General features: G+C 61.6%; 106 protein-coding genes and 1 tRNA gene (2 of these 107 only partly in view). 45 read left to right on the top strand and 62 right to left on the bottom strand.

Translation table 11 applies throughout. The features are described from left to right. Positions 1 to 1,110 carry the 3' portion of an aminotransferase class III-fold pyridoxal phosphate-dependent enzyme gene (locus tag BMZ35_RS05040; protein WP_093091460.1) on the top strand. It extends 249 nt beyond the left edge of the window, so the window shows 1,110 of its 1,359 coding nt (coding positions 250-1,359); its start codon lies beyond the left edge, outside the window; the stop codon is at positions 1,108 to 1,110. Positions 1,111 to 1,272: 162 nt separating this feature from the next. Here the strand turns inward: BMZ35_RS05040 and BMZ35_RS05035 are convergent, their stop codons facing one another. From BMZ35_RS05035 to BMZ35_RS05020, 4 genes are all read right to left on the bottom strand, one after another. Beyond that, a complete protein-coding gene (locus BMZ35_RS05035; protein WP_093091458.1) occupies positions 1,273 to 2,109 on the bottom strand; it encodes a cytochrome C in 837 nt (278 codons plus the stop codon). A gap of 73 nt (positions 2,110 to 2,182) precedes the next feature. Further along, positions 2,183 to 2,497 carry a 2Fe-2S iron-sulfur cluster-binding protein gene (locus BMZ35_RS05030; protein ID WP_093091456.1) on the bottom strand — a complete coding sequence of 105 codons (315 nt, stop codon included), beginning with the start codon at positions 2,495 to 2,497 and terminating at the stop codon, positions 2,183 to 2,185. A 74-nt stretch (positions 2,498 to 2,571) separates the two neighbouring features. Beyond that, positions 2,572 to 3,861: a type I glutamate--ammonia ligase gene (locus BMZ35_RS05025; protein ID WP_093091454.1), complete on the bottom strand. Its 1,290-nt coding sequence runs from the start codon at positions 3,859 to 3,861 to the stop codon at positions 2,572 to 2,574. Between the two features lie 11 nt (positions 3,862 to 3,872). Beyond that, positions 3,873 to 5,135: a cytochrome P450 gene (locus BMZ35_RS05020; protein ID WP_093091452.1), complete on the bottom strand. Its 1,263-nt coding sequence runs from the start codon at positions 5,133 to 5,135 to the stop codon at positions 3,873 to 3,875. A gap of 89 nt (positions 5,136 to 5,224) precedes the next feature. Here BMZ35_RS05020 and BMZ35_RS05015 point away from each other — a divergent pair, with 89 nt between their 5' ends. After that, positions 5,225 to 5,932 carry a type 1 glutamine amidotransferase gene (locus BMZ35_RS05015; protein WP_093091450.1) on the top strand — a complete coding sequence of 236 codons (708 nt, stop codon included), beginning with the start codon at positions 5,225 to 5,227 and terminating at the stop codon, positions 5,930 to 5,932. Between the two features lie 68 nt (positions 5,933 to 6,000). Here the strand turns inward: BMZ35_RS05015 and BMZ35_RS05010 are convergent, their stop codons facing one another. The 9 genes from BMZ35_RS05010 to BMZ35_RS04970 all read right to left on the bottom strand — a co-directional run bounded on the left by BMZ35_RS05010 (position 6,001) and on the right by BMZ35_RS04970 (position 14,621). Further along, a complete protein-coding gene (locus tag BMZ35_RS05010) occupies positions 6,001 to 6,651 on the bottom strand; it encodes a GntR family transcriptional regulator (RefSeq protein ID WP_093092582.1) in 651 nt (216 codons plus the stop codon). A 32-nt stretch (positions 6,652 to 6,683) separates the two neighbouring features. Beyond that, entirely contained in the window at positions 6,684 to 7,463 is a 780-nt protein-coding gene (locus BMZ35_RS05005; protein ID WP_093091448.1) for an HpcH/HpaI aldolase family protein, read from the bottom strand. Positions 7,464 to 7,478: 15 nt separating this feature from the next. Beyond that, the gene (gene hpaH, locus BMZ35_RS05000; RefSeq protein WP_093091446.1) at positions 7,479 to 8,276 is read right to left on the bottom strand and encodes a 2-oxo-hept-4-ene-1,7-dioate hydratase; all 798 of its coding nucleotides are present in this window, start codon (positions 8,274 to 8,276) and stop codon (positions 7,479 to 7,481) included. Further along, positions 8,273 to 9,124 (bottom strand): fumarylacetoacetate hydrolase family protein, encoded by an 852-nt coding sequence (locus BMZ35_RS04995; RefSeq protein ID WP_093091444.1) that lies wholly within the window; start codon positions 9,122 to 9,124, stop codon positions 8,273 to 8,275. Before BMZ35_RS04995 ends, hpaH begins: the two co-directional genes overlap by 4 nt. 48 nt (positions 9,125 to 9,172) lie before the next feature. After that, positions 9,173 to 10,153 carry a 3,4-dihydroxyphenylacetate 2,3-dioxygenase gene (hpaD, locus tag BMZ35_RS04990; protein WP_093091442.1) on the bottom strand — a complete coding sequence of 327 codons (981 nt, stop codon included), beginning with the start codon at positions 10,151 to 10,153 and terminating at the stop codon, positions 9,173 to 9,175. Between the two features lie 12 nt (positions 10,154 to 10,165). Beyond that, a complete protein-coding gene (locus BMZ35_RS04985) occupies positions 10,166 to 10,543 on the bottom strand; it encodes a 5-carboxymethyl-2-hydroxymuconate Delta-isomerase (RefSeq protein WP_093091440.1) in 378 nt (125 codons plus the stop codon). Positions 10,544 to 10,614: 71 nt separating this feature from the next. After that, positions 10,615 to 11,769, bottom strand: a complete 1,155-nt coding sequence (locus BMZ35_RS04980; protein ID WP_093091438.1) for a lytic murein transglycosylase — start codon at positions 11,767 to 11,769, stop codon at positions 10,615 to 10,617. A gap of 189 nt (positions 11,770 to 11,958) precedes the next feature. After that, positions 11,959 to 13,875, bottom strand: a complete 1,917-nt coding sequence (locus BMZ35_RS04975; protein WP_165610004.1) for a Hint domain-containing protein — start codon at positions 13,873 to 13,875, stop codon at positions 11,959 to 11,961. Positions 13,876 to 14,546: 671 nt separating this feature from the next. After that, positions 14,547 to 14,621, bottom strand: a tRNA-Thr gene (locus tag BMZ35_RS04970). An 88-nt stretch (positions 14,622 to 14,709) separates the two neighbouring features. Between BMZ35_RS04970 and BMZ35_RS20870 the strand changes: the two genes are divergently transcribed. From BMZ35_RS20870 to hisD, 4 genes are all read left to right on the top strand, one after another. Beyond that, positions 14,710 to 14,880, top strand: coding sequence for a hypothetical protein (locus tag BMZ35_RS20870; RefSeq protein WP_165610003.1), 171 nt, complete (start codon positions 14,710 to 14,712; stop codon positions 14,878 to 14,880). Then, positions 14,880 to 16,148, top strand: coding sequence for a UDP-N-acetylglucosamine 1-carboxyvinyltransferase (gene murA, locus BMZ35_RS04965; RefSeq protein ID WP_093091435.1), 1,269 nt, complete (start codon positions 14,880 to 14,882; stop codon positions 16,146 to 16,148). Before BMZ35_RS20870 ends, murA begins: the two co-directional genes overlap by 1 nt. Next, positions 16,148 to 16,624 carry a DUF2948 family protein gene (locus BMZ35_RS04960; protein ID WP_093091433.1) on the top strand — a complete coding sequence of 159 codons (477 nt, stop codon included), beginning with the start codon at positions 16,148 to 16,150 and terminating at the stop codon, positions 16,622 to 16,624. The genes murA and BMZ35_RS04960 overlap by 1 nt, the downstream gene beginning before the upstream one ends. A gap of 101 nt (positions 16,625 to 16,725) precedes the next feature. Further along, positions 16,726 to 18,027 (top strand): histidinol dehydrogenase, encoded by a 1,302-nt coding sequence (gene hisD, locus BMZ35_RS04955; RefSeq protein ID WP_093091431.1) that lies wholly within the window; start codon positions 16,726 to 16,728, stop codon positions 18,025 to 18,027. Positions 18,028 to 18,185: 158 nt separating this feature from the next. On the opposite strand, the gene BMZ35_RS04950 is transcribed toward hisD, so the two are convergent. The 3 genes from BMZ35_RS04950 to dgcN all read right to left on the bottom strand — a co-directional run bounded on the left by BMZ35_RS04950 (position 18,186) and on the right by dgcN (position 21,190). Then, positions 18,186 to 19,046: a D-amino-acid transaminase gene (locus BMZ35_RS04950; protein WP_093091429.1), complete on the bottom strand. Its 861-nt coding sequence runs from the start codon at positions 19,044 to 19,046 to the stop codon at positions 18,186 to 18,188. A gap of 110 nt (positions 19,047 to 19,156) precedes the next feature. After that, on the bottom strand, positions 19,157 to 20,134 hold the full coding sequence (gene dgcA / locus BMZ35_RS04945; protein WP_423227745.1) for an N-acetyl-D-Glu racemase DgcA: 978 nt from the start codon (positions 20,132 to 20,134) through the stop codon (positions 19,157 to 19,159). A 54-nt stretch (positions 20,135 to 20,188) separates the two neighbouring features. Further along, entirely contained in the window at positions 20,189 to 21,190 is a 1,002-nt protein-coding gene (gene dgcN, locus BMZ35_RS04940; protein ID WP_093092578.1) for an N-acetyltransferase DgcN, read from the bottom strand. Positions 21,191 to 21,509: 319 nt separating this feature from the next. On the opposite strand from dgcN, the gene BMZ35_RS04935 reads away from it, so the two are divergent. Both BMZ35_RS04935 and BMZ35_RS04930 read left to right on the top strand, forming a co-directional pair. Further along, on the top strand, positions 21,510 to 22,469 hold the full coding sequence (locus tag BMZ35_RS04935) for an L-malyl-CoA/beta-methylmalyl-CoA lyase (protein WP_093091427.1): 960 nt from the start codon (positions 21,510 to 21,512) through the stop codon (positions 22,467 to 22,469). Between the two features lie 158 nt (positions 22,470 to 22,627). Next, positions 22,628 to 25,585 carry an error-prone DNA polymerase gene (locus tag BMZ35_RS04930; RefSeq protein ID WP_093091425.1) on the top strand — a complete coding sequence of 986 codons (2,958 nt, stop codon included), beginning with the start codon at positions 22,628 to 22,630 and terminating at the stop codon, positions 25,583 to 25,585. Here the strand turns inward: BMZ35_RS04930 and BMZ35_RS04925 are convergent. Continuing rightward, entirely contained in the window at positions 25,561 to 26,667 is a 1,107-nt protein-coding gene (locus tag BMZ35_RS04925; protein ID WP_093092576.1) for a THUMP domain-containing class I SAM-dependent RNA methyltransferase, read from the bottom strand. The two genes, BMZ35_RS04930 and BMZ35_RS04925, sit on opposite strands and share 25 nt — an antisense overlap. Before the next feature lie 138 nt (positions 26,668 to 26,805). Between BMZ35_RS04925 and smpB the strand changes: the two genes are divergently transcribed. Continuing rightward, the gene (smpB, locus tag BMZ35_RS04920; RefSeq protein ID WP_093092574.1) at positions 26,806 to 27,288 is read left to right on the top strand and encodes an SsrA-binding protein SmpB; all 483 of its coding nucleotides are present in this window, start codon (positions 26,806 to 26,808) and stop codon (positions 27,286 to 27,288) included. On the opposite strand, the gene BMZ35_RS04915 is transcribed toward smpB, so the two are convergent. After that, positions 27,271 to 28,011, bottom strand: a complete 741-nt coding sequence (locus tag BMZ35_RS04915; protein WP_093091423.1) for a hypothetical protein — start codon at positions 28,009 to 28,011, stop codon at positions 27,271 to 27,273. The genes smpB and BMZ35_RS04915 overlap by 18 nt on opposite strands. 144 nt (positions 28,012 to 28,155) lie before the next feature. On the opposite strand from BMZ35_RS04915, the gene BMZ35_RS04910 reads away from it, so the two are divergent. From BMZ35_RS04910 to BMZ35_RS04900, 3 genes are all read left to right on the top strand, one after another. Continuing rightward, positions 28,156 to 28,431, top strand: a complete 276-nt coding sequence (locus tag BMZ35_RS04910) for a hypothetical protein (RefSeq protein WP_093091421.1) — start codon at positions 28,156 to 28,158, stop codon at positions 28,429 to 28,431. Between the two features lie 93 nt (positions 28,432 to 28,524). Then, positions 28,525 to 29,382 (top strand): 3-mercaptopyruvate sulfurtransferase, encoded by an 858-nt coding sequence (gene sseA / locus BMZ35_RS04905; RefSeq protein ID WP_093091419.1) that lies wholly within the window; start codon positions 28,525 to 28,527, stop codon positions 29,380 to 29,382. Continuing rightward, positions 29,382 to 30,566, top strand: coding sequence for an amino acid aminotransferase (locus BMZ35_RS04900; protein ID WP_093091417.1), 1,185 nt, complete (start codon positions 29,382 to 29,384; stop codon positions 30,564 to 30,566). Before sseA ends, BMZ35_RS04900 begins: the two co-directional genes overlap by 1 nt. 54 nt (positions 30,567 to 30,620) lie before the next feature. On the opposite strand, the gene BMZ35_RS04895 is transcribed toward BMZ35_RS04900, so the two are convergent. Further along, a complete protein-coding gene (locus tag BMZ35_RS04895) occupies positions 30,621 to 31,541 on the bottom strand; it encodes a hypothetical protein (RefSeq protein ID WP_165610002.1) in 921 nt (306 codons plus the stop codon). Positions 31,542 to 31,698: 157 nt separating this feature from the next. Next, positions 31,699 to 31,857 carry a hemin uptake protein HemP gene (hemP, locus tag BMZ35_RS04890; protein WP_093091413.1) on the bottom strand — a complete coding sequence of 53 codons (159 nt, stop codon included), beginning with the start codon at positions 31,855 to 31,857 and terminating at the stop codon, positions 31,699 to 31,701. A 200-nt stretch (positions 31,858 to 32,057) separates the two neighbouring features. Between hemP and BMZ35_RS04885 the strand changes: the two genes are divergently transcribed. Continuing rightward, a complete protein-coding gene (locus BMZ35_RS04885) occupies positions 32,058 to 32,402 on the top strand; it encodes a hypothetical protein (RefSeq protein WP_131814328.1) in 345 nt (114 codons plus the stop codon). A gap of 92 nt (positions 32,403 to 32,494) precedes the next feature. Here BMZ35_RS04885 and BMZ35_RS04880 read toward each other — a convergent pair whose 3' ends face one another. After that, positions 32,495 to 33,832 (bottom strand): ammonium transporter, encoded by a 1,338-nt coding sequence (locus BMZ35_RS04880; RefSeq protein ID WP_093091409.1) that lies wholly within the window; start codon positions 33,830 to 33,832, stop codon positions 32,495 to 32,497. Positions 33,833 to 33,857: 25 nt separating this feature from the next. Beyond that, positions 33,858 to 34,196 (bottom strand): P-II family nitrogen regulator, encoded by a 339-nt coding sequence (locus BMZ35_RS04875; RefSeq protein WP_093092572.1) that lies wholly within the window; start codon positions 34,194 to 34,196, stop codon positions 33,858 to 33,860. Between the two features lie 260 nt (positions 34,197 to 34,456). On the opposite strand from BMZ35_RS04875, the gene BMZ35_RS04870 reads away from it, so the two are divergent. Next, a complete protein-coding gene (locus BMZ35_RS04870; RefSeq protein ID WP_093091407.1) occupies positions 34,457 to 36,631 on the top strand; it encodes a transglycosylase domain-containing protein in 2,175 nt (724 codons plus the stop codon). Between the two features lie 2 nt (positions 36,632 to 36,633). On the opposite strand, the gene BMZ35_RS04865 is transcribed toward BMZ35_RS04870, so the two are convergent. The 3 genes from BMZ35_RS04865 to BMZ35_RS04855 all read right to left on the bottom strand — a co-directional run bounded on the left by BMZ35_RS04865 (position 36,634) and on the right by BMZ35_RS04855 (position 38,465). After that, entirely contained in the window at positions 36,634 to 37,053 is a 420-nt protein-coding gene (locus BMZ35_RS04865; protein ID WP_093091405.1) for an ACT domain-containing protein, read from the bottom strand. A 70-nt stretch (positions 37,054 to 37,123) separates the two neighbouring features. Further along, a complete protein-coding gene (locus BMZ35_RS04860; protein WP_093091404.1) occupies positions 37,124 to 37,729 on the bottom strand; it encodes an MlaC/ttg2D family ABC transporter substrate-binding protein in 606 nt (201 codons plus the stop codon). After that, positions 37,719 to 38,465: an MlaA family lipoprotein gene (locus tag BMZ35_RS04855; protein ID WP_242654696.1), complete on the bottom strand. Its 747-nt coding sequence runs from the start codon at positions 38,463 to 38,465 to the stop codon at positions 37,719 to 37,721. The genes BMZ35_RS04860 and BMZ35_RS04855 overlap by 11 nt, the downstream gene beginning before the upstream one ends. A gap of 214 nt (positions 38,466 to 38,679) precedes the next feature. Between BMZ35_RS04855 and BMZ35_RS04850 the strand changes: the two genes are divergently transcribed. The 6 genes from BMZ35_RS04850 to BMZ35_RS04825 all read left to right on the top strand — a co-directional run bounded on the left by BMZ35_RS04850 (position 38,680) and on the right by BMZ35_RS04825 (position 44,576). After that, the gene (locus tag BMZ35_RS04850; RefSeq protein WP_093091402.1) at positions 38,680 to 40,413 is read left to right on the top strand and encodes a type I secretion system permease/ATPase; all 1,734 of its coding nucleotides are present in this window, start codon (positions 38,680 to 38,682) and stop codon (positions 40,411 to 40,413) included. Continuing rightward, positions 40,410 to 41,711 (top strand): HlyD family type I secretion periplasmic adaptor subunit, encoded by a 1,302-nt coding sequence (locus tag BMZ35_RS04845; RefSeq protein WP_093091400.1) that lies wholly within the window; start codon positions 40,410 to 40,412, stop codon positions 41,709 to 41,711. Before BMZ35_RS04850 ends, BMZ35_RS04845 begins: the two co-directional genes overlap by 4 nt. Before the next feature lie 78 nt (positions 41,712 to 41,789). Further along, positions 41,790 to 42,251 carry a RidA family protein gene (locus BMZ35_RS04840; RefSeq protein WP_093091399.1) on the top strand — a complete coding sequence of 154 codons (462 nt, stop codon included), beginning with the start codon at positions 41,790 to 41,792 and terminating at the stop codon, positions 42,249 to 42,251. A 2-nt stretch (positions 42,252 to 42,253) separates the two neighbouring features. Then, the gene (locus BMZ35_RS04835; RefSeq protein ID WP_093092568.1) at positions 42,254 to 43,012 is read left to right on the top strand and encodes a glycerophosphodiester phosphodiesterase family protein; all 759 of its coding nucleotides are present in this window, start codon (positions 42,254 to 42,256) and stop codon (positions 43,010 to 43,012) included. A gap of 89 nt (positions 43,013 to 43,101) precedes the next feature. Beyond that, complete coding sequence (locus BMZ35_RS04830; RefSeq protein ID WP_093091397.1) at positions 43,102 to 44,289, top strand: GNAT family N-acetyltransferase; 1,188 nt, start codon at positions 43,102 to 43,104, stop codon at positions 44,287 to 44,289. Then, the gene (locus BMZ35_RS04825) at positions 44,286 to 44,576 is read left to right on the top strand and encodes a 4a-hydroxytetrahydrobiopterin dehydratase (protein ID WP_093091395.1); all 291 of its coding nucleotides are present in this window, start codon (positions 44,286 to 44,288) and stop codon (positions 44,574 to 44,576) included. The genes BMZ35_RS04830 and BMZ35_RS04825 overlap by 4 nt, the downstream gene beginning before the upstream one ends. A gap of 89 nt (positions 44,577 to 44,665) precedes the next feature. Here the strand turns inward: BMZ35_RS04825 and BMZ35_RS04820 are convergent, their stop codons facing one another. Next, a complete protein-coding gene (locus BMZ35_RS04820; protein WP_093091393.1) occupies positions 44,666 to 45,154 on the bottom strand; it encodes a peroxiredoxin in 489 nt (162 codons plus the stop codon). A gap of 86 nt (positions 45,155 to 45,240) precedes the next feature. Between BMZ35_RS04820 and BMZ35_RS04815 the strand changes: the two genes are divergently transcribed. The 3 genes from BMZ35_RS04815 to BMZ35_RS04805 all read left to right on the top strand — a co-directional run bounded on the left by BMZ35_RS04815 (position 45,241) and on the right by BMZ35_RS04805 (position 48,052). Continuing rightward, positions 45,241 to 46,449 (top strand): NAD(P)/FAD-dependent oxidoreductase, encoded by a 1,209-nt coding sequence (locus tag BMZ35_RS04815; RefSeq protein ID WP_093092566.1) that lies wholly within the window; start codon positions 45,241 to 45,243, stop codon positions 46,447 to 46,449. A gap of 10 nt (positions 46,450 to 46,459) precedes the next feature. Continuing rightward, a complete protein-coding gene (gene rsmD, locus BMZ35_RS04810; protein ID WP_093091391.1) occupies positions 46,460 to 47,035 on the top strand; it encodes a 16S rRNA (guanine(966)-N(2))-methyltransferase RsmD in 576 nt (191 codons plus the stop codon). A gap of 156 nt (positions 47,036 to 47,191) precedes the next feature. After that, a complete protein-coding gene (locus tag BMZ35_RS04805) occupies positions 47,192 to 48,052 on the top strand; it encodes a DUF2189 domain-containing protein (RefSeq protein ID WP_093091389.1) in 861 nt (286 codons plus the stop codon). Between the two features lie 3 nt (positions 48,053 to 48,055). Here BMZ35_RS04805 and map read toward each other — a convergent pair whose 3' ends face one another. Together map and sfsA are read right to left on the bottom strand one after the other, a co-directional pair. Then, a complete protein-coding gene (map, locus tag BMZ35_RS04800) occupies positions 48,056 to 48,862 on the bottom strand; it encodes a type I methionyl aminopeptidase (RefSeq protein WP_093091387.1) in 807 nt (268 codons plus the stop codon). Between the two features lie 159 nt (positions 48,863 to 49,021). Continuing rightward, positions 49,022 to 49,732 carry a DNA/RNA nuclease SfsA gene (gene sfsA, locus BMZ35_RS04795; RefSeq protein ID WP_093091385.1) on the bottom strand — a complete coding sequence of 237 codons (711 nt, stop codon included), beginning with the start codon at positions 49,730 to 49,732 and terminating at the stop codon, positions 49,022 to 49,024. Between the two features lie 49 nt (positions 49,733 to 49,781). Between sfsA and BMZ35_RS04790 the strand changes: the two genes are divergently transcribed. Genes BMZ35_RS04790 through BMZ35_RS04775 form a run of 4 tightly spaced genes read left to right on the top strand, consistent with a single transcriptional unit; the run spans position 49,782 to position 52,787 of the window. Next, positions 49,782 to 50,501, top strand: coding sequence for a competence/damage-inducible protein A (locus BMZ35_RS04790; RefSeq protein WP_093091383.1), 720 nt, complete (start codon positions 49,782 to 49,784; stop codon positions 50,499 to 50,501). Next, positions 50,501 to 51,229 carry a GNAT family N-acetyltransferase gene (locus BMZ35_RS04785; RefSeq protein ID WP_093091381.1) on the top strand — a complete coding sequence of 243 codons (729 nt, stop codon included), beginning with the start codon at positions 50,501 to 50,503 and terminating at the stop codon, positions 51,227 to 51,229. The genes BMZ35_RS04790 and BMZ35_RS04785 overlap by 1 nt, the downstream gene beginning before the upstream one ends. Before the next feature lie 8 nt (positions 51,230 to 51,237). Then, complete coding sequence (locus tag BMZ35_RS04780; RefSeq protein ID WP_207502899.1) at positions 51,238 to 51,813, top strand: peroxidase-related enzyme; 576 nt, start codon at positions 51,238 to 51,240, stop codon at positions 51,811 to 51,813. Next, positions 51,810 to 52,787 (top strand): OmpA family protein, encoded by a 978-nt coding sequence (locus BMZ35_RS04775; RefSeq protein ID WP_093091379.1) that lies wholly within the window; start codon positions 51,810 to 51,812, stop codon positions 52,785 to 52,787. The genes BMZ35_RS04780 and BMZ35_RS04775 overlap by 4 nt, the downstream gene beginning before the upstream one ends. A gap of 71 nt (positions 52,788 to 52,858) precedes the next feature. On the opposite strand, the gene BMZ35_RS04770 is transcribed toward BMZ35_RS04775, so the two are convergent. The 5 genes from BMZ35_RS04770 to BMZ35_RS04750 all read right to left on the bottom strand — a co-directional run bounded on the left by BMZ35_RS04770 (position 52,859) and on the right by BMZ35_RS04750 (position 57,917). Beyond that, positions 52,859 to 53,764, bottom strand: a complete 906-nt coding sequence (locus BMZ35_RS04770) for a LysR family transcriptional regulator (protein ID WP_093091377.1) — start codon at positions 53,762 to 53,764, stop codon at positions 52,859 to 52,861. A gap of 248 nt (positions 53,765 to 54,012) precedes the next feature. Further along, on the bottom strand, positions 54,013 to 56,040 hold the full coding sequence (locus BMZ35_RS04765; RefSeq protein ID WP_093091375.1) for an NADPH-dependent 2,4-dienoyl-CoA reductase: 2,028 nt from the start codon (positions 56,038 to 56,040) through the stop codon (positions 54,013 to 54,015). Between the two features lie 377 nt (positions 56,041 to 56,417). Continuing rightward, entirely contained in the window at positions 56,418 to 56,732 is a 315-nt protein-coding gene (locus tag BMZ35_RS04760; RefSeq protein ID WP_093091372.1) for a hypothetical protein, read from the bottom strand. An 18-nt stretch (positions 56,733 to 56,750) separates the two neighbouring features. Next, positions 56,751 to 57,128, bottom strand: a complete 378-nt coding sequence (locus BMZ35_RS04755) for a hypothetical protein (RefSeq protein WP_093091370.1) — start codon at positions 57,126 to 57,128, stop codon at positions 56,751 to 56,753. Between the two features lie 18 nt (positions 57,129 to 57,146). Continuing rightward, entirely contained in the window at positions 57,147 to 57,917 is a 771-nt protein-coding gene (locus BMZ35_RS04750) for a DUF6478 family protein (RefSeq protein WP_093091368.1), read from the bottom strand. Between BMZ35_RS04750 and BMZ35_RS20865 the strand changes: the two genes are divergently transcribed. The 8 genes from BMZ35_RS20865 (at position 57,916) to BMZ35_RS04710 (ending at position 65,012) form a co-directional block, all read left to right on the top strand. Then, positions 57,916 to 58,116, top strand: coding sequence for a hypothetical protein (locus tag BMZ35_RS20865; protein ID WP_093091366.1), 201 nt, complete (start codon positions 57,916 to 57,918; stop codon positions 58,114 to 58,116). The genes BMZ35_RS04750 and BMZ35_RS20865 overlap by 2 nt on opposite strands. A gap of 9 nt (positions 58,117 to 58,125) precedes the next feature. Continuing rightward, a complete protein-coding gene (locus BMZ35_RS04740; RefSeq protein WP_093091364.1) occupies positions 58,126 to 59,007 on the top strand; it encodes a CPBP family intramembrane glutamic endopeptidase in 882 nt (293 codons plus the stop codon). Positions 59,008 to 59,071: 64 nt separating this feature from the next. Next, positions 59,072 to 60,031 (top strand): acetyl-CoA carboxylase, carboxyltransferase subunit beta, encoded by a 960-nt coding sequence (gene accD / locus BMZ35_RS04735; protein WP_093091363.1) that lies wholly within the window; start codon positions 59,072 to 59,074, stop codon positions 60,029 to 60,031. After that, positions 60,028 to 61,302, top strand: coding sequence for a bifunctional folylpolyglutamate synthase/dihydrofolate synthase (locus tag BMZ35_RS04730; protein ID WP_093091361.1), 1,275 nt, complete (start codon positions 60,028 to 60,030; stop codon positions 61,300 to 61,302). The genes accD and BMZ35_RS04730 overlap by 4 nt, the downstream gene beginning before the upstream one ends. Before the next feature lie 317 nt (positions 61,303 to 61,619). After that, positions 61,620 to 62,720 carry an NAD(P)/FAD-dependent oxidoreductase gene (locus BMZ35_RS04725; RefSeq protein ID WP_093091359.1) on the top strand — a complete coding sequence of 367 codons (1,101 nt, stop codon included), beginning with the start codon at positions 61,620 to 61,622 and terminating at the stop codon, positions 62,718 to 62,720. Further along, on the top strand, positions 62,698 to 63,012 hold the full coding sequence (locus tag BMZ35_RS04720; protein WP_242654694.1) for a 2Fe-2S iron-sulfur cluster-binding protein: 315 nt from the start codon (positions 62,698 to 62,700) through the stop codon (positions 63,010 to 63,012). Before BMZ35_RS04725 ends, BMZ35_RS04720 begins: the two co-directional genes overlap by 23 nt. Continuing rightward, complete coding sequence (locus BMZ35_RS04715) at positions 62,999 to 64,405, top strand: FAD/NAD(P)-dependent oxidoreductase (protein WP_093091355.1); 1,407 nt, start codon at positions 62,999 to 63,001, stop codon at positions 64,403 to 64,405. Before BMZ35_RS04720 ends, BMZ35_RS04715 begins: the two co-directional genes overlap by 14 nt. Next, positions 64,398 to 65,012 (top strand): trimeric intracellular cation channel family protein, encoded by a 615-nt coding sequence (locus BMZ35_RS04710; RefSeq protein WP_093091353.1) that lies wholly within the window; start codon positions 64,398 to 64,400, stop codon positions 65,010 to 65,012. Before BMZ35_RS04715 ends, BMZ35_RS04710 begins: the two co-directional genes overlap by 8 nt. A 33-nt stretch (positions 65,013 to 65,045) precedes the next feature. On the opposite strand, the gene BMZ35_RS04705 is transcribed toward BMZ35_RS04710, so the two are convergent. From BMZ35_RS04705 to BMZ35_RS04695, 3 genes are all read right to left on the bottom strand, one after another. Further along, entirely contained in the window at positions 65,046 to 65,849 is an 804-nt protein-coding gene (locus tag BMZ35_RS04705; RefSeq protein ID WP_093091351.1) for an arylamine N-acetyltransferase family protein, read from the bottom strand. A gap of 4 nt (positions 65,850 to 65,853) precedes the next feature. Further along, the gene (locus BMZ35_RS04700; RefSeq protein ID WP_093091349.1) at positions 65,854 to 67,320 is read right to left on the bottom strand and encodes a glutamine synthetase family protein; all 1,467 of its coding nucleotides are present in this window, start codon (positions 67,318 to 67,320) and stop codon (positions 65,854 to 65,856) included. 95 nt (positions 67,321 to 67,415) lie between these two features. Next, positions 67,416 to 68,735 (bottom strand): Rieske 2Fe-2S domain-containing protein, encoded by a 1,320-nt coding sequence (locus BMZ35_RS04695; RefSeq protein ID WP_093092562.1) that lies wholly within the window; start codon positions 68,733 to 68,735, stop codon positions 67,416 to 67,418. Positions 68,736 to 68,834: 99 nt separating this feature from the next. Between BMZ35_RS04695 and BMZ35_RS04690 the strand changes: the two genes are divergently transcribed. The 8 genes from BMZ35_RS04690 to BMZ35_RS04655 all read left to right on the top strand — a co-directional run bounded on the left by BMZ35_RS04690 (position 68,835) and on the right by BMZ35_RS04655 (position 78,014). After that, positions 68,835 to 69,647 carry an IclR family transcriptional regulator domain-containing protein gene (locus BMZ35_RS04690; protein WP_165610001.1) on the top strand — a complete coding sequence of 271 codons (813 nt, stop codon included), beginning with the start codon at positions 68,835 to 68,837 and terminating at the stop codon, positions 69,645 to 69,647. Positions 69,648 to 69,657: 10 nt separating this feature from the next. Further along, positions 69,658 to 69,915, top strand: a complete 258-nt coding sequence (locus tag BMZ35_RS04685; protein ID WP_093091345.1) for a CBU_0592 family membrane protein — start codon at positions 69,658 to 69,660, stop codon at positions 69,913 to 69,915. 84 nt (positions 69,916 to 69,999) lie between these two features. Beyond that, complete coding sequence (locus BMZ35_RS04680) at positions 70,000 to 71,988, top strand: CocE/NonD family hydrolase (protein WP_093091343.1); 1,989 nt, start codon at positions 70,000 to 70,002, stop codon at positions 71,986 to 71,988. Positions 71,989 to 72,095: 107 nt separating this feature from the next. Continuing rightward, positions 72,096 to 73,676, top strand: coding sequence for an ABC transporter substrate-binding protein (locus tag BMZ35_RS04675; protein WP_093091341.1), 1,581 nt, complete (start codon positions 72,096 to 72,098; stop codon positions 73,674 to 73,676). A gap of 1 nt (position 73,677) precedes the next feature. After that, complete coding sequence (locus tag BMZ35_RS04670) at positions 73,678 to 74,634, top strand: ABC transporter permease (protein ID WP_093091339.1); 957 nt, start codon at positions 73,678 to 73,680, stop codon at positions 74,632 to 74,634. A 13-nt stretch (positions 74,635 to 74,647) separates the two neighbouring features. Beyond that, positions 74,648 to 75,463, top strand: a complete 816-nt coding sequence (locus BMZ35_RS04665) for an ABC transporter permease (protein ID WP_093091337.1) — start codon at positions 74,648 to 74,650, stop codon at positions 75,461 to 75,463. Then, complete coding sequence (locus tag BMZ35_RS04660) at positions 75,460 to 77,097, top strand: ABC transporter ATP-binding protein (RefSeq protein WP_093091335.1); 1,638 nt, start codon at positions 75,460 to 75,462, stop codon at positions 77,095 to 77,097. Before BMZ35_RS04665 ends, BMZ35_RS04660 begins: the two co-directional genes overlap by 4 nt. Positions 77,098 to 77,177: 80 nt before the next feature. Next, the gene (locus BMZ35_RS04655) at positions 77,178 to 78,014 is read left to right on the top strand and encodes an alkaline phosphatase family protein (protein ID WP_093091333.1); all 837 of its coding nucleotides are present in this window, start codon (positions 77,178 to 77,180) and stop codon (positions 78,012 to 78,014) included. A 1-nt stretch (position 78,015) separates the two neighbouring features. Here the strand turns inward: BMZ35_RS04655 and BMZ35_RS04650 are convergent, their stop codons facing one another. The 18 genes from BMZ35_RS04650 to BMZ35_RS04565 all read right to left on the bottom strand — a co-directional run bounded on the left by BMZ35_RS04650 (position 78,016) and on the right by BMZ35_RS04565 (position 99,661). Next, positions 78,016 to 80,658, bottom strand: coding sequence for a nitrate reductase (locus BMZ35_RS04650; protein WP_093091331.1), 2,643 nt, complete (start codon positions 80,656 to 80,658; stop codon positions 78,016 to 78,018). Continuing rightward, the gene (gene nirD, locus BMZ35_RS04645; RefSeq protein ID WP_093091329.1) at positions 80,658 to 80,990 is read right to left on the bottom strand and encodes a nitrite reductase small subunit NirD; all 333 of its coding nucleotides are present in this window, start codon (positions 80,988 to 80,990) and stop codon (positions 80,658 to 80,660) included. The genes BMZ35_RS04650 and nirD overlap by 1 nt, the downstream gene beginning before the upstream one ends. Further along, a complete protein-coding gene (gene nirB / locus BMZ35_RS04640; RefSeq protein ID WP_093091327.1) occupies positions 80,987 to 83,431 on the bottom strand; it encodes a nitrite reductase large subunit NirB in 2,445 nt (814 codons plus the stop codon). The genes nirD and nirB overlap by 4 nt, the downstream gene beginning before the upstream one ends. Beyond that, positions 83,428 to 83,853: a globin family protein gene (locus BMZ35_RS04635; protein WP_093091325.1), complete on the bottom strand. Its 426-nt coding sequence runs from the start codon at positions 83,851 to 83,853 to the stop codon at positions 83,428 to 83,430. The genes nirB and BMZ35_RS04635 overlap by 4 nt, the downstream gene beginning before the upstream one ends. Before the next feature lie 5 nt (positions 83,854 to 83,858). Beyond that, positions 83,859 to 85,544: an ABC transporter ATP-binding protein gene (locus BMZ35_RS04630; protein ID WP_093091323.1), complete on the bottom strand. Its 1,686-nt coding sequence runs from the start codon at positions 85,542 to 85,544 to the stop codon at positions 83,859 to 83,861. A gap of 6 nt (positions 85,545 to 85,550) precedes the next feature. Next, complete coding sequence (locus BMZ35_RS04625) at positions 85,551 to 86,633, bottom strand: ABC transporter permease (protein WP_093091321.1); 1,083 nt, start codon at positions 86,631 to 86,633, stop codon at positions 85,551 to 85,553. A gap of 68 nt (positions 86,634 to 86,701) precedes the next feature. Next, positions 86,702 to 88,066 carry a CmpA/NrtA family ABC transporter substrate-binding protein gene (locus BMZ35_RS04620; protein WP_093091319.1) on the bottom strand — a complete coding sequence of 455 codons (1,365 nt, stop codon included), beginning with the start codon at positions 88,064 to 88,066 and terminating at the stop codon, positions 86,702 to 86,704. A 268-nt stretch (positions 88,067 to 88,334) separates the two neighbouring features. Next, entirely contained in the window at positions 88,335 to 89,510 is a 1,176-nt protein-coding gene (locus BMZ35_RS04615; protein ID WP_093091317.1) for an ABC transporter substrate-binding protein, read from the bottom strand. Continuing rightward, the gene (locus BMZ35_RS04610; RefSeq protein ID WP_093091315.1) at positions 89,507 to 90,091 is read right to left on the bottom strand and encodes an ANTAR domain-containing response regulator; all 585 of its coding nucleotides are present in this window, start codon (positions 90,089 to 90,091) and stop codon (positions 89,507 to 89,509) included. Before BMZ35_RS04610 ends, BMZ35_RS04615 begins: the two co-directional genes overlap by 4 nt. Positions 90,092 to 90,264: 173 nt before the next feature. Beyond that, positions 90,265 to 91,008 carry an SDR family oxidoreductase gene (locus BMZ35_RS04605; RefSeq protein WP_093091313.1) on the bottom strand — a complete coding sequence of 248 codons (744 nt, stop codon included), beginning with the start codon at positions 91,006 to 91,008 and terminating at the stop codon, positions 90,265 to 90,267. A gap of 90 nt (positions 91,009 to 91,098) precedes the next feature. Further along, on the bottom strand, positions 91,099 to 92,550 hold the full coding sequence (locus BMZ35_RS04600; RefSeq protein ID WP_093091311.1) for an aldehyde dehydrogenase family protein: 1,452 nt from the start codon (positions 92,548 to 92,550) through the stop codon (positions 91,099 to 91,101). Beyond that, positions 92,540 to 93,016, bottom strand: coding sequence for a hypothetical protein (locus BMZ35_RS04595; protein ID WP_093091309.1), 477 nt, complete (start codon positions 93,014 to 93,016; stop codon positions 92,540 to 92,542). The genes BMZ35_RS04600 and BMZ35_RS04595 overlap by 11 nt, the downstream gene beginning before the upstream one ends. Beyond that, a complete protein-coding gene (locus BMZ35_RS04590) occupies positions 93,013 to 94,608 on the bottom strand; it encodes an ABC transporter ATP-binding protein (protein WP_093091307.1) in 1,596 nt (531 codons plus the stop codon). Before BMZ35_RS04590 ends, BMZ35_RS04595 begins: the two co-directional genes overlap by 4 nt. Then, complete coding sequence (locus tag BMZ35_RS04585) at positions 94,605 to 95,426, bottom strand: ABC transporter permease (RefSeq protein WP_093091305.1); 822 nt, start codon at positions 95,424 to 95,426, stop codon at positions 94,605 to 94,607. The genes BMZ35_RS04590 and BMZ35_RS04585 overlap by 4 nt, the downstream gene beginning before the upstream one ends. Beyond that, positions 95,423 to 96,370, bottom strand: a complete 948-nt coding sequence (locus BMZ35_RS04580; RefSeq protein WP_093091303.1) for an ABC transporter permease — start codon at positions 96,368 to 96,370, stop codon at positions 95,423 to 95,425. The genes BMZ35_RS04585 and BMZ35_RS04580 overlap by 4 nt, the downstream gene beginning before the upstream one ends. A 6-nt stretch (positions 96,371 to 96,376) precedes the next feature. Next, a complete protein-coding gene (locus BMZ35_RS04575; protein WP_207502896.1) occupies positions 96,377 to 96,784 on the bottom strand; it encodes a (R)-mandelonitrile lyase in 408 nt (135 codons plus the stop codon). Between the two features lie 61 nt (positions 96,785 to 96,845). Beyond that, positions 96,846 to 98,330, bottom strand: coding sequence for an ABC transporter substrate-binding protein (locus BMZ35_RS04570; protein WP_093091301.1), 1,485 nt, complete (start codon positions 98,328 to 98,330; stop codon positions 96,846 to 96,848). Positions 98,331 to 98,356: 26 nt separating this feature from the next. Continuing rightward, positions 98,357 to 99,661, bottom strand: a complete 1,305-nt coding sequence (locus BMZ35_RS04565; RefSeq protein WP_207502894.1) for an acetylornithine deacetylase/succinyl-diaminopimelate desuccinylase family protein — start codon at positions 99,659 to 99,661, stop codon at positions 98,357 to 98,359. Positions 99,662 to 99,834: 173 nt separating this feature from the next. Here BMZ35_RS04565 and BMZ35_RS04560 point away from each other — a divergent pair, with 173 nt between their 5' ends. Beyond that, complete coding sequence (locus tag BMZ35_RS04560) at positions 99,835 to 100,374, top strand: PAS and helix-turn-helix domain-containing protein (RefSeq protein ID WP_093091299.1); 540 nt, start codon at positions 99,835 to 99,837, stop codon at positions 100,372 to 100,374. Here BMZ35_RS04560 and BMZ35_RS04555 read toward each other — a convergent pair. The 7 genes from BMZ35_RS04555 to urtA all read right to left on the bottom strand — a co-directional run bounded on the left by BMZ35_RS04555 (position 100,359) and on the right by urtA (position 108,612). Then, on the bottom strand, positions 100,359 to 100,634 hold the full coding sequence (locus BMZ35_RS04555) for a hypothetical protein (protein WP_093091297.1): 276 nt from the start codon (positions 100,632 to 100,634) through the stop codon (positions 100,359 to 100,361). The two genes, BMZ35_RS04560 and BMZ35_RS04555, sit on opposite strands and share 16 nt — an antisense overlap. 1 nt (position 100,635) lies before the next feature. Continuing rightward, entirely contained in the window at positions 100,636 to 102,453 is a 1,818-nt protein-coding gene (locus BMZ35_RS04550) for a Na/Pi cotransporter family protein (protein ID WP_093091295.1), read from the bottom strand. Positions 102,454 to 102,535: 82 nt separating this feature from the next. Continuing rightward, positions 102,536 to 103,231, bottom strand: a complete 696-nt coding sequence (gene urtE / locus BMZ35_RS04545; protein WP_093091293.1) for an urea ABC transporter ATP-binding subunit UrtE — start codon at positions 103,229 to 103,231, stop codon at positions 102,536 to 102,538. A 3-nt stretch (positions 103,232 to 103,234) separates the two neighbouring features. Then, the gene (gene urtD / locus BMZ35_RS04540; protein ID WP_093091291.1) at positions 103,235 to 103,975 is read right to left on the bottom strand and encodes an urea ABC transporter ATP-binding protein UrtD; all 741 of its coding nucleotides are present in this window, start codon (positions 103,973 to 103,975) and stop codon (positions 103,235 to 103,237) included. Then, positions 103,972 to 105,204 carry an urea ABC transporter permease subunit UrtC gene (urtC, locus tag BMZ35_RS04535; protein ID WP_093091289.1) on the bottom strand — a complete coding sequence of 411 codons (1,233 nt, stop codon included), beginning with the start codon at positions 105,202 to 105,204 and terminating at the stop codon, positions 103,972 to 103,974. The genes urtD and urtC overlap by 4 nt, the downstream gene beginning before the upstream one ends. A 102-nt stretch (positions 105,205 to 105,306) precedes the next feature. Continuing rightward, positions 105,307 to 107,262 carry an urea ABC transporter permease subunit UrtB gene (gene urtB, locus BMZ35_RS04530; protein WP_093091288.1) on the bottom strand — a complete coding sequence of 652 codons (1,956 nt, stop codon included), beginning with the start codon at positions 107,260 to 107,262 and terminating at the stop codon, positions 105,307 to 105,309. Positions 107,263 to 107,331: 69 nt separating this feature from the next. Beyond that, a complete protein-coding gene (urtA, locus tag BMZ35_RS04525; RefSeq protein WP_093091286.1) occupies positions 107,332 to 108,612 on the bottom strand; it encodes an urea ABC transporter substrate-binding protein in 1,281 nt (426 codons plus the stop codon). A 580-nt stretch (positions 108,613 to 109,192) separates the two neighbouring features. On the opposite strand from urtA, the gene ilvD reads away from it, so the two are divergent. Next, complete coding sequence (gene ilvD, locus BMZ35_RS04520) at positions 109,193 to 111,043, top strand: dihydroxy-acid dehydratase (RefSeq protein ID WP_093091284.1); 1,851 nt, start codon at positions 109,193 to 109,195, stop codon at positions 111,041 to 111,043. A gap of 114 nt (positions 111,044 to 111,157) precedes the next feature. Here ilvD and BMZ35_RS04515 read toward each other — a convergent pair whose 3' ends face one another. After that, positions 111,158 to 112,125: the 3' portion of a thiolase family protein gene (locus BMZ35_RS04515; protein WP_165609973.1), read on the bottom strand. 202 nt of this gene lie beyond the right edge of the window; the window shows 968 of its 1,170 coding nt (coding positions 203-1,170); its start codon lies beyond the right edge, outside the window; the stop codon is at positions 111,158 to 111,160.

Raw genomic sequence — 112,125 nt, 5'->3', positions numbered from 1 at the left:
ACCTTCCGAGGCACGACCAATGACGTGATCATTGAGCTGAGCGAGGTCCTGCGCGAGTTCTATGAACCGGATGGCCTGACACGGGCTTTCTATACTTCGGGTGGGTCGGATTCGGTGGAAACCGCGCTGCGTCTGGCGCGGCAGTATCACAAGGTGCGGGGCGAGGCGGGGCGGACCAAGTTCCTGTCGCTGAAGAAAGGCTATCACGGGACGCATATGGGCGGCGCGAGCGTCAACGGGAACGCGAATTTCCGCACCCAGTACGAGCCGCTTTTGCCCGGGTGCTACCATATTCCCGCACCTTACACCTATCGCAACCCGTTCAACGAAACCGATCCCGAGAAGCTGTCGGCCCTTTGTTTGCAGGCGCTTGAGGACGAAATCGCGTTCCAAGGCGCAGGCACAATCGCCGCAATGATCATGGAGCCGATCCTTGGGGCCGGGGGCGTAATCGTGCCGCATGAAAGCTTTATGCCGGGTGTGCGCGAGATCTGTACCAAGCATGGAATCCTGTTGATCGCGGATGAGGTGATCACGGCGTTTGGGCGCAGTGGAAGCTGGACCGGGTCGCGGCATTGGGGGGTGCAGCCGGACCTGATGTGCACGGCTAAGGCGATAACAAACGGGTATTTCCCGTTTGGCGCAGTGATGATTGCCGAGCACGTCGCAGAGGTGTTCGAGAAGGATACCAGCGGTGCGGCGGCGATCGGGCATGGGTATACATACTCGGGTCATCCGGTGGGGGCGGCGGCGGCGTTGGCTTGTGTGGCCGAGACGCTGCGGCTCAACGTCAAGGACAACGCGGCGGCGCGTGGGGCAGAGCTTTATGCCGGGTTGCAGGCCCTTCAGGGCAAGTACGAGGCGATTGGCGACGTGCGTGGCGGAGAGGGCCTGATGACGGCGATGGAGCTTGCCAGTGATCGGGGCAGCAAGGCGCCGATCGACAAGCAAACCATTGGTACCGTTCAGGAAGTCGCGTACCAGAACGGTGCCATGGTGCGGGTGTCGGGGCCGAATATCATCCTGTCGCCGCCGCTGGTACTGACCAGCGAAGATGTGCAGACGATCCTGACGGCGCTGGATGCAGGGTTTGCGGCCGCCGCGGGGTAAAACCCCGCGAATCAGGCTCAAGCTATTGGGTTAATGGTGAAAATGGCGATCGGTATCACGTCGGTATAACGTCGGTATTGCGTCGGTAATGAAGAGCAGAACGGCCCGCGTGAAGATATCGCGCGGGCCGTTTCCGTGTTCTCAGGGTTTCGGAGGTCAGGCTCAGGACGGATCAGGCAAGGGGGGAATTGTCCGCAGGTAGAGGATGATGGCGTCGATATCCTCGTCCGATGTGGCGGCGTAGTGGTGATACCCCATCGGGGGTTTCATGCGCGATCCGTCCGGGCGTGTCCCGGTGGTGATCATCGCTTTGAGTTCGGCATCGGAATAGCCCGCAAGGCCGTCTTCATGGCTGGTGATGTTGGGCGCGACAGAGACGCCCCAAGGGCCGTGGAATTCATACCCGCCCGCGCCGAGATGGGTGTCGAACATCGGACCCATCGGACCAAAGGTCGTGTGGCATTCGGTGCAATGCGCCACCGGGCCGGCGAGATAGGCGCCGTATTCCGCGGAAACACCGCGCGGCGGAGCGGTCACGCTTTCAATGGGCGGGCCGTAGGCGGGCGGCAGCGGGATGTTGTAGGTCGAGAATGGCGTCTGGTTGTCGCTGGGCGGCACTGTGCGCAGGAAGGCGACGATGGACATCAGGTCATCGTCTCCCAAACCGCGATAGAGGCCAATGGGCATGGGTGGGCCGATCACGGTTCCGTCGGGGCGGATGCCTTCGCGGATGGCGCGGGCCAGTTCCGCGTCGGACCAGTCGGCAACCCGGCCTCCGGGGGTGATATTGACCGCCCAGGCCTCGAAATGGTCGTTCTTCTCGACCATCATGCCGCCGAATTCGTTGGACATGTCCGGACCGTTGGGCCCTTGCGGCGTGTGGCAGTTGCCGCAGCCTGCGGGGCCACGCACGAGGTATTCCCCGCGTTCGGCGGACACTTCGGCTTGGGCGAGTGTTGCCACGCTCAGAATGAATGCGGCCAGTATCCCGGTTTTCATGGTTAATCGTCCCTCTTCCTGTTCGCTTGCCGGAAGAGGGTATCACGAAACCGTGAGTTTCCCTAGCGGCGGGTCAGGGCTGGGGAACGATGAGCACCAGCCCGTCAAGCGCGTCGCTGGCTTCGATCTGGCAGGAGAGGCGCGAGGTGTCGCGCCGTTCGGCCTCGGCCACGTCGAGCATGGCGTCTTCGAAATCATCCGCCGCGCCGGTCCTGGCCACCCATGCGTCATCGACGTAAACGTGGCAGGTGGCACAGGACAGGCACCCCCCGCATTCTCCAATCACGTTCGGGATATTGTTGTCCACGGCGGCCTGCATCATCGAGGTGCCATTGGCGACATCGGCGGATTTCTCGGTGCCGTCGGGGAGTTTCCAGGTGACTTTCATCGGGCATGTCCTTTGGCGTTACGCCGGAGATTTTAGGCCTCCGGCGGGAGTATTTCTGGCAAAATGAAGAGGGGTCAGACGAAGTAGACATAGAAGTCGCGCAGGGCGTCGCCTTCGAGATCCTTGGTCTTTTTGACTTCTTTCTCTTTCATGAAAACATGGTTGTCGACCAGCAGGCGACCGATAGCGTCGGCCAGCACCGTGTCGGCCTTGAGGTCGGCCACGGCGCCTTTGAGATCCATGGCGCAGCTTTCCTTGGCGTCGTTTTTCTCAAACCCGTCACCGGTTTCGATTGGCTGCAGCGGGTAGTTGTTTTCCACGCCCAGAAGCGAGGCGTTCAGAACGGCGGCGACGGCGGTGTAGGGGTTGGCCGTACCGTCGGCCATGCGGTGTTCAAGCCGGGATTTCGGGCCGCCTTCGGAGCTTATGCGGGTGGTGACGTTGCGGTGGTCACCGCCCCAGTTCTTCCAGAACCCCGAGAGCGAGCCCGGTTGCAGCCGCTGGTAGCTGTTGGCGGTAGGGGCGATCAGACCGGCGAGCGCCTTGTGATGGTGCAGCAGGCCGGCAAGGCATTGCTTGGAAAGGTCGTTGAGGGTTTCGGGCATGTTGCGCGCGCCGGACGAAAGCGCGTTGCCGCCCGAGACATCGGAGAAGGAGAAATTGATATGCATGCCCGAGCCGCCCGCCTCGGCGATGGGTTTGGGCATGAAGGTCAGGATGATGCCATGTTCGAGCGCAATTTCCTTGGCCATCAGGCGGAAGAGAACGATGTCGTCCACCGCCTGCACCGCATTGTCAAAAGTGAGCGTGTATTCGAATTGTGGAGCGTCGAATTCCGCCGTGATCATGTCGAGGCGGAAGCCCAGCTCATCCGCCTTTTCCCAGATCGCATCATTGAAGCGCATCGGGTCGGTGAGCGGGCCGGTGCCATAGACCACCGCACCTGGCGTATCATAGGGGCGCAGGTTGCCATCCTCATCCGCCTGCATGGCAAAGGCCTCGAGCTCGATGCCGACCTTGGGGGTGAGGCCGCGGGCCTCCCATTTGGCAACGGCGCGTTTCAGGGTGCCGCGCGGGCAAAGCTCGAGCGGCGCGCCTTCGTCGTCGTAAAGATCGCCGAGAACAATCTTGGTATGCGGATCCCAGCTGTCGCGGATATCGTCATGTTTCCAGCGCAGCTCCATGTCTGGCAGGCCGTCCATCATCATCGCACCGGGGGCCGGGAGCAGATCCTTGTCGTAATGCACGCCAAAGGTGGAGCGGCAGAAGCGGGTTTCGCTGTCGGCGAGTTTCGAGGCGGGCAGGTATTTGCCGCGCATGATCGACAGGTGGTCACAGAAAACGGCGCGCAGGCGGTCTTTCATCTTGGATATCCTTATTGCAGCGTAACGCGGACGGGCAGTTCCTTGATGCCGCCGACAAAGTTGGAACGCAGGAATTTGTGTTTGCCATCAGGTTCTATCTTTTTGAGCCGTTTGCATAGCTCCTGGAACAACACGCGGACTTCGAGGCGTGCGAGCCACATGCCTAGGCAGACATGCGGGCCGGACTGTCCGAAGGACATGTGTTTGTTGGGGGACCGCATCAAGTTGACGCGGAACGGGTCGTCGAACACGGTGTCGTCGCGGTTGGCCGAGGACCACCAGAAAAGGACCTTGTCGCCCTCTTTCATCTGCTTGCCATGCGCCTCGAAGTCTTGCGTGAGGGTGCGGCGGAAATAGAGGGCAGGGGTGGCCCAGCGGATGATCTCGTCCGGCGCCAGTTCCCAGAGGTCGTCGCCGCCTTGTTGCATTTGGGAGAGCAGCTCGGGCTGGTGGCACATGGCCTGAATGCCGGCGGCGATCGAGTAGCGGGTGGTGTCGTTGCCCGCGGCTACGAGCAGGCAGAAGAAGTTGCGGAATTCCTCTTCGGAGATGGTGTTGCCGTCCTTGTCCGGTTGCAGGATCAGGTGCAGCACTCCGTCGGTATCGCCGGTGGCGTTCTTGTGGGCCATCAATTCCTTGGCATAGGCGTATAGCTCGGCGCCCGCCGGGGAGTTGAAGGGCATCATGCGGAATTCATCCGTGGTCATCTGGTCGAGCACGTGATCGGTGAAATCCGGGTCGGTGTTGGCGATCAGGGCGTCACCCTTTTCCACGAGCCATGGCAGGTCCTTTTCCGGGGTGCCGAGGATGCGGCCCAACATGAGCATCGGAAGCTGGCGGGCGATGTCCTTGGTGGCGTCGAACGTGGTGTTGGAGAGGGCGGCGTCGAGGATCTGGTTGGAGAGGTCGCGCAGGTCCTGTTCGAACCCGGCCACGACAGGTTTGGAAAACGCCTTGGCGACCTTGATCCGGGTTTTCATGTGCTCGGGCGGGTCGGTTTCCTGAAAGGTGCGGCGCGCGAGGTATTCCTCGTAGGTCTGGTCTTCCATGCGAATGCCGCGGGCCGAGGAGAACACGGCGAAATTGCGGTTCATCTCGGTGATGTCCTGATGGCGGGTGATCGACCAGAAGCCCTGACCCTGATCGTAATCGGTCCAGCTGACCGGGTCTTCGCGGCGCAGGCGGGCAAAGGTATTGTGCGGGGCGCCTTGTGCAAAGGTGTCGTGGCTGGTCAGATCGGCAAAGCCGTCATCGGTTGGAGTCCAGACCGTCATGCAAAGCACCTCCCTTGTTTGCTTGCTTTGTTATGTATATATATGGACTTCATAAATACGCAAAGAAGAATCTTTTGGAGAGGCCAATCATGCATCTCGCGATCCTGATGACCAACACGGATGAGACGGAATTCGCCCAGGCGCGGCCCAAGGATGGTGAAAAATTCACCATTCTGATCAAGGAGCTGCGCCCCGACTGGGACTGTTCGGTGTTCCCGGTGAAGGATGGGGTGTTTCCCGAGGATATCGGGGCGTTTGACGGGGTGATGATCACCGGAAGCCCGGCCTCGGTACATGATGAGGCGCCGTGGGTGGGGCAATTGTTTGCGTTGATCCGCGAGATTGACCGGCGGGAGATTCCCATGTTTGGCGCCTGTTTCGGGCATCAGGCGATTGCGGTGGCGCTGGGCGGGGCCGTGGATCGGAACCCTGAGGGCTGGGTGCACGGGTATGCCGACGTGACGCAAATGCCGCTGCCTTGGGCCGAGGCACCAGCGCGGATCGGGGTTTATGCCAGCCATATCGAGCAGGTCGCGGACTTGCCCGAGGGGATCGAGGCCGTGGCAAGCGGACCGGGGTGCCCGGTGGGGGGCTACCTCAAGGGGCGGCATATCTATTCAACACAATATCACCCGGAAATGACGGATGCGTTCATTGCGGATCTGGTGGAATTCACGGCAGATTATGTGGGGCCGGAGGTGACGAAAGCGGCGCGGGAATCGTTGAAGAACCGCGCGGATCGGGAAGATTGGGCGCGTCAGATCGTCGGGTTTTTCGAGTGGGCTGTTAAGGCATAGGGGACGCTGCTCCCAGCGCCGCGAGCGGCGATTCCCCCGAGATATTTCCGGCAAAAGGAAGAGTTGGCTCAGCTCAGGGCCGCGAGCAGGTCCATGGCCGTGACCTGATCGAATTGCACGTGACGGGCCATGGCGGTTTCGGCGGCGGCGGCGTCGCGGGCAAAGATGTGGTCCGCGATTTCGCGGTGTTCGCGGGCCGAGGTGGCGATGGCGCCGACGTAGGCATAGCGGGCGCGGTAATAGGCCATGAGCTTGCGCGCGTTGGTCTTGATCATGTCCAGAAGGAACGGGTTGCCCGCGATTTCGGCCACGGTTTTGTGGAAGGTGAGGTTGAGTTGGTAATAGCCGTCCGGGTCTGCATCGCCCTTGGTGGAAGCATGGATTTCGCAGGCTGTGACGATGCTTTCGAGGTGGGACTGGCCGTTTTCGGAGAGGCGGCGGGCGGCGAGGCCAGCGGCTTGACCTTCGAGCTTGGCATGGACTTCGAGAATGGCGAGGAATTCCTCGAGCGTGGGTTTGAAGAGCACCGCACCCTTGCGCGGCAGGCGCAGGATCAGGCCGGAGGTTTCCAGCTGGATCAGCGCTTCGCGCACCGGGGTGCGCGAGACGCCGAGACGCTGGGCCAGTGTCTGTTCGTCAAGGCTGTCGCCGGGGTTGAGATCGCCCCGGTCGATATCTTCGAGGATCGCCTGAACGATCATGTTGGTTTGTCCCGCCATGTCGCCTTGATCGGCCATGGGGGCGGGCTTGTCTAGCCCTTGATCATGGCCTTGGTTCCGGCAGAGAGGGCACGGGCGGCCTTGGCAAGGATCAGCGTGTCGATGCCCACCGCGACAAAGGTTGCGCCCTGATCTAGATGCTTTTGCGCGCCTTCGAGTGTCTGGGTCAGGATGCCAGCGGCCTTGCCCGCCGCGCGGATGCGGGGGATGGCGTCGGCGATGGCCTCTTGTACTTCCGGTGCGGCGGCATTGCCGGGATAGCCCATGTCGGCCGATAGGTCGGCCGGGCCGATGAAAACGCCATCGACGCCATCGACGGCGAGAATCGCGTCGAGATTTTCGAGCGCGGCGCGGCTTTCGGCCTGAACCAGCAGGCAGATTTCCTGGTTGGCGTTGGAAACATAATCCGGAATCGCGCCGAACTTCGTGACACGGGCGCCTGTGGCTCCCATGCCGCGAATGCCCTCGGGCGGGTAACGGCAGGCCCGAACCATCTCGGCGGCGTGCTCTGCGGTATCGACCATCGGTACGAGCACGGTCTGGGCGCCGGCATCGAGCACCTGTTTGATCATCCATGCCTCGCCGAAGGGCACGCGCACGACGGCGTGGCTGTCTGTTGGGTCGATCACCGCAAGCTGATCGCGGATCGAACGCAGGTCGTTGGGGCTGTGTTCGCCGTCGACCACCAGCCAGTCAAACCCGGTATGGGCCATCAGTTCGGCGGCCCCCGCCTCGGCAAAGGTCAGCCAGCAGCCGATCTGGGGGCGGTTCGCGGCGATGGCGGATTTGAACGGGTTTATTGGGGCGGGCATTGGGAAACCTCTCGCTCAGAAGTGGCAGGACACGGTGCCGAACGCGCCGAAATCGGCGTGGATCGCGGCGCCGGGCGGGCATTCGATGGGGCTGATAAAAGACCCGGACAGGATGACTTGTCCAGCTTCGATCCTTTGCCCGTAGGTGTGCATCCGGCGCGCCAGCCAGACGATGCCCTCGACCGGATCGTTGAGGACGCCGGCGCCAAGGCCGGTTTCTTCGACTTCGCCGTTGCGGGTGACGATTGCGCCAACCCAGCGCAGGTCATGCGCGTCGGGGGCGTGGTGGTCTGGGCCCAAAACAATCCCGGCATTGGCGGCATTGTCGGACACGGTATCCGTGATGATGCGCGCGCGGCCCGTTGCGGGGTCGCTGCGCAGAATGCGGGTGTCGAGGATTTCGAGGCTTGGCGCGACATATTCCGTGGCGCGCAAAACGTCGTCCCGCGTGACATCGGCACCGCCCAAAGGGGCCTTCATGACAAAGGCGATCTCGGCTTCGACGCGGGGCTGAATAAAGCGCCCCTCGGGGATCGCGGCACCATGAGCGAACATCATATCATCGAACAACACGCCGCTGTCGGGAATGTCGATCCCCAGCGCGCGTTGCATGGTTTTCGACGTCAGGCCAATTTTCCAGCCGATCACCTTTCGCCCATCGGCCAGTTTCGCGGCCATCAGCGCGGATTGGATCGCATAGGCATCGTCCAGCGTCATGTCCGGGTATTGCAGGGACAAAAGGCCGATCTGTTGACCCGTTTTTTCCGCGTGGAGCAGGGCGGCGGCGGCCTCGGCGTGCTTCTCCGGCGTCATGCCTCGTCCTCCACGCCATTGCGCAGAGTGCCGATGCCGTTCACCTCGATCTCAACCACATCCCCGGGTTTAAGATAGCGCGGCGGGTCAAAGCGTGCACCGGCGCCAGTGGGCGTGCCGGTGACGATCATGTCGCCGGGCTGAAGGGTCATGAAGGTCGAAATATAGGCGATTTCCTCGCGGATCGGGAACATCATGCGGTTGAGCGTGTCGTCCTGTCGAACCTCGCCGTTGACGCGGGTGATGATGCGCGCATCGTCCAGCTGGGTGGCATCCCTGAAGGGCACCAGCCACGGGCCAATGGCGCCGGACTTGTCCCAGTTCTTGCCTTGGGTGACGTTGAACTTGGCGTGGCGCACCCAGTCTCGGATCGTGCCTTCGTTGCAAAGCGTCAGCGCGGCGATGTGGTCATAGGCATCTTCTGCCTTGATCCGGCGCCCGGGTTTGCCGATCACCACGACAACCTCGCCCTCGTAATCCAGCGTATGGTTTTCTGGTGGACGCACGAGGTTTTGCTCATGGCCAGTAAAGCCGCTGGAAAAGCGGGGGAAGAGCGACATGTACTTCGGTTGCACGCTGCCGTCCTTGTATTCGGCATTGCGGTCGGGGAAGTTCACACCCACACAAAGAATGCGCACCACGTCCGGCATCGGGATGTCGTAGGTGAACTCGGTATGTGTGACGGCCCGCCCCTGAGCGGCAGCTTCGAGCTGGTCGAGCGCCCCGGCTTCGATCACGGATTTGAGCGTTGGCCAATGTTGAAAGTCCGGGGACAGCGCCACGAAGCCACCTTCGACCACCGCGCCATATAGCTGCTCTCCACCTGCCGAAACGGTTGCAAATCTCATGTCCAACACCCCTGCTTCATTTTGCCAAAAATACTCGAATTCCGCCGCTCACGGCGCAATGATCGGCTGCGCCTTAAGAGCGACCTCCTGTGGCTCGGCACCTTCGAACAGTGATCCATGTTCGAACCAAGAGCGCGGCGCGGGTGCGCCCCAGAGTGTCTGGCGCTGGGGGTCCTTGAGGTCCCATTTGATCGGTTCCAGATCGGGATCAACCGTCTGGTAATCCGAACAGTAGATTTCGATCCGGTGTCCGTCGGGGTCGAGCACATAAAGGAAGAAGGCGTTGGAAATCCCGTGCCGACCGGGGCCGCGTTCGATGTTGTCGACCCAGCCGGTGGTGGCCATCAGGTCCAAAAGGTCGATGATCGCCATAGGTGTGGGCACCCAGAAGGCGGTGTGGTGCAGGCGCGGGCCGAGGCCGTTGGTGAAGGCGACATCATGCACGCCGCCTTTGCGGTGCATCCAAGCCGCCCAGACCTTGCCACTTTCGGCGTCTTCCGTGTACTCGGTCGTGCGGAATCCCATCTCGTTGTAGAATGCCACCGAGGCGTCGACATCCGCCGAGAACATGTTGAAATGGTCGATGCGCAGCGGGCGCACACCGCGATAAAGCTTGTAGTGCTGGTGGATCGGGGCGAGGCGCTCCATTTTCACGTAGAATTCCAAAGGAATGCCCCACGGATCGCGGGTGCGCAGAGTGCGACCCATGTGGGGCCGTTCAACCCATTCCACAGGCAGGCCCTTGTCGGCGAACCATGCGGCGGCCTGGTCGAGGTCGGGCTCGTCGTAGAGTTTGAAGCCCAGCACGCCCACGTCCGAAGCTTCGGCGCGCACCAGAACGATGCAATGGTGGCCGCGCTCTTCCAAGGCGCGCAGGTAGATGCGGTCGGCGTCCTCATGCGTGACCTGAAGGCCCAACGTGTCGACGTAAAAGGCGCGGGACTTGGCAAGGTCGCGTACGCGGTATTCGACATGGCTCAGGCGCACGATGTTGAACGGCGGATAGAGGTTCGGGGCAGGAACGGGCATGGGAAACTCCTGTCAGAGAAAGTCGCGGATAGAGCCGGTCTTTGGCGAGAGGGCGGGATCAATGTCGCGCATTTCAAGCGACAGAGCGATGGGCTGGCGGGCCATGACCGGCGCGACATAGGCGCGGGCGGCTTCGAAAATGCGGGTCGTTGCATCCCGTTTCACGTCCTCGGGGCGTCCGCCGCGCAAACGGATCGAGATGTCGATATAGCCGTGTGCCGGATTGCCATCGGCGATGGCGTAGTGATCCGTGCGGAACGCGCGCACGCGGATGCCGGGCGTGGGAAAGGTGTCGATCTCGGACGCGCAGGCGCGGATCTCTTCGCAGAGGCCTGCGATATCCAGCGCCTCTTCGAGATTGGCCGAGTATTCGATGATGAAATGCGGCATGACCCCCTCCGGTTATAATTCACATGTTAAGTAAATTCCGAACAGGGAGTCAAGCCGTGATTTTTTACGCCCTATCCAAGTTTACGCAACAGGTCGAGCGAAGGTTCTCCAGTTGGGGTGATGCCGACGCTGGATTGATAGGCGCCGATGGCCTCGCGGGTCTTGGGGCCGATCACCCCGTCCGAGCCGCCCGTGTCAAAGCCGCGAGCAGTCAGTTTTTCCTGCATGGCGATGCGGTCCTTCTTGGTCAGGCCGTATTCATCGGGCGGGAAGCTGCCGCGCAAGGGGCCTGCACCGCCAATCCGGTCGGCCAAGTGGCCAACGCCGATCGCATAGGAATCCGAGTTGTTGTAGCGCTTGATCACGTTGAAGTTGCTTGTGACCGAGAATTTGGGGCCGCCATCTTGTGGCTGAATGACGCGGCCAGACGGCGCGCCGGGGCCGGCCTCGCCGCCCCATTTCACGCCGCGGGTCCAACCGTTCTTTTGCAGGTAGGCCGCGGTGGAGGCGAGCGCGTCGGTCGGATCTTCGGACCAGATATCGCGTCGCCCGTCGCCGGTGAAATCGACGGCAAAAGCCTGATACGAGGTCGGGATGAACTGGGTGTGGCCCATGGCGCCCGCCCAGCTTCCGGTCATGCGGTCGGCGGGGATGTCGCCGGACTGCACGATTTGCAAGGCGGCGACCAGTTGCTTTTCAAAGAACGCTCCGCGGCGCCCGTCATAGGCAAGGGTCGAGGTGGCCGAGATCACAGGCACGTCGCCGCGCCGCTCGCCATAGAAGCTTTCCAGACCCCAGATGGCGCAGATGATTTCCGCATCCACGCCGTAGCTGCTTTCCAGTGTTTTCAAAGTGTTACGGTGGCGTGCAAAGGCCGCGCGTCCCTTGGAAATGCGTTCGTCCGAGGCGGCAATCGAGAGGTAGTCTTCGAGGCTGCGTTTGAACTCGGCCTGGTTCCGGTCGCGTTTGATTACGCCGGGTAGGTAACCCGCGTTGCGAAAGGCCGCGTTCAGGGTGGTTTCGGAGATGCCTTTGGCCATTGCGCGACCGCGGAACGCTTTGACCCAAGCGTCATACCCCGCATTCGGGATGGGCCGCAGATCGACGGGGAGTCCGCCTATGGAAACGGTGCTGCGTTGCTGGGGTTGGCGCAGGGCCTGATTGGTGCAAGCCGACAACCCGAGGGCGGCCATGCCAATGGTAAAATGACGTCGTGAAATGCTCATGCCTGTTTTCCGCTTTGTTTGAGGGTGCGGTTATGTCTTTGGCGATGAGAGTGCCAGATTTCCGGTCCGTGGCCAAGGTGAACCGCGTTGATTGGCGGAACTTGTCCGGTGACAAAATCGTGGGGTGCCAAAACGAGAAAGGACGGCCCGAAGGCCGCCCGATCCCATAGCGAAACGTTGTGCGTCGGATCAGCCGATCAGCTGGGCCTCGTGACGTTTCAGAGTCAGACGGGCGGCCGGGTAGGCTTCGAGGCCCTCGGGCTGACGCAACTCGGGGAACAGGTCATAAAGTTCCGCGCGTTGGTCCTTGTCGATTCCGTTGATCGAATACTCGCCGGGCTGGAAGCTTTCGCTCCAAGCGCCATCGGCCAGCACGACCTCGTGATTATCACACATGAAGTGCACGTAATCCACGCCAACGGTATCGACCTGCTGGACCCCGTCCAGATGGGTCAGGTGCTTGGCCGCAATCAGGACCTCGCGCTCGTCAAAAAGCAGCTCGGCCTGCTGGGACACCAGCAGCATGCGGTGGTTGGGTGAGACCATCATGTCACGCTCGGGCTGGTTCGGGCCCAGGGCGCCTTGCTTGATCAGCACCGGGCGCAGTTGCGGGCGCGCCATCAATTCCTGGCCGGACAGGTGCTTCTTACCCGCCCAGCGGATTTCCTGAAGGCCATTGTCGCGTGTCACGACCTTGTCGCCCGGCTGAAGCTGTTCGACGGGGATTTCACCCATCGGCGTCAGGATGCGGGTGCCCGGGGTGAAGCAGAGAATAACCGGCGTCTGGAAGATGTTCTCGATTTCAAAGAACTCGGTCACACCCACCACGTTACCCTCATCGTCGATGTAGGTGATGGTGCCGGCTTCGCTGTCCAGCGGGTCAAACTCGACCCGGACTTCGCCGCCCGGAACGTAGCGGTCCACGAGACCGGCAAGGCTGATCGAGTCGAAGTCGTCGCCGCCCTCGCCGCCGTGAATGGTGCTGCCGGGGCCGAACAGGGCAAAGACATCGCGGTCGTCGCCGCCATACATGTCGTCCTGACCGGAGACGCCCGCGATCGTGTCATTGCCTTCCTGGCCATAGATTACGTCATCGCCCGCACCACCGATCAGCAGATCGTCGGCATCTTCTGCGACAACATTGGCCGGGTTGGTGAAGTACACGTCCGACATGGTGATTTCAGACGGTTCCGTGCCGAGGTTCAGGTGCACGATTTCGATGCTGTGCACCGGACCGGGAATGTCGACCAGAACGGAGTTGTCAGCATCATCGGATGCACCGTCGCCACCGCCGGATACCGCAGCTTCTTTACCGGGCGCGCCGTCAATATCGAGGATATTGAGGTTCGTGGTATCGCTGCCGGTCAGGTTGACCTCGATACGGTTGCCCTCGGCGTCGTAGGCGTAGACCTTGACGGCAGAGTCGTTGTCGATGTCGTTGATCCGGAACTGAACGTCTTCGACCGGCTCCGAAAAGCTCAGCATGTAGCTGGCGCCCTCGCGCTCTTCGACCTCTGAGGCCAACGCGCTGTTGGGATTGGTCGGTTCAGTGCCGCTGTCGATGCCCGTCAGGATCTGCGGATCGTCTTCGAAAGTCGTTTCCACGCCATGGTTGGTACCGGTCGTGAACGTGACTTCCACCGAGCCGGTATCCTGCGTGTAAGGCCCACCAAGCGGGTCTTCGTCGGAAGGCGTGCCAACTTCGTCCCAGTTGAAGCTTTCGCGCGATGGTCCGGCGGGAGCCGGACGAGTGCCGGGTTCGTAGTCGCCGTAGATGGTGTCATTGCCGTCGCCACCAAAGATGGTGTCGTTGCCGCCTTCGCCGACGAGCAGGTCGTCGCCGGGCGAGTCGGTGCCGTCGTATGGGCCAAATTCGTCGCCAAGAATGATGTCGTCATCCGCGCCGCCACGTACCGTGTCGCTGCCCATGCCGCCGAACAGCGTGTCGTCGCCTTCGCCGCCACGAACGGAGTCGTCACCGTCGCCCGCGCTGACGACGTCGCCACCTACCGTGATGGAATCGCCATCAGAATCGGTCGTGCCAACGTCCAGGATGTCGTCGTTCTCAGTTCCGTCCACGACGCCGGGACCAGTAGGATCAGCCATAATAAACCTCATTTACTATTCCACGCCGCCACACCGGCCGCAGGAAACAGGTGCGTCGGAAAACATCCCGGCGCCGTCCACACGCAGCGGTAAGTAGGCATCGCGAAGATGCTTCAGTTGTCAGTTGGCCGCCCCTAGCCAGAACTCCCGCCCCCCAGTTGGACGTGCTCCAAATATGGGCCATCGGGCGAGCGGGGAAAACAAAAACCTGTCAAATTTGGCAAAAAAGCGTCGCACATGCCTCAATTTCAGCGATACGTATACGCCTGTTTTATATGACTTTGTTGGCGCATTGTTTCCTGAATGTGGCGGAAATCTGGCGAAATTGGCAGCGACGGGTGTCCAAAACATGCCACATTCCCGCCTTTTTTCACTGGCTGTGCCGGGAATGGTCCGATTTGCCGAATGCTTCGTTTCCAGCATGGAACCAATCATCTGGAGGACGGCAACAAAACGGCGTGGTCAGCGGACCAAATCGCTTCTGGCAGGATTGGGCACAAAGCGGAAACAAAGTCGAATTTGCGCCGGGAATTGGGTCGGCTGCGGGAACAAACCTGATTCGAATCAAGTGTTTGGCATCAATTCAGCGCGGTGATTCCCGCGCAAATTGCACCTGCACCGAACTTAATTCGGATTGGGGCGTCGAAAGCTGTCATTTTGTCGAGGGAGGATGGTGCTGTGAGGGAGGATTGAACTCCCGACCTCACCCTTACCAAGGGTGCGCTCTACCACTGAGCTACCACAGCATCTGTCGTGGCGCGGGATTTAGCGACAAAGTTCCGAGGGCGCAACCCCAATCTGGACCCTTTTTTGCACCTCATGTAAGGAAAGTGCATGGAACGTAAATCACCCACCGCATCCAAGCCGAAAAAGGCACCAAGCCGGGAAGATCGCCTGAAGGCGGCGCTCAAGGCAAATATGGGCCGTCGCAAGGCGCAGGCGCGTGCCCGCGCGGAACACAAAGCGGATGGGGATGAGGCAGGCAGCAACGAGGGGCAGAACTGATGGATTCGATTATTGTGCGCGGGAATGGCGAACTGAATGGCCAGATCCCGATTGCAGGCGCCAAGAACGCCTGTCTGACGTTGATGCCTGCAACCTTGCTGAGCGAGGAACCGCTTACGCTTACCAATGCGCCTCGGCTGAGTGACATCAAGACGATGGGGCTTCTGCTTGGGTCGCTGGGCGCCGAGGTGACAAGCCTTCAGGACGGTAAGGTGCTCGCCATGTCGAGCCATGACCTCGACAATCATGTCGCGGAATACGACATTGTGCGCAAGATGCGCGCCTCGAACCTTGTGCTGGGGCCGATGCTGGCGCGGCTGGGGCAGGCGGTGGTATCGCTTCCCGGCGGCTGCGCGATTGGTGCCCGCCCGATGGACCTTCATATTCACGGTCTCGAAGCGCTGGGTGCCGAAATTGAACTGAAAGAAGGCTATCTGCATGCCAAGGCACCGCGTGGGTTGAAGGGCGCGGAAATCGCGCTGGCCTTTGCATCGGTCGGGGCAACCGAGAATATCCTGATGGCCGCGACGCTGGCCAAGGGCACGACGGTGATCCGGAATGCGGCACGTGAGCCGGAAATCGTGGACCTTGCCACCTGTCTGCGCGCCATGGGCGCACAGATTGAAGGTGACGGAACATCCGAGATCGTGGTGCAGGGGGTCGACCGTTTGCACGGGGCGACCCATCCGGTTGTCGCGGACAGGATCGAGCTTGGCACCTATATGCTGGCCCCGGCCTTCTGCGGCGGTGAGGTGGAATGCCTGGGCGGGCGGCTCGATCTGATCGGGGCTTTCGCCGAGAAGCTCGACGCGGCCGGAATTCACGTCGAGGAAACCGAAAAGGGCCTCAAGGTGGCGCGGCGCAATGGCCGGGTCAGCGCGGTGAACGTGACGACCGAGCCATTCCCGGGCTTTCCGACCGACCTGCAGGCCCAGATGATGGCGTTGTTGTGCACGGCGGAGGGGACATCGGTTCTGGAAGAGAAGATCTTCGAGAACCGCTTCATGCATGCGCCGGAACTTGTGCGCATGGGCGCGTCGATCGAGGTACATGGCGGCACCGCGACGGTGCATGGTGTCGAGCGGCTCAAGGGGGCGCCGGTGATGGCGACCGATCTGCGGGCCAGCGTGTCGCTGATCCTTGCCGGGTTGGCGGCCGAAGGCGAGACCATCGTCAGCCGGGTCTACCATCTGGATCGCGGCTATGAGAGGGTCGAGGAGAAGCTCGGCAATGTCGGGGCACATATCGAAAGGGTTCGGGAGACGTAATGCAGGACGCACGGTTTGAAGACGGGCGCGAGGCGCCGCTGAACCTTGGGGCGCTGGACGTTGAGGATCTCAAGGTCCTGTCCACGCTGATGCAGGATGCGGTATTCCCGGCCAGCGAGATGAAGTGGTTGCCAAAGGAACGGCGCTTTGCGCTGTTGGTCAATCGCTTCCGCTGGGAAGACCTTCCGGCGGCCGAGCGGCGCAAACGCGCCGTCGAGCGTGTGCAATCGCTGTTGGTGGTCGACAACGTGCTTGGCGTGGCGAGCCAGGGCGTCGATCGCAAAGATACGGACATGATCCTTTCGGTGCTGACGGTTTCGTTCGAACCGGGCGATGACGGGGCCGGGTTTGTTGTCCTGACCCTGGCCGGGGATGGCGGAATCCGCCTGTCTGTCGAGGCATTGGAAGTGACCCTCAAGGACGTGACGCGCCCCTATATGGCGCCGTCGCGCCAGGCCCCTAAACACGAGGTGTAAAGCGCGGGCAACTCTTCTAGCCCTTTCGCGCTTTCTTCGCGGCGACGTGGCGCTTGAGACCCGGGCGTCGGAGCGGTATGAGCGCATCAAAGGAGAGCCCGATGCCCCAGTTCCTGAACGCCAACGCACCTGATTTCGAATCCCGTTTTGCGGCCCTTCTGGGGGCCAAGCGCGAAGACAGCCCGGATGTGGACGCTGTTGTGGCCGACATTATCGCCGATGTGCGCGCCCGTGGCGATGCGGCGGTCATCGAGCTGACGGCGAAGTTTGATCGGCTCGAGTTGACGCCGGACACGCTGCGGTTTTCGGATGCGGACATCGACGCATTTTGCGCCGAAGTGAACGACGAAGATCGCGCAGCGCTGGAGTTGGCGGCGGAACGCATTCGCGCCTATCACGCGCGCCAAATGCCGGAAGATGCGCTGTGGACCGAGGAAACCGGCGCCATGCTGGGATGGCGCTGGACCCCAGTATCCGCCGCAGGTCTGTATGTGCCCGGGGGGCTTGCGTCTTATCCATCCTCGGTACTGATGAACGCGATTCCAGCCAAGGTCGCCGGAGTCGAACGGCTGGCCATCGTGGTGCCGACACCGGACGGCGTGGCCAATCCCCTTGTGCTTCTGGCTGCGCGGCTGGCAGGCGTGGACGAGGTTTACCGGATCGGTGGCGCGCAGGCGGTTGCCGCCTTGGCTTATGGCACAGACACAATTGCGCCGGTGGACAAGATCACCGGGCCGGGCAACGCCTTCGTGGCAGCGGCCAAACGGCGCGTGTTCGGCAAGGTCGGGATCGACATGATCGCGGGGCCGTCGGAAATCCTCGTGATCGCTGACAAGGATAACAACCCGGACTGGATCGCGCTCGACCTTCTGAGCCAGGCCGAACATGATGAAAGCGCGCAGTCGATCCTGATCACGGATGATGAAGACTTTGGGCAGGCGGTTGCGCAGGCGGTGGACAAACGCCTTGAAACACTGGAGCGGCGGGACATCGCCGGGGTCAGTTGGCGCGACTATGGCGCGGTGATCACCGTACCTGACCTGAAGACTGCTGCCGATTTGTCCAATCGCGTCGCGCCCGAGCACCTCGAACTCTGTGTCGCAGACCCTGATGCGCTGGCTGAGGATATTACCCATGCGGGCGCGATCTTTCTGGGTCAGTACACACCGGAAGCGATCGGGGATTATGTCGGTGGGCCGAACCATGTGCTGCCGACAGCGCGGTCCGCCCGTTTCTCGTCCGGTCTGAGCGTGATGGACTTCATCAAACGCACGACCTTGTCAAAAATGACACCCGAAGCGCTCCGCGCGATTGGGCCGGCCGCTGAGACGCTGGCCATCTCGGAGAGCCTTGAGGCGCATGGGCTGAGCGTGCGCGCACGTCTAGACGGGTTGAATAAATAATGGGGCGCTGCCCTCCGCCGCAGCAAGCTGCGACTCCCCCCGTGGTACTCACTACCATTGAGAATAGCATGGCATGCTTTTCTCAATGGTTCGAAATACCCCGGGGGTGAATTGAGCCAGCAGGCTCAAGAGGGGGCTGGCCCCCTCCCACCTTGTCTTCAAACTGCGGCGTTGCGGCTTTCTTCCAGATAGATCTCGCGCAGGCGGCGTGCGATCGGACCGGGCGTTCCATCGCCAAGCTGCACACCGTCAATCTCGATGACCGGCATCACGAAGGCGCTGGCCGACGTGGTGAAAGCTTCATCGGCTCCTTGGGCTTCCTCGATGGTAAAGAGGCGCTCTTCGATTTTCATCTGGGCTTCCTGAGCCATGCGCAGCACCGCCTTGCGAGTGATGCCGTGCAGGATGTCATTGGAGAGCGGGCGGGTCACGATGGTGCCATTCTTCACGAAATAGGCGTTGTTGGATGTCCCTTCGGTGACATAGCCATCCTCAACCAGCCATGCGTCGTCGCATCCGGCTTTCTTGGCCATCATTTTGCCCATCGACGGGTAGAGCAACTGCACCGTCTTGATGTCGCGGCGGCCCCAGCGGATGTCCTCGATCGAGATGACCTTGGCGCCCTTCTTGGCGGCAGGGCTGTCGGCGAGGCCGGGCTTGTTCTGAGTGAAAAGCACGAGGCTTGGCGGGGTGTCTTCCGAAGGGAAGACAAAATCGCGATCGCCATCCGAGCCGCGCGTGACCTGCAAGTAGATCAGACCTTCGTCGATTCCGTTCAGTTCCACCAGCTTGCGGTGGACTTCGAGCAGGTCCTCCTTGGAGCAGGGGCTTGCCATTTCGAGCTCGTCCAGCGAACGCTGCAGGCGCACGGCGTGGCCATCAAAGTCGATCAGCTTGCCGTCCAGGACCGATGTCACTTCATAGACCGCGTCTGCAAAGAGAAAGCCGCGATCAAAAATCGAAACCTTGGCTTCGGTTTCGGGCAGGTATTCGCCATTTACGTATACGGTTCTGGTCATGTCTCTCAGTCTTCTCTGCTAGGGTTTTGCGCTGCGCCGTCTGTTTTGGCGCAAACGCGGGGTTTGTCAACGCAGGTCGCCTTGGCGCGCTGGGTGTGGCCCGGTTCCGATCACCCCCACAAATCGGCCTGCGGGGGGTGCACGCCCGCGTCGTCAAACAGCAGCGGTTGGTCGCGGTCCTCGGCCAGCAGAAGCGGCCCGTCCAGATCGGTGATCATCGCGCCTTGGGCCACCAGCGTTGCCGGCGCCATGGCAAGGCTTGAGCCAACCATGCAGCCGACCATGACCTTGTAGCCCTCAGCCAGTGCGGCCTCGCGCAGGGCAAGAGCCTCGGTCAGGCCGCCGGTCTTGTCGAGCTTGATATTGACCACATCATATTTGCCCTTGAGTGCCGGAAGGCTGGCGCGGTCATGACAACTTTCATCGGCGCAGACAGGCACCGGGCGCTCCATGCCGAGAAGCGCGTCATCCTCGCCCGCGGGCAGGGGCTGTTCCACAAGGGCCACGCCAAGGCGCACCAGATGCGGCGCAAGATCGGCATAGACGGCGGCGGACCAGCCCTCGTTGGCATCGACGATGATGGTCGATTTCGGGGCGCCCGCGCGCACGGCTTCAAGGCGGGGCATGTCGTCGGGCGTGCCAAGTTTGATCTTCAGAAGCGGACGAAAGGCGTTCTGTGCGGCCTGTTCCCGCATCTTTTCGGGGGTGTCCAGCGACAGGGTGTAAGCGGTGATCTCCGGCCCCGGCGCGGGCAGCCCGGCCAGGTCCCAAACCCGCTTGCCCGCCTTCTTGGCTTCGAGGTCCCAAAGCGCGCAGTCCAGCGCGTTGCGGGCAGCCCCTGCCGGCAGGGTGTAGAGCCCTTCCCGCGTCACGGGGCCGCTGACGCTTTCGATCTCGGCGGTCACGCTTGCGAGAGTTTCATCGTATCGCGCATAGGGCACGCATTCGCCCCATCCGGTCACGCCATTCTCAGTAATCCGCACGGTCAGCACTTTGGCCTCGGTGCGCGAGCCGCGCGAAATGGTGAATACCTGCGCCAGTTTGAACACATCAGCCGTGACCGAAATCTCCACAACCTGCTCCTTCATTTTGCCAAAAATACTCCGGGGGTCCGGGGGCAGCGCCCCCGGCCTTACCTTCTATCAAACGGCGGCGAGCGCATCCACCAGCTTGCCTGCGCCAAAGCGGAATGGGTCCGTGGCGGGCAGGTTCATCTCGGCTTCGATTGCGGCGAGATAAGCTTTGGCTTCGTCTTCACCCATGTGCTGCGTGTTGACCGAAACGCCGATCACCTGGCAGGCCGGGTTGGCAACACGGGCCAGCGCCAGCGCCATGTCGCGCAGGTCGGGCAGCGAGGGCTGCTGGTATTCGGGAAGGCCACGCATGTGTTCGCGGGTGGGCTCGTGGGCAAGAACAAGAGCGTCCGGCTGACCGCCATGGATCAGTGCCATGGTCACACCGGAATAGGAGACGTGGAACAGGCTGCCCTGACCTTCGATGTGATCCCAGTGGTCGTCGTCATTGTCCGGGGTCAGCCATTCGACGGACCCGGCCATGAAATCGGCGATCACGGCGTCAAGCGGCACACCGTCGCCGGTGATCAGGATGCCAGTCTGGCCCGTCGCGCGGAAGGTCGACTTCATACCGCGCTTGCGCATTTCGTCATCCATGCAGAGCGCCGTATACATCTTGCCGACCGAGCAATCGGTGCCCACGGCGAGACAGCGTTTGCCGCGGCGTTTCTTGCCATTGGCGATCGGGTAGTCGACTTCGGGCACGCGCACGTCATGCAGCTTGCGCCCCGTTGCTTCTGCCACGGCCACGAGGTCAGGTTCGTCGCGCAGCAGGTTGTGCAGGCCCGAGGCAAGGTCGAAACCCTCTTCGAGCGCCATAACGAGAACCTTTTTCCACTCGGGAGAGATCACCCCGCCACGGTTGGCCACGCCGATCACCAGCGTCTTGGCACCGGCTTCGCGGGCTTCGACCAGCGTCATGTCGGTGAGGCCGACATCTGCCTTGCAGCCTTCCATGCGGAACTGGCCAACGGCGTTCTCAGGGCGCCAGTCCTTGATACCGATGGCAACTTTTGCGGCGAGTTGGTCCGGGGCGTCGCCCAGGAAAAGCAGGTACGGAGTTTCAATCATCGACATGGCGCAGTTCCCCAATCATGTTTCTTGAATGGCAGTTTTGCCCAGCGGTCGCGAAATTATCTTGTTAAGCTGCGTCGAATGCCTGCGTGACTGGAAGAAAATTCGAAGAACTTCGAATTTTGCGGGAGAATTTTTCTTAACGTGGGGTCATTATCCCGGAATCTGTCAATGGCTCAGCAAGATTGCCCTATTTCTTCTGCGGCGCGGCGTGATCATGCCGCAGGCGCACAGATTCCACTTGCAGCGGGGCGCGCAATTTAATACCGCTACGCCAGACCCTGACGCAATTTCATTACCGAAAGGCCAGACAGACATGAGCTTCCGCATCCAGCCCGCCGCCCCGGCCCGCCCCAACCGCTGCCAGCTGTTTGGCCCGGCTTCCAATACCAAGCTGTTCGCCAAGATGGCCGCTTCTGCGGCGGATGTGATCAACATCGACCTCGAAGATTCGGTCGCGCCGAGCGACAAGGACATGGCCCGCGCCAACGCGATCGAGGCGATCAACACGATTGACTGGGGCAAGAAGACCCTGTCTGTGCGGATCAACGGGCTCGACACGCCTTATTGGTATCGCGACGTTGTCGACCTGCTTGAACAGGCAGGCGACCGTCTGGACCAGATCATGATCCCGAAGGTCGGTTGCGCCGAAGATATCTATGCGGTGGATGCGCTGGTCACGGCGATTGAGCGCGCCAAGGGCCGCGCGAAGCCGATTGCCTTTGAAGTGATCATCGAATCGGCAGCCGGGATTGCCCATGTCGAAGCCATTGCCGCCGCCTCGCCCCGCCTTGAAGCGATGAGCCTCGGCGCGGCTGACTTTGCGGCCTCGATGGGGATGCAGACCACCGGGATCGGTGGCACGCAGGAAAACTATTACATGATCCACGAAGGCCAGAAGCACTGGTCTGACCCGTGGCACTGGGCGCAGGCGGCGATTGTCGCGGCTTGCCGGACCCATGGCGTTCTGCCTGTTGATGGGCCGTTTGGTGACTTCTCGGATGACGAAGGCTTTATCGCGCAGGCCAAACGGTCCGCGACGCTGGGCATGGTCGGAAAATGGGCCATCCACCCCAAGCAGATCGCGCTGGCCAACGAGGTGTTCACCCCCTCCGAGGAAGCCGTGACCGAAGCGCGCGAAATCCTCGCCGCGATGGAACAGGCCAAGGCCAATGGCGAAGGCGCCACGGTTTACAAGGGTCGCCTGGTGGACATCGCCTCGATCAAGCAGGCCGAGGTGATCGTGGCACAGGCCGAGCTGATTGCTGCCGATTGATCAGGACAGACATGCGCATAGACGGGGCCCTTTCGGCCCCGTTTTTCGTTTGAGCCTCTTCTCAATGGTCCCAAATACCCAATCCCGTCCTTGCAGCACGCATGACCGGGAATGTGACTCGCAATAAGAACAAAAGGTGAATATTATCTTGATTCACCATGGTTGCCGAGCTTTGCATCACGTCCAATTTCACCTTTCTGACGGGGGCGTCGCACCCGGAGGAATACATGCGCCGGGCCGCCATGGCGGGGCTGGAGGCGATTGCGATTGCCGATGTGAACAGCGTGGCGGGGATTGTGCGGGCACATGCGCAGGCGCGTGAGATTTCACGCAAGGTGCGCGAGAGGCTGGCGTTTGACCGGGAGGTGGGGCTGATTGGGCCACCCCGGCCCGACCATGCGCCAAAGCCGGACAGCGCCCCGATCTATGCCACGCCCCGGCTGATCCCGGCCGCGCGGCTGGTGTTTGAGGATGCGCCGCCGGTTACCGCGCTCCCCGAAACACGGGTGGGCTGGGCCAGCTTGTGCCGGGTTCTGTCCAAGGGGCGGCTCAGGGCAGAGAAGGGGCGTTGCAGGCTGACCCTTGCTGACCTGCTGGATCATGGTGAGGGGCTGCAGTTGATCCTGCATCCGGGGGCACAGGGCGATGTCGGGGAGCTGGCGGGGCCGCCGTGCGGCGCGAGCGGGTGGGCGCGGCATCTGCCCCGGTTGACGCGCCGCTTTGCCGGGCGGATGCAGCTTGCGCTGACGCCGGGATATGATGGCGAGGATGCCGCCCGTTTTGCCGCGCGGGCCGAGGAGGCGGCACGGCTCAGCCTGCCGCTGGTCGCGACGGCCGCGCCGATGATGCATCACGGTGGACGGCGGCGGCTGGCGGATGTGCTGAGCGCGGTGCGGCTGGGATGCCGGGTGGCGGAACTGGGGCGCGCTGCGCTGGCCAATGGAGAGCAGCGCCTGCGTAGTGCGGGCGAAATGGCGCAGCTTTTCAAGGGGTATGAAGCGGCGCTGGCGCAGACCGAAGCACTTGCGGCCCGATGTGGCTTTTCGCTTGATGAGTTGCGCTATGAATATCCCAGTGAAGTGGCATCCGGTGAGACCGCGAGCGAGCGTTTGCGGCGGCTGGCCCATGAGGGGTTGCGCTGGCGCTATCCGCACGGGGCACCCGACAAGGTGCGGGGCATGCTCGAACACGAACTGACCCTGATCGCCAAGCTGAACTACGAGCCCTATTTCCTCACCGTGCGCGATGTGGTGGCCTTTGCCCGGTCCCGCGACATCCTGTGTCAGGGGCGCGGGAGCGCGGCCAATTCGGTGGTCTGTTATTGCCTTGGCGTGACCTCGGTCAGCCCCGAAATCGGCACCATGGTGTTTGAGCGCTTCGTCAGCGAGGCGCGTGACGAGCCGCCCGATATCGACGTGGATTTCGAACATGAGCGGCGCGAAGAGGTGATCCAGTGGATCTATGAGCGCTATGGCCGCCACCGCGCGGGGCTGTGTGCGACGGTGGTACATTACCGGGGCAAGCGCGCCATCCGCGAAGTGGGCCGTGCCATGGGGCTGAGCGAGGACACGATCACGGCGCTGTCTTCGCAGCTCTGGGGGTTTTTCAGCGCGCGGGGCGTGGAAGATGCGCGGATGCGCGAGATCGGCCTTGATCCCCGTGATCCGCAGCTGCAACGCACCATGGCGTTGGTGCACGAGATCATCGGGTTTCCGCGCCATCTGTCCCAGCATGTCGGGGGATTTATCATCACCGAGGGGAGGCTGGATGAGCTGGTCCCGATCGAAAACGCGACGATGGAAGACCGGACGGTCATTTGCTGGGACAAGGATGATATCGACGCGCTGGGCATCCTGAAGGTTGATGTGCTGAGCCTTGGGATGCTGACCTGTATCTGCAAGGCGTTTGACCTGATGGAGCTGCATCTCGGGCAGCGTTTCACGCTTTCGAGCCTGCCGCCCGAGGACCCGGCGGTTTACGACATGCTGTGTGCGGCGGACAGTATCGGCGTGTTTCAGGTGGAAAGCCGGGCACAGATGAATTTCCTGCCCCGGATGCGGCCGCGCAATTTCTATGATCTGGTGATCGAGGTGGCGATCATCCGACCCGGCCCCATTCAGGGCGACATGGTGCACCCCTATATCCGGCGGCGTAATGGCGAGGAGCAGGTGACGTTCCCGTCGGATGCGCTGGGCGAGGTGCTGGGCAAGACGTTGGGCGTGCCATTGTTCCAGGAACAGGCGATGCAGATCGCCATCATCGGCGCCGGGTTCACCCCGGAAGAGGCCGACCGCCTGCGCCGCTCGCTGGCGACCTTCAAGAAACACGGGTCAGTCAGCGAATTTCACGATCGCTTCATGCGGGGGATGAAGAAGAACGGCTATGACGAAGATTTCGCTGCGCGCTGTTTTTCCCAGATTGAGGGGTTTGGCTCTTATGGCTTCCCCGAAAGCCACGCGGCGTCTTTTGCGCTGTTGGTCTATGCCAGCGCGTGGATCAAGTGCCACCATCCGGGGGTGTTTGCCTGCGCCTTGCTGAACTCGCAGCCGATGGGGTTTTATGCACCGGCCCAGATCGTGCGCGATGCGCGCGAACATGGGGTCGAGGTGCGCCCGGTGGATATCAACGAAAGCTATTGGGACAACGTGATGGAACCGGACGGGCGCGGGGGGCTGGCCTTGCGGCTTGGGTTCCGGCAGGTGCGGCGGTTGAAGGAAGAGGATGCGCGCTGGATCACGGCGGCGCGGGGCAATGGCTATCTGACGGTCGAGGATGTCTGGCGGCGGGCCGGGGTGGCACCGCATGTGCTGACCCTGCTGGCCGAGGCGGACAGCTTTGCCGGGTTGGGGCTCAAGCGGCGCGAGGCGCTATGGGAGGCCAAGGCGATCACCGCCGAAAAGCCGCTGCCGCTGTTTGCCGGGGACATGGATGGCGAGGGGATCGTGGAGCCGGCCGCGCTCTTGCCCGAGATGAGCGAGGGGGAGCAGGTGGTCGAGGATTACGTGGCAATGCGGCTGACCCTGCGCCGCCATCCGGTGGCATTGCTGCGGGATCTGCTGACGCCGCCAATCGGTGTTCCTGCCCCGCAGGTTCAGGGCAGCGGATCGGTGCGGTAAAGCTTGACCCGAAGACCCCCATGCGCCACCGGTGGCCCCGGCTCGCGCAGGGGCAAACCGCTGGCCCGCGCCAGCCCGCCATCGGTGGTGACGATGCCAACGCGCCAGCCAGAGAAACGTTCAAGCAACGCCCGCCCAAGCCCGGCATAGAGGCCAAACAACTGTTTCTTGTTGCCTACCCGCGCGCCATAGGGCGGGTTGACGATCACAAGACCGGGCGGACCGTCGGGCGGCGTGATCTCGGAGGCGTTGCCTTGGGTGAACCGGGTCCAGTCGGCGACCCCGGCCCGCTTGGCATTGGCGGTGCTCATCGCCACGGCGCCAGCGTCGCGGTCCGAGCCATAGAATCGCACCGCGGGGGAGGCTGCGGGGCCTTGCGCGCGCATCTCCTGCCATGCGGCGGCGTCAAAGCCCGCCAGGTGTTCAAAGGCAAAAGATCGGGACCGGCCCGGCTTCAATCCTGCGGCGATCTCGGCGGCCTCAATCACGAATGTGCCCGAACCGCACATCGGATCCAGCACAGGTTCCTGCCCGTCAAACCCCATCTGGCGCAGGAACAGCGCCGCCATGGTTTCGCGCATTGGCGCTTTGGCCACAGCTTCTTTATGGCCGCGCTTGTGCAGGCTCTCGCCCGAGGTATCAATGCTGAAGGTCACGGCATTGTCGTCGATCCGGGTCTTGAGCAATACCGGCGCATCCGCCGCGACCGGGATGCCAACCGCCTCGCGCAGAACCTTTTCGATCCGCTCGGCGGCGGCGCCCTGATGATAGATCTTGGACTTCTGCGAGGTTACCTCGACCCGCACCGGCACATCCTTGCGCAGCACGTTGAGCCACGGAAAATCAGTCGCCCGCTTTTCCAACGCGCCAAGGCTCATGGCGGAAAACCCACCCAGCCGCGCAAGCACACGCACCGCGCCGCGCAGCTCCAGATTGGCGCGCCACGCATCCTGCCAGTTGCCGCGAAAGCGGACGCCACCGGGCATCATCTTGGGTTTGGAAAACCCCGCCGCGCGCGCCTCTTCGGCAAGCGCTTTTTCAAGCCCCGGCGGGGCCACCAGAAAGATCTCGAACTTCTTCATCGCGCCTCCATAGCCGCAATGGCCACCCATGTCTTTCTTTTTCCAAAAATACCCCGGGGAGTCTCAGCTTGCTGAGACGGGGCAGCGCCCCGAACCCCCATGGACACCACGCGCGCCGCACGCTATCCCATCCCGACCATGGCCAAGAAAAAGAAACAGAGCACGGACCCGAATTACAAGGTGATCGCCGAGAACCGGCGCGCCCGCTACGACTATGCGATCGAAGATGACCTTGAATGCGGCATCATCCTGAGCGGGTCGGAGGTCAAATCTCTGCGCGAAAAATCCGCCAATATTGCCGAAAGCTATGCGGCTGTGGAAGACGGCGAGCTGTGGCTGGTCAATTCCTACATTGCGCCCTACGAGCGGGCCATGTTTTCTCATCTTGAACGACGCAAGCGCAAGCTTCTCGTCAGCCGCAAGGAGCTGACAAACCTCTGGAATGCGACCCAACGCAAGGGCATGACGCTGGTGCCGTTGGTCATGTATTTCAACCACAGAGGGCTGGTGAAGCTGAAGATCGGCATCGCCAAGGGCAAGAAGAACCACGACAAGCGCGCCACCGAGGCCAAGCGCGACTGGGGCCGTCAGAAACAGCGCCTGCTACGCCACGGCGACTGAGGCCGCCCCCCATGCGTCGAGCCACAGGGCGTCGATGCGCGCCAGTTCGGTCGCGTCATATTGGTCGCGCTGTTCCCAATACCGTCCGTCAGGGGCTGTATACCCCAGTTTCAATTCGTTCAGAATCGCCGGGGCTGTCACCTTGGGATGTGGCGCTGTGATCCGTGGCAGGCCCGCCAGTTCTGCGGGAGCCGCGCGGGGAAACAGAAGGCGACTGGGCGCGGTCGACAGATTCACGCAAAGGCATCCCTGTTCGGCGGCCATGAACCAGAGGCGAGCGGATTTGGCTTCGAGGCTTTGCAGCGTAAGGTCATCGCGCAGCGGATCGGCGGTGCCGGTTCCATAAAAATGTGTTCTTCCCTTACTTGGATAGACCATGTCACAGCCCATGAACGCGAGGATTCGCGGTTGGAACGCCCCGAGCGCCCAGTACCCGGCCGTGAATGCCATCGTTCCCCCGGCATAGACCATGCCGCCGAAACGGTTGGTTTGCGGGACATACTCGGTATGGTCGACCATGCGCTGGCCCGGAGCCAGTTCTGAGGGGCGTCGGTCGGGCGGAAAATCTTCCGGGTGAATCAGGTGGGTCCAGTCCGGGCGCACATTCCACGCGTTGTTGATAGCGACGATGTCCGAGAACTGGCTTCTGTTCCAGTTGCGGCTATGGGGGGCCTGGGGGCCGCTTCCGAGGATGAGAACGATGTCGTTGTTGCGGGCGGTCATCGGCGCTCCTGTATTGGGTGCGGGGAATGGCGGCAAGGTTTTCCCGCTGCCACAGCTGTGAACGGCCCGTACTGTGTGACCATAACGAGTATACGCGACAAAGCGCGTTACCAGATCACTTGTGGATGACAAAAAGGACATGACATGGAACTCTTGATTTCGCTTCTGGCCGGAGCGTTTGGCGGTAATGCGGCGGGCAAGCTGGTCGGCAAGATCGATCAGGGCGTGCTGATCAACTCGATTGCCGGGATCCTAGGAGGCGGGCTTGGCGGTCAGTTGCTGAGCATGATTGGCGCCGGGGGGCTGGCCGGGGGCGGCATGGATATTGCCGGGATCATCGGTCAGATCGCCAGCGGTGGTGTGGGCGGCGGCGTCGTTCTGGCGCTTGTGAGCGTGATACGCAATGCGCTGTCCAAATAGGACAATAAGTGCGGCGCTTAACAGGCGCCGCACCCTTGCCTCGCTGCGCCCCCGGTAGTAGGCAGGAGATCGACTCTGACCCCGGGGGCAAACATGGCACAGGACGATCCCAAAACGCTTGTTTCCACGCAATGGCTGGCCAAGCACCTCAAGGACCCGGATTTGCGCGTGATCGACGCAAGCTGGCACATGCCGGCCGAGAATCGTGACGCCAAGGCCGAGTATGACGCCGAGCACATTCCCGGCGCCCGTTTCTTTGACATTGACGAAATCAGCGACCTGCGCAGCGACTTGCCGCATATGGTGCCGCCGATCGAAAAGTTCATGAGCCGGATGCGCGCCATGGGGGTCGGTGACGGTCATCAGGTTGTGGTCTATGGCACCAACGGCGCCTTTTCGGCGGCGCGGGTGTGGTGGTTGTTCAAGCTGATGGGGCAGAACGACGTGGCCGTGCTGGACGGCGGGTTCGAAAAGTGGAAGGCCGAGGGGCGACCGATCGAGGACATGCCGCCGGTGATCCGCGATCGTCACATGACGGTGCGCCGTCAGAATCACCTTGTCAAAGATGTCACGCAGGTCGCTGCCGCCAGCAAGCTTGGCGATTACGAGATCATTGACGCGCGCAGCGGCGAGCGGTTTCGCGGAGAGGCACCCGAACCGCGCGAGGGGCTGCGGTCGGGCCATATTCCGGGGTCGAAGAACGTCCCCTTTGCCGTGCTTCTGAACGACGACGGTACGATGAAGGATCCGGACACCCTCAAGTCGGCGTTCGAGGCGGCCGGGGTGGACCTTTCCAAGCCGGCGATCACATCCTGTGGCTCTGGTGTGACGGCCTGTGTTCTCGCGCTTGCCATGGAGCGTTTCGGCAAGTCCGACTATTCGATTTATGACGGTTCCTGGACCGAGTGGGGGGCGTTCCCCACTTTGCCCATTGCCACGGGAGAAGCATGATGCTCAGCAATCTGAAAGAACAGCCCAAGGACAAGATCCTTGGCCTGATGGCCCTTTACCGCGAAGACCCGCGCCCGACCAAGATCGACCTTGGCGTGGGGGTCTATAAAAACGCCGAGGGCGTGACTCCGGTCATGCGCGCCGTCAAGGCGGCCGAGCGCAAGCTGGTCGAGGAGCAGACCAGCAAGTCCTATGTCGGTCTGGCCGGAGACCCGGCCTACTCCGAAGCAATGTGTGATCTTTTGCTGGCGGACAGTGTGGACCGCGCGCGGCTGGCGGCAGTGGCGACCCCGGGTGGCACCGGTGCCGTGCGTCAGGCGTTTGAACTGGTGAAGATGGCCAATCCGGATGCGCGGGTTTTTGTGTCTGACCCGACATGGCCGAACCACGTGAGCATTCTGGGCTATCTGGGTATTCCGGTCGTCAAGTATCGCTATTTCGACACCGAGACCCGGGCGGTGGATTTCGAAGGCATGATGGAAGACCTGGCCGATGTGACGTCGAATGACGTGGTTCTGCTGCATGGCTGCTGTCACAACCCGACCGGCGCCAACCTGAACCTGACGCAGTGGCAGTCGGTGATCGACCTGATCAACGACAAGGGCTGTCTGCCGATGATCGACATCGCCTACCAGGGCTTTGGTGACGGTCTCGAAGAAGATGCGGCGGCGACACGGTTGGTGGCGTCTTCGGTGCCCCAGTTGCTGATCGCGGCGAGCTGCTCGAAGAATTTCGGCATCTATCGCGAACGCACGGGTTTGTTGATTGCGATTGGCGAGAAGGCCGAGAACACGGCGGTCACGCAGGGCAACCTGAACCACCTCAACCGTCAGAACTTTTCCTTCCCGCCCGACCACGGGGCGCGGGTGGTGACGGAAATCCTCACCGACCCGGCATTGAAAGCCGATTGGATGGCGGAGCTGGAAGAGATGCGTCTGGGCATGCTGGGGCTGCGTCAGCAATTGGCGGATGAGCTGCAGAAGCTGTCCGGGTCGGACCGTTTCGGTTTCATCGCGCAGCACCGCGGCATGTTCAGCCAGATCGGCACCACGCCGGACAAAGTGGAAATCCTGCGCGCGGATCACGCGATCTACATGGTCAGTGACAGCCGTCTGAACATCGCCGGTCTGAATGCGCACAGCGTGCCGGTTCTGGCCAAGGCGATCATTGACGCTGGAATCTGATCTGCGCGGACACGCTATACCGATTGGACCGGGCGCCTTGCGAGGCGCCCTTTCTTATCCGCTGGCGCGCGAGCCGTGTGGCGAATGAGCCCTGTCCGCCTGCTTGCTCTTGCGTGTCCGTGCAGTGGTCTTGCTGCGGGGCACGTATCTGGGGGTCATCGACGAATACCCTAGCAGGGTTCCCTGTCCTTCCCGACTGAGCGGCACATTGAAATAGAGGGCGGCGAAATGGCCATATGTCCCGTCGATCAGCATTGGGAAAGCGTGATCACTGACATAGAGTGTTACGTATCGGGCCTGGGCCGTTTGCTCGAGCCGGGCATAGGCGCCTTCGTTGACCGGCTGGAAACGGCACCCCTTGCGCCCGAGAATGGTGATGTGTCCGTCGATCACGTCCAGCCCCGATTCGACGACGGCCTGTATCCGGCAGCTGCGACGGTTGTGGGTGACGGCATAGGCCCAGTCAAAGGCCACTCTGATCGCGAAGATCAGGAGGATCATCAGGGCTACGACCCCGAGAAGCACCCCCATTCTCAACATGCCCTCTGAATCAAGGAGTTGGCGGGGCAGGGGCATCTGTGCGTTGGACTTGCCGACCTTTTCGGGCTCCGTCCGGTCGCCGGACCTGCCATCGGAGGTTTCCAGTTTGCAAACAAGGATGTCCAACTGTTCAACAAGGTCGAGCTGGCGGCGCAGCTGTTTTCGATCGAACCAGTCCCTGTCGCCCCCGAACCTCTGCGCCTCGCGCAAGAGCACGTCCACCTGCGTGCGGCTGTTTGGCATTCCGACGGAGAAGAGTTTCTTGCTCACGGCGCCCATGTCGACCCGGCCCGATGCGTTCGAGAGCCGGTGAGCCCAGGCCGCCTGATCTGCACCGGAGATGGCGCTGGCGGTCTCCAATTGCTCCCACAGGTGCATGACATCATCGGGCAGGCCGCAGCGCGCCAAGGCTGTTTGCGCGAGGAGGACACTCACGAGACATGCGCAGATGACAGCCTTGATGTTGCGCAACCAGAACTCCATGAAACTCAATCCCAGCAAAGAATTGCGCTCAGGGTGGCGTCAAATATCTAAGGGAGGGTTAAGTCGCGTGAGTATCTTATGTGGCCGGGCGCATGTGTCGCGCCTGCGCTCACTTGGTCAGGATCAGCTTTCCGGCGCGGGTAATGCGCAGCGTATAGAGCTGGTCGCCAAGCTGAATATGGGCAAGGCCATTGTCGCCGGTCAGGCGCGTTGCATCGTGGATCGGGGTCAGGTTGGTGGTCGGGGCAAATGGCTGGTGCACCGTCATGCGAGCCTCTTTCAGTGATGGTCTGGATTGTTGGCTTCCCTGTCGGGTGGCTGTTGCAAATAAACTGACAAAAACAGTCAGATATGTCAAGTTGAAGTGTCCGTTTGTCGGAGGGGGCTGTTTGACCGGAGGCGTCAATCTTTTGTGAGTTCCTGTCACGACTGTGTTTTGCCCCTGAAAAACGACGGATGCGCTCCCATATGACCGCTAACAAGACATGGCATGAAGACAAGGACCCGATGCCGGGTCGGGAAGGATTTCAGATGCGCAAACAGATGCATCACGCTATTCAAAGAGCTTTGAAGCTGGCTGAACGCCCGGACGGTGCCTTGCGTCTGGCGGCGGTGCCCCGGTCGCACGAAGATGTCCGTTCGAACACGCGCAGGGACAGTTTGATTGGGCTTCTCAACCGGCAGATCGTTACCGCACAAGCGCGGTTGATGCAGTTGACCGACCCCGGCGAGCGCATGGCGCAGGCCCAGTTGATTGCCGAGTTGCGAAAGCACGTGCACCTGGAAATGCGGCCACAGGGCGCTTGCGCCTGACGGGACGGCCCGTGCGGAAGACGTTTCGCACGAAGAGGCCCGGGCTTTGGGGAGCCCGGGCCTCATTTGTTTTTCAGAATTGAGCGGCGGGATTAGCCGTTGGTGAATTCCGGATAGGCTTCCATCCCAAGCTCGGCCATGTCCAGACCGTTGATCTCGGTCTCTTCATCGACCCGCAGGCCCATGATGGCGTTCAGGATGAACCAGACCACGCCCGAGACAACCACGGTGAAGATACCGACCACGATCACGCCGTAAAGCTGGGTGCCGATCGAAGCGTCCGAGTTGGTGAAGGCCACGGCAATGGTGCCCCAGATGCCGCAGATCAGGTGAACCGGGATCGCGCCAACCACGTCGTCGATCTTGAGCTTGTCCATCATCGGGATGGCGAAGACCACGATCACACCGCCGATCATGCCGATCAGGGTAGCTGCGCCGAGGGAAGGCGTCAGCGGTTCTGCGGTGATCGACACGAGACCGGCCAGCGCGCCGTTCAGGGTCATGGTAAGGTCAGGCTTTTTGAACATCAGCTGCGAGACGATCATGGCCGCAATTGCGCCACCAGCGGCTGCCGTGTTGGTGTTGGCAAAGATGCGCGACACATCGGCAACGTCCCCCACGGTGCCCATGGCCAGCTGCGAGCCGCCGTTGAAGCCAAACCAGCCAAGCCACAGGATGAACGTACCGAGCGTTGCGAGGGTCAGGTTCGAACCGGGCATCGGCACTGTCTTGCCATCTTTGTTATACTTGCCGATACGCGGACCCAGGATCAGCGCGCCGGTCAGAGCGGCCCAGCCACCCACCGAGTGCACAACGGTCGAGCCAGCGAAGTCGAGGAAGCCTGCTTGGTCGAGGAAGCCACCGCCCCATTTCCACGATGCCTGCAGCGGATAGATGATACCGGTCAGGATGATCACGAAGATCAGGAAGGGCCAGAGCTTGATACGTTCAGCCAGCGTACCTGACACGATCGAGGCCGTGGTGGCGCAGAACATCAGCTGGAAGAAGAAATCCGAGCCGGTCGAGGCGTAGGAGTAATCGTCGGCATCTGCCGCCGAAACACCAACTGCTTCGAGAACACCGGGACCCCAGACGCCCGACAGGATACCGTCAACCGACCAGGTTCCGAGCGGGTACATCAGGTTGTAGCCGATCAGGTAGTAGAAGATGGCCGCCAGCGAGAACAGGGCAACGTTCTTCATCAGCTGCATGGTCACGTTCTTGGAGCGTACGAGCCCGGCTTCGAGCATGGCAAAGCCTGCTGCCATCCAGAACACGAGGAAGCCGCCCACAAGGAACAGCACCGAGTTCAGGATGAAGACCGTGTCGGTCGAGGCGTTCACGCCGGGAACCGGACCTTCTTCGGCCATGCCCATGGCCGGCAGCGCGATCAGCGCGGCGGGCAGGGCGAGTTTCGTAAGGGTTTTCATGAGTGTTTTCCTTCCCCTGGGACGCTTAGATTGCGTCTGCGTCGGTTTCGCCGGTGCGCACGCGGATCGCCTGCTGCACGTCGAGCACGAAGATTTTGCCGTCGCCGATCTTGCCGGTCTGGGCGGTTTTGGTGATGGTTTCGATGACCTGGTCGGACATGGATGCCGGAACGACCAGCTCAAGCTTGACCTTGGGCACGAAGTTCACGGCATATTCCGCGCCGCGATAGATTTCTGTATGGCCGGACTGAGAGCCGAAGCCCTTGATCTCTGTGACCATCATGCCGCGCACGCCGATGTCGGTCAGCGCTTCGCGAACCTCCTCAAGCTTGAACGGTTTGATCGTTGCAATGATGAGTTTCACCTTGTTCCCCTTTTCAGATGGCGAGGCGTCCCCTCGCGTATTTTGCACATGCAGAAAAACCTGTGTGAGGCCGGGAATCGAAGTCTCGGCGCCCGGAGACGCCGCATTTTCGAAGCAAAACGCACAAAAAATGGGCTGAAAAGGTTGGTTGCCTAAAAAATAGTCGATCAGCGGATGGATTCTGATGACTGGATGGCTCAACAAGTCCGAGGAATGCAGGTATTGTGTGGGCAAAAGAACGTGCCGGGCAGAGCAGCAGTATGAGTGATTCAGGACGTAAGAGACCGCCCCTCGTGGCGGAAAGACGCCATGGGAGCGCGGCCAAGAAGCCGTCGCGTGCGACGCGCAAACCGGCCGCCAAGGGCAAGGCTGCGCCGAAAAAAGCTACTGCCAAGCGCAAGCCGACTCGGGCTTCGAAGAAAAAACGCAATCCGATCGTCGCCTTTTTCCTTGGTATCCTGCGCTGGATCTGGGGGATTGTCTGGGCGTTTACCTGGCGGATCAGCCTGGTCGTGGTGCTGCTTCTGGGGATGGCGGTCGGCTATGTCTACATGACCTTGCCGGATGTGACGGAGCTTTTGGACGGGCGTGCGCGTGGGTCGGTGACATTGCTGGACCGCGGTGATCAGGTCTTTGCGTGGCGCGGTGACCAGTTTGGCGGCGTGGTGACGGCGGACACGGTGAGCAAACACCTCAAGAACGCGGTGATCGCCACCGAGGACAAGCGGTTCTATCGTCACTTTGGAGTCAGCCCGCGTGGGATCGTCGGTGCGGTGCGGATCAACCTGAGCGAAGGACGTGGGCCTTTGAGCGGGCATGGTGGGTCCACGATCACGCAACAGACCGCCAAGCTGATGTGTCTTGGCGTGGAATACGATGCATCGGAATGGAAGAACGAGGCGGAATATGTCAGCGATTGTCGCCGTGGGTCGCTTTGGCGCAAGGCGAAGGAAGCGATCTACGCGATGGCGATGGAGGCCAAGTACTCCAAGAACGAGATCCTGTCGGTCTATCTGAACCGGGCCTATATGGGGGCGGGTGCCTATGGGGCCGAGGCCGCATCGCAGCGGTATTTTGGTAAACCGTCGGCGAATCTCAACCCGGCAGAAGGTGCAATGATTGCGGGGCTGCTGACCGCGCCGTCATCTTTGGCTCCAACGGCCAATTTGCAGCGGTCGCAGGATCGCGCGGCCACGGTGCTGCGCCTGATGAACGAGCAGGGGTACCTGTCTGACAAGGACACGAAACGCTGGCAGAGCCATCCGGCGGAGCTGTCCGAGGCTGCTGAGGCGCGCGCGGGTGGGTACTTTGCAGACTGGTTGATGAGCGACGGTGTCCCCGAGTTCTTTGGTGCAAATACCACCGAGGACGTGATCCTCAAGACCACGATGGATCCGCGCATCCAGACGGCTGCGGAAGAAGGTCTGAAATGGGTCTTCGAAAACAAAGTGCGCGAAGGGTCCAAGGCACAGGCGGCGATCGTGGTGATGAGCGCAGACGGCGCGGTGCGGGCCATGGTGGGCGGACGCCGCACCAAGGTGTCGGGCGCGTTCAACCGGGCAACACAGGCCAAGCGTCAGACCGGGTCGGCCTTCAAGCCCTTTGTCTATGCCACAGCGCTGGATCTTGGGCAGCATGCTAATGACATGGTTCTGGATGCGCCCTATTGCATGAATATCCCGGGGTCGGGGCAATGGTGCCCGAAGAACTACACCGGAAAGCACTATGGCGAAGTAACGCTGACCTTTGCATTGAAGAATTCGCTGAATATCCCGGCGGTCAAGGTGTCGGAACAGGCGGGACGCGAGAATGTGCGCACCGTGGCCAGCATGTTCGGTATTGAAAGCGATCTGGCGGCAGGACCGGCGCTTGCGCTGGGAGCATCGGAAAGCAGTCTGCTTGAAATGACGGGGGCCTATGCGGGCATCCTGAATGGGGGGTCGTCCGTGACGCCCTATGGCCTCGTTGAACTGCGCCTTTTGGGCGAGGAGACGCCCCTGATGGGAACCGGTGGCGGGATCGGTGAGCGGGTGATTTCAGACGCGGCAGCGCGGGAGTTGATCTGGATGATGGAAAAGGTTGTCAGCGAAGGCACTGGCGGTCGGGCCCAGATTCCCGGCTGGCAGGTCGCAGGCAAGACCGGCACCACACAGGCGGCGCGCGATGCGTGGTTCATCGGCTTTACCAACGAATACGTGGCAGGTGTCTGGATGGGTTATGATGACAACACGCCTTTGACCGGGGTGACTGGGGGCGGGTTGCCTGCAGAAATCTGGCGGGAAGTCATGGTGCGTGTTCACGAAGGGCTGGAACCGACACCTCTGCCAGCCTTTACCCCTGAACCGCCGAAGCCTCAGCCGAAGAAGAAAAAGAAGAAAAAGGGTCTGGATGACATCTTGAACGGTGTGTTCAACGATATTCTTGGCGGCAACTAGGGTCAGCAGCCTTGTTGCGCCCTTGATTGCAACACCTGCAGGGAGGCGAGTGCGCGCTCCAGCAAGGTTTCGGGCACGAAGACATGGTCGTGATTGTAGGCGGCAACCATATTGCAGGGAATACCGACAGCCGCCAGTTCGGTGGCCACGGCAGCGGTGAGGCCGACGCCATCGAGCGCGGAATAGACATTGAGCGTGATGCACCGCATTGGCTGATCGACCGCGAAACCGGCCTCGGCGGCCACTGAGACCGGAATAATCAGGGAGATGCCCTCGGTTTCTCGATAAAGTGCCAATGCGTTTTCGGTGAGGACCGTGGCCAGTTCGGTATCCGTCGTGGTGACAAACACGTATGTCCCGTCCATGGGCTCTGGTGACATGCCGGAGATCATTTCATGGGCGGTATGGGCGCGTTGCGACATGAAATAGCTCCTGTTCGGTCAAACAGGAGCTTTGCAGGCGGTGGGTTCGCAGGCAAGGCGCGATAAGTGCTCAGCCCGCCTTTTGAAGATCAGCGATCAGGGCGTTGATGTCACCGCCACGTTTGTCGAGCATGGCCCCGATTTCCGACTTTTCGGAAAGGCGCAGGCTGATGCCTTCGATGATCATGTCAAAGAACTTGTCCTGGCCGGACTTGTCCGAAACGAGGAAGTTGACCTCGAAGGGCGCCTGGCCGCGCAGCTTGACCGTGGATTTGACCTCGTAGAAGCTCTTGACCTTGCGGCTGCCCTGAACGTCGATCTTACCTCCGACGAACTCGTTGAAGCGCTTCCCGTACTTGCGCGCCATGTAGCCCTGAAACGCCTTGGTATAGGCATTGAGCTGCGCACTGCTCATGCGGCGGGCATCCGCGCCAAGGGCCGAGCGCGCAATGATCGGAACGTCGCCATACTTGACGAAGATACGTTCGAATTCCTTGATCATCGCGTTCAGCGATTTGCCGGAGTTGATCACGCGGTTGATGTCGGCGACGACCTTGTCGATCAGCGCCTTGGCCTGTGCGTCGTTCAGAGCCAGCGCCGCGCCAGGAGCCGCACCGACTAGAGCCGTGGCGGAAAGACAAGTCACAAAAGTGCGGCGGGACAGCTCAGAAATCATCGTATGGATCCTCGTAAGGGTCAAAATCGGGATCTAGATAAGTATCTTCTCCCTCCACTCCAAGCGTATGACGGCGATTCTGCAAATAAAGAATCCGTGCCTGCGCATAGCTGTCGGCGCTTTCATACAGGATCGAATCGATGGTCGTATCGTAGTCATAGCGGTTGCCCATGGCATCCACCACGTAGGCAACGACGCCGATATATTGCGTCGGATCCTGGAACAGCACTACGAAGGGGTTCATGATGATATCGGTAACGAGCCCGACCGCGTCGCGTGATGTCGACGGGCCGAAGAAGGGCAATTCGACATATGGCCCCTCGGCGGCGCCCCAGACATGCAGGGTTTCTCCGAAATCCGTATCTTCACGCGCGATGTCGAATTCGGTGGCCGGGTCAAAAAAGCCCGCGATTCCGAAGAACGTGTTGACCACGAACCGCACCGTCGTGAGAGCCGCAGCATCGATATCGCCCTGAAGCGTATGGTTGATCACGTCATTGGGCAGCGAGAGATGGTCCGCGAAATTCGAGAAGCTCTGACGCACAGGTGCGGGAAAGATCGACCCGTAGCCATCAGACGCTGGCGAGAACAGGTATTTGTCCACGGCCTTGTTGAACTCGTGCGTTTGCCGGTTGTCTTTTTCGTAGGGATCATAGATCCCGGAGCGGCTCACCTCGTTATTGGAGGCACAGCCTGCAAGCGCCAAGGCGCCGCAGATGAGGATTGGACGGATCAATCGGTTCAGAGCCGGTTTTTGACGAGATGACACGAGGGTATTTCTCTATTACTAACGAATACGTGACACTTAATGCATTCAGGGCAGGACCCCAAATAGGGTCATTGGCTTACCATACTGCTGTGGCAGAATGGAAACAGGTTTTTTACAGGGTGTCGGCCCTTCCCGTGCCAAAATGGAAGTGGGGGCTGGACACAGCAACAAGGATTGATTGATGGCAATACCACATTCAGGCAGAGGTTTTGAAGAACTGCGCGCCGCGCGCCGGGAGAGCAGGGGGTTATATTGGGCCGCCGGCATCTTCAGTTTCTTCGTGAATCTCCTGATGCTGACTGGGCCGCTGTTCATGCTGCAAGTCTACGATCGAGTTCTTGGAAGCCGATCGGAGGAAACCCTGTTCGCACTGGCAATTCTGGTCGGTTTTCTGTTCGCAATGATGGGGCTTCTGGATTTCGCCAGGGGCCGGATCATGGCGCGGGTTGGCGCGCGTTTCCAATCCCGGCTGGACAAGCGGGTTTTTGATGCGGTTTTGCGCAGGTCGGTCTTCGGGCAGTCGGAAAAAGCAGAAACTGGTCTTGCCGATCTCGAATCCGTACAACGACTGATGACCTCTCCGGTCCTGACAACGGTTTTTGACATTCCGTGGACGCCTGTCTTCTTGTTCGGGATTTCTCTGTTCCATCCTTGGCTTGGTGTTCTGGCGATCGTAGGGGGCGGCATCTTGATCCTCACCACCGTTGCAAACCAGTTTGCGACACGACGTTCCGTGGCTCGTGCCGGATCGACCTCTCACAGGGCGCAAAAGATGTCCGCGCAGATACAATCGGAAGCCGAGATGGTGCGTGCCATGGGTATGCAGAATGCCACTTTCGAAAGATGGCAAAAAGCGCGCGACGAGTCTCTTAGGGCGACGGTTGCCGCGTCCGATGTCGGGGGCGCTTTCCTGGTTTCTACAAAGACATTCCGGCTGTTCCTGCAGTCGGCGATGTTGGGTTTGGGTGCGTATCTGGCACTCAAGGGGGAGGTGACCCCGGGGGCCATGATTGCCGGTTCGATCCTGATGGGGCGGGCGTTGGCTCCGATCGAAATGGCGGTAAACCAATGGACTCTGGTTCAGCGGGCGCGCACCGGTTGGAACAACCTTGGTGTATTGCTAAGCGAAGTTCCACCCGAGGTGCCGCGCACAAAGCTTCCGGTACCGGCTGCAAAACTCGATGTTCACCAGCTCACAGTTCTTCCGCCGGGTGAGCCGCAAGCGTCGCTGCGCATGGTCAGCTTTTCAGTTGCACCCGGACAGGCTGTAGGGGTGATTGGCCCATCCGGAGCCGGGAAGTCGAGCCTTGCACGCGCCCTGACCGGCGTTTGGCGCGCTGCTGGCGGCAAGGTGCGCCTGGATGGGGCTGCGTTGGAACATTATGATCCCGCGGACCTGGGGCGTTACATTGGATATCTGCCGCAGCGTGTGGAACTCTTCGACGGGACCGTGGCAGAGAATATTGCGCGATTTGACCCAAATCTGGATCCGAAGAAAGTGGTTGAGGCGGCGCAGCGCGCTGATGCCCACGAAATGATCCTGAAACTGCCCAATGGATATGACACGCCAGTTGCAACGCATGGTGGGCGGCTCTCGGGCGGGCAAATGCAGCGGATCGGTTTGGCGCGCGCGATGTATGGAGATCCGATTATCCTCGTATTGGATGAACCAAACTCAAATCTCGACAACGAAGGATCGTTGGCGCTCAACAGAGCGATACGCGCCACAAAGGAAGATGGGCGTTCGGTTCTCATCATGGCCCATCGGCCAGCAGCTATTCAGGAGTGCGACACGCTTCTTGTTCTTGATTCCGGGGCGAAACGCGCCTTTGGGCCGCGTGAAGAAGTCATGCGGGAGGTTCTCACGAATTACCAGCAGATCAAGGACAGTTCCGGGCCGGGAGGTGTAAGGTGAGCAAGAAATCTTGGAGTGCGTGGGGGCCACTTGCCCTTGGTGGTTTCGCCTTGATCCTTTTGCTGGGCGGTTTTGGTGCATGGTCCGTCGCGACGCAAATCTCCGGAGCTATTGTCGCCTCGGGTCGTGTCGAGGTCGACCGTAATCGGCAGGTAGTTCAGCACCCGGACGGTGGTGTCGTGTCCGAAATGATTGTCGATGAAGGGGATCTCGTCGAGGTTGGCCAGCTGCTTTTGAAGTTGGATGACGCATTGTTGAAATCCAACCTGGCTGTGACGGAGAGCCAGCTTTTCGAACTCATGGCGCGACGCGGGCGGTTTGAAGCCGAACGCGATGGCCTCGAAGAGATCGTCTTTGACAGTGAACTTGTCGAAAATGCTGAACTTGGTCCCGAGATACAGGGGTTGGTTGATGGACAGGTCCGACTGTTCCAAGCGCGTCAGGAAACGCTTCAGCAGGAAGTGGATCAATTGACCAAGCGCCGTGAGCAGATCGTCAACCAAATCGAGGGAATCGATGCGCAACGCACGGCTTTGACCACGCAACTCGAACTGATCCGGGACGAGTTGGAGGATCAGCAGGCTCTCTTGGACAAGGGGCTTGCGCAGGCGGCCCGTGTTTTGAACCTGAGACGCGAAGAAGCCGGGCTCGCCGGGCGCGTCGGCGAGTTGACGGCACAGCGTGCGCAGGCCGAGGGGCGCATTACAGAAATCGAGCTTGGCATACTCGGCCTGGTCACATCACGGCGGGAAGACGCGATCACCAGGCTGCGGGACTTGCGGTATCGTGAGGTCGAACTTGGCGAACGTCGCAGGAACCTTGTCGAAAAGATTTCGCGGCTGGAGATTCGGGCGCCGGTTGCAGGGATCGTGCTCGGGATGCGCGTAACGACCCCGCGTTCGGTGATAAGGCCAGCAGATTCGATCCTGTTTATCGTCCCTCAGGACCGCCCTCTTGTGGTGGTGGTGAGCGTGCCGCCTATTCACATCGATCAGGTCTTCCCGGGACAAACGGTCTCGTTGCGCTTCTCTGCTTTCGACCAGCGCACAACGCCTGAATTGTTGGGCGAAGTGGTTCTGATTTCCGCGGATGCGTTTCAGGACGAAGGAACACGCTCCGATTACTACCGGGCGGAAATCATCATTCGGGAAGGGGAAATCGACAAACTGCCGGCCGACGTGTCATTGATCCCCGGCATGCCGGTGGATGCGTACCTGCGTACCGCAGACCGGACGCCGCTGGCCTATCTCATCAAACCGCTCACGGACTATTTCAGCAGGGCCTTCAGAGAGGGTTGATTCGAAGCATTTTGGGGTTTCCATAATCGTCGTCGCCCTCTAGCGTTCGCGGCGAATTGCAGAATTGGGAGAACTGAAATGGGTGCCATCGAAGCGAAACTTGCAGAACTGGGTGTAACATTGCCGGACGCGCCCGCGCCTGCGGCAAACTATGTTCCATTCGTCCAGGTGGGAGACATCGTTTATATCTCGGGTCAGATTTCGATGAATGCGGATGGCCTGATCCAGGGCAAGCTGGGTGATGACATGGACGTCGACGCCGGTGCTGCAGCGGCACGAACCTGTGCCATTGGCCTGTTGGCCCAGCTCAAGGCCGCCTGTGGCGGGGATATTGAGCGCTTGGTGCGGGTGGTCAAGCTGACCGGGTTCGTCAATTCGACCGCGGATTTCACTGAGCAACCCAAGGTGATCAACGGGGCGTCGGATTTCCTTGTCGAGGCGCTGGGCGATAAGGGGCGTCATGCGCGCTCAGCCGTTTCTGCGGCGGCGCTTCCATTGGGCGTTGCGGTGGAGATCGAAGGCATTTTCCAGATCGCATGAAGATGGTGTTGGACCCGGCATTTCTGCAGATCCCGCTGGCGCATCGTGCCTTGCATGATGTTTCTGACGGGCGTCCGGAAAACAGCCGCGCGGCGATCCGAGCGGCGATGGCGCATGGCTATGGGATCGAAATCGACCTGCAATTGTCCAAAGACGGGCAGGCCATGGTGTTCCACGACTACCAGTTGGAGCGTTTGGCCGAAGCCTCTGGTCCGGTGCGGCAACGCACGGCGGCTGAATTGGCCGGGATTGCCCTTCGCGGTGGTGACGAAGGGGTGCCGACATTTGCCGAAGTGTTGGCGCTCGTTGATGGCCGGGTGCCTCTTCTGGTCGAGATCAAGGATCAGGACGGCGCGCTGGGCAAGAATGTCGGTGTTCTGGAGGCGGCGGCGGCCAAAGCTGCGCGTGGCTACGATGGGCCGCTTGCCTTCATGTCCTTCAATCCCGAAAGCGTGGCAGCGATGGCGCGATTTGCGCCAGAGGTACCCCGTGGCCTCGTGACCGAAGAATTTGATGCCGATGAGTGGCCTTTGGTGCGTGCCGCGGTACGCGACCGGTTGCGCGACATCCCCGATTACGACCGGGTCGGGGCCTGTTTCATCAGCCACCATGTCAGCGACCTGAAACGCGCGCGGGTGGCCGACCTCAAGAAGGCGGGCACGCATGTGCTCTGTTGGACCGTGAAGTCCACCGAGATTGAGGCTGAGGCCCGCGAGGTCGCGGATAACGTGACCTTTGAAGGATATCTTGCTGCGAAGTGACCGGGTGATTTGGCCAATGGGGTGAAAACCGCGTTGGCCTTGATCCCACGCGTATCGGTGCCAGATAGTAAGGGCAGGGAGACGTGGGCATGGATGGCGGACAGATCGAGATTGCGTTGCACGGCACATTGTCTGGCATCGGCGAAGGGGAGTGGGATGCCTGCGCCTGCCCCGAGGTGGCAGACGGGGGGCGCCCCCGTGACCCGTTCACGACCTACCGCTTTCTGAATGCGCTGGAGGAAAGCGGCTCGGTCGGGCCGGGGACCGGCTGGCAACCTCAGTACCTCAGCGCCCGCGCGAGTGGACAGGTTATTGCCGTGGCGCCGATGTATGCCAAGTCGCACAGCCAGGGCGAATACGTCTTTGATCACAACTGGGCGCATGCCTATGAGCGTGCCGGTGGAAGGTATTATCCCAAATTGCAGATCGCGGTGCCCTTTACCCCTGTCACCGGGCGGCGCCTTCTGGTGCGTCCGGGGTTCGAGGCGATGGGGCAGAGCGCGCTTGTGCAGGGGGCAGTGCAAGTTGCGGCGGACAATCAGCTGTCCTCGGTGCATCTCACTTTTTGCAGCGAGGCCGACGCGGAGGCCGGGCAGGCGATGGGGCTGATGCTGCGGACCGGGCAGCAATACCATTGGGTGAATCGGGCGTATGGCTGCTTTGACGAATTCCTCGGCTCGTTGTCGTCGCGCAAACGCAAGACGCTGCGCAAGGAGCGGGCGCGCGCGCAAGCGTTCGGGGGCGAGATCGTGCATCTCACGGGTGACGACATCCGCCCGGAGCACTGGGACGCCATGTGGCGTTTCTATCAGGATACCGGGGCGCGAAAGTGGGGGACGCCCTATCTGACGCGGGCCTTTTTCGACATGGCGCATGCCACCATGCGCGACGACATCCTGTTGGTCTTCGCCATGCGGGATGGGGTGCCCGTGGCGGGGGCTATGAACCTCATCGGGCGTGATTGCCTGTTCGGGCGCTATTGGGGGTGTATCGAGGATTATCCCTGCCTTCACTTCGAACTATGTTATTATCAGGCGATGGACTGGGCCATTGCACACGGGCTGTGCCGAGTCGAGGCCGGGGCTCAGGGCGAACACAAACTTGCGCGCGGGTATTTGCCGGTCCAGACGCAGTCGTTGCACTGGATTGGAGATCCGGGCTTTGCGGAGGCGGTGGACCGCTATCTGGTGGCTGAACGGGCGGCGGTCAGTGAAGAGATCGAAGTGATGACGGCGTGGGGGCCGTTTCGCAAGGAAACCAGAGAGGACCACGAATGACTGAACGACTGAGCGATGCCGCGCGGGACGCGGTGCTGGGGCCGTTGCTGGCAAGCGGCTGGGAGATGGTCGAGGGGCGCGACGCGATCACCAAGACCTACAAGTTTGACAGTTTCGTTGACGCGTTCGGGTGGATGACACGCGCCGCGCTATGGGCCGAGAAATGGAACCACCACCCGGAATGGTCTAATGTTTACAATCGGGTAGAGGTGGTTTTGACCACGCATGATGTTGATGGTGTGTCGTCCCTGGATGCCAAGCTTGCGCGCAAGATGGACACGCTTTAGGCAGCGGTTTACCCCTTTTGAAAAAAAAGCAAACGGGCTGGAAATCACCATGATTACCAGCCCGTTTCTTACTTACGGTTATCTCTTGCTCAGATCGCCTCGAGCAGAGTTTCTCCGGCGGTGCGATCGCAGACACCACGTTCGGTTTCTTCGTTGAGCGCCTGGATCACGCCGTCCTCGACAATGGCTGCAAAGCGGCGGGTGCGGTTCACGAAACCCACCACGGGCGCTGAGAAATCGAGCCCCATTGCCATGGTCAAGTCGCCAGCGGGATCCGCGAGCATGGTGATCCCCGCTTCCGAGGCGCCCATGGATTTGTCCCAGGCATCCATGACCCAAGGGTCGTTCACCGACATGCAAATGATCTCGTCCACGCCCTTTGTGCGAAATGCTTCGGCGGTGCGCATGAAGCTGGGCAGGTGCGCCGATGTGCAGGTGCCGGTGAAAGCACCGGGCAGGCCGAACAGAACCACTTTGCGCCCCTTGGTCAGGGCCGCGACATCCACGGGTTCGGGGCCGTTTTCGCCAAGTTTCATCAGATTGCCCGAAGGCAGCTCTGCACCAATTTCAATTGTCATGAAGGATTTCTCTTTCGTTGCGTTTCCCTGTTTCAGCGATATAGGGTCACGCAGAAGCGGCGCAAACAAAAATGGGGGGAAATGACGTGACGCACGTTGTTGTGATCGGAGCAGGGCAGGCAGGTTCTTCATGCGTGGCAAAGCTGCGCAGTCTTGGCTTCGAAGGACAGATCACCCTGATCGGGGAAGAGCATGCGCCGCCCTATCAGCGCCCGCCGCTGAGCAAGAAATACCTTCTGGGAGAGATGGAGGTCGAACGGCTGTACCTGCGGCCCGAAAGCTATTACGGCGAAAACGGGATCGACCTGCATCTGGACGAGACCGTGGTGTCGATTGACAGGGCCGATAAAAAAGTGATCACCGCCGGGCGCGCGCTTGACTATGACCACCTTGTTCTGACGACCGGTTCGGTGCCGCGCCGCTTGCCCGCTGCGATTGGAGGTGCTTTGGACGGGGTTTACACCGTGCGGGATCTGAGGGACGTGGACGCCATGGCGCCGGAGTTTGCCGAAGGCAAGCGGGTTCTGATTATCGGTGGCGGTTATATCGGCCTGGAGGCAGCAGCGGTGGCGGCGTCCAAGGGGCTGCAGGTGACGCTGGTCGAGATGGCGGACCGTATTCTGCAACGCGTGGCCGCGCCCCAGACCAGTGATTATTTCCGCACACTACATGCTGGCCATGGGGTCAATATCCTTGAAGGTGTGGGCCTTGAGCGGTTGACGGGTGATGGGCGTGTGGATGGCGCGGTGCTGAGCGATGGCACCGAACTGGTGCTGGATTTCGCGATTGTGGGGGTCGGAATCACGCCGGCGACATCGCTGGCCGAGGCAGCGGGGCTTGAGGTCGATAACGGGATCAAGACCGACGCACAAGGGCGCACATCGGACCCTGCGATCTGGGCGGCGGGGGATTGCGCCTCGTTTCCCTATCGCGGCACCCGCATCCGGCTGGAGAGTGTGCCCAACGCGATTGATCAGGCCGAATGCGTGGCCGAGAACATCATGGGGGCGGAAAAAGATTATGTCGCGAAGCCGTGGTTCTGGTCGGATCAGTATGACATCAAGTTGCAGATTGCCGGGCTGAATGCAGGGTATGACAACGTGGTGACGCGCCCCGGTGAGGGAATGTCGGTGTCGTTCTGGTATTACAAGGGGGAGACGCTGCTTGCCGTGGACGCGATGAACGCGCCGCGAGATTACATGGTGGGCAAACGGCTGATCGAAATGGGGAAATCGGCGGACCCGGCAGCGATTGCAGATCCCGAGACCGATATGAAAGCGCTGATGCGCGGTTAGGGAAGCAAGAATGCGCATTATCGCGGGTCAGTTTCGCGGCACGGCGCTTGCCAGTGTCGGCAAGGGAGATGCGGGTGCCCATCTGCGTCCGACAACTGATCGCGTCCGCGAAAGCCTGTTCAACGTGCTGATGGGGGGCAAGTTTAGCGATCCGATCAGCGGTGCGCGGGTGCTTGACCTGTTTGCAGGAACTGGGGCGCTGGGGCTTGAGGCACTGTCGCGCGGCGCGTCCGAGGTCTGTTTCGTCGATGATGGGCGCAAGGCGGGATCGTTGATCCGCGAAAACATCCGCCTGACCCGCAGCAAGGCGTCGACAAGGCTCGTGATGCGCGATGCAACGCGGCTTCCGGTGTGGGATGGCGCGGGGTTCGACCTCGTGTTTCTGGACCCGCCCTATGGCAAGGGCATGGGAGAGCGGGCGCTTGCGACGGCGGTCGCGGGGAGGTGGATTGCGCCGGGGGCGTTGATCGTTTGGGAAGAGAATGCGCCGCAACTGGCACCGGAAGGTTTCGCCCTGCTGGATCAGCGCAAATACGGCGACACGCATGTGACCTTCCTTGAGCGTGATGCGAACGATTGCAGATGATCGCACGATTGTGCGCCGGTGAATCAGGGAAATATGCTACACTAGATGGGATGATGCAGGCCGCCTGAGTGTTCGGGCCTGTTGAATTGGGTCTGACCCTCCTGCATTGAGACGCGAGAAATGCGCGGCCTGCCTTGTGTAAACCGGGAGGACGCCATGGTTGAAACTATCGGAAATCCACTGAGTTGGGGCGCGAAGGCCCTGAGTGGTCTCGGTCATGCGGCGCATGACGTGGCCGAAGGCATGTCCAGTGATGCACGGGTCTCACCGCGGGTGCATGCCCTGCACCTGAACGATATCAGGAAGGCGCTGAAACTGGGGCTGGCTGATTTGGGCAGGAGCCGCAGCGACGTGATGATGCTGGTGATGATCTATCCGTTGATCGGGTTGGCGTTGACATTGGTCGCTTTCAATAGCGCCCTGATCCCGCTGGTCTTTCCGATGGCGGCGGGATTTGCCCTTCTGGGGCCTTTGGCGGCCGTTGCGCTTTACGAGATGAGTCGCCAATACGAGGCGGGCGAAGACGTGACATGGGTTTCGGCGTTGGTATCGCTGCGCAGCCGCGTGTTTGGGCCGATCATGGTGCTCGGCCTATATCTGTTGGGGTTCTACGCGATCTGGATGGTGGTAGCGCTTGAAATTTATGGCGCCATCATGGGGCCGGAGTTGCCCAAGACGCTGACGGGAATGCTGCGTGAGGTTCTGACCACGCCCGCGGGATGGACCTTGATCTGGGTCGGATGTGGTGTCGGGTTCGTGTTTGCCGCGGTTGTCCTGGTCACGACGATTGTCAGTTTCCCGATGCTGGTGGACCATCCTTTCGGATTGCCGGTCGCCGTGGCCACCTCGATCCGGGTGGCGGTCAAGAACCCGCTTGTGACGGCGGCATGGGGCTTTGTCGTCGCTGCCTGCCTCGTGATCGGCTCGGTACCGTTTTTCATCGGCCTGGTGATCGCCTTGCCCGTGCTGGGCCACGCAACATGGCATCTTTACCGGATGGCCGTGAGCTATGACTGAGGCTCAGCCGTAGGTCGGGTGAAACTTTCCGCCCGGCGACAGGGTAAAGATTTCGGCCCCGTCCGCAGTGACGCCGATGGAGTGTTCGAACTGCGCCGATAGTGACTTGTCTCGGGTCACGGCCGTCCAGTCATCTGCCAGCACTTTGGTTTCGGGGCGCCCCAGGTTCACCATGGGTTCGATGGTGAAGAACATGCCTTCTTCAAGCACGGCGCCGGTGCCGGGGCGGCCATAATGCAGCACATTGGGCGGGGCGTGAAAGACGCGACCCAGCCCGTGACCGCAGAAGTCGCGCACCACGGACATGCGGTGGCCTTCGACATAGCTCTGGATGGCATGGCCGATGTCGCCGAACGTGTTACCGGGTTTGACCGCCTCGATCCCTGTCATCAGCGCGTCATGCGTGACCTGGATCAGGCGCTCGGCCTTGCGGTTCAGTTTGCCCGCCACATACATGCGGCTGGTGTCGCCGTACCAGCCGTCAACGATCACGGTAACGTCGATGTTGAGAATGTCGCCCTCTTTCAGTTTCTTGTCGCCGGGAATGCCATGGCAGACCACGTGGTTGACGCTGATGCAGGAGGCGTGCTGATAGCCGCGATAGCCGATCGTTGCCGATTTGGCGCCCGCAGCGTTGACCTTAGATTCGATGACGCGGTCAATCTCGCCCGTGGTCTGGCCCGGGACGACAAGCTCAGCCACTTCGTCAAGGATGCGCGCTGCCAGTTCGCCGGCGGCGTGCATGCCTGCGAAATCGGCCTGTTCGTAAATGCGGATCCCGTCGCGGGTCTGGCGGCCTTTGCCGATCATGGGGTCTGCTCCATCAAATGCGCTTTTTTTGTTACTTAAGCGGAAACATGCGAAAGAACCAGAGGGGGCGCGCATGTCTGTTGGGGGTTGGGGGTTGGGGCGCCGCCCCCGTCGCGCAGACGCGCGACTCCCCCGGGGGTATTTTCGGAAAAAGAAAGATCAGGGGGCGTCGTGGAACGGCAGGCGCGTGCCAATGTCGATGGCGTCGGGGGTGATCTGACAGCCATAGGCCATGACCTCGACTCCGGCGGCGCGTGCGGCGGCGAAGGCGGCGGCATAGGTCGGGTCGATATCCCGCGCGAGGGTGACGGTTTGTGCATCCGTGCGCTGGACAAGGTAGAGCATCATGGCACGGTGGCCGGCGGTGACCATCTGCTGTAATTCACCAAGATGCTTGGTGCCGCGCGCAGTGACGCTGTCGGGAAACTCGGCCAAGCCGGGGCTGCGCGAGAGCGTGACGGATTTTACCTCGACATAGAGGTCGGGCAAGTCGTCACCGGTCAGCAGAAAGTCGATGCGGCTGTTTTCGCCGTATTTCACCTCGCTGCGCACCATCGGGTAGGCGGCGAGTTCGGGGAGTTGATGCGCCATCAGCGCGGCTTTGAGGGCACGGTTCGGGACCGAGGTGTCGACACCTGTGAAATGGCCATTCTCATGATCGACCAGCCGCCAGCCGTATTTCAGTTTCTTCTTCGGGTCGTCATTGGGTTCCAGCCAGATCCGGCTGCCCGGATCAGCCAGCCCCATCATGGAACCGGGATTGGCGCAATGGGCGGTGATCTCGGTGCCGTCCTCGAGCCGGGCATCGGCGAGAAAGCGTTTGTAGCGGCGGATCAGCACGGCGGGCAAAAGAGGGGTTTGAAAGCGCATGGTCTCAGCCCTATACCTGCGGTGACCCTCTGACAAGGAGCGCTGCGCCATGACCAATCCCACCGCTGCCATGCTGGTGATCGGGGACGAAATCCTTTCGGGCCGGACACGGGATGCGAACATGCATTTCCTGGCCGGGGAGCTGACCAAGCACGGGGTTGACCTGCGAGAGGTGCGGATCGTGGCGGATGACCGCGAGATGATCATCGCGGCCGTTCAGGCATTGTCGGGGACTTATGACACAGTGTTTACAAGCGGTGGAATCGGGCCGACCCATGACGACATTACCGCCGACTGCATCGCTGCGGCCTTTGGGCGGTCGATTGATGTGCGCAGCGATGCGCGGGCCCTGTTGCAGGCGCATTACGACAACTCGGGGCAGGAACTGAACGAGGCGCGGCTGCGTATGGCGCGTATTCCGGACGGGGCGGCCTTGATTGACAACCCGGTTTCGGTGGCGCCGGGGTTCACGGTAGAAAACGTGCACGTGATGGCCGGGGTCCCGTCGGTATTCCAGGCAATGGTGGCGAGCGTGTTGCCGACGTTGACCGGCGGTGCGCCGCTGTTGTCGCAGTCCTTGCGGATCATGAAGGGCGAGGGCGATATTGCCGGGCCTTTGGGCGCGTTGGCGGCGGATTTTTCCGATCTGTCCATTGGGTCCTATCCCTTCCAGAAGGACGGGGTGTTCGGGGCGAATATCGTCATCCGCGGCACGGATGGCGCGCGGGTGGACGCGGCGATGACACGACTGGCGGAGATGTTTGGATAATGGCACAACCGGATGCGCAAAAGCTCTACGAGGTGATCGAGGCGACGTGGCCGCCTTATGCAACCAGCCAGTGCGGGCCGTTCACGATCCGCGAAGGGCGTGGTGGCGGCAAGCGGGTGTCGGCGGCGACGGCGGAGGGGCCCGCGACGGCAGCGGACCTGCCAGAGGCGGAGGCCGCGATGCGAGCACTGGGACAGGTGCCATTGTTCCAGATCCGGGAGGGGGACGCGGCGCTGGACGCGGTATTGGACGAGGCTGGGTACGAGATCGTCGATCCGGTCACGATGTACGCGGCGCGCTCGGAGGACATCGCCACGGAACGCCCGCCTCGCACGGCAGCGATCCCGGCCTGGGAGCCGCTGAAGATCATGGAGGAGATGTGGGCTTCGGGTGGAATCGGTGAAGGTCGGCTCGCGGTGATGCATCGTGCCAGTGCTCCCAAGACCGGGTTCGTGTCACGTTGGCGGGACCAGCCTGCGGGCGCGTCGTTCCTGTCGATGCATGATGGAATTGGAATGGTGCACGCGCTGGAAATCCTGCCGCATCAGCGCCGCGAAGGTGTTGGGCGCTGGTTGATGCGACGGGCGGCCTATTGGGTGCTCGACAATGGCGGGCACACGCTTGCCGTGATTTGTACGTCGCGTAACAAGGCGGCAAACGGGCTCTATTCTTCCCTCGGAATGAAGGTTGTGGGACACTATCACTATCGTCAGAAAGTCATTGATTGAGGGAGACTATGTTGAGCAAGACTGACCAGCCAACCGCATTGGACATCCCGATGATGAACCCGCTGCCCGAAGAGACGCAGCGCTATTTCGACATCTGCACCGAGAAGCTTGGCATGGTGCCGAACGTGCTCAAGGCCTATGCCCTTGATGTCACCAAGCTCAACGCGTTCACGGCGCTTTACAATGACCTGATGCTGGGTGAAAGCGGGTTGAACAAGCTGGAACGCGAGATGATCGCGGTCGTGGTGAGCGCCATCAACAAGTGTTTCTATTGTCTGGTGGCGCATGGTGCGGCGGTGCGGCAGTATTCAGGCGACCCGAAGCTGGGCGAGATGATGGTGATGAACTGGCGGGTGGCGGATCTCGACGCGCGGCAATACGCGATGCTGGCCTTTGCCGAGAAGATGACAATGGCGTCAGCGACCATCGAGGAGGTAGACCGCCAGCACCTGCGCGACGTCGGGTTCAGCGATCGGGATATCTGGGACATCGCCAATGTCGCCGGGTTCTACAACATGTCAAACCGGGTCGCTTCGGCCACGGGCATGTGGCCCAATGATGAGTATCACGCACAGGCGCGATGAAACGGGGACTGGCCATATCGTTGGCGGTGTGGCCAGGGCTGGCGGCGGGGTTCGAGCCCGTGCTGCCAGAAGGGGCGCAGCTATTGGGCGATGTCCGCAGCGCGCAAGGGTTCTATGCGGTACCGACGGGCCCCTTCACCAATGACGAGGTGCCCAGCGACCGATTGCCCGGCGCGGTGATGCGGCGCAGTTGGCGCATTCCGAGTGGGTTTGCCGGGACAGGGGCCATGGCCGCCGACCTTACGGCACAATTGTTAAGCGCGGGTTACGATATCGTATTTTCCTGCGACGCAGAGCTTTGCGGCGGGTTTGATTTCCGTTTCAACACCGAAGTTCTGCCCCCGCCCGAGATGTTCGTGGACCTGTCGGATTATCAGTTCACCTCGGGCTTTCGCGATGGCGATTCCGGGCCGGAGGGGGTCGGTGTGCTGGTCAGCCGCACGGCACAGGCGGGTATGGTGCAGGTGATCGAGGTCAGCCCGGCACCCTTCGAAACACAGGAAGCGCGCGTCGGAGACGAGCCTTCGACGCCTCGTATCGGCACCACCGGACCGGCGCGCCAGGACACGACGTTGCGCCCAGACGTGGTTGATGCCGACAGCATTCCGCTTTGGCTTGAACGGACAGGGCACATCGTGCTTTCGGATCTGGAGTTCGAGACCGGATCGTCCCGACTTGGGGCGGGGCCGTTCCGGTCGCTGGACTCGCTCGCGGCTTATCTCAATGCGGATACAACCCGCCGGGTGGCGCTGGTGGGGCACACGGACAGCGAAGGGTCGTTGGCACAGAACAGCGAATTGTCACGCAAGCGTGCTGTCGCCGTTCAGGCCCGGTTGGTCGAGGCCTATGGCGTGGGCGCGGGGCAACTTGAAGCGCAGGGTGTGGGGTTTCTGTCGCCCATCGCGTCGAACCTGACGGAAGAGGGGCGCAACGCCAATCGTCGGGTGGAAGCGGTTCTTTTGAACACCGAATAAAAAAAGACCCGGTCCAAAGCGGTCCGGGTCAGGTTTGCTTTCGCATGACGGAAAGCTTCGGGGAAGTCGTCTTACCAGTCGGTCGGGCCCTTTTCAGCAAAGGCATGCACCAGAAAGTCGATGAAGGCGCGAACCTTGGGCTGGGTGAAGCGGCCGGGCGGATAGACTGCGTAGATGCCTTGGGTTTCCAGGGGTAAATCGGGAATCGCGTCCTCGACCAGACCCTGTTCCATGGCTTCGGCATAGAGGAAGCTCGGCAGGTAGGCGATGCCGAGACCGGCAATGGCCGCGTTCAGGAGCGATTGTCCATCATTGACCGAAAGCCAGCCGGCGGTGCGGACCTGACGCTTTTCGCCGGACGGGGCGGTCAGTTTCCAGACCGCGCCGTTGGACTGGCTGGAGTAGTGCAGCAGTTTGTGATCGTTCAGGTCGTCGATCTTCTGCGGACGCCCGTAGCGTTTGAAATATCCCGGGCTGGCAATCATGCGCTTGGTGGTTTCGGTCAGCTTGCGCGCACGCAGGGTGCTGTCTTCCAGTTCGCCAATGCGGATGGCCATGTCAAAGCCTTCGGAAATCAGTTCAACATAGCGGTTGTTGAGCACCATGTTGACGGTGATGTCCGGGAATTCATTGAGAAATTCGCCCAGGACCGGGGACAGATGATTGACGCCGAAATCGGTGGCCACGGAGATGCGGAGAAGGCCCGAAGGAGCAGATTGCATCGAAGTGACAAGGGCGTCCGCCTCGCCCGCATCGTTCAGTACACGGCGGGCGCGGTCATAATAAGCCAGACCGATTTCGGTCGGGCTGACACGGCGGGTGGTGCGGTTCAATAGGCGCGCGCCAAGGCGCGCCTCGAGGCTTGAGACGTGCTTGGACACGGCTGATTTCGAGATGCCCATTTTCTTGGCGGCATCGGTGAAGCCACCCTGATCCACCACGGTGGCAAAAGCTTCCATTTCGGTCAGGCGATCCATTCGTTCCTACCTCTACATGCATTGTTGAGGATCAGGTATCACGTCGAAATCGGGCAGGATGAGGGCAGAGGGCAGACAATATCAGGGATTTGTCAGGGATCGTTTGCGGCGTGGAAACAGCGAAACAGTTGTTGAACGAGGCGCTCCCGCCCCATTGAAACGCATCCGGGATGCGCTCCAAGGCGTTGGGCCGGGCCGCGCCCCGAGGGGCGCGGCGATTGGGTATTTGGAACCAATGAGAGGGAAGATCAGAGCATTGCGGCGAGCCGGGTGCCCTGGTTGATGGCGCGTTTGGCATCGAGTTCAGCCGCAACATCGGCCCCGCCGATCACGTGACAGGAAATGCCTTTGGCTTCGAGTGCTTCCGCCAGCGTACGATCAGACAGCTGTCCGGCGCAGATCACCACATTGTCGACCTCGATCACCTTCGGGTTTTCGCGCGCCTCGCCAAAGGAGATGTGCAGTCCCGCATCGTCGATCCTTTCGTAGTTCACACCGCCGAGCATCTCGACATTCTTCATCTTGAGTGCGGCGCGGTGAATCCAGCCGGTGGTCTTGCCCAACCCTTTGCCAAGTGCCTTGGCCTTGCGCTGCATCAGCGTGACCTGGCGTGCGGGAGCATGGGGTTGCGGGCCTTGCGGAGCGAGTCCGCCGGGGGTTTCCTCGGGATCGCCAACGCCCCATTCCTTCATCCATTCCGGCAGGTTCTCGGTCAGGCTCTCGCCTTCGTGCACGAGGAATTCGGTCACGTCGAACCCAATACCGCCCGCGCCGATCACGGCGACACGCTTGCCCACAGGTTTCTTGTCGCGCAGCACGTCGAGATAGGAGAGCACCTCGGGGCGGTCGCTGCCTGGGATGCCGGGATCGCGCGGGACAATGCCGGTGGAGACGATCACTTCGTCAAAGCCTGCGAGGTCATCGGCCGACACTTCGGTATTCAGTTTCACGGTGATGCCTTCGGCGGCGACCATGGCTTCGTACCAGTCCACGAGGCCCCAGAACTCTTCCTTGCCGGGGATTTGCTTGGCCACGTTAAGCTGGCCGCCAAGCTTGTCGGCGCGGTCGAACAGGGTCACGTCGTGGCCGCGTTGCGAGGCGGTGATGGCCGAGGACAGGCCAGCCGGACCGGCGCCGACGACGGCGATCTTCTTTTTCGCGTCTGCTGGCGCGATGGCCAGTTCGGTCTCGTGACAGGCGCGCGGGTTCACGAGGCAGGAGGTCAGCTTGCCCGAGAACGTGTGATCGAGACAGGCCTGGTTGCAGCCGATACAGGGCGCGATCTGATCGGCCTTGCCCGCGGCGGCCTTGGCCACGAAATCTGCGTCGGCAAGGAAGGGGCGCGCCATCGACACCATGTCGGCGCAGCCCTCGGCCAGGACCTCTTCGGCCACATCGGGCATGTTGATGCGGTTCGAGGTGATGACCGGGATGCCCACCTTGCCCATCAGCTTTTTCGTCACCCATGCGAAGGCGCGGCGGGGCACACTGGTGGCGATGGTCGGGATGCGGGCCTCGTGCCAGCCGATGCCGGTGTTGATGATCGTGGCGCCTGCCTTTTCAATGGCTTGAGCAAGCTGAACCACCTCTTCATGGGTTGACCCATTGGGGATCAGGTCGATCATCGACAGACGGTAGATGATGATGAAATCGTCGCCCACGGCCTCGCGGCAGCGGCGCACGACCTCGACCGGGAGTCGCATCCGGTTCTCATAAGACCCGCCCCAGCGATCGGTGCGCTTGTTGGTATGGGTGACAAGGAACTGGTTCAAGAAATAGCCCTCGGACCCCATGATCTCGACACCATCATAACCTGCTTCGCGTGCCCGCACCGTCGCGGTGATGAAATCCTGGATCTGTTTCTCGATGCCCTCTTCATCCAACTCCTTGGGAGGAAAAGGGGAAATCGGCGATTTGATCGGCGAGGCCGAGACACATTCCGGTCCATAAGCATAGCGCCCCGCGTGCAGGATCTGCATGGCGATCTTGCCACCCGCCTCGTGTACGCGGTCCGTGACCACCTTGTGATTGGCGATGTCCTGATCGTTGAACAGGCCCGCCGCGCCGGGAAAGACGCCGCCTTCTTTCGATGGGGCCATGCCGCCGGTGACGATCAGACCGACGTCGCCGCGGGCGCGTTCGGCATAGAACTCGGCGACGCGGTTCCAGTCCTTGGTTTCTTCGAGGCCGGTATGCATCGACCCCATCAACACGCGGTTTTTCAGCGTGGTAAAGCCAAGATCGAGCGGTGCCAGCAGGTGCAGATATTGGGTCATGAAAGCCTCCTCAGGGTTTGGGTTACCAAAACGTAAAGCCTTGCGCCTGTCACGCGGGACGCGGCGTCATGGAACAGGGCACCGCACGGTGCCGTTGCGTCCAAAAGCCCGAATCATGGTGAACGGCCTTGTTTTCAAGGATTGGGGTCTGCGGTTTTGCATCGGTATCACGTCGGTATTGCGTCGGTATCGCTTCGGCTCCGCATCTCAGAACCCGATTGTTAAGACTGCGCACGCTGGGATTTGTTAACCATTGTCGGATTTCTCCCCCGGTTCTTTCTTTTTCCCCAAATACCCCGGGGGAGTCTCAGCCAAAGCTGAGACGGGGGCAGCGCCCCCCAAAACAGGCTCAGCTTTGCTGAGCCAACGAACGGCCCTCAGCCCTCGTGCAAAACCACCCCGGCGGCATTGTCGACAACGATCGGCGTTTCGAAATACTCAAAGGATGGACGGCTGCCATAGACCTGTTCGGCCATTTCACACCAAGTGGTATCATGGGCGGCAAGCGCGTCGGCCTTGCTTGGCCAGAGATAGATGCCTCCGCCAATACCGCGTTCCCCGTCATAGAGATATTGCTTGCGGATCAGGCGGTCGTTGGATTGCCATCGCGCCACGGTGGCCTCGAACAACGCAACCACTTCGGCGCGGCTCTTGTCATGGGGAAGGTCGAAACGAACAATCTCGGTAATCATGGGCCACTTCCTGAACTGTTACATGGTTTCCACGCAGTGACGCCGGAAGGCGCGTTTGAGCATGTCCAGCTCGGCGCGCAGCAGGTCGATTTCGGCGCGAATGTCGTCTGCCAGGGCCTCACCGGCAATGAAGGTGATGGTGTCGAGCCGCGCGCCCGTGGCGCTGTCGGTGATCAGCACGGTCTGCACCCCGTCCTGAAGGCTTTCAGGGGGAAGCGGGATGCGCAGCGCCCAGCCGGTGCTGTCGGTATGGGCGGTGACCGATACGCCCGGCACTGGCTTTTCTTGATAGGTGACGTTGATCATGGGTTCGGGGCCGGTGCCCTCGCCATAGCTCAGAACACCTTCCCAGATGCCTTCGAACAGCCGGGTCTTGGTCAGGGTCAGTTGGCTCATGATCGCTGTCCTTTGGTCTTAGAATTCGGCGCGTGGGCGGCGCGAGAAGGTCACGTCCCGCAGAATGACCTGGTTCATCTCGGGGCCTTCGAAGATCAGGTCAAGCCACATCTGTTCGACCCGTTTTTCGTTCAGGTTGGAATAGGCCAGGTCAAACTCGACGCGAATGTCCTCTTCCCGCAGCGGCAGTTCGCGCACAATCTGTTCCGTATTGGGGCCGTGGCGGATGTTGAGCCGGGCAAAGATTTCCAGCGGTTTTTCCATTTCCACGATCGTATCGACGCGGATCACGTGATTGCGTTTAAGGCCATCGACCGACTCGGGCGGCAGGTCGACGACCAGCGACAGGAACGAGCCGTCAAAGCGGAACACGTCCATGCGCAGGCCGAAGGGTGCAAGATCCTTGTCCCGGTTGTTGCGCAGCTGGCGCAGGGTCAGTTCGCTGATCCGGCAGTCGTGAAACAGCGTGACCTCATCCCCCAGCATTTCCTTGTTTTCCACCGCCGCGCGCCCCTTGACCGCAATCGGTTCGCGCCAAAGCTGGGGACGCCAGGACCAGTCGGTGCCATGCGGTTTTGGAAAGGCGTTCGAGCCGATCATCGGCAGGGCAAGGCGGCTTTCGGCCACCGAAATCAACGCATCAAGATGCTGGCGCAGGCTGCGGGCGCTGCGGCGCTGGGCGCGCAGGGTGGGCAGGTCGGTGCGCTCCGCCTTGCGGGCCATGCGGGCCCATTGGCGTGCGGCGCCCTTCTGGAAGAGCCGCTGGAAGAAACTGCTGCCTTGCGCCATGGTGTCTCTGAACCTGCCCTGTGCATACCGCCGCGCGCCATACTGTTTCGATTGGCGAAACAAAGGGGGGTGGTTGTTTTCATTATTTACCCAAAAGGTTGCCATCAAACAAACGCACAAATGCGCGCCGGGCAAGAGCAAGGGGGAAGGCAGCGTGAAAAAAATTGTCGCTGTTTCCTTTGCGCCGGGGCTGCGCTAGGTCAGGAGCATGAGCGCCTATGACCCGCATGAGCCCCTGATCGCCCCCGCCCGTCGCAGTGCTGCGCCGGGGTGGCTGGTTCTTGGGGTTCTGGTGACCGTGATCGCCTTCATCGCACTGAATGTGGGGTGGTTTGCGGCGATCCGGGCCATGCCGGATGCGGGTACGATTTTTGAGGAAATCGCCAGCGGAACCACCGTGCGGGGCATGGCGCTTTTGCTGGGCAGTTTCTCGTGCCTCGTGGCGGCGCTCTGGGTAGCGGTTCGGCTGGTGCATCGCCGCTCGATGCTGGGTCTTCTGGGGCCCTGGCGGGTTTTCTGGGGGCAGGGGTGGCGGGTCTTCCGGCTTTGCATTGTTCTTTATGTCGTGGTGTTCCTGATGCCGATGCCCGAGGAGATCGCACCGACGCGGGCCAAGGATTTCGGCTATTGGCTGACGTTGCTGCCGATCAGTCTCGGGCTGTTATTGTTGCAATGCGGGGCCGAGGAACTGCTGTTTCGGGGCTATCTGCAGAGCCAGCTGGCGGCGCGGTTCCGTTCGCCCATTGTCTGGATGGGTCTGCCGAGTCTCTTGTTTGCGCTATTGCATTACGAGCCGGGGGTTTATGGCGGCGCAGCTATCTGGATGGTGGTCTGGGCGGGGGTTTTCGGCCTTGCCGCGGCCGATCTGACGGCGCGGTCGGGGACGCTGGGTCCGGCGATTGCCCTGCATATGGTGAACAATTTCACGGCCATGAGCCTCATGTCACTGGAAGGTTATTGGGACGGGCTGGCGCTTTATACCTTGCCGTTCGGGCCGGAAGATACCGAGAAGCTGCTTTGGGCGATGCCGCTGGAGGCTGGGGTGTTGCTGTGCGGGTGGTTGACGGCGCGGATCGCGTTGCGACGCTGATTGCATTTCTTTCCGTAGCGTCCTATTTCAGGCCTACTGCGAACCCGAGAGGCGAAAAAAGCGCATGAACTGGATCACAAACTACGTCCGTCCCCGGATCAACTCGATCTTTTCCCGTCGCGAAGTCCCGGACAATCTGTGGACCAAGTGCGACGAGTGCGGGACGATGTTGTTTCACCGCGAACTGAGCGCCAATCTCAATGTTTGCACGCAGTGCGATCATCACATGGCGATCACCCCGCGCGCCCGGTTCGAGGCGCTGTTTGACGGCGGTGTGTTTGTGGAAGTGGAGGTGCCGGAGCCGCTGGCCGACCCGCTGCATTTCCGCGATCAGAAGAAATATCCCGACCGGATGAAAGCCGCCCAGAAGAACACCGGCGAAAAGGAAGCGATGCTTGTCGCCGAGGGCGACATCGGGCGCACGCCGATCGTGGCCGCGTGCCAGGATTTCAGCTTCATGGGCGGGTCGATGGGCATGTATGTCGGCAATGCGATCATTGCTGCAGCCGAACGCGCGGTGAAACTCAAGCGCCCGCTGATCCTGTTTTCCGCTGCCGGGGGCGCGCGCATGCAGGAGGGCATCCTGAGCCTGATGCAGATGCCGCGCACGACGGTGGCGGTGCAGATGCTGAAAGAAGCCGGTTTGCCCTATATCGTGGTGCTGACCCATCCGACCACCGGCGGTGTGACCGCGTCTTATGCCATGCTGGGGGATGTTCATATTTCCGAACCCAACGCGCTCATTTGTTTTGCCGGGCCGCGGGTGATCGAACAGACGATCCGTGAAAAGCTGCCCGACGGGTTCCAGCGGGCCGAGTATCTGCTGGACCACGGCATGCTTGACCGGGTGACGAAGCGCACCGAGCTGCGGGACGAGTTGATCACCATCACGCGGATGCTGATGGGCTTGCCGCCCGCCGTGGCCGGGGACTTGCCGGCGCCCGAGGCCGGAGCAGAGGTAGAAACCAAGGACGCGCGCACGCCCAAGGCGGATGCGGCTTCGGACAAGTCGACCAAGAAATGAGCGCCGTGACATCTGACGTCATCCTTGATCGGATGATGGCGTTGCACCCAAAGATCATTGATCTGACGCTGGACCGGGTCTGGCGTCTTTTGGCGGCGTTGGACAACCCGCAGGACCGCCTGCCACCGGTGATCCATCTGGCCGGAACCAATGGCAAGGGATCGACGCAAGCCATGATCCGGGCCGGGTTGGAAGGTATGGGCAAATCCGTGCATGCCTATACCAGCCCGCATCTCGCCCGGTTTCACGAGCGTATTCGGCTGGCTGGGGAGCTGATTTCGGAAGAGCACCTTACGGCGGTGCTGGATGAGTGCTACGCGGCCAATGGCGGTGCGGATATCACCTATTTCGAGATCACCACCTGTGCGGCGCTGCTGGCCTTCGCCCGCACGCCCGCGGATTACACGCTTTTGGAAGTCGGGCTTGGCGGGCGACTGGATGCGACCAATGTGATGGACGCCCCGGCAATGACGGTGATCACGCCTGTGTCGATCGACCATGAACAGTTCCTTGGGAACACGCTGGGCAAGATCGCGTTTGAAAAGGCCGGTATTCTCAAGCGGGGCGTGCCCTGTGTGGTCGGCCCGCAGGAGGACGAAGCCCTTGAGGTGATCGAGCGACAGGCGGCTAAGATGGGCGCGCCGTTGATTGCGCATGGGCAGCACTGGCATGTCTATGAAGAGCGCGGGCGGTTGATCTTTCAAGATGAGACCGGGCTTCTGGACCTGCCCATGCCAGCCCTTCCCGGTGCCCACCAGATCCAGAATGCCGGGGCGGCGATTGCCGCGTTGCGTCATCTTGGGGCGGATGAAGCAGCCTGTGTGGCGGCGATGGAAAATGTATTCTGGCCCGCGCGCATGCAGCGCCTGAGACAGGGGCCGCTGGTCGAGGCTGCGCCGGAAGTCGAATTGTGGCTGGATGGCGGACACAATGCTGCCGCCGGTCAGGCGCTGGGCGCGCATCTTGCGAAGCTGCCCAAACGCCCGACCCACCTGATTTGCGGGATGCTGAACACCAAGGACATCTCGGGATACCTGTCGCCGCTGGCGGCAGAGGCCGAGAGCCTGACGGCCGTGTCCATTCCGGGCGAGCAGAACACGCTTCCGGCGGAGGCAACCGCGGCGGCTGCGCGCGCTGTCGGGTTGGTGGCGCAAGAGGCCGACACGGTCGAGGCCGCGTTGCGGGAGATTGTTGCGCAGGATGCTCGGGCGCGGGTTTTGATCTGTGGCTCGCTGTACCTTGCCGGGGCGATTTTACGCGAAAACGGCTGAAATACGGTCCGTACGGCAGGCGCGGGGCGGTTTTCGTGATCGGGTAGCCGATTCGGGGCAATTGATTCGTTTTTCCGAATCACCCCATTGACTGATTCGAATCACCACGCTTATAGTCGAAGCAACCTCGGTTTTCCGCCAATTCAGACCACCAAAATCGGGAAGCCACGGGACCATCGGGACAGGCAGGCAGGTAATCGGGGGGCATCAAGCCCCCCAAATAATTTCACGGACCGCAAAGTGCGGTTGGCAGGCCCCATGACAACCCGGTATTGAACCTGCAGGCGTGCAATTTCACGCGACTCGGGAGATGTTTGATGGACGCGGATTTTGCCATTGTTGGAGGCGGTGTTGTCGGCCTGTCGGTGGCATGGGGCCTTTTGAAACATGGTCAGAGCGTCATTGTCATTGATGGAACCGAGCGCACGCCGCGTGCGAGCCGGGGCAACTTTGGCCTGATCTGGGTGCAGGGCAAGGGAACCCGTCAGCCGCGCTATGCTGCCTGGAGCCAGCAATCCGCCGCCTTGTGGTCCGACTTTGCCGTAGAGTTGGAGGATTCCACGGGCCGGAACGTGGCACTTGAACAACGGGGCGGGCTGGATCTGCATTTCAGCGAAGACAGCCTTGCCGAATGGGCCGCGAAATACGAGGCGCTCAAGGCGGCCTTGGGCGGAGATTATCCCTACGAGATACTGGACGCACGCGCGCTCAGGCTTGAGGAGCCGGCGATTGGGCCGCGCGTGGTGGGGGCCTTGTTGCATCATCAGGATGGGCACGCCAACCCGCTGCGTCTGTTGCGCGCGCTGAGCGAGGATGTGCAGCGCCTTGGCGGGCGGATCGAGGCGGGGCGCGAGGTGAGCCGGGTTACACAGGGGGACGGGTTGTTTTGCATCACCTGTGCCGATGGCCCGGAAATCCGGGCGGAAAAGGTGGTTCTGGCGGTGGGGCTTGGCGCCGCGATGCTGGGGCCGCAGCTGGGGTTCAAGACGCCGGTCAACCCGGAACGCGGTCAGATCCTGATCACGGAAAAGCTACCGCCTCTGATACGACGCCCGTCGCTGATTGCGCGGCAGGTGAACGAGGGTGGGGTGCAGATCAGCGCCACGAATGAACGGGTTGGTATGGACGACGGGGTCACCGGCAAGGGGCTGGCGCAACTGGCCGCCGAGGCGGTTGCGGCCTACCCGGCGCTGGCGCGCGCGAAGCTGCTGCGCAGTTGGGGGGCCTTGCGTGTGATGACCCCGGACGGGTTGCCGGTTTATCAGGAAAGCGGCGTGATGCCGGGGGCGTTTTTGATAACGTGTCATAGCGGGATCACATTGGCCGCTGCCCATGCGCGGTTGGTTGGGGATTGGTTATTGGGGCGCCCGGACGCGCCCGATCTGGAGGTGTTTGGTGAAGCCAGATTCGCGATTTGAGCTACTGGAGCCGGATGTGCCGCACGTGGCGGTGCATTTTGCCGGTCAGAGCTATCGCCTGCCGGAGGGGGCCAATCTTGCCGCGGCCCTGCTGGCAGCGGGGGTGAAGGTGTTCGGGCGCACGGCACAGCGCGGTGTGGGGCGCGCGCCCTTCTGCATGATGGGGGCATGCTTTGACTGTCTGGTCGAGGTGGATGGCGAGTCGCGCCAAGCGTGTCTGATGCAGGTGCGCGAGGGAATGGACATTCGCCGGAGCGGACAGGCACAGGAGGGGCCCTATGAAGCGCGTTGATCTGGCGGTCATCGGGGCCGGACCTGCAGGTATGGCTGCGGCGACCGAAGCAGCGGGCGCCGGGCTTCGGGTTCTGCTTCTTGACGAACAGCGCAGCGCCGGGGGGCAGGTGTTTCGCAATGTCGATGCCGCGTCCGAGGTCCGTGACAAGGTGTTGGGGCAAGACTTCGTCGTGGGGCGCAAGCTGACAATGGGGCTGGCGCATCGCGACATTACGCATGTAACCGGGGCATCGGTGTGGTCCATCGAAGACCGCGTGGTGCGCTTTGTAACCGGTGATGAGGCGCAGGAGGTGTGTGCAGAACATGTCCTGCTGGCCACGGGGGCGCTTGAAAGGGCGATGCCGGTGCCGGGTTGGACGCTGCCGGGGGTGATGACGGCCGGTGCGGCTCAGATCATGCTCAAGGAGGCCGGGATTGCCACTCGGGACGCGGTATTGGTGGGTTCCGGTCCGCTTTTGTACCTGGTCGCGGTGCAGTTGCTGCGGGCCGGATACCCACCGCGTGCGCTGGTGGAAACGCAGACGCGGGGGGATATGCGCGGGGCGTTGATCCATTGGCGGGCGGCGCTTCGTGGCTGGCGATATCTGCAGCGCGGCGCGGCGATGCTCAACGAATTGCGAAACGCAGGCATCGCACGATTCGTCGGTGCCCGGGAGGTGACCCTGTTGGGGCGCCGTCGGGTCGAAGCGGTTCATTTCCGCTGTGGCGGGACGGTGCACGAACTGGCCTCTGACACGGTGCTGCTGCATCACGGGGTTGTTCCCAACGTACAGGCGGCGCGCGCTGTCGGCGTTCCGCACCGCTGGAACAATCGGCAGCACGCCTTTGTGCCGGAGGTGGATCGCTGGGGGCGGACACCGGTCGAAGGAATCTGGATTGCCGGGGATGGCGCGGGAATTGGCGGCGCGCAGGTTGCGGAACAATCGGGCCGGATCGCGGGCTGGGCCATTGCGCAGGCGCTAGGTGGCATAACACTGGAGGAACGCAACGCGCGGGCACTTCCCTTGATATCAAAAAGGGCGATTGAATTGAGTATCCGCTCTTTTCTTGAACGGGCCTATCCACCTTATGAGGCTGCTCTGGTGCCGGAAGACGAGGCGACGGTGTGCCGTTGTGAAGAGGTCAGCGCGCAGGAGATTCGTGCGGCGGCGACGAGCGGATGCACCGGGCCGGACCAACTCAAAGCCTTCACCCGCGCCGGGATGGGACGGTGCCAGGGGCGGTTTTGTGGATTGACGGTCACGCGGTTGATGGCCGAGGAGCGGGGCGTCGATCCCGATGAGGTGGGGTACTTCAGGATCCGCCCGCCCATAAAACCCGTCTCGCTGGGCGCGCTTGCGGCCTTGCATGACCCGAATGACCCTTTGGAGCAGGTAGGCGGGCATGATTGATCCGCTCGCCCAGGTGGTTTTCCTGCTGACGGTGCTGGCGACAGCGGTCATGGCGGCCTCGGCGGCCATTCAGGGGGTGCGCCATGATCTCGATCTTTTTGGTGCGACGGTGATCGCGGTGGCCGCCGCCGTGGGGGGCGGGACGGTGCGCGACCTGTTGCTGGGGCGGGTGCCGGTGTTCTGGATCACTGACCTGACCTATCTGCTGACGGCCATTCCCGTGGGGATCGGGGCCTTTGCCATCGGGAGCCGGTTGCCATCGGGCAATGGGCGGCGGTTGCGCCTCTTGATGATGTTCGATGCGGTCGGGTTGGCGCTATTCACGCTGGTGGGGAACGAGGTGGCGCTTCAGATGGGCACGCATCCTCTGGTCGCGGTGATCATTGGCTGCATCACCGGGACAGTCGGGGGCATGATCCGCGATATCCTGTGCAATGTCACGCCATCGGTTTTGAAGGAAGATCTTTATGCCACGATTTCGTTGCTGGGCGGGGCCGTGTTCGTGATCGTCGCGCCGATGATGGATCAGCGGGTGGCGCTGGTATTGTGTTTCGCGCTGATGCTGGTGGCGCGCCTGATCGTGATCGCGCGCAGCCCGAAGGTTTGACGCGCGACCCGGGGGATGTGCAAGTGCGGGGCACTACCGCGTGACCGGCTGATCCTTGATCCTGTTCCATGCAGCCAACGCCATACCACCCGGCAGGGTGAGGCCGAACCGGTTCGTGAGAAGGGTTTCGAACGCCTCCGGGGTGTTGATCAGCGTTGTTGCGCCCCGTTCCCGAAAGGCGCGGTTGAAAAGGCTGATCCGGCCCGAAGGCAGGTGTCGTGACATCAGGAGATTGTCGCGGAAAGGTGCGCCGTGCCATGTGGCGCAGAGATGGTTGGCGGCCTGAAAATCAATTGGCGCGACCTCGATTCGGTCAAAGCTGAACAGGGAGAACCAGCCATCGGGGCCATTTTTTTCAAGGACGGTTTCATTGGTCGTGTCGTCGTGGCGCACACGGTAGGTGCCGCTGGGTGTGGGCTGTTCCATGTCGGTGTCGAGCTGGATGGGCGCGATGCTGCCCGCCCCGCCAAAGCCGGTATCGGCAAGGTACTCGCGGCGGTCTATGGCCACGATCCATGCCTGGTGGCTGCGCGCGCCGCCATGCGGGGCGCCGTTGCGGACGCGGGCCAGGAGCGGCTCGGCGGCGAAGCCCCACTCGCGCAGGGCACATCCGAACAACGCGTTCTGTTCGAAGCAATAGCCGCCGCGTCCCTTGTCCAGCAGCTTGGTCTGGATGGCATGCAGGTCAAGGTCGGGAACCATGCCAAGCAGCGGGTCGAGGTTTTCGAACGGGATGGACCGCAGGTGCGCCGCCTGCAGCGTCGTCAGCCCGTCGAGCGTATGCGCGACGGGGGCGGAGAGGCCGAGGCGGGCGAGATAGGCGTCGGTGTGCAGCATGGGCTCAGAACAGGCTGAAGTATTCGGCCTGCTCCCATTCGGACAGGGCGCCGACGTAGCGGTCCCACTCGGCGCGCTTGATACGGGTGATGTAGGCGACGAAGTCCTGCCCAAGCGCGTCGCGGTAGAGCGTGCCGGTTTCGAAATGAGCGATGGCCTCGGCAAGGCTCTTGGGCAGGGCTGGCGCCGCCGGGTCGTAGGGTTGTTCGCACGGCGCGGGGGCAGTGAGGGATCGGGCCAGGCCGGAGAGGCCCGAGAGGATCTGGCTGGCCATGACGTAGTGGGGATTGGCCGCGCTTTCGGGGACACGGTTCTCGATACGGCTGGCCGGGTCACACGGCGCCATGAGCGCGCGCAGCATGGCGCCGCGATTGTCCTGTCCCCATTGGATGCGGTCGGGGGCAAGCTGAAAAGGTTGGTAGCGTTTGTAGCCGTTGACCGTGGGCGTGGTCAGCAGGCAGCTTTCCTCGGCATGGGCCAGAAGGCCCGCGATCCACGCAGAGGCGTGTGGGGTCAATCTGCCGTCGTCGCCGGGTGTGAAGAGGTTCTTGCCCGTCGTATCGGTAAGGGATTGATGCAGGTGCCAGCCGGACGCGGCGATATTGTCGAGCCGGGGGCGGGTCATGAAGGTGGCGTGCAGGCCGCGTCGCGCGCAGAGCTGTTTTACCATTGTGCGGAACATGACCATCGTGTCGGCATGGGTCATGGGGTCTGACGGCTCAAAAGTGACTTCGAACTGCGAGGGGCCCATTTCGACTTCGGTCGAGCGGACGGGCATGTTCATCGCCTGCGCGGTGCGGCGGATGTCATCCATGACCGGTTCCAGCATGTCGTAGAGCGAGTCGGTCAGGAACTGGTAGCCGGGGGCAAGCGGGCGGGTGCGGGGCGGTTGGCCCGGCATGGTGGTGTCGGCATGTTCGGGCGCCGGGTCGAGGCGTTCTAAGACGTGGAATTCGAGTTCGAGTCCAACGGTCAGAGAGAGGTTCTGCGCGCCCAGTTGGTCCAGCGCGCGGCGCAGGACGGTACGGGAGGCAAAGGGGATTTCCGCGCCGGATTTGAAATGCGCGTCACAGAGCAGCCAGGCCGAATGGGGCGCCCATGGCAAGGGGTGGAAGGTGGCCGGATCGGGAACGAGAAGAATGTCGCCCGCGCCACGCATCGGGTCGGCGTCGGTGGCGGCTTCACCGCTCCAGACCGGGAAGACCGTTCGGCTTGAGGTGTCTTTGAGCAGCAGGGTCGACGGCGCGGCCATGCCGCTGGCGAGGATTGAAGGAAGGGCGGCGGCGGTGATTGCCTTGCCCCGCAGGATGCCGTGCTGATCGGGAAACAGGACACGGATGGTTTCGAGATCGGAGGTCGCGACGGTTTCGGCCAGTGCTGTGGCCGCGTCGATCCGCTCGGGCGTCATGAGGCCAAGTCGCGCAAGCGCGCCGTTTGCAATTTTGTCCCTGTGGCTGGTCAAGGGGCGCATCCTGTTGAAATGAATGTGTTAAGGGGATCAAACACCAAGGGCGGGCGCGCGGCAAGCTTTGCGCGCGCGCCTTGGCCCGTGAGTGGTGGTTTGGTTCAGATGGTCGCGTCCCAGTCGGTGCAGGCGGCACGGCGGGCGGCATCGCCCTGTTCATAGGATTTGCGCCAGTCGCCGTCGCTGGTCAGCGTGTCGTTGGAGATCGGCCCTTTGATCGTCGTCGGGTCCACGCCGTTGCGCATCGGAAGCGCCTCTTCCTCGCCGTCCTGAAGCGCCTTGATCGCGGCGCGCAGTTTGCGGCGATAGGCAATGATGGCGGCGTCGGTCTTGCCGAGATGTTCGCGGGTCCGATCCTGGATCGCGCCCATGCTTTCGACCGCCCATTGGTCATGCACGTTGATATCAAGTCCCATGCCCGTATAGGTCAGCGCGCCTTGTTCCTCGGCGTTGTAGCCATAGTTGTTGGTCTTGTTTTTCTTGGGCGCATAGGAGGGCAGGTCGTGTTCTTCGAGCCGCTGTGCGCGCATCAGCTCTTTGTTCACCGGCTTGTCGAAGCTGGTGAACATCGAATACCAATAGCAGTTCTCGTCATCTACGGGCACGTGCCACTGGGTGATGATCATCTCGCGCGACATCGGGATCGAGATCGCTTCGGGGAAGATCTGGTTGGTGACGCGCACATGGGTGCGCCCGTCATCGAGGTGACGCAGGGCGATGATGCGCATGCCGTAATCGGTGTCTTCGACGCTGATCTCAGGCCGTGGGTATTCGCGCAGGAGGCGGGTCATGGGGATCTCGGTATCCGCCGCCTTGTCGCGGAATTGCTTGCCATAGCCTTCCTCGGGGTCTTCGTCCTGCAGGAAGCGGTGCAGGAAGGAGGCGTGGGCCGGGTCGATGCCAACCTCAAGCGCCTGAAGCCAGTTGCATTCCCAGAGGCCCTTGAAGGCAAAGACATGGGTGTCGGGGGCGCGGAAACAGTCGAGATCGGGGAAGGCGGGCGGTTCGCCCGGGCCCATATAGGCAAAGATGATGCCGTTCTTTTCAACCACCGGATAGGCGGTCGCCTTGATCTTTTCGTGCATGCGCGAGCCTTCGGGTTCGCCGGGTTGCTCGACGCACTGGCCGGAGCGGTTGAAGTGCCAGCCATGGAAGGGGCAGCGCAGGCCGTTGTCTTCTAGACGGCCAAAGCACATGTCGGCGCCGCGATGCGGGCAGGCGCGCTGGATCAGGCCCAGTTCGCCCTCGCTGTCACGAAACAGAACGAGGTCTTCGCCCAGAAGACGCACCGGGACGACGGGCCGGTTGCCGGCCAGTTCGTCCGAGAGAGCGGCGGGCTGCCAATAGCGGCGCATGACCTCGCCAGCGGGGGTGCCGGGGGTGATGCGGGTGATGAGGTCGTTCATTTCCTGGCTGATCATGGGAATCTCCTGTCGCGCTTGGTGACGGTGATGGTTGCTTAAGTTTGCGATAATCGCAAGAAATTTCGCATAGGTGACGATTGACCGGAGTTGCGCCATGTGCCTAGAACGGGGGAACGCTTTGACGGGATTGGGAAATTGCCGAAGGAAACGCCGCCGAACCGGGATATTTCGCTGACCTTTCTCAAGGGCATGTCGGTGCTTAAAGCCTTTGACGAAGACAACAGCCACATGACGCTGAGCGAGATCGGGCGGCGCACGGGGCTTGATCCCGCGGCGGCGCGGCGGTTGCTTCTGACGCTGGTGCATCTGGGTTACGTACGGCGCGAGGGGCGGGTGTTTTCGCTTACCCCGCGCATTCTCGTGCTGGCAGGAAGCTTTCTGCGCGGGAACCAGTTTGGCCGGGTCATTCAGCCGTTGTTGAACGGTGCGGCGGCGGAATTGGGACGCGAGGTCATTCTTGCTATGCCGGAGGAGGGCGGCGCCTTGATGGTGGCACAGTCGACATTGCGCAACACGGGCGTGACATTCGGCTTCACGATCGGGAGCCGGCTGCCGTTGTTTCACACGGCCATGGGGCGGATGCTTTTGGCGTGGGGAGACCCGGAGGCGGCAGAGGCCGAGATCGCGACGGCGGAGCTGGAGGCATATACGGCGGCGAGCGTGACGGAGCGCGATGCGCTCAGAGCGGCAGTCGCCGAGGCGGCGGCGCAGGGGTGCGCGGTGGTCGCCGGGGAGTTCGAAAGCGGTGTAACGGGGGTGGCCGTTCCGGTGGGGCGCAAGGGCGCGGTGCGTGCGGTTCTTGGGGTGTCGGATGCCGAGGACGTCTTTGCGGAGGAGAGCGCCTTGGAGGCGAGCAAGGTGGTCTTGCGGCGCTGCGCGCGTGATCTGATGCAGGCTGGGGTATTCTAGGAGACGCCATATGGTTCAGGATTTCGGTTGGGCGGATTGGGTTGGCATCCTCGGTGCGCTGGTCATCGCGGCCGCCTATTTTGCGGCGACGCGCGGGCGGCTTCCGGCAGATGGCGTCGGGTTCAACCTGTGGAACCTGCTCGGGGCGGGTTTAGTGCTGACGTCGCTTTGGGCGCGTCCGAATTTCGGCGCCATCGTGATTGAGGTTCTGTGGGCGCTGATCGCGCTGTCCGCTTTGCTGCGGCTCTGGCTTGGGCGGCGGCGGTGATGCCGGGGTCCAAGGAAATTCGAAATTCCTTGGACAGGCGAATTCCAAATCGCGTTTAGTGGCACGGCAACGAGGGAGCCAGCCATGCAGATCGTCGAAACTTTTCCATTCGAAATCGAGGAAACGCCCCATGTGGCCATTCCGATGCCGGATGGCGTGCACCTGTCGGCGCGCATCTGGAGACCCATGGGAAGCGGCCCTGTCCCGGCAATCCTAGAATTCCTGCCCTATCGCAAGCGGGACGGTACCGCCGAGCGCGACGCGCTGACCCATCCCTATATGGCGGGTCATGGATACGCCTGCGTACGGGTGGACATGCGCGGATGTGGTGACAGCGAGGGGTTGTTTGACGACGAGTATTCCGAACAGGAACTGTCGGACGGGGTCGCGGTGGTGAATTGGCTGGCCGAGCAAGAATGGTGCAGCGGCAGCGTCGGGATGATGGGGATCAGCTGGGGCGGGTTCAACGGGTTGCAGATCGCCGCGCGCGCGCCGGAGCCGCTCAAGGCGGTGGTCAGCATCTGCTCGACGACGGATCGCTATGCGGACGACATCCACTATAAGGGCGGGCTGATGCTGGGCGAGAACCCCGGCTGGGCGGCGACCGTGCTGGGGTGGTTCGCGCTTCCCCCCGATCCCGAGATCGTGGGCGATAGTTGGCGCGACACGTGGCTGGAGCGGTTGGAAAACACACCGTTTTTGGCGGCAAAATGGATCGAGCACCAATTGAGGGATGACTATTGGAAACACGGCTCGGTGTGCGAGGATTACAGTGCAATCAAGGCGGCGGTGCTGAGCGTGGGGGGGTGGCACGACGGCTATCGCAACACGGTTGCGCATTTGGTTGAGAACCTTGATGCGCCGGTCAAGGGGCTGGTCGGGCCGTGGAACCACAAATACCCGCATTTTGCCGTGCCAGGGCCGCGGATAGATTTTCTGGACGAAATGCTGCGTTGGTGGGACCGCTGGCTGAAGGGCATTGAAAACGGCGCCGAGGACTGGCCCGAGATGCGTGTCTGGGTCATGGACAGCGTTGCGCCCAAGGTGCGTTATGACACGCGGCCGGGGCGCTGGGCCGCGATCCGCGATTGGAAGGCGGAACGGTCGGTCGAAACCTGGCATCTGAATGGCGAAACGCTGGCAGATGTTTCCGGCGGTGGTGTGCGCAAAGTGTTTCCGGCGCTGGGCTGTGGGCAGGGTACGGGCGAGTATTTCCCGTTTGGTTTTGGCCCCGGAGAATTGCCGGATGATCAGCGCACGGACGACGCGCTGAGTTGCTGTTTCGACAGCGCTCCAACGCAGGACGCGCGCGACATCATCGGGGCGCCTGAAGTGGTCTTGCGCGTGGCGTCGCAGACGCCGTGCGCGCAGGTGGCCGTGCGGCTCTGTGATTTGCGCCCTGATGGCACCAGTGCGTTGATTGCACACGGGTTCCTGAACCTGCGCCAGCGCGATGGTCGCGAGGCAATGGTTGACCTGCCGGTGGGCGAGTTCGTGGACGCGCGTCTGACACTAGATCAATGCGCCTATCACCTGCCCGCCGGGCACAGGCTGCGGATCGCGGTGTCGTCGAGCTATTGGCCCTTTGTCTGGCCAGAGGCGGAAATGGGTGTTCTGGAAATCGAAGGCGGGCTGGTGCGCTTGCCTTTGCGGGCGCCCGGAACGGGCGACGAATGGGTGTTCGACCCGCCGAAAGGCGCGAAGCCGGTGACACTGGAACAGTTGAGCAAAGGTGTGGAGGCCAAGCGGTTGATTCGGAATGCCGCAGAACGGTCGTTGGCTCTGGAGATCGTCGGGGACCGTGGTAGGCTTCGGGATATGACGACCGGGCTGGAACTTGGGACTCGGGTGGAAGAGCGCTTTTTCATTGTCGAGGATGCGCCCACATCCGCGTCGGCCAGCTTTCGCTGGGACCGGTCGATTGCGCGTGAGAGCTGGGGCGCGCGGGTGGAGTCCGGCGTGTCGTTGCAAGCGGATGCACGCGATTTTCACGTAAAGGCGGACATCTGTGTCACAGAAGGTGAAGCGGTGGTTTTTGAACGCAAATGGGATGCAAAAATACCGCGGGCCTGAGGCGACTTGCGAAAAAGTTTGAATGACTATTCAAGTTTTTTCTTGATTTGTGGTCCGGGGGGATCGCAGCATGGGGAAAACACGAAAAGACCAACGGGAGAAAAACCATGAATGATGAACTGAAGTATCTCAGCCTGCGGGCTGCGACCGGGCGCCTGTCGCGCCGTAGCTTCCTTGGCCGCGCGGGCGCGCTTGGCCTGTCGGCTGTCGCCGCGAACACGATGCTGGCCGGGGCCGTCAAGGCCGCGGGGCCGCAAAAGGGCGGTACGATCAAGGTCGGGATCAGCGGCGGCGGTTCTTCGGACAGCCTTGATCCGGCGCTTTCGGCCAACCAGACACAGGGGATGGTGTCGCGGATGTGGGGCGAACCGCTGGTTGAGCTGAAAGCCGGGGGCGGGCTGGAGATGCGTCTCGCTGAAGAGTTCAGCTCTTCTCCGGACGCGCGGGTCTGGACGTTCAAGATCCGCTCGGGCGTGTCCTTTTCGAATGGTAAGCCGCTGACTGCGGAAGACGTCATGGCGACCATGGAGCGCCACTCGGGTGAAGATACCAAGTCGGGCGCCCTTGGCATCATGCGTGGCATCAAGGCGATGCGTGCGGAGGGGATGGATTTCGTCATCGAGCTTGAGACCGCCAACGCGGACCTTCCCTACCTGCTCACCGACTATCACCTGCTGATCCAGCCCAACGGCGGCAACGACGATCCGACTGCCGCGATCGGCACCGGCCCCTATGTGTTGAAATCGGTTGAGCCGGGTGTGCGTTTCGTATTCGAGCACAATGCCAACCATTGGAACGGCGAGGGGCATGCGTCCACGGTTGAGCTGACCGTGATCAACGACGACACGGCGCGGATGGCGGCGTTGCAGTCGGGGCAGGTCCACATGGTCAACCGCGTGCCGCCGCGTACCGCCGGATTGGTGTCGCGCGTTCCGGGCGTAAATGTCCACAGCAAGTCGGGTCCGGGCCATTACGTGTTCATTGCGCATGTCGACACGGATCCCTTCTCGAACCAGGACGTCATGCTGGCGCTGAAATACGGGATGAACCGTCAGGAGATGGTGGACAAGATCCTGTTCGGCTACGGTACGGTCGGCAACGATATTCCGATCAACGCATCCTATCCGCTGTTCACGGACCTGCCGCAGCGTGAATATGATCCCGAGAAGGCCGCGCATCACTGGAAGAAGTCCGGTCATGACCAGCCGGTTCTGCTGCGTACGTCGGACAACTCGTTCCCGGGTGCGCCCGACGCGGCGGCCCTGTTCCAGCAGTCGCTGTCCCAGGCCGGTGTGCCGCTCGAGATCAAGCGCGAGCCCAATGACGGCTATTGGTCGGAAGTGTGGAACAAGCAGCCCTTCTGTACCAGCTACTGGAGCGGACGTCCGGTTCAGGACCAGATGTATTCCACCGCCTACCTGTCGTCGGCAGACTGGAATGACACCCGGTTCAAGAACGAACAGTTCGACCAGCTACTCGTTGCCGCGCGGGCCGAGCTTGATGAAGGCAAGCGCAAGCAGATGTATGCCGATATGGGCATGATCCTGCACAACGAGGGTGGCCTGATCTGCCCGATGTTCAACGACTTCGTCGACGCGCATAACGACGGCGTCGCGGGATGGGATGCATCGGCAGGGTTCTCGATGATGAACCTCTATGCTCCGGTCAAGATGTGGGTCACGGGCTGATATGAACCCGGCATTGAAACTTGTTGCCCAGCGCCTTGCGCTGGGCATACTGCTGCTTTTCCTCGTATCGATCCTGATATTTGTCGGTACGATCATTCTTCCCGGTGACGTCGCACAGTCCATTCTGGGGCAATCCGCGACTCCCGAAGCCCTTGCCAACCTGCGTGAAGAACTGGGCCTGAACGAACCGGCCCTGCAACGATACCTGAACTGGCTGGGCGGTTTGCTACAAGGAGACCTGGGAACGGCCCTTACGAACGGTCAGGATATTGCCGCGAGCCTTGGCGGCCGTCTCAAAAATACGCTTTTCCTTGCCTTCTGGGCGGCCATCGTATCGGTCCCGCTGGCAATCTTCCTGGGTCTTCTCGCGGTGCGCTACCGCGAACGCTGGCCCGACAAACTGATTTCAGCGGTCACGTTGGCGTCGATCTCGATCCCTGAATTCCTGATCGGCTATGTGCTGATGTATTTCATCGGTGTGAAGCTGGGATGGGCACCGACCGTGGCGACGATCCACGACGGAATGAGCCTTGGTCAGAAACTCAACACGATTGCCCTTCCGGTCTCGGTGCTGACGCTTGTTGTGCTGGCGCACATGATGCGCATGACGCGTGCGGCGATCCTGAACGTGATGCAGTCGGCCTATATCGAAACAGCCGAGCTCAAGGGGTTGTCGATGTTCCTGATCATCTGGAAACACGCCTTCCCGAACTCGATCGCTCCGATCGTGAACGTGGTCATGCTCAACCTCGCCTATCTCGTGGTGGGGGTCGTGGTGATCGAGGTGGTGTTCACCTATCCGGGCATGGGGCAGTATCTTGTCGACCACGTCAGCAAGCGCGATATCCCGGTGGTGCAGGCCTGTGGCCTGATCTTTGCTGCCGTCTATATCGGGCTGAACATGGTGGCCGACATCGTGTCGATCCTGGCCAACCCGCGCCTGCGGCATCCGAAATAAGGGAGGGAGAGAGATGAAGACCATACCTCTGGCCGCCCTGATCGGGCTGTTTTTCACCGGGCTCTATTTCCTTGTCGCGATTTTCGCGCCCTGGATCGCCCCATATGGCATGGCCGAAATCGTCGGCGGTGTCTGGGAACCGTCGAGTGCCGAGCATTGGCTGGGGACCGACAACATTGGCCGAGACCTGCTCAGTCGCATGATCTATGGCGGGCGTACGACGATCTGGATCGCAACCATGGCGACCATCCTGAGCTTTGTCACCGGCTCGATCCTTGGCTTTGCGGCCGCCGTCATTGGTGGCTGGGTCGATCAGGTGATGAGCCGGTTCGTGGACCTGATCATGTCGATCCCGTCGCTGATCTTTGCGCTGGTCGTTTTGTCGGTGATGCCGGTAACGGTGCCGGTGCTGATCATCGTGATGGGGTTCCTGGACAGCACGCGCGTCTACCGACTGGCCCGTGCCGTTGCGGTGGACATCAACGTGATGGACTATGTCGAAGCCGCCAAGCTGCGCGGAGAGGGGCGGAGATGGATCATCTTCCGGGAAATCCTGCCCAATGCGCTGTCGCCGCTTGTTGCGGAAATGGGGCTGCGTTTCATCTTTATGGTGCTGTTCGTGTCGACCCTGTCCTTCCTTGGTCTCGGGGTGCAACCGCCCGAAGCAGACTGGGGCGGGATTGTGAAAGAGAACAAGGACGGGATCGTCTATGGCATCGGTGCCGCGCTCTATCCGGCGGTGGCGATTGCCACGCTGGCGATCAGCGTGAACCTTGTTGCTGACTGGGTCCTGAACCGGACCACATCGCTGAAAGGGGGCCGTGGATGAGTGATGCCTTGCTGAAAGTCCGCGACCTGAAAATCGGCGCGACGGTCTATCCTCCCGGCGAAAAGCCGCATGACATCGAGATCGTGCATGGGGTGTCCTTTGACCTTGAAAAAGGCAAGGTGCTTGGCTTGATCGGGGAATCCGGCGCCGGGAAGTCGACCATCGGGCTGGCGTCGATGGCCTACGGCCGGGGCGGTGTGAAGATTACCGGCGGCGAGGTCTGGGTCAACGGGCGCGACATCCTGAAGACCGGCCTGTCCGACATACGGTCGCTGCGCGGTGGCGAAGTGACCTATGTCAGCCAGTCGGCAGCGGCATCGTTCAACCCGGCCAAGAAGATCATGGATCAGGTGACCGAAGCCTCGATCCGGCATGGGAAGTTTTCCAAGAAGGAAGCTGAGGCGCGGGCCGTTGAACTGTTCGGTAAGCTTGGCCTGCCTGACCCGGAAAACATCGGTAGCCGCTATCCGCACCAGGTTTCGGGCGGACAGTTGCAACGCTGCATGACGGCGCTGGCGCTGTGTCCCGAACCTGACCTTGTGGTGTTCGATGAACCGACCACGGCGCTGGATGTGACGACGCAGATCGACGTGCTGATGGCGATCAAGGAGGCGATCCGGGATACTGGGGTGGCAGCGCTTTACATCACCCACGACCTTGCCGTCGTGGCGCAGGTGAGTGACGATATTCTGGTGCTCAAGATGGGGGATATGGTCGAGTACGGAAATGTCGACCAGATCATCAACGCGCCTCAGGAAGAGTATACGAAGGCTCTGGTTTCGGTGCGGTCGATCGACCACGAAGAGAAGGTGCCGACTCCGGAGCCGGTGCTGAAGGTCGAACATATCACGGCGCGCTACAAGGGCACGAATTTTGACGTCCTGCATGACGTGAACGTGGAGCTTCATCCCGGTCAGACTCTGGCCGTGGTGGGGGAAAGCGGATCGGGCAAGTCAACGCTGGCACGGGTCATCACCGGGCTGCTGCCGCCGCGATCGGGCAATATCCATTTTGCCGGGCGTGATCTCTCGGCCGCGCTTGACGGGCGGTCCCGGGAAGATTTGCGGGAATTGCAGATGATCTACCAGATGGCGGACGTGGCGATGAACCCCCGCCAGACTGTGGGCACGATCATCGGGCGTCCATTGGAATTCTATTTCGGTCTCCGGGGCGAAGAGAAGCGCAAGCGGATCAAGGAACTGCTGGACGAGATCGAGATGGGCGATGGGTTCATTGATCGCTATCCGGCGGAATTGTCGGGGGGGCAGAAGCAACGTGTCTGTATCGCCCGCGCGCTGGCCGCCAAGCCCAAGATGATCATCTGTGACGAGGTGACGAGTGCGCTCGATCCGCTAGTGGCGGATGGTATCCTCAAGCTTCTGCTGGATCTGCAGAAGATCGAGGACGTGGCCTATCTCTTCATCACCCATGACCTTGCCACGGTGAGGGCGATCGCGGATTCGATCGCGGTGATGTACCAGGGCAAGGTGGTGCGCTATGGCGGCAAGACCGACGTGTTGAGCCCGCCATTTGATGATTACACCGACCTTCTGTTGTCCTCGGTCCCGGAAATGAAACTGGGTTGGCTGGAAGAGGTGATCGCGAACCGAAAGATGGAGAGCGCAGGGAACTGAATTTGGTGCCTGCGGCGCGAGTATTTTGGGCAAAATGAAGGGGCGTGGGAGCGCCCTTTCTTTGTGCATGGAGCATGACTATGAACGGAAAGCTATTGCTGATCATCCTCGACGGGGTGCCTTGGCGCAATTGGGGGCGGCTCTTTGGAAACCTTGAAGGCTGGGTCGAGACAGGCATGGCGAAGAAGTGGCGGATGCAGGCGGTTCTGCCTTCAACATCGGCCAGTTGTTATGCTTCGATCCACACCGGGGTGACACCGCAGGAGCATGGCTGCACCGGCAATGGCAACGTGTTCCGGATCAGCCAGCCGGATGTGTTTAGCGAAGTGCGTAAGGTTGGGGGGATTACCGGAGCGGTGGCACACAGCTTCTGGTCGGAGTTCTTCAACCGGCATCCCTTCGATTACGTGCGCGATATCGAGTATGACGAGCCGGGTAGCGAGACCATCAACCACGGGCGGTTCCACACGATGACGGGCTATGGTGCGGCCAACCAGATGACGCCTTCGGATGTCGACCTGTTTGCGACGCTGACCAACCTGTGTCTGCGGTTCGGGCTGGATTACGGGATGCTGCATACCTGTACGCTCGACAGTATGGGGCACCGGTTCCAGCATGAAAGCCACGAGATGGACCATGCGTGTTTCGTGATGGACGAGATGCTGGCGCCGTTCATCCCCAAGTGGCGTGCAGCCGGGTACGAAGTGATTGTCACCGCCGATCACGGGCAGGATGACCGGGGCCATCATGGCGGACGCGGGGCGTTGCAGCAGGAGTTCGCACTTTATTACTTTGGGGACGGGGATGGCCCGCCCGAGGACACGGTGTTGCACCAGCTGCAGCTTGCCCCGACGATCCTGGGGCGGTTGGGCGTGCCGGTGCCCGACACGATGAAAGCGCAGTCGTTCCTGTCGTAGCTTATTCCGCAGCGGCCTGACCCAAAGTGGCGTTGAGCAATGAGGCGAGTTCCGGGCGGCAGGAGCCGCAGTTCGAGCCCGCTTCGAGCGCTTCGCCGATAGCTTCGACGCTGAGCAGGTTCTGTTCGGCGATCGCGGAGACAATGGTGTTCACGCCGACGTTGAAACAGGCGCAGACCGTGGCGCCGGGGTCGGGCTGGTCCGCGCCGGGGCGTCCGGCGAGGGCGGCAGAACCGGGATCTCCGAGCAGGGCGGCGACATGGGAGCGGGCCACGGCGACGGGTTCGGGCGCGGCGTAGAGCGCACCGATCAGGACGCCGTTTTCGTGCAGGGCAATGCGGGCGGTGGATTTGGACGGGTCGATGACCGAAGAGATTTCCGCGTTTGGCGTGTTGAAGAGGGCGCGGGCGAAATCCTCCCAGTTTTCAGGCGTTTGCAGTCCGGCCAACTCGCTGCGCCAGCCGGAGATGTGGCGGGCGGTGGCCCAGTAATCGGTTTTGGGATCAAGCTTGGTGGTTGAAACGGCGAACCCGTACCATGCGGGGGCGTAGGGTGCGATTAACACGTCGGCTGCCTTGCTGTCGGGCTGGCCGGAGACCGGATCGGTGATGGCCGGGACAACGGTGCAGATGCGCCCGGCTGAGGCGTATTCCGAGGTCCAATGGATTGGGGCAAAGACCGTGCCGGGGCGTGTGCGATCTGTGATCAGCACGCGCAGCACGGCGGTGCCGTGGTCGCTGGTCACCAGCGCGAGTTCTGCGGGCTTCAGGCCAAGGGCCAGCGCGTCTTCGGGATGGATTTCAAGGAAGGGCTCGCCGTAGTGCTGGTTGAGCCGGGGCGCGCGGGCGGTGCGGGTCATGGTGTGCCATTGGTCGCGGATACGGCCTGTATTGAGGCGATATTGCCGTGGCGTGGACGGTTCCATGGTCGCCTGTTCCACTGGCAGCATGTTGGCGCGGCCTGTGGCGGTGAAGAAGCGGCCATCCGCGAACATCCGGCCCGCTGGCCTATCGCGGCGCGAGACTGGCCAGCGTGTTGGGCGCAGGGCGTCGTATTCCGAATTTGAAAGCTCGGCGAGACCGGAGATGTCGAAGTCTTTTCCTTGCGCGGCGGCAAGGCTGGACAGGGCGGCGTATTCGCGGAATATCTCGGCCGGGCAGGAATAGTCGAAGGCATTCTGCCAACCCATGCGGCGCCCTACATCCGCGATGATATCCCAGTCGTGGCGCGCCTGTCCCGGCGCGGGCAGCACACCGCGCTGGCGCGAGATCACGCGTTCTGAATTGGTGACGGTGCCGTCCTTTTCGCCCCAGCCGGTTGCAGGAAGGACGACGTCGGCAAGCCGCGCGGTATCGGTGGTGTTGGTCAGGTCCGAGACCACGGTGAAATCGCAGCCCGCGATGGCGTCGCGTACGAAATCGGCGTCGGGCAGGGACACGGCGGGGTTGGTGCACATGATCCAGAGCGCCTTGATCCGGCCGTCGGACACGGCGCGGAACATGTCGACCGCCTTGAGGCCGGGCTGTTCCGGCATGGCGGGCGCCGACCAGAAGCCGCCGACAAGGGCGCGGTGATCCGGATTTTCGATATCTAGGTGACAGGCGAGCATATTGGCCAGCCCGCCCACCTCGCGCCCGCCCATGGCGTTGGGTTGCCCGGTGACGGAAAACGGTCCCATGCCGGGATGGCCGATGCGTCCGGTGGCAAGGTGGCAGTTCAGGATGGCGTTGACCTTGTCAGTGCCTTGAGCGGATTGGTTCACGCCTTGGGAGAAGATGGTGACGGTTTTTTCCGTGCGCACCCAGAGGTTCAGGAACTGGGTGAGGTCGGCATGGGAAAGGCCGGTAACGCCGGCATCGGCGGAGGTGGCCGCGTCGAGCGTGTCGCTGAATCCGGTGACGTGCTTGGAGACAAAATCGGCATCGACCGCGCCTTGTTGATGGATTTCCGAGAGCAGCCGGTTGAACAGGGCCACATCCGTGCCGGGCGTGATTTGCAAGTGAAGGTCTGCGATATCGGTTGTGGCGGTGCGGCGCGGGTCGATGACGACGATGCGCATGTTCGGGCGCGCATTTTTGGCAGCGACGATGCGTTGGTAGAGGACGGGGTGGCACCAGGCGAGGTTTGAGCCGACCAGAACGATCAGGTCCGCGAGTTCGAGGTCTTCGTAAGTGCCGGGCACGGTGTCGGTGCCAAAGGCGCGCTTGTGGCCCGCGACGGTGGAGGCCATGCAGAGGCGGGAGTTTGTGTCGATATTGGCGGAACCGATGAAGCCTTTCATCAGTTTGTTGGCGACGTAATAATCCTCGGTCAGAAGCTGACCCGAGACGTAGAAGGCCACCGCATCCGGCCCGTGTTTGGCGATGGTGTCCTTGAACCGGGTGGCGACCAGATCGAGCGCGTCGTCCCAGCTTGCGGAACGGTTGTCGATCTGCGGCGCGAGAAGACGACCGTCGGAATCGACGGTTTCGCCGAGCGCCGACCCTTTTGAACACAGCCGCCCCTGGTTGGCCGGGTGGGCCGGGTCGCCCTTGATCTTGAGCCTGCCCGCGCCATCCGGCGATGCCAGCACCCCGCAGCCGACGCCGCAATAGGGACAGGTGGTACAGGTTGCGTTGGCGGGCATCAGATCAAGGTCTTTCATCAGGCGGCGGCCTCGGCTGTGAGAAGGGTTCCGTCGAGCATCACGCGGCCATCAAGGATACGCGTCGGATAGGTGGCAATCTGGCCCTCATCGGCGCCTTGGGCCTGCCCTGTTTCAAGGGAGAACACCCAGTTGTGCAGCGGGCAGGTCACTTTGCGCCCGTGCACGATGCCTTCGGAAAGGGGGCCGCCCTTGTGCGGGCAGCGGTCCGAAGTGGCAAAGACCTCGTTGTCGTCGGTGCGAAAGACGGCGACGCAGCCCTGTTCGGTTTTCACGATGCGCGCGCCGCGCAGGGGTATGTCGTCGATGGAACCAATGTCGATCCAGCTCATTCTGCAGCCTCCAGTTTCAGGTTGGCGATGGGGTGGTATGTGGCCGCCTTTTCGCGGGCGTGTTCGGCCCAGGGGTCGGTGCGGTAGACGGATTGCGAGATCTCGAAGCGCGCGGCCAAGGCTTTGCGGTTTTCGAGATCGTCGACGACCTGTTCCCTGACCCAGTCGAGACCGACCTTGGCGACCCATTTGAAGATACGGTCGAGATACTTGGCCTGTTCACGGTAGATCTGGGTCATGGCCGAGATCACCTCGATCGCCTCCTCTTCGGTCGCGACCTTGCAGAGCAGCTCGGTTTCCTTGACCTCCATGCCGGCGGCCCCTGCGATGGAAATCTCGTAACCTGAGTCCACGCAGATGACGCCGATATCCTTGCAGGTGGCCTCGGCGCAGTTGCGCGGGCAGCCAGAGACGCCAAGCTTGAGCTTGTGTGGTGTCCACGAGCCCCAGAGGTGTTTTTCCAGCTTGATGCCAAGCCCGGTGCTGTCTTGTGTGCCAAAGCGGCAGTGATCCGAGCCGACGCAGGTTTTCACGGTGCGCAGCCCCTTGGAGTAGGCGTGGCCCGAGACCAGTCCGGCCTGGTTGAGATCGTACCAGATCGCAGGAAGGTCTTCTTTTTTCACACCCAGAAGGTCGATGCGCTGACCGCCCGTGACCTTCACCGTGGGCACCGCGTATTTGTCGGCAGCATCGGCAATGGCGCGCAGTTCTTCGGGCGTGGTGATCCCGCCCCACATGCGCGGCACCACAGAATAGGTGCCGTCCTTTTGGATGTTGGCGTGGTTGCGTTCGTTGACGAAGCGGCTTTGCGGATCGTCTGCATAATCCAGCGGCCAGTCGGCAAGCAGGTAATAGTTGATCGCCGGGCGGCAGACATGACAGCCGTTAGGGGTCGACCAGCCGAGTTCCTGCCAGACGGCGGGTTGTGATTGCAACTCGCGCGCCTTGATCAGGCGGCGCACGTCTTCGTGGGTGAGATCGGTACAGCCACAGACCGAGGCGGCGGCGGGCATGACAAAGTCATCGCCCAGCGTGGTCGCCAGAACCTGTTCCACCAGCCCGGTGCAGGTGCCGCAGGAGGCGGACGCCTTGGTCGTGGCGCGGATAGCGCCGAGGTCGGTGGCGCCGTTGTTGATGGCGTCGACGATCTGACCTTTGCAAATGCCGTTGCAGCCGCAGATTTCTGCGTCAGCCGGTAAGGCTGCAACGGCCGCCATAGGGTCCACGGCGGCCCCCCCTTGGTAGGCAGGGCCAAAGATCAGCGTGTCGCGCATTTCGGAAATGTCGGTGCCGTCCTTGATCAGGCCGAAGAACCAGTTTCCGTCTGCCGTGTCGCCGTACATCACGGCGCCGACGATGCGGTTGTCTTCGATCACGAGACGCTTGTAGACGCCGCGTGCCGGGTCACGGAAGACGATGTCTTCGCGCCCTTCACCTTCGGCAAAGTCGCCGGCGGAAAAGAGATCGCAGCCGGTGACCTTGAGCTTGGTCGAGACTTCCTTGTTCTTGAACGCCGCCTCTTCGCCCAGAAGGGTTTTGGCGAGCACCTTGGCCTGATCATAGAGCGGCGCGACGAGGCCGAAGATATTGCCGTCGTGTTCGACGCATTCGCCAAGCGACAGGATGTCGGCGTCTGAAGTCACCATCTGGTCGTCGACATGAATGCCGCGACCGCAGGCAAGGCCCGCGTCGGCGGCAAGGCCGATGGCGGGGCGGATACCAACGGCCATGACAAGCAGGTCACAGGGTAGTTCGGTGCCGTCATCCAGCAGCAGTGCCTTGACGTGGTCGTTTTCGCCAAGGATTTCCTTGGAATTGGCCGAGCATTTCACGGTGATGCCCTTGTCAACCAGCGCCTTGCGCAAAAGGTATCCCGCAGCCTCATCAAGCTGGCGTTCCATCAGGTGGCCCATGATGTGGACCACGGTCACGTCGACGCCGCGTGCCTTGAGGCCAGCGGCCGCTTCGAGACCCAGAAGGCCGCCGCCGATGACAACCGCCTTGGCGTCGGGCTTGTCGCCAAGGGCGATCATGGCGTTGGTGTCTTCGAGGTCGCGATACGCAATCACGCCATCAAGATCATGACCGGGAAGCGGGATGATAAACGGGGCCGAGCCAGTGGCGATGACGAGCTTGTCATAAGGCAGCACATCGCCGTTTTGTGAGGTGACGGTCTTGGCCGTTTTGTCGATGGCGATGACCTTTTCGCCAAAGCGGCAGGTGACGCCGTTTTCTTCGTACCACTCGGCAGTGTGGGTGACGATCTCGTCGAATGTCTTGTCGCCGGAGAGCACGGGCGAGAGCATGATGCGGTTATAGGTGCCGCGCGGCTCGGCGTTGAAGAGGGTGACGTCATAGGCGTCGGGGGCCTGCTCGAACAGATGTTCGAGCGCTCGGCCCGAGGCCATGCCGGCCCCGATGATGATCAGTTTCTCTGTCATGTTTCCCCTGTTTCCGCCGGATATGCGGCGTCTTTCATCACGCCCGCGAGGGTCGTGTAGGCAGTGGTCCAGGCGGCTTCGGTTTCAGCGTCGAAATCGTCACCCAACCCGGTTTTGAGCGTGTAGAGCAACGCTGCTCCCACGGGGTCGTAATCCTTGGCCTGAACGCCGTACTCGACGTGCTTGATGGCCAGTTCGCGCGCGACCGGGACGATCTTGTCCAGATCGCGCAGCCCGTTCACGACAACACCCAGCGTGGTCATCAGCTTCATGCCCTGATCGCCCATGTCGCCGGTGAAATAGGGTTTCACCTCGGGGGCGATTTCAAAGAGGCGGGCATAGAAGATCTCTGCCGCTTGGGGCGCGATGGGCGCGACCTTGGCAAAGCTGTTCTGGACCAAAGAAATCTGGGTGTCGTTCATGTCGGTTACTCCGCTGCGATGGCTGGTGCCGGTTTGGGTTTCGGCTTGGCACCGTGCTCGTATTCTTCGAGGAAATCGAGCACTTCCTGGCGGAATTTGTAGTAGTCGGGATGTTCCAGCAGCGCCTTGCGGGTGCGCGGGCGCGGCAGGTCGACATCGACGATCTTGCCGATGGTGGCCTGTGGGCCGTTGGTCATCATCACCACGCGGTCGGCCAAAAGAATGGCTTCGTCGACGTCATGGGTGACGCAGATCGCTGTGACCTTGGTGCGGTCCCAGACTTCCATCAGCACCTCTTGCAGTTCCCAGCGCGTCAGGCTGTCGAGCATGCCGAAGGGTTCATCCAGCAGGAGGAGCTTGGGCGAGAGGGCAAAGGCGCGGGCGATCCCGACGCGCTGTTTCATACCGTTGGACATGGAATGCGCGGGGCGGTCCATCGCATCGGCAAGGCCGACCCGTTCAAGGTAATATTCCACAACGTCCTGCCGTTCGGCCTGGGAGGCGCGGGGGTAAACCTTGTCGACCCCGATGGCACAGTTTTCACGCGCGGTCAGCCACGGGAAGAGGTTGGGCGACTGGAACACCACGGCGCGTTCGGGATCGGCACCGACAACGCCGCGCCCGTCAAGGTTGATGACCCCCTTGGAGATGTCGTTAAGGCCCGCCGCCATGGTCAGAACCGTGGATTTGCCGCAGCCTGAATGGCCGATCAGAGAAATGAATTCGCCCTTGTTCAGCTTGAGATCGAAATCTTCGACCACGGTGAGCGGTCCCTTGGGCGTCGGGTAGATCTTGTGCAGTTGCGAGAACTCGAGATAGCGGTCGGTGCGCAGGGACTGGGTGGCTTTCACATCTGCCTGCGCCTTGGGCAGGTTGTGGATCGCCGTGACGTTTGGCAGTTCGCGTGCCATGTCGACCTTGGCCTCGATCCCCACATCCATCAGGTAGGTGGTGATGTCGGCGCGCAGTTTCTTGAACCCGTCGTGGTGGTTCATCTCCATCCGGTCGCGGGGTCGCGGTATGGAAACGGCGAACTCTTCGCCAAGGGTGCCGTCCGGGTTCAGCGCGATGATTCGGTCGGCGAGGATGATGGCCTCGTCCACGTCATTGGTGATCAGCACGCATGTCTTTTTGTCGGCTTCCCAGATATGCTCGATCTCATCAGCCAGATTGGCGCGGGTGAGCGCGTCGAGCGCCGACAGCGGTTCATCCAGAAGCAGCATTTCGGGGTTCATGGCCAGCGCGCGGGCCACGTTGACCCGCTGGCGCATGCCGCCCGACAGTTCGGCTGGACGGCGGGTTGCGGCGTGGGAGAGACCGACCATGTCGACATATTTGGCGACTGTCGCCGTTTTCTCGGCCTTGGGCATGTTGGGAAAGACCGAGTCGAGCGCGAGCATGACATTGCCGTTCACCGTGAGCCAAGGCATCAGCGAGTAGTTCTGGAAGATCACGCCGCGCTCGGGGCCGGGGCCGGTGATGGGCGTGCCCTTGAAGGTGACGTTGCCCTTGGTGGGCTGTTCGAGCCCCGCCATGAGGTTGATCAGCGTGGTCTTGCCGGTGCCGGAGAAGCCGAGCAGGACGAGGAATTCGCCTTCCTGCACGTCGAGTGTGATGTTTTTCAAAACCTCGGTGCGGGCGGTGCCCTCACCGAAGTCTTTGGAGACGTTATCGAACTTGAGAATGCTCATGACGGATCACCGGTTCGAAGAGAAGGTAAAGAGCGACTGGATGGCGTACATCAGGCGGTCGAGAAGGAAGCCGATGATGCCGATGGTGAAGACAGCCACCATGATCTTGGCCAGCGAGGAGGAGGAACCGTTCTGGAATTCGTCCCAGACGAATTTGCCAAGACCGGGGTTCTGGGCCAGCATTTCCGCGGCGATCAGCACCATCCAGCCAACACCCAGCGACAGGCGCAGGCCAGTGAAGATCAGGGGCAGGGCCGAGGGCAGCACCAGCTTGGTGATCTTGGTGTAGGTGTTCATTTTCAGAACCTTGGAGACGTTCACGAGGTCCTTGTCGATCGAGGCCACGCCAAGCGAGGTGTTGATCAGGGTCGGCCAGAGCGAGCAGAGCGTCACGGTGATGGCCGAGTTCAGGAAGGATTTGGAAAATAGCCCGTCATCGACCGTATAGGTGGCCGAGACGATCATCGTGACAATTGGCAGCCACGCGAGCGGTGAGACCGGTTTGAAGATTTGAATCAAGGGGTTGATGGCTGCGTTGGCGTAGGGCGAGAGGCCCGCGAGAATGCCGAGGGGGATGGCGACGAGAGATCCGATCAGGAAGCCGAAGAAGACGGTTTTGATCGAAGTCCAGATCTGGTCGTAGTAGCTGGGCGCGCCGGTATAGGCGATTTGCTTGACCTTTTCGGGCTCGCCCTTGTCGATGAATTTCTGGTTGCGGGCTTCGACCCGGTCATAGAATTTCTGCTCCTTGGCGCCCTTGGCCTTGGCGTCTTCATGCAGGTTGACGGCCTCGGCCCAGACCTGAGACGGGCCGGGGACCGCGCCGAGCGAGGTTTGCACGGTGGGGGCAAGGCTGGCCCAGGCGAAGAGGAAGCAGCAGATCGCCAGAACCGGGACACCGAGCAGGCGCCAGATTTCCGCAGCCTGTGCGCGCGGGTTGTCGCCTGCGACGGCTTTAAGGATCGGGGTGATGAAGCTCAGGCCCAGAACCTGGAACCAGGTGTCGGCCTTGTTGATGCGGGTGAAGAGGCGGGCGCGACGGGCTTCGCGTTCTTCATCGGCAAGGGCTTGGGGATCAATCGCGGTCATGGGGCGGTCCTTGTGGGAGTGGCTTGGCCAAATGAGAGCAAGGGGGAGGTGCGTGAGATCACGCACCGTTACCCTTGGATTTCCGTACCGACGACTTTCTGGTCGCCTTTCAAACCGATCGGCAGGCTGTCGAGATAAGCGTTGGGCGTCTTGCCGTCATAAGCGATGCCATCGATGATATCGCCTGCCGGGGTTGGCGCCTTGTAGCCATCGCTGTCCCACGGGAAGTCAGCTTCGTTGGCGAGCCCCTCTTCGACCAGCAGTTTGGCGGCCTGAAGATAAATCTCGGGCTTGTAGACCGACTTGGCGACCTCGTCATACCAGCTGTCCGATTTGGCCTCGGCGATCTGGCCCCAGCGGCGCATCTGGGTCAGGTACCAGACCGCGTCCGAATAGTAGGGATAAGTCGCGTTGTAGCGGAAGAAGACGTTGAAGTCGGGCACTTCGCGCACGTCGCCTTTTTCATATTCGAAGGTGCCGGTCATCGAAGCGGCGATCACGTCCTTGTCAGCGCCGACGTATTCCGGCTGGCTCAGCAACTCGACCGCTTCCATGCGGTTGGCATTGTCGTTTTCATCGAGCCAGATCGCCGCGCGGATCAGGGCCTTGACTACCGCGAGTGTGGTGTTGGGGTATTCTTGCGCGAATTCAGCGGTGATGCCGAAGACCTTTTCCGGGTTGTTCTTCCAGAGTTCATAATCGGTGATCACTGGTACGCCGATGCCCTTGGCGACGGCCTGCTGGTTCCACGGCTCACCCACGCAGTAGCCGTAGATCGTGCCGGCCTCCATCGTGGCGGGCATTTGCGGCGGCGGTGTTACTGAGAGGAGAACGTCGGCGCCGATCTGGCCAGTGATGTTCTCGGGCGAGTAGTAGCCGGGCTCAAGACCGCCAGCGGCCAGCCAGTAACGCAGCTCGTAATTGTGGGTCGAGACCGGGAAGACCATGCCCATGTTGAAGGGTTTGCCTTCGGATTTGTATTTTTCCACCACCGGCTTCAGCGAGGCTGCCGAGATCGGATGGATTGGCTTGCCCGCGTCGTCATGTGGGATGTGCGGTTTCATTTCCGACCAGATCTGGTTGGACACGGTGATGCCGTTGCCGTTCAGATCCATCGAGAAGGGGGTGATGATATGCGCCTCGGTGCCGAAGCCGATCGTTGCGGCAAGCGGCTGACCGGCGAGCATGTGCGCGCCGTCGAGTTGGCCATCGATCACGCCGTCCAGAAGCACCTTCCAGTTGGCCTGTGCTTCCAATGTGACAAACAGGCCCTCGTCATCAAAGAAGCCCTGTTCATAGGCCACGGCGAGCGGTGCCATGTCGGTGAGCTTGATGAAGCCGAAGGTGAGTTCGTCCTTTTCAAGGTCCAGTTGTGCCATGGCAGGGGATACCAGCATGGTGGTGGCCGCGAGGAGAGAGGCGATGCGTTTCATGGTGCATGTTCCTTTTGGTGGGCCCCGGGAGTGGAGGAGGGGGCGGAAAACAAAAAAGCCGCTGACCAGCCCTGTGGTGTTCACAGGCGGTCGAGCGGCTTTGCTCGGCGTTCCCCGGCAGCGGGGAGGATGGGAGATGCGAGACGCCATTGCCTCGGCTTGGGATCATTAGGACGCGGGTTGGGACGCGGTGCAAGCGGGTTTGGCGGGTTGGGAGGTGATTTTTCTGCGCTGCCGCATTTTCTCGCTGCGAGTGCACAATTTTTGATCAGCCGAAGGGTGTGGGATCAAAAGCACGGCCATCAAAAAACGCATCTGGCCCCAGAATCAGGGTGCCGTTGTCCGAGGCGACGGGCGTCGGCAGCGCCAGAGCGCCTTCGACCTTGCCGGAGGCCCCGGGCATGTCGACGCCAAGCGGGGCGAGGTGTTGGCGGTAGAGATCGGTGCGAAAAACCTCAGTGGCCTTGTGGGCGGCGTTTGTGGGATCGAGGCCAAAACGCTGTGCCATGCGGGCGCCGATCCATGCGGCCTGAGACTTCCACGGGAAGGTAGCCGCTGCGTCGTGAAAGACAACCATGCGGTCAACATGGCGCACAGGGGAGTGTCGGGACAGGATCATATGTCCGCTCAAGGAGCGTTCGAGGATTTCGGCAGGCAGGCCGAGATATTCAGGCCACGCAAGGATATCGGCCGCAGTGGAGCGTTTGGATGTATCGCTCAGCCAACGCGCTGCTTTCCAGGCGGCACGCATCAGGCGCCCGGTCAGTTCCGGGTTGGCGGCGGTCCAGTCGGTACGGGCGGCCAGAACCTTTTCCGGTGCAAATTTCCAGATGGCGTTGCTTGGCAGGAGAAGCTCACCGCCACCGTTTTCGACCGTGATCGACCCCCAGGGTTCTCCGACGCAGAAGGCGTCGATTTCGTTCGCGGCGATGGCTTCGGCCATCAGGGGGGGCGGGATGGTGCGGATATCAAGTGCCTTGGGGTCGGTGTTGCCGCCGCCGGCAAGCCAGTAATGCAGAAGTTCGGCGTGCATGGAGAAGGGGAATGGCACGCCGAGACGCAGGGCGCCACTGACCGAGGTCAGGGCCTCGCGCGTGGCGGCTGCGTTCCTAAAGTCCGGGGTGAAACCGGCATCTCGGAGCCGGGCGGCGATCTGGTTGGAGACGCCGATGACATTGCCATTGACCGAGAGTACGGAGAGCGCGTCGAGCGGCGTGGTGATTCCACCAAGTCCAAGCGCCATGGCAACGGGGACCGGGGCGAGCATATGGGCAGCTTCGATCTGACCAAGCACCAAGCGATCCCGAAGGGTGGACCACGAGGGGCCGGATTGCAGGGTCAGGGCAAGCCCCTCTTCCTCCGCGAAACCCAACTCGCGGGCAATGATCAGCGGGGCGGCGTCGACGAGGGGCATGAAGCCGACGGTCAGCGGTTGTATCCTCATGACAGAAGCTCCGATGCCGTGACCAGAGCCTGGGCGACCTCGGCGATCTTCTTGCCCTGGCTCATGGCTGTCTTGCGGATCAGGGCGTAGGCCTCGTCTTCGGAAAGGCCGCGGGCGCGCATCAAAATACCCTTGGCGCGGTCGATGATCTTGCGCTCTTCCAGCGCGCGCTTGGTTGCTTCGAGTTCCGCGCGCATCCGGCTGAACATGTGGAACCGGGCGATGGCGGCATCCATCACCGGCTGGATGCGATCGGCGCGCAGCCCGTCAACGACATAGGCCGAGACGCCGGCTTCTATTGCGGCCTTTGTGATGCTGTCATCCGAGCGGTCGACGAACATCGCCACCGGGCGCTCCAACGGCGAGGAGGCAAGGGTGAGCTCCTCGATCACGTCGCGCGACGGGTTGGTAACGTCGACCAGTACGATATCGGGGTTCATCTCGGCCACGGATCGGGCCAGTCCGGTATGTCCGGCCAGCACGCGAATCTGGTGGTCTCCGGTCGCGGCAAGGCTGTCGATGATAGCTTCGGCGCGGGTCTTGTCGGGTTCAACGACCAGGATGGTGAGTTGGCTGGGCACGGGCGGGACACGGTCCTGACTTGGGGTCTTTGGACCGTGGTAGGCTGCCCGTCGCGCCCGTGCCAGATCGCAGGTAGGACGCGACAGGAGAATGCCTGAATTATTGGCGGGTTTTGCCGGCTTGGCGGTTTTTTGGGCGCGGTGTGTTTTGCAGGCGCAGCATTTCAGGCGTGTCAGATGCAGCGTCCGCCATCGACCTCCATCAGCGTACCGGTGATCATGCTGGCTTCGTCCGAGCAAAGAAAGGCGGCGGCGTTGCCCATGTCTTCGGGCTGGGAAAAGCGTCCGAGCGGGATGGTTGCAAGAAATTTGGCGCGCATCTCGGGCGTGTCCTCGCCCATGAAGGACTTCAGGAGCGGGGTTTCCCCGGCGACGGGGTTCAGGGCGTTGACGCGGATGCCGAAGGGAGCGAGCTCGACGGCCATGGTCTTGGTGGCGACATTCACCCAGCCCTTGGAAGCGTTGTACCAGTTGAGGTTGGGGCGCGGCGACAGACCCGCCGTGGACGAGACGTTGAGGATGGCGCCTTGCCCGCGTTGTTTCATGTGGGGCACGAGGGCGCGGGCCAGAAGGTAGATGGATTTGCAGTTCACCGCGAAGACCTTGTCAAAGTCGCCCTCCGAGATGGTTTCCATGGGTGCGGGGAGGTGCGTGACGCCCGCGTTATTGACCAGAATGTCGATATGACCCCATTGGCTTAGCGCGCCGTCGATCATCGACTGAACGCTGTCGCCATCGGCGACGTTCACGCTGCAGGGGCTGGCATTGTCATGTTCCCCCGCCTTGCGCTGGGCCGCGTCGGTGTTGATGTCGGCAACGATGACGCGGGCACCCTCAGCGAGGAATTTGTCGACGATACCGGCACCGAAGCCCTGGGCGCCTCCGGTGATGATTGCGGTTTTGTTGGCAAGACGCATGGGATTGGTCCTCTTGGATGCTGTGCCGGGCCGATCTGTCGGAGCCTCCGGCGGGAGTATTTCTGGCAAAATGAAGAGTGGGTGTTGTGTCTATCCGTGCAGGGCGGCGACGGTTTTGAGTTGGGAGAAGTGAAAGAGGGCTTCGAAACCTTTTTCACGTCCGTGGCCGGATTTGCCGGTGCCACCGAAGGGCAGTTCGACCCCGCCGCCTGCGCCGTAGTTGTTGAGGAAAACCTGGCCGGAGCGGAGTTGCCTGGCGAGGCGCATCTGGCGGGCGCCGTTTTGCGACCAGACCGAGGCGACGAGGCCGTATTCGGTGCCGTTGGCGATTTCGAGCGCCTCTTCTTCTGTGTCAAACGGGATGAGCACCTGTACGGGGCCGAAGATTTCCTGTTGCGCGAGCGCGTGGTTGGGGGAGACATCGGCAAAGAGGGTCGGGGCGATATAGGCGCCGTTGGTCGGAGCGTTGGAGACGATCTCGCCGGTGGCGGCGGTTTCAAGGTCTGCGCCCTTGTCGAGGAAGCTTTGCACGATCTGTTGCTGGCGGGTGGAGATCAGGGGGCCGAGTTCAAGGTTATCAGTGGCGGGGGCGGCGCGCAGTTTACCATAGGCGGTGCTCATGCGGGCGCGGACCTGGTCATAGACGGGGCGCTGGACAAGGATGCGCGAGGAGGCGGAGCAGGTTTGCCCGGCGTTCTGGATGCCTGCGTTCACGAGGAAGGGCAGGGCGGCGTCGAGGTCGGCGTCCGAAAAGACCAGTTGCGGGGATTTGCCGCCGAGTTCGAGTGTGACGGGGACGACGTTTTTGGCCGCTGCCGCTTGAATGAGGCTGCCGGTGGCGACGGAGCCGGTGAAAGAGATGTGCTGGATGCCGGGATGTTCGGAGAGTGCAGCCCCCGCCTCGGCGCCAAGGCCGGGAACGACGTTGAGTGCGCCAGCGGGCAGGCCGGCTTGCTGAGCCAGATCGGCAAAGGCGAGGGCGGTGAGGCAGGCTTCTTCGGCGGGTTTCAACACGCAGGCGTTGCCCATGGCGAGCGCCGCGCCAACCGAACGACCGATGATCTGCATCGGGTAGTTCCACGGCACGATGTGACCGGTGACGCCATAGGGTTCGCGGATGGTGTAGACGGTGTAGCCGTCGAGATAGGGGATGGTTTCGCCATGTACCTTGTCCGCCGCACCGCCGTAGAATTCGCAGTAGCGGGCGAGTGCGATCACGTCGTTGCGGGCCTGGGTCAGGGGTTTGCCAACGTCGAGCGCTTCGAGCAGGGCAAGCGTGTCGGTGTGGTTGAGAACCAGTTGTCCGAGGCGCGTCAGGACGCGGCCCCGTTCGGCGGCGGTAAAGCGGCCCCAGTCGCCCATGCGTGCAGCCTGTGCGGCGGCGACGGCGGCGTCGATATCCGGAGATGTGCCGCGCGCGATGGCACAGAGGGTGCTTCCGTCCGAAGGGTTGACGAGGTCGAGCGTGTCACCCGAGGCGGGCGGCACCCAAGCGCCGTTGATCAGGCAGAGGGACGGGTCGAACCAGAGGTCAGGCAGCATTGCTATCTCCGAGCATTGTGAATGCGAGTTTGTGGGATTGGGTGGGCAGTTCGGGCGCGAGCTCACGTAAACCCGAAGCGCTGGGAAGGGTGTTCAGGGTGGCGCGCCAGAAGGCACCGGCGTGCGGGCTGTTGGCGGCGACGCTGAGGGACCACGCGCCGGGATAGGTCGCAAAAAGGAGGTGCGCGGCGTCTCGGCCAAGGTGTTTGCGGCGATGCGGAGGGAAAATGGTGAACTCGCGCAACTGGCGGGAGTTGGTCGCGGTTTGACGCAGGATGGCGAACCCGATCCGGGTGTCGTCTTGCAATATCCAGAGGCTGATATGGTCCGGTTCGCTGAGCGCGCGGGTCGCGATGGGGGTCGCCGACAGATCCGCGTCGGGCGCAACTTCGGCAAGATAGGTGGCGAGCGCATTCTGGAAGATCGAGAGATCGTCTGCCCGGATGTGGGAAAGCTTTGATGTCATGCGGCCCCCTTGCCGACCTGTGGCAGCACGGGTGCGGCGGCAATCAGGGTTTGGGTGTAGGGGTGTTGCGGGTTGGAAAAGACCTCCTTGGTGTCGCCCTGTTCCACGATCTCTCCGGACTTCATCACCAGCACGCGGTCGGTCACGGTGCGTACGACCGAAAGGTCATGCGAGATGAAGAGGTAGGAGAGATTGTGGGAGCGGGAGAGATCAGCGATCAGGTCTAGGATTTGGGCGCGGATCGAGACGTCGAGCGCCGAGACGGCTTCGTCAAAGATGATCAGTTCCGGGCGGATGATCAGGGCGCGGGCGATGGCGATGCGTTGGCGCTGGCCGCCGGAAAATTCGTGGATGTATTTCTGCGCGTCTTCGGGTTTGAGGCCGACAGCGGTGAGGGCTTCGGCAATGGCCGTGTCACGCGCGGTGCCGGTGGGCGGATCGGGCAGCAGATGGAAGGGTTCGGTGACGATGCGGGCGACCTTGTGGCGGGGGTTGAAGCTGCCGTATGGGTCCTGAAACACGACTTGCAGACCCGAGCGCAGGGCCGGGTTCATGGCGGGGCCGACGGTATGTCCGAAGGCGGTAATGCTGCCGGATTGCAGCGGTTCGAGGCCAAGGATGGCGCGCGTGAGGGTGGATTTGCCACATCCCGACTCGCCCACAAGGCCGACGCGTTCGCCGTGGTGGATGGTGAACGTGATGTCGTTGACCGCACGATGGTGTTCGCGAGGCGCGAACAGGCGGGTGCGGGGCAGAGGATAATCGCGGATGGCGTTTGTGACTTGAAGGATTGGGTCGGGCCCGTCGGGCGCGTCGGGCAGGTCGACCTGATGGCCCGAGGCTTCGAACAGGGCGCGGGTGTAGGGGTGTTTCATGTCGGCAAACAGCGCGCGGGTTTCGCCCTGTTCCACGATCTCGCCATGGCGCATCACGATGATCCGGTCGGCCATGTCGGAGACCACGGCCAGATCGTGGGTGATCATCATCAGCCCCATGCCAAACTCGGCCACCAGCTCCTTGAGCAGGTCGAGAATTTGCGCCTGCGTGGTGACGTCGAGCGCGGTAGTGGGTTCGTCCGCGATCAGGAGCTTGGGGCGCAGGGCGATGGCCATGGCGATGACGACGCGCTGGCGCTGGCCGCCGCTGAGTTCGTGGGGATAGCGCGAGAGCGGGAAACGGTCAGGCGGCAGGCCGACGCGGGTGAGCATGTCGCGGGCTTGCTCCTCGGCCTGCGCGGGCGTCATGTCGGTATGGATCAGGATGGTTTCCATCACCTGCGCACCAATGGTTTTCACTGGGTTGAGGGCGGTCATTGGTTCCTGGAACACCATACCGATATCGTTGCCGCGGATGGCGCAAAGCTGTGGCTCGCTAAGGGACAGGAGGTCCTTGCCTTCAAGGCGGATTTGGCCAGTTGACTTTGCCCGCTCGGGCAGGAGTTGCATCACGGAAAAGGCGGTCATTGATTTGCCAGAGCCGCTTTCGCCAGTAACGGCGACGATTTCGCCGGGTTCGATCGAAAAGGACACATCGCGCAGGATCGAGAAATCCCCAATGCTAAGCGAGAGGTTGTCGACAGTCAGCAGGCTCATGAGCGCACCACGCGGATTTTCGGGTCGAGCAGGTCGCGCAGGCCATCCCCCAGAAGGTTGAGGCCCAGAACCGCAGTAACGATGGCGAGGCCGGGAACGAGGGCGAGGTGGGGCGCGAAGCTCACCATGGTTTGGGCATCGGCCAGCATCCGGCCCCACGAGGGCGTGGGCGGCTGCGCACCAAGGCCGACATAGGAGAGGCCCGCCTCGGCGAGGATGCCGAGGGAAAACTGGATCGTGCCTTGGACAATCAGCAGGTTGGCGACGTTGGGCAGGATGTGTTCGGCGCTGATCCGGGGTTTGGATTTGCCAGCGACTCGGGCGGCGAGGATGAACTCGCGCTCCCAGAGCGACAGGGCGCCGGAGCGGGTGAGGCGGGCGAAGACCGGGATGTTGAAGATGCCGATCGCGATGATCGCATTCAGAGCGCTGGCCCCCATCACGGCGGTGATCAGGATGGCGATCACGAGGCTGGGGAAGGCAAAGATCAGGTCGTTGCCGCGCATGATGATCTCGTCGATCCAGCCGCCCTTGTTGGCGGCGGCCCAGAGGCCGAGGGGCACGCCGAGGCCCATGCCTATACCTACGGCGACGATGGCCACGGCAAGCGAAGTGCGCGCACCGATCATGATCATCGAGAAGATGTCGCGCCCGAAATGGTCGGTGCCGAACCAATGGATGCCATTTGGTTTCTGCAGCTTGTTGGGGATGTCCATTTGGGTGATGTCGTAAGGCGTCCAGACAAAGCTGAGCAGCGCCGCCGCAACGACGACAAAGCAAAGGGTGCCGCCAATGAAGAGGTTGCGCGAGCGGATCATGTGCGGGACCTCAGACGGGGGTCGACGGCGGCATAAGCCAGATCGACGAGGAAGTTGACGAGGATTACCGAGAATACCAACAGCATGACGACGCTTTCCACCACGATCAGGTCTCGGGCCGAGATTGACTGAAAGATGAGGCGGCCAAGGCCGGGCAGGAAAAAGACCTGTTCTATGATGATGCCGCCCGCGAGCAAGAAGGAAAACTGCAGGCCGATGATGGTCAGAACCGGGATCAGGGCGTTGCGCAACCCGTGGCGCCAGAGTGCCTGACGGCGCGAGAGGCCTTTGGCGCGGGCGGTGCGCATGAAGTCTTCGGAGAGGATGTCGAGCAGCGATGAGCGCATGACGCGGGCGAGGATGGCGGATTGCGGCAGGGCAAGTGCTATGGCGGGCAGGGTGAGGGATTTCATCGAAAGCCAGAAGCCCTTGTCCCAGCCAGGGAACCCGCCCGCAGAGAACCAGCGCAGGTTGATGGCAAAGACCAGAACCAGCATCATCGCGAACCAGAAGTTCGGAACGGCGACACCCAGTTGCGTCGCGCCCATCACCGCCATGTCTCCGGGCTTGCCCCGGCGTGCGGCGGCGTAGATGCCCGCAGGGAAGGCGATAAGGGTCGAAAGTGTGAGCGCGTAGAGCGCCAGCGGAAGTGACACCCACATGCGATCGGCAATCATCTGGCCGACGGGGGTGCGATAGGTATAGGAGGTGCCGAAATCACCCTGCACCATGCCACCGACCCAGTTCAGGTAGCGTTCGGCCTTGGGCACATCGAGCCCCAGTTCAGCGCGCAGGGCGGCAACGGTTTCAGGCTGGGCGTTGATGCCAAGCATATAGGAGGCCGGATCGCCGGGGGCGACCTCGATCACGAGGAAGATTACCAGCGAGGCGATGGCAAGGCTGATCACCAGCGATGCGAGGCGTTTGAGGGAATAGCGGAGCATGTCGGGTCAGGTGGGCGGCGTCAGGTAGTCTTGCTCGGTGACATGTTCGAGCCAGTCGGCGCCGTTTCCGTCACGGGTTTCCTGTATCGCCATATGCTCCATGGCGGTGTCAGGGGCTGCGCCGTGCCAGTGTTCGACGTAGGGTTCGATCCAAACGCTGTCGCCGGGGCGGATCACGCGCGGGGCTTCGCCGCGCAGGGCAACGAGGCCGGAGCCGGACAGGACATGCAACAACTGGCCGACAGGATGGGTGTGCCAAGCGGTGCACGCGCCGGGTTCGAAGGTAACCCGCGCGGCAAAAATGCTTGCGGGGGGACGGCTCTCGGTCACGACATCAAGTCGGACATTGCCGGTGAAATACTCGGCGGAGCCCTGGCGGCTTGGCGTGGTGCCTGCGGGGATGATGTCGATCATGGGGAGCCCTTTCCGAAAGCAGGGCCCCGGTATGGGACCCCTGCCTGTTCTTGTTCCCGGGTCAGTCAGCCCAGCTCATTTCAGCAACCGGAATGGCCGCCGTGGGCGCATTCTGCCAGACCCCGTCGATTTCGGTGCGGACGACCGATGGCCAGGCAAGCTGGAAGAGATAGCCGTTGACGTAGTCTTCCGAGATGATCGTCTGTGCTTTGGCAAGCATTTCGGACCGCATGGCGGGATCGGTTGTCTTGTTGAGTTCGGCCATCAGATCCTGGAAGGCCGGGTTGTCATACTGGAAATAGTAGTCGGGTCGGGCGTAGATGCCGATGTCGAAGGGTTCGGTATGGCTGACGATAGTCAGGCCGTAATCCTTGCCCCGGAAGACCTGCTCCAGCCATTGCGCCCATTCAAGGTTGGAAATTTCGGTCTGGATGCCGACGGCGCGCAACTGTGCTGCGATGATCTCGCCACCGCGGCGTGCATAGGAGGGGGGCGGTAGTTTCAGCGTGGTGGTAAAGCCGTCAGGGTATCCGGCCTCGGCCAACAGTTTTTTCGACAGCTCGGGGTCGTATGCCGAGATGGCGGTCAGGTCGACATAGTCGGGATGATGCGGCGCGAAATGGGTGCCGATGGGCGTGCCCAGGCCGAACATGGCGCCGTCGATGATGGCTTGCCGGTCAATGGCGTGGGCGATGGCCTCGCGGACCTTGACGTTATCCAGAGGCGGCATCTTGTTGTTGGTCGACAGGATGGTTTCGCCCTCGGATGACCCACGAAGGACTTTGAAACGCGGGTCCGCCTCGAGTTGCGGCAGGTTTTCGGGGGCAGGGAAGTTGGGGTACACGTCGACATCTTCGGCCATGATTGCAGCGAAGGCGGCGGTGGGGTCGGAGATGAATTTGAAGGTGGCCGACTTGATCGCTGGCGCGTCGCCCCAGTAGCCGTCATTGGCCATCAGTTCGATCCGGTCGCCCTGAACCCAGTTCGAGAACTTGTAGGGGCCGGTGCCGACCGGATTGGTCTTGATATTTTCGATGCTCTCTGGCGCGACGATCACGGCGTCGCCCCATGCGAGATTGAAGAGCATGTTGCCGTTGGGTTCTGAGAGTGTGAGTTTCACGGTCATCGGGTCGACGACGGTGACTTCGGAAATCGCTGCAAACAAAGCCTTCTGGGCGTTGGTGCTGTCCTCGGCGCGCGCGCGGTCGAGGCTGAACTTCACGTCCTCGGCATCCAACGTGGTGCCGTCATGGAACGTCACGCCGTCATTCAGCATGAACGTATAGGTCAGGCCGTCCTCGGAAATGTCCCAGCTTTTGGCCAGTGCGGGCACGATGGAGCCGTCATCCATGAAGCGGGTCAGGCCTTCGAAGATGTTGATGTAAACCACCGAGTCGATGGCCTGCGCGGCTGCGGAGGTCGGATCGAGATGCGGAGGTTCGAGTTGCATGGCGACGGTGATGTCGTCCTGTGCCTGTGCCGCGCCAATCCCGGCCATGAGGGCGAAAACACTGGCCATGGCCAGCTTTCCGGTTTGAAAACGCATTGGTTTGTCTCCCTGTTATGTCTTTTTCAGTCGTCACCTTGAGGCAGCAAAAGCTGCGTCAGGCTGTGGGCCATGACCTTGGCGCTATCGATCATGTCGTCGATGCCGATATACTCGTCCGGCTTGTGCGCCAGTTCCAGAATGCCCGGTCCATAGGCAATACAGTTCTTCAGCTTGCCGATGCGATCAATATGTTTCTGGTCGTAAGTGCCCGGAGAGGCGACATATTCCGGCGATTTCCCGAGAATCTCGGTGATCGAGCGATCCACGGTCGAGACCACGGGGGCGTTTCGGTCCGTCATCGAGGGGGCGACGTGGTTGATCTCGCGCATCGCGAAGCGAAAGTTTTCACGGCTTTTTTCAAGGTCGCGCAGGATGGACTCGACTTCGCCCGAGACCCCGGCATGGGTTTCCTCGGCAAGATAACGGCGGTCGATCACGATGCGGCAACTGTCGGGTACGCAATGCGCCGGAAGGCCGGTGTAGTCCGGGTCTTGCTCGGGCTGGCCGCCATGGATCGAGTTGATGTTCATGGTCGAGGAGCGCGCGCCCTCGGGGACCACGGGCATGTCGGTGTGGCGCGCGGCCATGGCCGGGAAAAGGTCGCTTTCGAACTTGTCGAGCACGGCGCCCATATGGCGCACGGCGCAGTCTCCGAGGAAAGGCATGGAACCGTGAGCAATCTCTCCGAAGGTTTCGATTTCCGCCCACCAGCCGCCGCGGTGACCAAGGCAGATGCGGTCCTTGTGCAGCGGTTCAGGGATGATCACGTGCTGGACACGTTCGGGGGCAAAAAACCCCTGCTCCGCGAGATGGGCAACGCCGCCATAGCCCCCGGATTCCTCGTCTGCCGTGCCGGAGATTTCGATGGCTCCGGCAAAGTCTGGAAACTCCTGCAGGAAAGCTTCGGCGGCAATGATCGAGGCGGCCAGCCCGCCTTTCATGTCACAGGCACCGCGCCCGTAGATCTTGCCGTCCGAGATTTCCCCGCCAAACGGATCGAAGGTCCAGCCATGACCGACCTCGACCACGTCGATATGCGAGTTGAAATGCACGCATTCGCCCGCGTGCCGGCCTTCCTTGCGCGCCACGATGTTCCAGCGGGGGTATTTGTCGCTGTCCCCCGGTGCGCCATGGGCGCGTACAAGTTGGGTATCAAAGCCGTGACGCGTCAGCCGGGTGTCGAGGTAGTCGCAGATATCGCGGTAGCAGTCTCCGGGTGGGTTCAGTGTGGGGATGCGGATCAGGTCCTGTGTCAACGCAATCAGGTCGTCGCGCATGGTCTCGATACGGGTCATCAGGGCGTCAAGATTGGGGGTCGTCTGGGTCATCCTGGTCCTTGTCATCTTTGCGCGACGGAGCGTGATTATCTGTTGGATGCCTCCGGCGGGGGTATTTTCGGAAAAAGAAAGTCATGGGCGCCAGCCGGGACATGGTCAGCATGGCGCAGAGCGTGCTACGGTATCAATACCGTAGGAGTACGGTATGGGCGCAGGAGGTTGGGATGGATCTGGACAGGTTGGCCTATGACGCGGCCCCGGTGGGGATCGTTTTGAGCGAGGATCGTGTGATCCGGGCCTGCAATGCCGAGTTTGCCGCAATGCTGGGCTATGGGCGGGAGGCGCTTCTTGGGCAGTCGTTCCGGGTGCTTTACGGGTCGCAGGAGGAATTCGAGCGGGTGCGCGATATCGGTCTGGGCCCGTTGCAGGCGGCGCATGTCTATAGCGACGAACGGATGATGCGGCGGCGGGACGGGTCGCAGGTCTGGTGTCGGTTCAGGGCACATGCGCTGGTGCCCGAAACGCCGCTGGCGCGTCTTGTCATGACATTCGCGGTGATCTCGGACAGCCCGCCGGCGGCGCTGACTCCGCGCGAGCGGCAGGTGGTTGGCGGGTTGGGGCGCGGTCTTACAAGCAAGGAGATCGCACGGGAATTGGGGCTGAGTCCGCGCACCGTGGAAGACGTGCGGGCGCGCCTGTTGAAGCGCTTTGGTGTAAAGAATGCAACCGAGCTTCTGGGGCGGCTGACCTATTTGGCGCCCTGATCCGGATCGGGTGGGCTTAGTTCATTGAACAGGATGGTGCCGCGGCGGATCTGTTCGCGCACGACTTCTAGCTTGGATTGGAGACGGTCCTGCCGTTCCGCCTTTTTCGTCTCGGCGATTTCTTCGAGAAGGTCGGCTTCCTTCTTTTCAAGCTTGGCGAGAACTTTGGCGACGTGGGACGGTTTTACACGGGGGGCGTCGGGCTGGCCAATGCGGGCGATGTAGTCGTCTAGCTTGCGTGTTGACTTGCGGATGACCATTTCAGGCCTCCTTTTGTGCGATATGCTGTGACTGGCCGATGTCTTCGGCCTCGTCTTCTTCGATGGTCAGGAGTTGTTCGATCTCGGCAAGCGCCGGATCGGTTTCTCCATAGCAGGTCCGGGCGGCTTCGAGAAGGTTGTCCATGAGATGATGTGCGGTGCGCGCATCATTGAGAAACGATGTGGCAGCCGTGGTGGAAATGCGTTCGTCGCGGATCGCCTGTTCGACCTCTTCCGTGAGGGCGGAGCGATGGCGGCGGATCTCGACACGTTCATCATCGAGCCAGAGGCTTGAGCGTGTCTCGGGGTCAGCCTCGGACATCGCGTCAAGCTCGATCAGAATGCGGCTGATCTGGGCGCGCAGGTCATTGTAGAGGCGTGAGGCCTTGCCGCTTGGGTGGGTGGCATAGAATTCGGTGTTGCGGCGTAGGTGTTCGGCGTCCTTGGCGGCACGCGACAGACGCCCGGCGGCTTCGCGCAGGTCAAAAAGGTGGTCGGACATGTGTGGCGGCAGCTCGGAGGCGTTCAGGCGGGCGGCAAATTTGAGGATTGCACCATAAAGCGGTTTGACGCGGGTTTCGTAGGTGATGCCGGGGCTGCGCGCGAAGAGGCTTGTCGAGATGTCGCCGGCGATGTCGGTGCATTTGCGCAGGTCTTCGACGGTCACGCCAATGTCGCTGGCGACAAGACGTGTTGTGTTGGAGAGCAGATGCAGAGTTTCGTTGCGCAACGCTTCGGCAGCGGTTTCCGGGAAAAGCAGTACATCGTCGTTCAGGAAATGTGGGACCGAGATGTCGACCTTGGGTTCCGGGATTTGACGTTCGAGAAAACCCACCAGCTGGCGGGCGAAAGGCAGCATAAGGCCGACGCCAAGCACGTTGAACAACGTGTGGAACATCGCAAGGCGCAATGTGAAGTCATCCTCGGCGATGCCCACGCTGTCGCTCAGTTCACGTACGGCGGAGGCGAGCGGGACGATGAAGATCAGGGCGACGGTCGCGGTGATGCCGTTGAAAAGAAGATGGGCAAGGGCAAGGCGCCGCCCTTGGTAATTGGCAGAAATGGCGCCGATCAGAGCCGTGACAGTGGTGCCGACATTGGAGCCAATGGCCAGCGCAAGGGCGTTTTCATACGTTACCTGACTGGCGGCCAGAGCGGTGATGACAAGAACCATGGTGGCGTGACTGGATTGCATGACCACGGTCATGAGCGCACCGACGATGGCATAGACGATCAGGCCCGCAACGCCGGTCATGGCAAGACTGGCAAGGTCCATCTGGCCACTGATCTCGTCGAAACCTTCCTTCATGAAATAGATTCCAAGGAACAAAAAGCCGATGCCGCCAAGGACGCGCCCCGTGCCTTCGAGATACTTGCCGGGGGCAAAACCAAGCACGCCGGATATTGCAATCATCGGCAGCGCATAGGCGGCAATGTCGATCTTGAGCCCGATCCCCGCAATCAGCCATGCGCCCGTGGTGGTGCCGATATTGGCGCCAAAGATGATCCCTATGCCACCCAACAGGGTGATCATGCCCGCGCTGAGGAAGGAAATGGTGATCACGGTGATCAGCGAACTCGACTGCATGAGTGCCGTGGCCACGATGCCAAGGCCCAATGCCTTGGGCGTGGAAGCGGTGGACCGTTCCAATATGCGTTCGAGACCACCGCCTGAGAAATTCTGGAACCCCTGCTCCAGAAGCGACATGCCCAGAAGGAACATGGCGAGACCTGCGGCGATTTCCTGAATGTCGGGATAGACCCAGAACCCGATCAACAGGAGGGCCAACGCCAGAAGGACAGGAATGGATCGGTTCAAATCAGCGCCTCGTACATGCCAATAACGGCAAGTGTGCGGGGCGGGAGCGGTTTGCGCAAGCGCGATTTCTGCGTGCGTAATGTCAGACAGACACCGCTTCGAGCAGTTCGTCCCGGCTCAGTGTGCCAGCCGCGCCGGATTTGACCACTGCGCCCCGGCGCAGGATCACGAAGCTGTCGGCGTGCTCATAGGCAAAGTCGAAGAACTGTTCGACAAGAATGATCGCCATATCGCCTCGGTCCCGCAGGTAGTCGATGACCTTGCCGATCTGCTTGATGATATTGGGCTGGATGCCCTCGGTCGGTTCATCCAGCAACAGCAGTTTCGGCTTGGTGATCAGGGCGCGCGCGATGGCAAGTTGTTGCTGCTGGCCACCCGAAAGATCGCCGCCGCGCCGATGTAGGAACTCTTTCAGGATCGGGAACAATTCGAAGATTTCATCCGGGATGAAGTGCTCGGAGTGGGGCAGGCAGGCGTATCCGGTTTCAAGGTTCTCACGCACGGTGAGCAGCGGAAAGACGTCTCGCCCCTGCGGGACATAGCCGACGCCCAGTTGTGCCATGGCGTGGGCGGGTAGTTTTCCGAGGCCTTCTCCGTTCAAGGAGACGTCGCCAGAGCTGCGCATATGGGTGCCGGAAATCGCCTTGAGCAGGGAGGTCTTGCCGACACCGTTGGTGCCCATGATACAGGTGGTTTTGCCCAGTTCGGCCTGCATCGAGATGTCATGCAGGATTTGTGAGCTGCCATAGTGCAGGTTGAGATTGTCAATTTTCAGCATCTTTTAACGCCCCAGATACACGTCGATCACCTCTTGGTTGCTGGTCACGTGGTCCAGCGAGCCTTCGGCCAGTACCGACCCTTCGTGCAGAACCGTGACCTTGCAGTTGAGGCGGCGGACAAATTCCATGTCATGCTCGACGACGACCACGGCGCGGGTCTTTGCCGCTTCGACAAGGATCGAGGTGGTGTGCTCGCGCTCTTCCGGGGTCATGCCAGCAGCGGGTTCGTCGACCAGAAGAAGCTGAGGTTCCTGTGCCAGCAACATGCCGATCTCGAGCCATTGTTTCTGGCCGTGGGAAAGCTCGCCGGATTTGCGGGGCAGGTGATCTGTCAGGCCGATCTGCTCAGCAAGCGTGTGCACCTTTTCGGTGTCAGAGGGGCCACGTTTGTAGAACAGGACAGAGAATGGGTTTCGGTCTTTCTTTAGGGCGAGAAGCAGGTTGTCAAATACGGATTGGTCCTCGAACACCGTGGGGCGCTGGAACTTGCGTCCCACACCTGCGCGGGCGATCTGGGCCTCTGACATTTTCAGCAGGGACACCGATTTGTCACCCCAGATCACGCGGCCTTCGTCCGGCCGAGTCTTGCCGGTGACGATGTCCATGAAGGTGGTCTTGCCTGCGCCGTTGGGGCCGATGATGGCGCGCATCTCCGCCTTGCCGATTTGGAAGGACAGGTTGTTGATGGCGCGGAACCCGTCAAAGGTCACGGAGACGCCGGAAACCTCGAGAAGGGTGCTCATGCGTCGGCCTCCTTTTCCTGAAGCGCACCCGCGCCGGGGCCGAGATCCTGCCCGTGGCGGTTGGGCGGGCGACCGTTGGTCCAGTAGTCAAACAAGCCGCCGATGCCGCGAGGGGCGAACAGCGTCACCAGCACGAAGGAAAGACCAAGCAGGACGAGCCACCAGTCAACCCAGTCGATCGTGTAGAAGCCGAGCGGGATCGAGGGCACTTGTCCGCCGGTGAACCACGTCGAGACGAGAGAGACAAAGGCCGCGCCGATGACCGCACCATAAAGCCGCCCGCGCCCGCCGATGGCGACCCAGACGGCAAGGTAGATCGAAGCGATGGGGGCGATTTCGGCAGGGTTGATGATGCCCGCCTGCGGGTAATAGAGCGCCCCTGCGATGCCGGCGATGATGGCGGTGACGGTGAAGATGAAGAGCTTGTAGGTTTCGACCGAGTAGCCGAGGAAGCGCACGCGCGCCTCGTCGTCGCGGATGCCGCGCAGGACCGAGCCGAACTTGCCCGAGACCACCCATGCAGCGAAGAGATAGCCGAGGCCGAGGGCGAGGGCAGACGCCCAGAGGAACCAGAGCGAGACGGTGGCCTGCGGCACAGCGTCGAGGCCGGGCAGGTTTTGCAGGCCCGAGAGGCCGTTATTGCCGCGCAGGCCGCTGTCGTTCTGGAAGAGGAAGAGCGCGAGGGCGAGCGTCATGGCCTGGGTCAGGATCGAGAGATACACTCCGGTGACACGGCTGCGGAAGGCGAGCCAGCCGAAAACCAGGGCGAGCAGACCGGGGACGGCAACCACGAGGACCAGTTGCAGGGTCAGGGAGTGGGAAAAGGCCCAGATCACGGGAAAGTCCGAGCTGCCGACGACGCCGAAGATCTGGTTGCCGATGGCGTCGGTAACCTCCTGCGGGGTGGGCGGGATGTCGTTGTTGGCCATGGAGGTGACGATGATGTCGCGGGTGCGTTCATACATCAGCCACATGCCGATCATGTAGCCGCCGAGGCCGAAGAAGGCGAAATGGCCCAGTGACAGGATGCCGGTATAACCCCAGACGAGGTCCATCGCGATGGCGATCAGGCAGAGGCAAAGGGTCTTGCCCAAAGTTTTGACGAAACTGGTGGAAATCAGGCCGGTGCCGAGAGCCTCGGAGAGGGCGGTCACGCCGAGGGTGAACAGAGCGAGGCAGGCGAGGAAGATCAGCACCGAAGGGTTGCGGGCGAAGAGGGACTTGCTCATGTGGTTGTGCCTTTTGCGCTGGGTGGGGTGGGGGCGCTGCCCCCGTCGCCACAGGCGACTCCCCCGGAGTATTTTCGGCAAAATGAAGATGCGGACATGGGATCAGTCTCCTGCGGCCCGACCCTTGAGGGCGATGATGCCCCGGGGGCGGAACTGGATGAAGATGATGATGAAGATGATCATGTAGGTCTGGGCGGCGAGCGTGTTGGACGGGTTCATCCATTCGATGCCCTTTTGCAGGAAGCCGATCATGGCAGCGCCTGCGAGGGTGCCCCAGATATTGCCGACGCCGCCGACCACCACGGTCATGAAGCTTTGCACGATGTAGTCGGAGCCGAGTTCGGACGTGACCTTGGCAAAGAGGCCGATGGCGACGCCGGCGATGCCCGCGATGCCTGAGCCGAGGCCGAAGGTCAGCATGTTCACGCGATCCGGGTTGATGCCCATAGAGGCGGCCATGCGGGGGTTTTGCGTCACCGCGCGGGTTTCCAGGCCGAGGCGCGTGCGTCTCATGATGAAGAGAAACACCCCGAGGAAGATCAGGGCCAGGGCAAAGATCGCGATGCGGATGAAGGAGATCGACACCACGTCGTTCAGCACCCATGCCCCGTCAAGCCACTCGGGGGCGGTCAGCGGGCGGGCCTGTGTGCCGAAGATGTTCTTGGCGATCTGTTGCAGGGCGATGGAGATGCCGAAAGTGGCAAGCAGGGTTTCCAGCGGGCGGTTGTAGAGGTGGCGGATGACAAGCCGTTCCATCGCGACCCCGGCGGCGAAAGTGACGGCGAAGGCCAGCGGCAGGGCGACGAGGATCGACACGGTGTAGTTTGGGATGAACTGTTGCACCACATAGCCCGTGTAGGCACCCATCATGATGAACTCGCCATGGGCCATGTTGATAACGCCCATGACGCCAAAGGTGATGGCAAGGCCAATGGCGGCAAGGAAAAAGATCGAAGCGAGCGAGATGCCGTCTAGGGCGAGATCGAGCGTCTGGTTAAAGGCGACGCGGATTTCAACGCTTTTCAGCGCCTTGGCCGCGGCGTCGGTGACGGGTTTGGATGGTTCGAAGTAAGCATCATAGAAGCTGTGATTGGCCAGCGCGGCAGTGATGTCTTCGGCGGTTGGGCGAGGGACCGCCTTGCCTTCGGCGACCAGGGCGGCATAGGCGCGGTCGCGGGCGGCTTGGGTGTTGAGGCTTGCCACCGGAACTCCGCTGACCTTGCCACCCGATATGTTGGCCGACAGGATGTTGCGCTGCTCGCCATCGGTTATCAGGGCCGGAGCGAGGCCGTTGTCTGCAAGCAGCGTATAAGCGTCTCCGGCCGAGAGCTGTTCGGTGCCGGGTTTCAGAACGGCGGCGATATTCTCGGTTTCGGGCACCGCGCCGGGAGCGGCTTTGCGGGTGGTCGCAAGAAGGGTGTTCAGTGTGGCGCGGGTATCGAGTGAGATGTCCTTGGAAATGGTTTCGATGGCCGCGATGCGGGAGGCATCGTCGCTGTCGAATCGGATCGTCAGGAGTGTTTCGAGCTGTTGTTTGCGGATTTTGATAGCGGGGTCGGTTTCGCCATCGATGGAAGCGCGCAGGGGGGCGAGGTGGCTGGGTTCGGGATCGCGCTGGATGGCGGTGAGGGCGTCGAGGCGGCGCGCGGGGTCAGGATCGGAAAGCTGGAACTGAACAAGCGCGACGCCAATCAGGGCGCGAACCCCGCTGTTGGGTTTCAGTTGCCTGAGGTCACCCTTGTCGAACTCGCCGACGGTTTGACCGGTGTCGAAATCGGTCAGGCGATAGGTTTTCTTAGCCACTTCTTTGGCTGAGAAGAACAACCCGTCGGATTTGCGTTGCCACATGTCCTTGGCCTGCCAGGTTTCCAGGACAGTCTGAGCCTGGGGCAGACCGCTGGCTGCGATGGCGTCGATGGCCGGGCCAATGGATTTGCGCGACCCTTTGGCGATTGCGTCGCCATGGGCCTGCAATACCTCCTGAACGGTGGTGGGCTGGGCCTGCAATGTGGGGGAAAGGAACAGGATGGCCGCAAGGGCGGCGAGGAGTACCCGCATGAGTGCTACCAGATAGTCAGAGGAGAATGGGGCAGGGGAAGTGCTCCCCTGCGCCCGGAGATCAGGGGATCAATAGTTGGACAGAAGCTGAACGCAGCTTTTGGTGTCGGTGTTGTACATACCGCAGCCCAGCTCTTTCCAATCCGACTTGAGTACCGCCGATTCCGGCAGGAAATCGGTCCAAGCGTCGCCCGGAACCTCTTCGGTCTGGGAAATGATGTCGAACTGGCCGTCTTCCTGGATTTCGCCAATCAGGACCGGCTTGGCGAGGTGGTGGTTCGGGAGCATCACGGCGGTGCCGCCGGTCAGGTTCGGAACCTCGATGCCGTACATCGCTTCGCGCACTGCGTCGACGTCGGTGGTACCGGCTTTCTCAAGCGCTTTGACATACATTTCAAAGCCGATCACATGCGCTTCCATCGGGTCGTTGGTGACGCGCTCTTCACCGGCAAAGGCCTTCCACTTGGCGATGAACTCTTCGTTCAGGTCAGATTCGGCCGACTGGAAGTAGTTCCACGCGGCGAGGTGGCCGACGAGGTTGGTTGTGTCCAGACCAGAGAGTTCTTCTTCTCCCACCGAGAAAGCGACGACCGGGATGTCGTCAGCCGACACGCCAGCGGCGGCCAGTTCCTTGTAGAAACCGATGTTGGCGTCGCCGTTGATCGTCGAGATCACGCCCACTTTCTTGCCATCAGCTCCCAAGGCTACAACGTCAGCGACGATCTTCGACCAGTCCGAGTGGCCGAACGGCGTGTAGTTGACGAAAATGTCCTCTTCAGCAATGCCTTTGCCCTTGAGATAGCTTTCCAGGATATTGTTGGTGGTACGCGGGTAGACGTAGTCGGTGCCCAGAAGCGCAAATTTCTCGACGCCCAGTTCCTCGAGGAAGTAATCCGTGGCCGGGATTGCCTGTTGGTTCGGGGCAGCACCGGTGTAGAACACGTTCTTGGAGCTTTCTTCACCTTCGTATTGCACGGGGTAGAACAGCAGACCGTTCAGTTCTTCGATCACCGGCAGAACCGATTTGCGCGAGACCGAGGTCCAGCAGCCGAACATCACGTCGACCTCTTCAACGGTCAGAAGCTCACGGGCTTTTTCAGCAAACAGGGGCCAGTCGGAGGCGGGGTCGACAACCACGGCTTCGAGCTGCTTGCCGAGAACGCCGCCTTTCTTGTTCTGCTCGTCGATGAGCATCAGCATGGTGTCTTTGAGCGTGGTTTCGGAAATGGCCATGGTGCCCGAGAGCGAATGCAGAACACCGATCTTGATGGTGTCTTCGGCGGCAAATGCCGTGCCGGCGAGGCCAGCCAGCATGGTGGCGCCTGCGAGGGTGGATTTCAGGAAGTTCATGTGCGTCCTCCAGCAAGGTACGGTACGCAGCCCTTGCGCAATGGCGCATTCGGTCCTACGTCGAACCCTGCAACTTGATGTTGCAAAACGTGTGGTGGCCTGTATCGAGGTCCAAGTCGTTGGGCCGCCACACACCCGAGAAATGTAAACGTGTGTCCGTTCGCGCTCTGGGTGCCTTACCTTTCTGCGATGCAGCACAAAGCTCAAACCATGGCGCCGGGAAAATGGGCAGAGGGTCTTGGGTGCTTGTGTTTTGGGCGGAGAATGGCGGCGATGCCCGTTTGTTGGGCGCCGGGTGGGCGGACATGTTCGGGTTTGTTTTGAAAATTCAGCAGGGGAGGCGCGTTTGCGCATCCTTGGAGCAAGCAGTTTCCCGCGCCTGATCGAGCGATTCTACGTTGTCGGGCAGCGGATGACGCCTTGAGGAGCAGACCTTGACGCGAGTCTGAGACATATTCGAGAAGAATTTACCGCGCTGACGTTCACAAAATGACGCTATTGCCTTGCAAAACGGCTTGGTGAATGGCACCCGTCTGGGCCAACCCCTTTTGGGGAGAGATCAATTCCGGGAGAGCCTGACATGCCTGATCTTCGTTCCAAGACGTCCACTTTTGGCCGCCGCATGGCCGCAGCCCGCGCGCTTTGGCGTGCGACCGGCATGCAGACCGAAGATTTCGGAAAGCCCATCGTCTGCGTGGTGAACTCGTTCACGCAGTTCGTGCCGGGGCACGTGCACCTCAAGGACATGGGCCAGCTCGTTGCGCGCGAGATTGAAAAGGCAGGGGGCGTTGCCAAGGAAATGAACACCATCGCTGTGGATGATGGCATCGCGATGGGGCATGACGGCATGCTCTATTCGTTGCCCAGCCGCGAAGTGATCGCGGACAGCGTGGAGTACATGGCCAATGCCCACTGTGCCGACGCGCTGGTCTGTATCTCGAACTGTGACAAGATCACACCGGGTATGCTGATGGCGGCGATGCGGCTCAATATCCCGGCGATTTTCGTGTCGGGCGGCCCGATGGAAGCTGGGAAGGTGATCCTCAAGGACGGCGAGCATAAGGCGGACCTCGTGACCGCGATCGTGGGCGCGACCGACGAAGATCGCAGCGAAGAGGACGTCGAGAAGCTGGAGCGTTCGGCCTGTCCGACCTGTGGGTCGTGCTCGGGTATGTTCACCGCCAACTCGATGAACTGTCTGGCGGAAGCGCTGGGGCTGGCCCTGCCGGGCAACGGGTCGCTTCTGGCGACGCATTCCAAGCGCAAGGGGCTGTTCGAGGAAGCTGGCCGCAAGATCGTGGAACTGTGTGACCGTTGGTACAAGGAGGGCGATGAAACCGCCCTGCCGCGTGGGATCGCGACCTTTGAAGCCTTTGAGAACGCCATGGCGCTGGATATCGCGATGGGCGGGTCGACCAACACGGTGCTGCACCTGCTGGCGATTGCCCATGAGGGCGAGGTGAATTTCACCATGGCCGACATGGATCGCATGAGCCGGGACATTCCGCATCTTTGCAAGGTGGCCCCGTCGACGCCGCTTTATCACATGGAAGATGTGCACCGCGCGGGTGGTATTGCCCGGATTATGGGGGAACTGGACCGCGAGGGAAAAATCCACCGCGACTGTGCAACCGTTCACGAAAAAACCGTGGGTGCGTTCATCGATAAGTGGGACGTGCGCCGCGAAAGCGCAGGCAACGAGGCGCGTGACCTGTTCATCGCCGCTCCGGGCGGTGTGCGCACGACCGAGGCGTTCAGCCAGTCACGAATGTATACCGAGCTTGACGTCGACATCAAAGATGGCTGCGTGCGCGATTTCGAAAACGCCTATTCGGAAGAAGGCGGGCTTTGTGTGTTGTTCGGCAACATTGCGGAGCAGGGCTGTATCCTGAAGACCGCCGGTGTCATCAAGGAGATGTACGAGTTCGAAGGCACGGCCAAGGTCTTTGAATCCATGGAAGACGCGATGCATGGCATCCTGCAGGGTGAGGTGAAGCCGTACTCGGTGGTCGTGATCCGCTATGAGGGACCGAAAGGCGGACCCGGCATGCAGGAGATGCTCTATCCGACAGCATACCTGAAATCCAAGAAGCTCGACACGACCTGTGCCTTGCTGACGGATGGGCGTTTCTCGGGTGGTACGGCGGGGCTGTCGATTGGTCACGCCTCGCCGGAAGCAGCGGAGAAGGGTGTCATTGGCCTCGTGGAAGATGGCGACAAGATCAAGATCTCGGTGCCGAACCGGTCGATCCATCTGGATGTGAGCGACGAGGAGCTTGCCCGTCGTCGTGCGAACCATCCGCAGGCGGACAAGAAGGTCTGGAAAGCCGAAGGGCGTCCGCGCGCTGTGTCCAAGGCGCTCAAGGTCTATGCGGCGCATGTGTCGAACGCGTCGCTCGGAGCGGTGCGGCTGCTCGACGAAGACGAATAAATTTCGCAATTTGCGAGATTGGACGGGGTCGCGTTTGCGGCCCCGTTTTGCGTTTTGGGCGCTGGGTCTGTGGGAATCCGAGAGTATCGCCGTTCTTGATCGAGTCAGGGGCGCTCAAAGGGTGATTGGGGCGAAGGCGGCGGTCAGGCCCTGTCCGCCGCCGATGCCGATCATGGCCATGGCGAGGGCGGATTCCGGGGCAGGCTGGCGAACAAGCTGAGAAAAGAGGCGTGTGACGAGGATGGCCCCGGATGCTCCGAAAGGATGGCCGAGGGCGATGGCTCCGCCCTGAGGGTTGGGCAGGGTGTCGGGCAGGCTGAGTTGATCGAGGCTGGCGAGTACCTGCGCGGCGAAGGCTTCGTTGAACTCGAGATGGGTCAGTTGGTCGAGAGACAGGTCGGGGCGCCGTGCAAGCAGTTTGCGGGTCGAGGCCACCGGGCCGGTGCCGAGGATATTGGGGTCCACTCCTGCACTCGCGGCGTCGAGAAAGGCGAGGGCGCGCCGGTGGCCTTGGGCGCGCGCCTTTGCCGCCGTGGTGACGAGCAGGATCGCGGCGCCGTCATTCAGGGGGCAGGCATTGCCGACGGTGATGCTGCCTTGCGGGGAGAAGGCCGGACGCAGGCGGGCAAGTCGCTTGGCCGTCATGGTTGTGCGGATGCACTCATCGTCGGATTGGCCTGCGACTGGAGTGATTTCCGCGTCAAAAGCGCCTTGGGCCTGCGCAGTCGTAGCACGCATCTGGGATTGCAGAGCAAAGGCATCCTGTCGCTCGCGGGAAACCCGAAACTGTTGGGCAACCGTGTCAGCGGCGGCGCCCATTTCGGGGTCGCCGATGTTTTCCGGGGCAAATCGTGCGCGGCTGTAGCTGTGTTCCGGCAGGGCTCGGGTGGCGGGGAGTGTGCGCAGGGGCGCGCGGCTCTGGCTTTCCATACCGCCCGCCAGGAAGACGTCGCCGGCACCGGATTGGATCAGGCGGCAGGCAAGGATCACCGCTTCAAGCCCGGAACCGCATTGCCGGTCGACGGTGACGCCGGGAATATCGGTCGGGAATCCGGCTTGCAGAAGTGAAAGCCGGGCAACAT

Origin of the sequence: Shimia aestuarii, assembly GCF_900114635.1 — a bacterium.
Taxonomy (GTDB): Bacteria; Pseudomonadota; Alphaproteobacteria; order Rhodobacterales; family Rhodobacteraceae; genus Shimia; species Shimia aestuarii.
The sequence above is the reverse complement of the archived record's forward strand: the minus strand, read 5'-3'. Positions and strand labels throughout refer to the sequence as shown.

Bases quoted from the DNA above. Each gene is read 5' to 3' on its own strand.
- BMZ35_RS04725 (WP_093091359.1), top strand. From the start codon at position 61,620: ATGGACGCGGATTTTGCCATTGTTGGAGGCGGTGTTGTCGGCCTGTCG.
- BMZ35_RS04860 (WP_093091404.1), bottom strand. From the start codon at position 37,729: ATGATTTCTGAGCTGTCCCGCCGCACTTTTGTGACTTGTCTTTCCGCC.
- dgcA (WP_423227745.1), bottom strand. From the start codon at position 20,134: ATGAAGGAGCAGGTTGTGGAGATTTCGGTCACGGCTGATGTGTTCAAA.
- BMZ35_RS04935 (WP_093091427.1), top strand. From the start codon at position 21,510: ATGAGCTTCCGCATCCAGCCCGCCGCCCCGGCCCGCCCCAACCGCTGC.
- BMZ35_RS05030 (WP_093091456.1), bottom strand. From the start codon at position 2,497: ATGAAAGTCACCTGGAAACTCCCCGACGGCACCGAGAAATCCGCCGAT.
- BMZ35_RS05025 (WP_093091454.1), bottom strand. From the start codon at position 3,861: ATGAAAGACCGCCTGCGCGCCGTTTTCTGTGACCACCTGTCGATCATG.
- BMZ35_RS04925 (WP_093092576.1), bottom strand. From the start codon at position 26,667: ATGAAGAAGTTCGAGATCTTTCTGGTGGCCCCGCCGGGGCTTGAAAAA.
- BMZ35_RS20865 (WP_093091366.1), top strand. From the start codon at position 57,916: ATGGTGTCTCTGAACCTGCCCTGTGCATACCGCCGCGCGCCATACTGT.
- BMZ35_RS04715 (WP_093091355.1), top strand. From the start codon at position 62,999: ATGAAGCGCGTTGATCTGGCGGTCATCGGGGCCGGACCTGCAGGTATG.
- BMZ35_RS04985 (WP_093091440.1), bottom strand. From the start codon at position 10,543: ATGCCGCATTTCATCATCGAATACTCGGCCAATCTCGAAGAGGCGCTG.
- BMZ35_RS04575 (WP_207502896.1), bottom strand. From the start codon at position 96,784: ATGATCGACATCATCCCCGCAGGCACCACGCCAAGCCGCCAGGGCTCC.
- nirD (WP_093091329.1), bottom strand. From the start codon at position 80,990: ATGAGCTGGATCGACATTGGTTCCATCGACGACATACCCCTGCGCGGC.
- ilvD (WP_093091284.1), top strand. From the start codon at position 109,193: ATGCCTGATCTTCGTTCCAAGACGTCCACTTTTGGCCGCCGCATGGCC.
- BMZ35_RS04730 (WP_093091361.1), top strand. From the start codon at position 60,028: ATGAGCGCCGTGACATCTGACGTCATCCTTGATCGGATGATGGCGTTG.
- BMZ35_RS04870 (WP_093091407.1), top strand. From the start codon at position 34,457: ATGAGTGATTCAGGACGTAAGAGACCGCCCCTCGTGGCGGAAAGACGC.
- BMZ35_RS05015 (WP_093091450.1), top strand. From the start codon at position 5,225: ATGCATCTCGCGATCCTGATGACCAACACGGATGAGACGGAATTCGCC.
- BMZ35_RS04620 (WP_093091319.1), bottom strand. From the start codon at position 88,066: ATGAAACGCATCGCCTCTCTCCTCGCGGCCACCACCATGCTGGTATCC.
- smpB (WP_093092574.1), top strand. From the start codon at position 26,806: ATGGCCAAGAAAAAGAAACAGAGCACGGACCCGAATTACAAGGTGATC.
- urtD (WP_093091291.1), bottom strand. From the start codon at position 103,975: ATGAGCACCCTTCTCGAGGTTTCCGGCGTCTCCGTGACCTTTGACGGG.
- BMZ35_RS04775 (WP_093091379.1), top strand. From the start codon at position 51,810: ATGAAACGGGGACTGGCCATATCGTTGGCGGTGTGGCCAGGGCTGGCG.
- nirB (WP_093091327.1), bottom strand. From the start codon at position 83,431: ATGACAGAGAAACTGATCATCATCGGGGCCGGCATGGCCTCGGGCCGA.
- BMZ35_RS04740 (WP_093091364.1), top strand. From the start codon at position 58,126: ATGAGCGCCTATGACCCGCATGAGCCCCTGATCGCCCCCGCCCGTCGC.
- BMZ35_RS04755 (WP_093091370.1), bottom strand. From the start codon at position 57,128: ATGAGCCAACTGACCCTGACCAAGACCCGGCTGTTCGAAGGCATCTGG.
- BMZ35_RS05020 (WP_093091452.1), bottom strand. From the start codon at position 5,135: ATGACGGTCTGGACTCCAACCGATGACGGCTTTGCCGATCTGACCAGC.
- BMZ35_RS04910 (WP_093091421.1), top strand. From the start codon at position 28,156: ATGGAACTCTTGATTTCGCTTCTGGCCGGAGCGTTTGGCGGTAATGCG.
- BMZ35_RS04555 (WP_093091297.1), bottom strand. From the start codon at position 100,634: ATGGTCATCCGCAAGTCAACACGCAAGCTAGACGACTACATCGCCCGC.
- BMZ35_RS04605 (WP_093091313.1), bottom strand. From the start codon at position 91,008: ATGCGTCTTGCCAACAAAACCGCAATCATCACCGGAGGCGCCCAGGGC.
- BMZ35_RS04785 (WP_093091381.1), top strand. From the start codon at position 50,501: ATGGCACAACCGGATGCGCAAAAGCTCTACGAGGTGATCGAGGCGACG.
- hemP (WP_093091413.1), bottom strand. From the start codon at position 31,857: ATGACGGTGCACCAGCCATTTGCCCCGACCACCAACCTGACCCCGATC.
- BMZ35_RS04680 (WP_093091343.1), top strand. From the start codon at position 70,000: ATGCAGATCGTCGAAACTTTTCCATTCGAAATCGAGGAAACGCCCCAT.
- BMZ35_RS04665 (WP_093091337.1), top strand. From the start codon at position 74,648: ATGAAGACCATACCTCTGGCCGCCCTGATCGGGCTGTTTTTCACCGGG.
- BMZ35_RS20870 (WP_165610003.1), top strand. From the start codon at position 14,710: ATGGAACGTAAATCACCCACCGCATCCAAGCCGAAAAAGGCACCAAGC.
- map (WP_093091387.1), bottom strand. From the start codon at position 48,862: ATGATCGGCAAAGGCCGCCAGACCCGCGACGGGATCCGCATTTACGAA.
- BMZ35_RS04625 (WP_093091321.1), bottom strand. From the start codon at position 86,633: ATGACCGCGATTGATCCCCAAGCCCTTGCCGATGAAGAACGCGAAGCC.
- BMZ35_RS04585 (WP_093091305.1), bottom strand. From the start codon at position 95,426: ATGATCCGCTCGCGCAACCTCTTCATTGGCGGCACCCTTTGCTTTGTC.
- BMZ35_RS04570 (WP_093091301.1), bottom strand. From the start codon at position 98,330: ATGCGTTTTCAAACCGGAAAGCTGGCCATGGCCAGTGTTTTCGCCCTC.
- BMZ35_RS04655 (WP_093091333.1), top strand. From the start codon at position 77,178: ATGAACGGAAAGCTATTGCTGATCATCCTCGACGGGGTGCCTTGGCGC.
- BMZ35_RS04780 (WP_207502899.1), top strand. From the start codon at position 51,238: ATGTTGAGCAAGACTGACCAGCCAACCGCATTGGACATCCCGATGATG.
- BMZ35_RS04930 (WP_093091425.1), top strand. From the start codon at position 22,628: ATGGTTGCCGAGCTTTGCATCACGTCCAATTTCACCTTTCTGACGGGG.
- BMZ35_RS04630 (WP_093091323.1), bottom strand. From the start codon at position 85,544: ATGAGCATTCTCAAGTTCGATAACGTCTCCAAAGACTTCGGTGAGGGC.
- BMZ35_RS04885 (WP_131814328.1), top strand. From the start codon at position 32,058: ATGACCGCTAACAAGACATGGCATGAAGACAAGGACCCGATGCCGGGT.
- sfsA (WP_093091385.1), bottom strand. From the start codon at position 49,732: ATGCGCTTTCAAACCCCTCTTTTGCCCGCCGTGCTGATCCGCCGCTAC.
- BMZ35_RS04750 (WP_093091368.1), bottom strand. From the start codon at position 57,917: ATGGCGCAAGGCAGCAGTTTCTTCCAGCGGCTCTTCCAGAAGGGCGCC.
- BMZ35_RS04850 (WP_093091402.1), top strand. From the start codon at position 38,680: ATGGCAATACCACATTCAGGCAGAGGTTTTGAAGAACTGCGCGCCGCG.
- BMZ35_RS04880 (WP_093091409.1), bottom strand. From the start codon at position 33,832: ATGAAAACCCTTACGAAACTCGCCCTGCCCGCCGCGCTGATCGCGCTG.
- BMZ35_RS04590 (WP_093091307.1), bottom strand. From the start codon at position 94,608: ATGAGCCTGCTGACTGTCGACAACCTCTCGCTTAGCATTGGGGATTTC.
- hpaD (WP_093091442.1), bottom strand. From the start codon at position 10,153: ATGCCCGTTCCTGCCCCGAACCTCTATCCGCCGTTCAACATCGTGCGC.
- BMZ35_RS04705 (WP_093091351.1), bottom strand. From the start codon at position 65,849: ATGCTGCACACCGACGCCTATCTCGCCCGCCTCGGCCTCTCCGCCCCC.
- BMZ35_RS04975 (WP_165610004.1), bottom strand. From the start codon at position 13,875: ATGGCTGATCCTACTGGTCCCGGCGTCGTGGACGGAACTGAGAACGAC.
- BMZ35_RS04670 (WP_093091339.1), top strand. From the start codon at position 73,678: ATGAACCCGGCATTGAAACTTGTTGCCCAGCGCCTTGCGCTGGGCATA.
- BMZ35_RS04685 (WP_093091345.1), top strand. From the start codon at position 69,658: ATGGTTCAGGATTTCGGTTGGGCGGATTGGGTTGGCATCCTCGGTGCG.
- BMZ35_RS04805 (WP_093091389.1), top strand. From the start codon at position 47,192: ATGGTTGAAACTATCGGAAATCCACTGAGTTGGGGCGCGAAGGCCCTG.
- BMZ35_RS04995 (WP_093091444.1), bottom strand. From the start codon at position 9,124: ATGAGATTTGCAACCGTTTCGGCAGGTGGAGAGCAGCTATATGGCGCG.
- BMZ35_RS04560 (WP_093091299.1), top strand. From the start codon at position 99,835: ATGGATCTGGACAGGTTGGCCTATGACGCGGCCCCGGTGGGGATCGTT.
- hpaH (WP_093091446.1), bottom strand. From the start codon at position 8,276: ATGACGCCGGAGAAGCACGCCGAGGCCGCCGCCGCCCTGCTCCACGCG.
- hisD (WP_093091431.1), top strand. From the start codon at position 16,726: ATGCCCCAGTTCCTGAACGCCAACGCACCTGATTTCGAATCCCGTTTT.
- BMZ35_RS04580 (WP_093091303.1), bottom strand. From the start codon at position 96,370: ATGCTCCGCTATTCCCTCAAACGCCTCGCATCGCTGGTGATCAGCCTT.
- BMZ35_RS04770 (WP_093091377.1), bottom strand. From the start codon at position 53,764: ATGGATCGCCTGACCGAAATGGAAGCTTTTGCCACCGTGGTGGATCAG.
- BMZ35_RS04915 (WP_093091423.1), bottom strand. From the start codon at position 28,011: ATGACCGCCCGCAACAACGACATCGTTCTCATCCTCGGAAGCGGCCCC.
- BMZ35_RS05005 (WP_093091448.1), bottom strand. From the start codon at position 7,463: ATGCCCGCCCCAATAAACCCGTTCAAATCCGCCATCGCCGCGAACCGC.
- BMZ35_RS04675 (WP_093091341.1), top strand. From the start codon at position 72,096: ATGAATGATGAACTGAAGTATCTCAGCCTGCGGGCTGCGACCGGGCGC.
- BMZ35_RS04615 (WP_093091317.1), bottom strand. From the start codon at position 89,510: ATGAGGATACAACCGCTGACCGTCGGCTTCATGCCCCTCGTCGACGCC.
- dgcN (WP_093092578.1), bottom strand. From the start codon at position 21,190: ATGATTGAAACTCCGTACCTGCTTTTCCTGGGCGACGCCCCGGACCAA.
- BMZ35_RS05035 (WP_093091458.1), bottom strand. From the start codon at position 2,109: ATGAAAACCGGGATACTGGCCGCATTCATTCTGAGCGTGGCAACACTC.
- urtE (WP_093091293.1), bottom strand. From the start codon at position 103,231: ATGCTGAAAATTGACAATCTCAACCTGCACTATGGCAGCTCACAAATC.
- urtA (WP_093091286.1), bottom strand. From the start codon at position 108,612: ATGAACTTCCTGAAATCCACCCTCGCAGGCGCCACCATGCTGGCTGGC.
- accD (WP_093091363.1), top strand. From the start codon at position 59,072: ATGAACTGGATCACAAACTACGTCCGTCCCCGGATCAACTCGATCTTT.
- urtB (WP_093091288.1), bottom strand. From the start codon at position 107,262: ATGCGGGTACTCCTCGCCGCCCTTGCGGCCATCCTGTTCCTTTCCCCC.
- BMZ35_RS04650 (WP_093091331.1), bottom strand. From the start codon at position 80,658: ATGAAAGACCTTGATCTGATGCCCGCCAACGCAACCTGTACCACCTGT.
- sseA (WP_093091419.1), top strand. From the start codon at position 28,525: ATGGCACAGGACGATCCCAAAACGCTTGTTTCCACGCAATGGCTGGCC.
- BMZ35_RS04960 (WP_093091433.1), top strand. From the start codon at position 16,148: ATGCAGGACGCACGGTTTGAAGACGGGCGCGAGGCGCCGCTGAACCTT.
- BMZ35_RS04820 (WP_093091393.1), bottom strand. From the start codon at position 45,154: ATGACAATTGAAATTGGTGCAGAGCTGCCTTCGGGCAATCTGATGAAA.
- rsmD (WP_093091391.1), top strand. From the start codon at position 46,460: ATGCGCATTATCGCGGGTCAGTTTCGCGGCACGGCGCTTGCCAGTGTC.
- BMZ35_RS04790 (WP_093091383.1), top strand. From the start codon at position 49,782: ATGACCAATCCCACCGCTGCCATGCTGGTGATCGGGGACGAAATCCTT.
- BMZ35_RS04695 (WP_093092562.1), bottom strand. From the start codon at position 68,735: ATGATCAGCCAGGAAATGAACGACCTCATCACCCGCATCACCCCCGGC.
- BMZ35_RS04565 (WP_207502894.1), bottom strand. From the start codon at position 99,661: ATGACCCAGACGACCCCCAATCTTGACGCCCTGATGACCCGTATCGAG.
- urtC (WP_093091289.1), bottom strand. From the start codon at position 105,204: ATGAGCAAGTCCCTCTTCGCCCGCAACCCTTCGGTGCTGATCTTCCTC.
- BMZ35_RS04765 (WP_093091375.1), bottom strand. From the start codon at position 56,040: ATGACCCAATATCTGCACCTGCTGGCACCGCTCGATCTTGGCTTTACC.
- BMZ35_RS04660 (WP_093091335.1), top strand. From the start codon at position 75,460: ATGAGTGATGCCTTGCTGAAAGTCCGCGACCTGAAAATCGGCGCGACG.
- BMZ35_RS04710 (WP_093091353.1), top strand. From the start codon at position 64,398: ATGATTGATCCGCTCGCCCAGGTGGTTTTCCTGCTGACGGTGCTGGCG.
- murA (WP_093091435.1), top strand. From the start codon at position 14,880: ATGGATTCGATTATTGTGCGCGGGAATGGCGAACTGAATGGCCAGATC.
- BMZ35_RS04825 (WP_093091395.1), top strand. From the start codon at position 44,286: ATGACTGAACGACTGAGCGATGCCGCGCGGGACGCGGTGCTGGGGCCG.
- BMZ35_RS04900 (WP_093091417.1), top strand. From the start codon at position 29,382: ATGCTCAGCAATCTGAAAGAACAGCCCAAGGACAAGATCCTTGGCCTG.
- BMZ35_RS05010 (WP_093092582.1), bottom strand. From the start codon at position 6,651: ATGGCGGGACAAACCAACATGATCGTTCAGGCGATCCTCGAAGATATC.
- BMZ35_RS04635 (WP_093091325.1), bottom strand. From the start codon at position 83,853: ATGAACGACACCCAGATTTCTTTGGTCCAGAACAGCTTTGCCAAGGTC.
- BMZ35_RS04595 (WP_093091309.1), bottom strand. From the start codon at position 93,016: ATGACATCAAAGCTTTCCCACATCCGGGCAGACGATCTCTCGATCTTC.
- BMZ35_RS04980 (WP_093091438.1), bottom strand. From the start codon at position 11,769: ATGAGCATTTCACGACGTCATTTTACCATTGGCATGGCCGCCCTCGGG.
- BMZ35_RS04760 (WP_093091372.1), bottom strand. From the start codon at position 56,732: ATGATTACCGAGATTGTTCGTTTCGACCTTCCCCATGACAAGAGCCGC.
- BMZ35_RS04700 (WP_093091349.1), bottom strand. From the start codon at position 67,320: ATGCGCCCCTTGACCAGCCACAGGGACAAAATTGCAAACGGCGCGCTT.
- BMZ35_RS04950 (WP_093091429.1), bottom strand. From the start codon at position 19,046: ATGACCAGAACCGTATACGTAAATGGCGAATACCTGCCCGAAACCGAA.
- BMZ35_RS04835 (WP_093092568.1), top strand. From the start codon at position 42,254: ATGGTGTTGGACCCGGCATTTCTGCAGATCCCGCTGGCGCATCGTGCC.
- BMZ35_RS04600 (WP_093091311.1), bottom strand. From the start codon at position 92,550: ATGCTGCCTGACCTCTGGTTCGACCCGTCCCTCTGCCTGATCAACGGC.
- BMZ35_RS04840 (WP_093091399.1), top strand. From the start codon at position 41,790: ATGGGTGCCATCGAAGCGAAACTTGCAGAACTGGGTGTAACATTGCCG.
- BMZ35_RS04865 (WP_093091405.1), bottom strand. From the start codon at position 37,053: ATGTCGCAACGCGCCCATACCGCCCATGAAATGATCTCCGGCATGTCA.
- BMZ35_RS04830 (WP_093091397.1), top strand. From the start codon at position 43,102: ATGGATGGCGGACAGATCGAGATTGCGTTGCACGGCACATTGTCTGGC.